This is a genomic window from Stenotrophomonas sp. CFBP8980 (assembly GCF_034046095.1).
GTDB lineage: Bacteria > Pseudomonadota > Gammaproteobacteria > Xanthomonadales > Xanthomonadaceae > Stenotrophomonas > Stenotrophomonas lacuserhaii.
Genome location: NZ_JAXCXF010000001.1, coordinates 919740 through 1033722 on the forward strand (window position 1 = coordinate 919740; position 113983 = coordinate 1033722).

Below are 113983 nucleotides of genomic sequence, written 5' to 3' on the forward strand. Positions count from 1 at the left end.
GTGGGTGTCAGCCACCGCGCGGACCCGCCTGGGCCGGGCGGGGGACATACGCGCGCAGGAAGAAATCCACGCAGGCCGCTACGTGCCGGCCGGCATCAGCGGCCGCCAGCGGCGGCTGCAGGCCGCACATCATATGCGTATGCAGCTCGCCCTTGACCAGGGTCATCAGCTGCAACGCCGCGGTGGGAAAGTCCTGTATATCCAGCTCGCCGCGTGCTGTGCGGGCGCGCAGGAACTCGGCCAGGGCCTCGGTGGTGCGCCGGGGGCCGGCCTGCCAGAACATCTCGCGCAGGCGGTCATCGGTTTCCGGGGCCATCATCACGCGCTGCACCGACACGGCCGCATCGGAGGTGACCAGCTCGAAAAAGGCCTCGCCGATGCCCAGCAGCTGATCGCGCAGGGGCCCTTCGGCATCGGCGACGAACAGGGTGTCCGGCAGCATTTCCACGCACTTGGACTTGACCGCCTCGGTGAACAGCGATTCCTTGTCACCGAAATGGCTGTACACGGTGAGCTTGGAAACACCGGCCTGGGCGGCGATGGCATCCATGCTGACGCCGGTATACCCCTGTTCCACGAACAGCGCCTTGGCCGCTTCGAGGATGGCGGCACGCTTGCCAAGGTCCTTGGGGCGGCCCGGGCCTGCCGTCTTGCTGGCAGCTTTGGGCGCATTCTTGCGGGAGAAGGGACACATCATCGGCGTAATAGTAGACCAAGCGGTTCGATATTTATACTATACCGCCGGGTTCACTAAACCGCCCGGCGCCGCGCCTCCGCGCAGTTGCCACCACTCGAATGTGTAATCAGGACGAACACCGATGAAGAGCGTGCGCTGGATGGGAATTGCACTGGGAGTGGCCGCGCTGGCCGCCTGTTCCGACAAGCCGGAAGCCCCCGTCGCCGCCGTGCCCGTGCTGGTGGTGCACCCGCTGGTCGCGGCCGGTGACGGCGCCATGGTGTTTCCCGGCGAAGTACGCGCGCGCCAGGAAAGCGCGCTGTCCTTCCGGGTCGGCGGCAAGCTGCTGCGGCGTGACGTGGACGCCGGCCAGCGGGTGGTCAAGGGGCAGCTGCTGGCCGAGCTGGACCCGGCCGACTTCGCCCTGCAGGCACGTGCGTCGCAGGCGCAGCTGGCGGCCGCGCAGGCCGAACTGGTCCGCGCCCGTGACGACCACAAACGTTATGAAGCGCTGGCCGCGCAGCAGTTGATCAGCCGTTCGGCACTGGACCAGCAGGCTGCCGCGTTCAAGGCGGCGCAGGGCCAGGTGGACGCAGCGCGTGCCAATGCCAACGTGCTGGGCAACCAGGCCGGCTATGCGCAGCTGCGCGCGCCCGCCGACGGGGTGATTGCCAGCCGCGAGCCCGGTGCCGAAGCCGGGCAGGTGGTGGCGGCCGGGCAGACGTTGTTCACGCTGGCCGCCGACGGTGGCCGCGAGGTGCGGATCGATCTGCCCGAAGCGAGGCTGCGCGATTTCCCGGTCGGTACGGCGGTGCAGGTGGAGCCGTGGAGCCGCGGTGGGCCGATGTTGCCGGGGACGATCCGTGAGGTCGCTGCCGCCGCCGATCCGCAATCGCGGACCTTCGCCGCGCGGGTCAGCCTGGCCGCCGACGCGCTGGCCGATGTCAGCCTGGGCCAGAGCGCGCGCGTGCATGGGCTGGCCGGTGGCAAAGCGGGTACCGCCTTGCAGCTTCCGCTGGCGGCGCTGCAGCGTGGTGCCGACGACCGCGCCAGCGTGTGGGTGGTCGATCCTTCCACCGCGCGCCTGAAGGCCGTGCCGGTGACCACGGGCGCCTACGGCAGCGAGACCGTGCCGGTGCTGAGCGGCATCACCGCAAGTGACTGGGTGGTCGCTGCCGGTGGCCACCTGCTGCGTGCAGGGCAGTCGGTGACCGCGGTGGACCGGCAGAACCGCCCGGTGCTGAAGCCGCCGGTTGCTGCCACCACCAAGGCGGGGGAGTAAGCCGGTGCGTCGCTTCAATCTTTCCGAGTGGGCGTTGGCCAATCGTCCGCTGGTGTTGTTCGCCATGCTTGCCTTCGCCCTGATCGGCGCGTGGTCCTACAAGCACCTGGGGCAGTCCGAGGATCCTCCCTTCACCTTCAAGATCATGGTGGTCCGCACGCTGTGGCCGGGGGCCACGGCAGAACAGGTGTCGCGACAGGTCAGCGAGCCGATCGAGAAGGCACTGATGAACACCGGCGAGTTCGAGTTCATCCGCTCCTATTCGCGCCCGGGCGAATCGCAGGTCATCTTCGTGGCGCGCGACGACCTGCGTTCCAGGCAGATCCCGGATCTCTGGTACCAGGTACGCAAGCGGGTCGGTGACATCCAGGCCACCTTGCCACGCGAGATCGTCGGACCGTTCTTCAACGATGAGTTCGGCGATACCTTCGGCAACATCTACGCGCTTACCGGCAAGGGCTTCGACTATGCGCTGATGCGTGATTACGCTGATCGCATCCAGCTGGAGCTGCAGCGGGTGCCGGACGTGGGCAAGGTCGACCTGGTCGGCCTGCAGGATGAAAAAGTCTTCATCGAGTTGTCCAACACCAAGCTGACGTCGCTGCGAATTTCGCGGCAGCAGGTCCAACAGGCGGTGGCAGAGCAGAACGCAGTGGCCAATGCCAGCTTCCTGGAAACCGGAAGCGACCGCGTGCAGCTGCGCGTCAGTGGCCAGTTCAACAGCATCGACGACATCCGCGCCTTCCCGATCCGCGTCGGCGAGCGCACCGTGCACCTGGGCGACATCGCCGAAGTGCACCGCGGTTTCGCCGATCCGGCCTCGCCGAAGATGCGCTTCATGGGCGAGGATGCCATCGGCCTGGCGGTGGCGATGAAGGATGGCGGTGACATCCTGGCGCTGGGCACGCACCTGGATGCGGAGTTCGAACGGCTGCAGAAGACGCTGCCGGCCGGCATGCAGCTGCGCAAGGTGTCCGACCAGCCGCAGGCGGTGGAGGAGTCGGTGGGCGAGTTCGTGCAGGTGCTGACCGAAGCGGTGGTGATCGTGCTGCTGGTCAGCTTCTTCTCGCTGGGCCTGCGCACCGGGCTGGTGGTCGGGGTGACCATTCCGCTGGTGCTGGCGATGACCTTCTTCGTCATGCATTACTTCGGCATCGGCCTGCACAAGATCTCGCTCGGTGCGTTGGTGCTGGCGCTGGGCCTGCTGGTGGACGATGCGATCATCGCGGTGGAAATGATGGCCACCAAGATGGAGCAGGGCTACGACCGCCTGCGCGCGGCCAGCTTTGCCTGGGAATCAACGGCGTTTCCCATGCTGACCGGCACGCTGATCACCGCGGCCGGCTTCCTGCCGATCGCCACGGCGGCCTCCAGCACCGGGGAGTACACACGGTCGTTGTTCCAGGTGGTGACCATTGCACTGGTGGTGTCCTGGATCGCGGCGGTGCTGTTCATTCCCTACCTCGGCGACAAGATGCTGCCGGACCTGTACAACCGCCAGCCGCCGAAACCCGGCAGCCTGATGGGCCGCTGGCATGCACGCCGTCAAGCGTGGGCCGACCGCTTCCCCGCGATGGCCAACCTGCTTGCGCCGCCCGCGCATGGGCACGACCACGACCCGTACCAGCGTCCGTTCTACGTGCGCTTCCGCCGCTTTTTGGAAGGGTGCCTGCGCCACCGCTGGTGGGTGATCGCCGCGACCATCGCGTTGTTCATCGGCTCGCTGCTGCTGTTCCGCTTCGTGCCGCAGCAGTTCTTCCCGGATTCCACCCGGCCGGAGCTGATGGTGGACATCGAACTGGCCGAGGGCGCGTCGTTGAATGCCACCCGTGACCAGGTGGCCAAGCTGGAGAAGCTGCTGGACGGCCGCGAAGGCATCCGCAACTACGTGGCCTATGTCGGCACCGGATCGCCGCGCTTCTACCTGCCGTTGGACCAGCAGCTGCCGGCGACCAACTTCGCCCAGTTCGTGGTGCTGGCCAACGACACCCATGCGCGCGAGACCGTGCGCGACTGGCTGCAGCGCGAGGTGCTGCCGACCTTCCCGGACGTGCAGATGCGCGTGACCCGGCTGGAGAATGGGCCGCCGGTCGGTTATCCGGTGCAGTTCCGCATCTCCGGCGAGCACATCGCGCAGGTGCAGGCACTGGCCCGCCAGGTGGAAGAGAAGGTGCGCGCCAACCCGCACACCATCAACGTCAACCTGGACTGGAGCGAACCGAGCAAGGTGGTGCGGCTGGTGATCGACCAGGACCGTGCGCGCGCGCTCGGCGTCAGCAGTGCACAGGTCAGCCAGTTCCTGGCCAGTTCGCTGGCCGGCGAAGCGGTGAGCGTGTACCGCGAAGGCAACCGGCAGATCGAGATGCTGGTGCGGGGTGCGGGCGATGAGCGGCTGAGCCTGGAGCTGCTGGGCAGCCTGCAGATGCCCACGCCGTCCGGTGGCAGCATCAGCATGTCCCAGGTCGCCACGCTGGAGCATGGTTTCGAAGATGGCATCATCTGGCACCGCGACCGGCTGCCGACGGTGACCGTGCGTGCCGATATCGGCGATGGCATGCAGCCGCTGGACGTGGTGCAGCAACTGCTGCCGACGCTGGAGGGTATCCGTGCGCAGCTGCCCAGTGGGTACCTGCTGGAAACCGGCGGCACTGTGGAGGATTCGGCGCGCGGGCAGGATTCGATCAAGGCCGGCATGCCGCTGTTCCTGGTGGTGGTGGCGACCCTGCTGATGCTGCAGCTGCGCAGCTTCTCGCGCACCGCGATGGTGCTGGTCACCGCACCGCTGGGCATCATCGGCGCGACCCTGTTCCTGCTGCTGTTCCGCTCGCCGTTCGGCTTCGTCGCGCTGCTGGGCACGATCGCGCTGGCCGGCATGATCATGCGCAACTCGGTGATCCTGATCGACCAGATCCAGCAGGACATCGATGCCGGGCATGACCGCTGGGACGCGATCCTGGATGCCACCGTGCGGCGCTTCCGTCCGATCGTGCTGACCGCACTGGCGGCGGTGTTGGCGATGATTCCGCTGTCGCGCAGCGCGTTCTACGGGTCGATGGCGATTTCGATCATGGGCGGGTTGATCGTGGGGACGGTGCTGACGCTGGTGTTCCTGCCGGCGTTGTATGCGGCGTGGTTCCGGGTGCGGCCGGGTGAGGTGGGTCGAACGGGCTGAGCCCCCTCGCGGGTGGCTGTTTCAAGGCTACTGCGGGAGGGCCGGGCGGTGGGGCTGTGCGGGGGACGGCAAGAGCCGCTCCTGCGGGCCTCGTTTCGCGCCATCCATGGCGCTCAACGCCCCCGCCCAGCCCCACCGCCCGGCGCCCTGACGGGTTCCGGGGCCGCCAGCCGCGTATGAAAAAAAGAAGAAAAGCGGTAGCGCCGAGCCATGCTCGGCGAGCGCAGCGGGCCGTTGGCGGAAACATTCCGCCGACCATGGGTCGGCGCTACCGAAGGACCCGTTTACCCGTCGAGTGGAGGGAGCCCCTGAGTCAGGGGCGGCCGCGAAGCGGCGGGGTGTGGGTGCTGGTGAGACGTGGCCCGCGGTTTGCGCAGCAAAGCGTGAGAGCGGCAGCGCGAATGCGATGGCGTGTACCTCCCCGGTAACTGTCTTACCCCTGCAGGCGTTCGAGCACTGCGGCAGTGGCCTGCGTGGTGGACACCGCGCTGCCGGCGGCAGCGAGATCCGCAGTGAACACACCTGCATCCAGCGCGGCGTGCACGGCCGCTTCAACCGCTGCGGCCTCGGCTTCCAGGCCCAACGAATGGCGCAGCAGCATCGCCGCGCTGAAGATCGTCGCGTAGGGGTTGGCGATGCCCTTGCCGGCAATGTCCGGGGCCGAACCGTGGATCGGCTCGTAGATGCCGACCGCACCCCGTTCGCCCAGCGAGGCCGAGGGCAGCAGGCCGAGTGATCCGGCCAGCATCGAGGCTTCATCGGTCAGGATGTCGCCGAACATGTTTTCGGTCACGATCACGTCGTACTCGCGCGGCTTGGCCAGCAGGTGCATGGCCATCGAATCGACCAGCTGGTGCTCCAGCGCCACGTCGGCGAACTCCTCGCGGCCGAGCCGGGTAGCAACGTCGCGCCACAGCCGCGAGGTTTCCAGCACGTTGGCCTTGTCCACCGAGGTGACCTTGCCACGGCGCTGGCGGGCCAGCTGGAAGGCGCTGCGCAGGACCCGCTCGATCTCCTCCACGCTGTAGCTGCACAGGTCGCTGGCCGCATCGGCGGTGCGGGTTTTTTCACCGAAGTAGATGCCACCGGTCAGTTCGCGCACCACCACGAAGTCGACGCCGCGCAGCAGTTCGGCCTTGATCGGCGAGGCGCCCAGTGCCGCCTCATGGGTGCGCACCGGGCGCAGGTTGGCGTACAGGCCGAGCGCGCGCCGGATCGCCAGCAGACCCTGTTCCGGACGTACCTTCGCATTCGGGTCGGACCACTTCGGGCCGCCCACCGCGCCCAGCAGGATCGCGTCCGCTGCACGGCAGGCGTCCAGCGTGCTGGCCGGCAGCGGCTCGCCATGTCGGTCGATGGCGATGCCGCCGATATCATGTTCGTTGAAGTTGAAGCTGTGATTGAAACGGGTGGCGACGGCTTCCAGTACGGCCACGGCGGCGGCGGCCACTTCCGGGCCGATGCCATCACCGGGCAGGACGACGATCTCAGCGTGCATGTTCAGTCTCGTAACGTTCGATGTCGGGGACGCGGCCCAGCAGGTAGCCCAGCTGGTCGACACCTTCCAGCAGGCAGGTCTGCGAGAAGCCATCCAGCGGGAAAGTGTAGACGCGGCCATCGGGGGTGCGCAGTTCGCGTGCGGCGATGTCGAGGGTCAGCACGTCGTCCGGGCGCTGCATCAGCGCCTGCACGTCGGCCTCGTCGAGCACCACCGGCAGCAGGCCGTTCTTCAGCGCATTGCCGCGGAAGATATCGGCGATCTCGCTGCTGACGATGGCGCGCAGGCCCAGGTCGGTCAGGGCCCACGGTGCATGTTCGCGCGAGGAACCGCAGCCGAAGTTGCGCCCCGCCAGCAGGATGCTGCGGCCGGCATTCTGCGGCTGGTTGAAGGCGAACTCCGCGTTCGGCGTGCCATCGGCGGTCCATCGCCAGTCGTTGAACGCGTTGCGGCCCAGGCCGGCACGTTCGGTGGTGGACAGGAAGCGCGCCGGGATGATCTGGTCGGTGTCGATGTTGGTCTGGCGCAGCACCACGCTGGCCGACTCCAGGGTACGGAAGCCGCTCATCAGGCCACCTCCTGGTTGAACAGGTCGCGGGTATCGGAGACGCGGCCATTGACGGCGGCCCACGCGGCAGTCATCGGCGAGGCCAGCAAGGTGCGCGATCCGGGGCCCTGGCGGCCCTCGAAGTTGCGGTTGCTGGTGCTCACCGCCAGTTGGCCCGGCGCAACCAGGTCACCGTTCATGGCGATGCACATCGAGCAGCCCGGCTCGCGCCACTCGGCACCGGCGGCGCGCACGATGGCATCGATGCCTTCGGCTTCGGCCTGGCGCTTGACGATTTCCGAGCCCGGTACCACCAGCATGCGCACGCGATCGGCGACCTGCCGGCCACGCAGCACCTGGGCGACCTCACGCATGTCGCTCAGCCGTCCATTGGTGCAGGACCCCACGAACACCACGTCCACCGGGGTCCCCTGCAGGGTGTCGCCGGCATGCAGCTGCATGTAGTCCAGGCCCTTCTGCGCAGCGGCATCGTTGGCGGCCGGGATCGGCGCGTCGACCGCGATCGCGGTACCCGGATGGGTGCCCCAGGTCAGGGTCGGACGGATGTCGGCCGCGTTGATCGAAACCTCCGCATCGAAGCGGGCACCGTCATCGCTGCGCAGCTGCGACCAGCGCGCCACCGCCGCATCGAAGTCGGCACCCTTCGGGCCGCGCGGGGTGGCGGCCACCCAGTCGAAGGTGACCTGGTCCGGGGCCACCATGCCGGCGCGTGCGCCCGCCTCGATGGACATGTTGCACAGGGTCATGCGCTGCTCCATGTCCATCGCCGCGATGGTGCTGCCGCGGAACTCCAGCACATGGCCGGTACCGCCGTTGACTCCGATCACGCCGATGATGTGCAGCACCACGTCCTTGGCGCCGACGCCGGCCGGCAGCGCGCCGTCCACGGTGATCGCCATGGTCTTCGCCTTGCGCTGCAGCAGGCACTGGGTGGCCAGCACGTGGCCGACTTCACTGGTGCCGATGCCGAACGCCAGCGAACCGAACGCACCATGGGTGGAGGTGTGGCTGTCGCCGCAGACGATGGTCATGCCGGGCAGGGTGAAGCCCTGTTCCGGCGCGATGACATGCACGATGCCACGGTCGGCCGAGGCCATGTCGAACAGTTCCACGCCGTATTCGGCGCAGTTGCTGGCCAGCATCGCCACCTGGGCTTCGGAGGCCGCGCTGGCATAGGGCAGGGAACCATCGGCGCGCGCGGGCAGCGTCGGCGTGGAATGGTCCATGGTGCCCTTGGTGCGGTCCGGCCGGCGCGGCGACAGGCCGCGTTCGCGCAGCTCGGTGAAGGCCTGTGGCGAAGTCACTTCGTGGATCAGGTGCAGGTCGATGTACAGCACGGCGGGGGCGCTGTCGGATTCGGGGACGACCACGTGGGCGTCCCACAGTTTGTCGTACAGGGTGCTGGGTGCGGGGGTCATGCGATGGCCTGGCAGGAAGGTGCGATGAAGAACATCAGGGGTAATCAGGAGGAGGTCAACACTCAGCGGCGACGTGCGAGTACGCGCAGCCGCACATAGTCGGCGAGCGGCAGGCCCGACGCATCACGTGGCAGGTCGACCAGCAGGGCTTCGGCGGCATCGCGTATGCGACGGGCAGCAGCGCTATCCAGGTCGGCCAGCAACGGCGCGGCGAACACCCGCAACCAACCCGCGATGCCGGTGGGCAGCGGCGTGGGGCGCTCCACGCGCTCGGCGAACTGCACGTGGAAGCCATGCTGGCGCAGGCGGTCGCTGTACGCTTCCACGGTGGGGAAGTACCAGCTGAACGCGCTTTCTCCGTGGCCGTGCGCCACCCGGGCAGCCTGCACGGCACCGACGATGGCGGCGACGTTGCCATCGCCACCGAACTCGGCGACCAGCCGCCCGCCGGGTTTCAATGCACGCCGCACACCGGCCAGTACGCGGTCCGGTTCGCGCATCCAGTGCAGCGCAGCGTTGCTGAACACCGCATCGAACTCGCCATCGAAGGACAGCGCATGGCCGTCCATGACCTGCGCATCGACCCCGCGGGCGCGCGCGGCGATCACCAGCTCGGGCGAGGCGTCCACGCCGATCACCTGGGCGCCGGTCAGTGCGAGTTCGGTGCTCAGCACGCCGTCGCCACAGCCGAGGTCGAGGATCCGTTCACCCCGCCGCGCATCAAGCAGGCGCGCGATCGCGCTGCCCAGCACCGGCACGAAGCCGGCGTCGATGGCGTAATCCTGGGCATTCCAGGCTTGGCCGGCGTCAATGCTGACGGAGGTGAACGCGCTCATGCTGGAATCCTCAGGCGTGGGCCGCCGCAGCGGCGGTGTCAGGGGCGGCAGTGGCTTCGCGTTGGCGCAGCAGGCGGTTGGCGACGTCCAGCCAGGCCAGTGCAGAGGCCTCGATGATGTCGCGGCTGGTGCCGGTGCCTTCGAAGACATCCTCGCCACTGCGTACGCTCAGGTTGGCTTCGCCGCGTGCGTCCGCGCCGATGCCTACGCTGTGCACCTGGTAGCTGTCCAGCTGCAGGCTGACGCCGGTGGCAGAAGACAGGGCACCGAACAGCGCATCCACCGGGCCATCGCCCTGTGCGGTTTCGGCCACCCGGTTGCCATCCGGATCAGACAGTTCAACCAGTGCATTGGCACGGCTGCCGACATCGCTGATGGTCATCGAGGCCAGACGGTAGCCCGGGGTGCTGGCACCGCCCTGCATCAGGGTCTGCAGGTCTGCATCGGTGACCACGCGCTGCTGCTCGCACAGCGACTTGAACTGTTCGAACACCAGCTTCAGTTCTTCTTCTTCCAGCCAGAAGCCCAGTGCGCGCAGGCGCGCCTCGACCGCGGCGCGGCCGCTGTGGCGGCCCAGCACCATCTGCGAATCTTCCCAGCCCACGTCTTCCGGACGCATGATTTCGTAGGTGCCGCGGTGGCGCAGCATGCCGTGCTGGTGGATGCCCGATTCGTGGGCGAAAGCGTTCGCACCAACGATGGCCTTGTTGCGCTGTACCGGCATGCCGACCAGCCGCTGCAGCAGCTGCGAGGTGCCGACTATGCGCGGGGTGTTGATGGAGGTGTCCTGCTCGTAGAAGGCCTGGCGCACCTTCAGCACCATGGCGATCTCTTCCAGCGAGCAGTTGCCGGCGCGCTCGCCGATGCCGTTGACGGTGCATTCGACCTGGCGGGCGCCGCCTTCGATGGCGGCCAGCGAATTGGCCACGGCCAGGCCCAGGTCGTTGTGGCAGTGCGCGCTGAAGATCACCCGCTCGGCACCGCTGACATCGGCGACGCCGGCGATGACCTGCTGGAACATCGCGCGGATTTCCTCCGGCGTGGTGAAGCCGACCGTGTCCGGCAGGTTGATGGTGGTGGCACCGGCGGCGATCGCTACGCGGGATACTTCGATCAGGTAGTCCAGCTCGGTGCGGGTGGCGTCTTCGGCGGAGAACTCGACATCATCAATGTACGAACGCGCCAGCGCGACATGCTTGTGCACCGATTCCAGCACCTGCTCGCGGGTCATGCGCAGCTTGTGCTCGCGGTGCAGCGGGCTGGTGGACAGGAATACGTGCAGGCGCGGGTGCGCGGCTGCGTCCAGCGCGTGTGCCGAGGTTTCGATGTCGCTCGCCAGGCAGCGCGACAGCACCGCCAGGATCGGGCGCTGTACTTCGCGGCCGATCATCGCCATCGCCTCGCGGTCGGATTGGGAGCTGGCCGGGAATCCGGTTTCGATCACGTCCACGCCCAGCTCGTCCAGCGCACGCGCCATGACCAGCTTCTGCTGCGGGCTCATGCTGCAGCCGGGCGACTGTTCGCCATCGCGCAGGGTGGTGTCGAAGATGCGGATGCGCGGCGGGGTAATTCGTTCGATGGTCGGCGTGGTCATGGGGAAGTCTCCTCGACAGCGGGCAGTGCGGCGTGCAGGTGGGAAGGGGAAGAAACAGGTTTCAAGGCGGGCAGTGCGACCGCTACGGCGGGCGTTCGCAGGGTTTCGGGGCGGCGCCGGCGCGGTTTGCGCGGGGCGCGTGGTCGCACGTCGGTGAGCAGGCCGGCAAGTACCGAAGCGTCGATGTTGCCGCCGGAGACGACCGCGAACTTGCGGCGTCCGGCAACCCGGCGGCCGGCGGCCAGCGCCAGTGCGCCGGCACCTTCGGCAATCAGGTTTTCTTCCAGCGCCAAGCGCACCAGCGTTTCGCGCAGCTCGGCCTCGCGCACGATCACCACGTCGTCCAGCAGCGAGGTGCACAGGCGGCGGGTCAGGAAGCCGGGGATCTTCACCCGCACGCCGTCGGCCAGCGAGGGCACCGGGGCGATCGGGCGGACGTCGCCGCGGATCGCGCGGGCCATCGAGTCCACGCCTTCGACCTGCGCGCCGACGATGCGCACGCCCTGCGATTTCAACGCCAGGGCAACACCGGACGCCAGGCCGCCGCCGCCGATGGGCACGATCACCACGTCCGGCGAATGGGGGGCCAGTTCGATGCCGACCGTGCCTTGGCCGGCGATGACATCGGCATCGTCGAAGGCGGACAGGAAGCGGTAGTCATGGCGCTGGGCCAGTTCCACCGCGAAGGCCCAGGCGTCGTCGTAGCTCTCGCCATGCTGGCGCACGGTGGCGCCCCAGTGGGCGACGCCGGCGATCTTGGTGGCCGGCGCGCCGTGCGGCATGACGGTGATCGCCTGCACGCCCAGCCGATGCGCAGCCCAGGCCACGCCTTGGGCGTGGTTGCCGGCAGAGGCGCAGATGATCGGGCGCAGGTCGCCGCGCTCGCGGCCGGCCAGCAGGGCGTTCAGCGCGCCGCGGACCTTGTAGGAGCCGGTGCGCTGCAGGTTTTCCAGCTTCAGCCAGGTGCCGAAGCGCTCGGCGTAATGCAGCGGCGTGGGCGGCAGGAAGCGGCGCAGGCGGGCCTGCGCGGCCAGCACGTCGGCGACGGTTACATCGCCTACGTCAGGTTCGGTGCCGGCGCGGTCAGCGGCAGGCATCATGGACCACGCGTTGTGCGCACGGCGACGACGACGGGCGGCCGAGAAGACGCCTCCGTGCCGGCACCGCTTGCACGGTACGGGCGTTCATGCGGCTGCTCCCTGCAGTTCGGTCACCTGCACCGATACGCAGTCGTAGATTTTCTCGATCTGCCGGCACAGCGTTTCCGGCGGACGGGTGCCGTCCACCACCAGCTGCAGGTGCCAACGGCCGTGGTCGTCGGCATCGGATGCACCGTGGATGGCGCGCGGGGCGAAGCCACGCCGCTCGGCCATGCCGATCACGCGCAGCAGCGCGCCTTCGGCGGGGTGCAGCACCAGGTCAAGCCGGTATTGCATTGGGGGTCTCCTGGCTGACATGGGCGGGATTGGATTCCAGCATCGTGCTGTTGGCGGTATTGGGCGGCACCAGCGGCCATACATTGGCGCGCGCGTCGATGGCCACGTGCAGCAGCGCCGGGCCGGGTTCGGCCAGCAGCGCCGCCAGCCCACCTTCCACCTCGTCACGCGCGTCGATGCGGGTGGCGGCGATGCCGAACACCTTGGCCAATGCGACGAAGTCCGGGTTGTCGGACAGGTCGATCTCGCTGTAACGCTCGGCGAAGAACAGTTCCTGCCACTGCCGGACCATGCCCAGCGAGCTGTTGTCCAGCAGCACGATCTTCACCGGCAGGCGGCAACGCGCAATCGTCGTCAGCTCCTGCACGTTCATCATGAAGCTGCCATCGCCGGAGACCAGCACCACGGTGCGCTCGGGGCAGGCGAACTGCGCGCCCATCGCCGCCGGCAGGCCGAAGCCCATGGTGCCCAGCGCGCCGCTGGTCAGGTGGTTGCGCGGGTGGTTGAAGCGGCAGTGCTGGGCCACCCACATCTGGTGTTGGCCGACATCACAGGCAATCACCGCATCGGCCGGCGCCAGCTCGCTCAGCCGCTTCAGCAGCGCGGGCGCGTAGATGTGCTTGCCCGGTGCGTCGTACCGGGCGATGAACTTCTCGCGGTGCTGCGCGCAGCGGCTGCGCCAGGCGGACTGCGTGGCCGCAGGGGCCGGGAAGGCGGCGTGCAGGGCACGGATGGCCTGCGCGACGTTGCCGGGAACGGCGACGTCGGCGGTACGCAGCTTTGAGATTTCATACGCGTCGGCATCGATGTGCACCACGCGCGCGAAGGGCGCGAACTCGGTCAGCTTGCCGGTGGCGCGGTCATCGAAGCGCGCGCCGAGCACCAGCAGCAGGTCGGCTTCCTGCACGGCCATGTTGGCCGCGCGGGTGCCATGCATGCCCAGCATGCCCAGCGATTGCGGATGTCCTGCTGGCAGTGCACCCAGGCCACGCAGGGTCAGTACGGTGGGTATGCCGCTGGCCGCGGCGAAGTCGCGCAGCGCATCGACGGCGTCACCCAGTGCGATGCCACCGCCGGCGTAGATCACCGGCTTTTCCGCGCCTGCAATGGCGGCAATGGCATCGGCGATGGCCTGCTCGGCAGCCGCAGGCGGCGCCTCTACGGTGGACGGCACATGGGCCGGCAGATGGCTGGCATCGGCGACCTGGACATCCTTGGGCAGGTCGATCAGCACCGGGCCGGGACGGCCTTCGCGCGCGATGCGGAACGCCTCGGCGACCACGCGCGGCAGGTCATCCACGCTGCGCACCAGCCAGCTGTGCTTGACGATCGGCAGGGTCAGTCCAAACACGTCCAGTTCCTGGAACGCATCGGTGCCCAGCAGCGGCGTGGCGACCTGGCCGGTGATGCAGACCATCGGCACCGAATCCAGCATCGCATCGGCGATGCCGGTGACCAGGTTGGAAGCGCCCGGACCGGAGGTGGCGATGCACACGCCGACCCGGCCACTGGCACGCGCAAAGCCGTTGGCAGCCAGTGCGGCGCCCTGCTCGTGGCGCACCAGCACGTGCTTCAGCCGCGAATCCACCAGGGCGTCGTAGAACGGCATGATCGTGCCGCCTGGATAGCCGAACAGCGTCTGCACGCCTTCGGCCTCCAGCGCCTGGGTCAGCCAGCGCGCGCCGTTGGGCGGCGCGCTGCGTTGTGCGGGGATGTTCATGGGAAACCTTGCAGAGCGGGTGGGGGAGGGCCGCGTGGGTTACGCGGCCTGGCCTTGCAGCCAGACCATCTTGGCGCGCAGTTCCTTGCCTACCTTCTCGATCGGGTGGTCCAGGTCGGCCTGCTTGAACTTGTTGTAGTTCGGCAGCCCCGCTTCGTACTCGGCGACCCAGTTCTTGGTGAAGGTGCCGTCCTGGATGTCCTTCAGGACCTCCTTCATGCGCTCCTTGGTGCCGGCGTCGATGACCCGCGGGCCGCTGACGTAGTCGCCGTACTGGGCGGTTTCGGAGATGAACTCGAGCATCCGCGAAATGCCACCCTCGTAGAACAGGTCCACGATCAGCTTCAGTTCGTGCAGCACTTCGTAGTACGCGATTTCCGGCTGGTAACCGGCTTCCACCAGCGTTTCGAAGCCGGCCTGCACCAGCGCCGAGGCACCGCCGCACAGCACCGCCTGCTCGCCGAACAGGTCGGTCTCGGTTTCTTCCTTGAACGTGGTCTGGATCAGGTTGGCGCGTGCGCCGCCCAGCCCGGTGGCATAGGCCAGCGCATGCTTGGCGGCGTTGCCGCTCTTGTCCTGGTGCACGGCCCAGATGCACGGCACGCCACGGCCGATCTCGTATTCTCGGCGGACCAGCGCGCCCGGGCCCTTCGGCGCAACCAGCACCACGTCCAGGTCCTCGCGCGGGGTGATCATGTCGAAGTGGACGTTCAGGCCGTGCGCGAACAGCAGCACCGCGCCCTGTTTCATGTTCGGTGCCAGCACGTCTTCGTACAGCTTCTTCTGCACCATGTCCGGGGTCAGCACGGCGACCAGGTCGGCATCCTTCACCGCCTCGGCCGGCGCCTTGACGGTGAAGCCGTCGGCCTGGGCCTTTACTTCGGTCGGGCCGCCGGGCCGCAGGCCCACCACCACCTCGAAGCCGGATTCACGCAGGTTCAGCGCGTGCGCGCGGCCCTGGCTGCCGTAGCCGACGACAGCGATCTTGGTCTGGGGCAGGTCGTTGGTGCTCATCGTGGTGGTTCCTTGCAGAGGTATTGGATGGAGGGAGGGTGTTGCCATGTTCTGAAACGAAAAAACCCGCGCCGGGACCGGTGCGGGTTTTGATCGAGTACCTGTGTGTCTGTTGCTTACACGCTGGCTCGTCCCGCTCCGGTGGGCTGGCTAATAAGTACGAGTACGAGGAGCGAACGCAGCGAGGCGGCGCCGATGGCGGCGGGCTCGAAGTTCGTCGGCGGTGGCGTGTGGCGCTGCAACATGGGTCCGAGGAAAACATGCGCGCCAAGGTGTGTCAACCCTTGTCGATGCCTGCGGATTGGTTGCCGCTGAATCCACGCGGAAGCCTTGTGCCACCAGCATTGTTGCGCATGAAACCAGCATCGCGCCGCGGTGCGGAGCGAGCCGTTGCCGCCATTCGCGCAGTCGTCGGGCAGCCGTACCGCACGTCCATGACCTATGCCGGATACCCGGCAACGTGCAGACAGGCGACTATCGCGATATCCCTTTCCAGGAACCCCCGACGTGACCCGACGACTGACCCGCTGCCTGCTGGCCGCTGCCCTGCTGGCAACGCTGCCGACGCTTGCCCTCGCCGCTGACCGCGTGACCGGCCACGGCTTTGCCACCCGTTCGGAAGTGATCGCACCGCATGCGATGGCGGCGACGTCGCAGCCGCTGGCCACCCAGATCGCCCTGGACGTGATGAAGAACGGCGGCAGCGCGGTGGATGCCGCAATCGCCGCCAACGCGGCACTGGGCCTGATGGAGCCGACCGGCAACGGCATCGGCGGCGACCTGTTCGCCATCGTGTGGGATCCGAAGACCCAGCAGCTGCATGGCTACAACGGCTCCGGCCGCTCGCCGCGCTCGCTCACCCTGGCCGAGTTCCAACGCCGCGGGCTGAAGGAAATTCCGGCCACCGGTCCGCTGCCGGTGTCGGTGCCCGGCGCCGTCGATGGCTGGTTCGCCCTGCACGAGCGCTTCGGCCGCAAGCCGATGGCCGACAACCTGGCGCCGGCCATCCGCTACGCACGCGAAGGCCATCCGGTGGCCGAGGTCATCGCGTATTACTGGGACCGCTCGGTGCCGCGCCTGTCGCAGTATCCCGGTTTCAAGGAACAGTTCACGATCAACGGCCATGCCCCGCGCAAGGGCGAGCTGTGGAAGAACCCGAACCTGGCCAACACGCTGCAGCAGATCGCCGATGGCGGCCGCGATGCGTTCTACAAGGGCGACATCGCGCGCACCATCGGCAGCTACTTCAAGGCCAACGGCGGTTACCTGAGCTTCGATGACATGGCCGCCCACCAGGGCGAATGGGTCGACCCGGTGAGCAGCAACTACCGCGGTTACGACGTGTGGGAGCTGCCGCCCAACAGCCAGGGCATCGCCGCGCTGCAGATCCTCAACGTGCTGGAAGGGTACGATTTCTCGAAGATTCCCTTTGGCTCGGCCGAACACGTGCACCTGTTCGTGGAAGCCAAGAAGCTGGCCTTCGCCGACCGCGCGCGCTTCTATGCGGACATGGCCTTCCAGCCGGCCGCGCCGGTGGCCAAGCTGATCTCGAAGGAGTACGCGGCCGAGCGGCGTGCACTGATTTCGATGGACAAGGCGCTGAAGGAAGTACAGCCGGGCACACCGAAACAGCTGGAAGAGGGCGACACGATCTACATGACCGTCGCCGATGCCGACGGCATGATGGTGTCGCTGATCCAGTCCAACTACCGCGGCATGGGCAGCGGCATGGCGCCCCCGGGGCTCGGCTTCATCCTGCAGGATCGCGGTGAGATGTTCGTCCTGCAGAAGAGCCACCCGAACGGTTATGCACCGGGCAAGCGTCCGTTCCAGACCATCATCCCCGGCTTCATCACCAAGGACGGCAAGCCCTATGCGAGCTTCGGCGTGATGGGCGGGGCGATGCAGCCGCAGGGCCATGCGCAGATCGTGATGAACCTGGTGGACTTCGGCATGAACCTGCAGGAAGCCGGTGATGCGCCGCGCATCCAGCACGAGGGTTCGACCGAGCCGACCGGCCAGGCCACGGCGATGAGCGACGGCGGCGAGGTCAACCTGGAAACCGGCTTTGCGTATGACACGATCCGCGCGCTGATGCGCAAGGGCCACCGCGTGGTGTTCGCCGACGGTCCATATGGCGGCTACCAGGCGATCCTGCGCGATCCGGAGACGGGTGTGTACTACGGCGCGTCGGAGAGCCGCAAGGATGGGCAGGCGGCGGGGTATTGAGGGCAGGCGTCGAACGGGTGAGACCCCCCTCGCGGGTGGTGGCTGGAAGCAGGTTACGTGTTTGGCGACGGGCGGGTGGGGTTGGCAGGACACGCCGCAAGTACGTCCCTGTAGGCTGCATCGCCGCATCCATGCGGCTCAGCGTCCTGCCAACCCCACCCGCCCGGCCCCCTGACAGGTTCCGATGGCCGCCACCCGCGTAATTAAAAAATGAAAAGCGGTAGCGCCGAGCCATGCTCGGCGGAAATCATCAGATCCCATTCCCCCTGCCATCCGCCGACCATGGGTCGGCGCTACCGAAGGTTCCATGGCCACCATGGACCTGTCGAAGGTGGGGCGGGGTGGGTTGGCGGGAACGCTCATCCGCATGGGTCCGGCGCATGCGCCGGACGCGCTGGGCAGGAGCCCAGCGCAGGTCTTGCCGCCTGTGCAGGACTGCACCGGCGAGCAAGCGGATGGCGAGCCTCCATGGACGGATTCACGGCGATTCCCGCCAACCCACCCCGCCCCGCCCACACACAGCCCTGCAGACTTTGACGTTGACGTCGCTTCGAAGCGGGCGCCGGGCTGCAAGCCCGGCAACCCACCCCATCAGTCGCGCTCAGCCGCGTGCTCGGCTTCCAGCCGCGTCTCTTCCTGCGCCGCCATTTCGCGTTCAATCCACGCCTCGATCATCTGCCGCGCACGCTGCGCCTTGCGCCGCTCGCGTGTCCATTCCTGGTCCAACACGCGGTACAACGACACCATCACCAGGATCATCAGCACGGCGAAGGGCAGCGCGGCGATGGTGATCATGCCCTGCAGGGCGGACAGTCCGCCAGCCAGCAACAAGGCCGCCGCGATCAGCGCAACACCCACGCCCCACGCCAGCTTGCGCTTCGGCGGCGGATCACCGGCCTCATCGGTGGACATGCTGGCCAGTACCAGTACTGCAGAATCGGCCGAAGTCACGAAGAAGATCATCAGCAGCACCAGCGCCACGCTGGCCAGCAACAGCGGGAAGGGCAGGCTGTCGAACATGGTGAACAGCACCGTTTCGTAGCCATTGCCCAGCGCGGCCACCAGATCGACATGGCCGAACAACTGCGACCACAGCGCGGTGCCGCCGAACACCGAGAACCAGATGAAGCCCAGCACGGTCGGTGCGATCACCACACCGATCACGAACTCCCGGACGCTGCGGCCACGCGAGATGCGCGCGATGAACGACCCCACGAACGGTGCCCAGGCAATCCACCACGCCCAGTAGAAGATGGTCCAGTCGGCCACCCAGGTGCTGCCGGAGAACGGCGACATGCGCAGGCTCATCGTCACCAGCTGGTTGAGGTAGGACCCCAGCGTGGTGGTGAACGTGTCGAAGATGAAGCCGGTCGGGCCCAACACCAGCACCATCGCCAGCAGCAGCGCAGCCAGGCCGAGGTTGAAGTTGGACAGCCATTTGACCCCGCGCTCCACCCCGCTCAGGGTCGACGCCATGTACAACACGAACGCCACCGCGATGATCACCATCTGGGTCGGCACGCTGGAGGGAATGCCGAACACCCGTTCCAGGCCTGCCGCGATCTGGATGGTGCCGAAGCCCAGCGTGGTGGCCACGCCGACCGCGGTCGCCACCACGGCGGCGATGTTGACCACGTGGCCGATCCAGCCGCGATGGTGCTGGCCGATGATCGGCTGCAGCATGTCGCTGACCAGGCCGCGGCCGTTGCGGTTGAACTGGAACCAGGCCATTGCCAGGCCGATCAATGCGTACACCGCCCACGGATGCAGGCCCCAATGGAAGAAGGCGTAGCGCATCGAGGCACGCGCCGCATCCATGCCCATGGGTTCCAGCCCTTCCGGTGGTTTGACGAAATGGGAGACCGGCTCGGCCGCGCCCCAGAACACCAGGCCGATGCCCATGCCTGCAGCGAACAGCATCGACATCCAGCTGGCGCGGGAGAAGTCCGGCTCGGCATCTTCGCCGCCGATGCGCAGGTTGGCGAACCGTCCGAACGCCAGGTACAGCAGGAAGGTCAGCGCAAGGAACACGACCAGCAGGTAGAGCCAGCCCGCGCCGCGGACCACCTCGGCCAGCACGGCCTGTACGACGGCGTTGAAGGAGTCCGGTGCGAGCCCGGCGAGCAGCACCAGGACAGCGACCAGTGCGATGGAAATTCGAAACACCATGACGGGGCTTCTCCGATCAGTGAATGAGGGAGCGAGCAGAAGCTTGCAGTGCGATGCCGGGCAATACCAGCAATGCGGAGGACGGCGGACGGCCGCATGCCTGCAGGAGCAGGCGCGACAGTGCGCTGCGCGATGTTACCCAGCGTGGCGTCATGGACTCGTCAGTGTGTCGTCCGCGACAGCGGCGGTATGTTCTAATGCGCGCTGAAGCGGGGGTACCGCGGCCAACTGGCCGTGGTTGAGATAGTCCCTTGGAACCTGATCCGGCTCATACCGGCGTAGGGAAGCTTTGCAACGCCGTCCGTGCGTGGGCTCTCCCGGGGCCGGCGCGCGTGCGTCGGCGCACCGCCGCTTCGTCCCCGAACCTGATTGGACGAAGCCCGATGAACGCACCGTACGACGACCTGCAGCAGCAGGCGCAGCAGCTTTCCGAAACCGTCACCCGGCCGATCCCGGGTTCGCGCAAGGTGCATGTGGCCGGTTCCCGGCCGGACCTGCAGGTGCCGATGCGCGAGATCGCGCTCAGCCCGACCCCGGACACGTTCGGCGGCGGCGGGAACGCGCCGCTGGCGGTCTACGACAGCTCCGGTCCCTACACCGATCCCGCGGCGCGGATCGACCTGGCGGCGGGCCTGACTGCACTGCGCCGCGGCTGGATCGAAGAGCGTGCCGACACCGCACTGCCGGGCGGGTTGGGCTCGGTGTTTGGTCGTTCGCGCGAACTCGATGCGAGGCTGGCCGCGGTGCGCTTTCCGGCGCGCCATCAGCCGCGTCGAGCGCGTGCCGGCGCCAACGTGACCCAGATGCACTACGCCCGCCAGGGCATCATCACCCCGGAGATGGAGTTCGTCGCCATCCGCGAGAACCAGCGCCTGCATGCGGTGCTCGATGCCGGACTGCTCCAGCAGCATCCGGGGCAGTCCTTCGGTGCTGCCATCCCGCGCGTGATCACGCCGGAATTCGTGCGCAGCGAGATCGCCCGTGGCCGGGCGGTGCTGCCCAACAACATCAACCACCCGGAAAGCGAACCGATGATCATCGGCCGCAACTTCCTGACCAAGATCAACGCCAACATCGGCAACAGTGCGGTGTCCTCGGGCATCGCCGAGGAAGTGGAGAAACTGGTCTGGGCGATCCGCTGGGGCGGCGATACGGTGATGGACCTGTCCACCGGCAAGCACATCCACGAAACCCGCGAGTGGATCATCCGCAACTCACCGGTGCCGATCGGTACCGTGCCGATCTACCAGGCGCTGGAAAAGGTCGGCGGTCGGGCCGAAGACCTCAGCTGGGAGGTATACCGCGATACCTTGGTCGAACAGGCCGAACAGGGCGTGGATTACTTCACCGTGCACGCGGGGGTGCGGGCCGCGCATGTGCCGCTGACAGCGAACCGGATGACCGGCATCGTCTCGCGCGGCGGCAGCATCCTGGCCAAATGGTGCATGGCGCATCGCAGGGAGAACTTCCTGCATACGCATTTCGACGACATCTGCGAAATCATGAAGGCCTACGACGTGACGTTCTCGCTGGGCGACGGGCTGCGCCCGGGCTGCATCGCCGATGCCAACGACGCGGCGCAGTTCGCCGAACTGGAAACCCTCGGCGAACTGACCAAGGTGGCCTGGCAGCACGACGTGCAGGTGATGGTGGAGGGCCCGGGCCACGTGCCGATGCACCTGATCAAGGAGAACATGGACAAGCAGCTGCGCGAATGCGGCGAGGCGCCGTTCTATACCCTGGGGCCGCTGACCACCGACATCGCGCCGGGCTACGATCACATCACCAGTGCGATCGGCGCGGCGATGATCGGCTGGTACGGCACGGCGATGCTCTGCTACGTCACCCCCAAGGAACACCTGGGCCTGCCGGACCGGCAGGACGTCCGCGACGGCATCATGGCCTATCGAATCGCCGCCCATGCCTCGGACCTGGCCAAGGGGCATCCCGGTGCGCAGGTGCGTGACAACGCGCTCAGCAAGGCCCGCTTCGAATTCCGTTGGGAAGACCAGTTCCACCTCGGCCTGGATCCTGAAAAGGCCAGGGAGCTGCACGATCAGACCCTGCCGAAGGACGCACACAAGAGCGCCCATTTCTGCTCGATGTGCGGACCCCAGTTCTGTTCGATGAAGATCAGCCAGGAGGTCCGCGGGCAGTCTGCGGGCGGGTAGGGGACGGACAACCGCAGCTGCTGGTGGGTGACGACCGCAGGTCCTGGTGGGTGACGACCGTTGGTCGTCACGCTCTCCCCCGTTATCCTCCGCCCATCGTTTCCCAAGGCCGCGCCATGCCCATCCCGCCCACCCTCCGCTGGCTGGCCATCGCCCGCCGCCATCCCTCCGCCTGGTTGCTGGCGGTGCAGTTGCTGGGCGTGCTGGTGTATCCGGCAATGGATGACACCGCGGCGGGGCGGGCGGCAGTGGGCACGTTCGGCATCGCGGTGCTCGGGCTCGCCCTGTGGGTGGTGCAGCGCAGCCCGCTGGGCACCTGGCTTGCGTTGTTGCTGGCCATTCCCTCGGTGGTGTTCTCCATCGCGGCGGTGCTGTTGGGCAAGACCGGGTTGGGCATCACGGCGCAGCTGCTGGAAAGCCTGCTGTACTTCTACACCGCCGGTGCGTTGATCGCCTACATGCTGCAGGACCATAAAGTCACCCGCGACGAACTGTTTGCTGCAGGCGCCACCTTCACCCTGCTCGCGTGGGCGTTCGCGTTTGCGTTTTCGGTCTGCCAGCAGTGGTATCCGGGCAGTTTCCTGGCCACCAACCAGACCCCGTTCCGAACGTGGATGGAGCTGCTTTATCTCAGCTTCAGCTTACTGTCTGGAGTAGGTCTCAGTGACGTCGTTCCGGTACACCCCCAGGCACGCGCATTGGTAATGCTGGCGCAGTTCTGCGGGGTCATGTACGTGGCCCTGGTGGTATCGCGACTGGTCGGTCTGACCATGCTCGAGCACCGACAAAAATGAATGGCAGATAAAAAAATCGCGCCCCGGAAGGCGCGAATAGTGAAACTGATTATCTGAATACGTGGGCGAGAGAGTGCCTGATGTCCGCCGCAGCATGTGCGGTTAACTCTCATAGGCTAGTATTCGCGCGCTTCGATTCATTTGCGTTATGGGTTCATGCTGTTTGCAGAGTCTGGCTGTTCGCGATTGCACCTCCCGGTCATTCACGCGCACCTGGCTGGCATCCCGCCTGCCGCCCGCGTTCGAGATAGATGACCATCAGCAACAGCCCTTTCCATGACGTAGATATCCTGCGTATCGGCGAATGCACCGTGACCTTGTCGTCACGTGAAGTGCAGGTGCCCGGTGCGCGGCGACTTCGCAGGCTCACCCCGAAGGCGGTGGGCGTGCTGCGCGTGCTCGTCCGCAGCAACGGGCGCGTGGTCACCCGGGATGAGCTGTTCGCCGAGGTGTGGCCGGACACGCTGCCTACCAATGATGTGCTGACCCAGGCCGTGACCCAGCTGCGCAAGGCCTTCACCGCTGACAGCGAGGACGGTCCCGCCTACATCGAGACGATCGCCAAGACCGGCTATCGCCTGCGGGTGGCGGTGAGTGCGGTGGATCCGGTTGAACGGTCCGCCCTGCCGGCGGGCGAAGCGCCAACGCCGGCACCGCCGGTGCAGTCGCCCGCTGGCAGGGATATGGACGTAGACGCATGCACGGACGTGGATGTGGCCGTGGACATGGAAATGGACATGGACGCCACCCGCACGCGTCCCGAACCCCCGCTGCTGGCGCCGATGCGGCCCCGCAGTGCCTGGCGACGCGTACGGCGCTGGGTGCTGCTGGGCGTAGGTCTGTCCATGCTGTTGGCGCTGGGCGTCATGACCTGGCTGCTGCTGCATCGGGATACGTCACCCTCGGCAGTCGATGCGGCGGTGGAAAACGGTACGCGGGTGATCGGCAGTCCGCAGCGTCCGTATCGACTCATCACCGCCGGTGCGGGCTTTGAAACCTATCCCACGTTGTCGCCGGATGGCTCCCAGGTGGCGTACGAAGCCAGTGAAGAAGATGGCGGCGGCCAGATCAAGGTGCAGACCTCCGGCAATGCGCCGGCGCGCAATCTGGTGGACCGTCCGGACGGGGCGGTGGACCGCTTCCCGAACTGGTCCCCGGACGGCCGAGAGATCGCCTTCGCACGCTTCTCCGGCGAAGGTCGCTGCGAAGTGCTGATCGCCAGCGCGACCGGCGGGAACGTGCGCCAGGCCACGCGCTGCGACGGTACCGAACTGCTCAGTTTCGACTGGACGCCGGACGGCAGCGGGCTGGTGTTCGGCAGCATGGTTGGCGCCTACGCCCACCGCGGGATCCGGGTACTGGACCTTGCCAGCGGGCGGTGGCGCGCGTTGACCTATGCCGCGCACAAGGACGACTTCGATTACGCCCCGCGTATTTCCCCGGACGGACGCTGGCTGGTGTTCGTGCGCAACCCGCAGGTCGGTGACCTGTGGCGGATGCCGGCCGAAGGCGGGCCGCTGGAGCAGCTGACCGACGACGCCGCCGAGTTCCGTGGCTGGGCCTGGCTGGGTGACAGCCGGCAGATCGTGTTCGGTCGGCGGGTGGACAGCGAAGCGCGCCTGTACCAGCTGGACACCGAGGCACGCACGCTGCGTGATCTCGGCCTGGACGATGCACAGTGGCCGGCGGTGGCGCGCGCGACGAACTTCCTGGCCTTCGTCCACCGCAAGGCACAGTTCGGGTTGTACAAGGTGCCGGTGAAGGACCCTGCGCGGGCACAGCGACTGTTCGCCTCCAGCGGCCGCGACAGCCAGCCGATGCTGGCACCTGACGACCGCCAGATGGTGTTCGCTTCAGACCGTTCCGGCAGCTACGCCCTGTGGTGGGCCGACCTGCAGCAGCCGCAATCCCTGCGCCCCATCGAGGGACTGCGGCCGGACACCCGGCAGCCGCCGGCATGGTCGGCCGACAGCCGCCACCTGCTGGTACTGGGCCGTGATGACCAAGGGGAGCCCCACGTCTACGAGATCACCCCGCGCGATGAACAGCTGAGCGTGGTGCCGGTGCCGGTGGCGCGCCCGCTGCAGGCCTTGTATCTCGATGATCCGGATCGCCTGCTGGTCATAGAGCGGGGCGACGACCAGCGCACCCGCATGAGTCTGTATGACCGGCGCGACTGGCAGCGACTGGCGACCTTGTACGGCGTGTCCCAGGCGCGCTTTGACAGTGAGCGGCAACGCGTGGTCTTCACCCAGTTGGGCGCCAGTGGACTGTGGTCGGTGGATGCCTCGCTGTCCCCGGCCAGCGTCCAGCAGCTGAGCGCCGACAAACCCTCGCGCTGGCGCTACCGCGCATGGTCGGTGGCCGGCGGCGGCCGCGTCGACTATCTGGATGAGTCCAACCAGTGCAGCTCCGGCCTGCTGCGTATCGCCGAAGGGGGCGAGCCGGTATCACGCTGCCTGGATGCGACGCGTCTCAGTGCCGGCAATGGATTGAGCAGCAGCGTTGACGGAAATGACGTGTACGTGTCGCTCGCCGTGTCCGACGGTGCCGACATCGGCGTGATGGCGCTGCCCGAGCGCCCGCCAGAAGTCTTCCCGGCTTTCATCAACTCGTTGAAAATAAAGCCATAAATGGTTTCGTAAGTTTTTCGTGCGGACATCGTGTCGATTTCGTCGCGAAGTCGTCGCAACGTCCTGACCGCTGACGCCTGATTTGGCAAAACAGACACCCTGTATTGGTAAATACGTGGTGCTCCATGCGTCAGCTCTCCCTGGCCGATCGCGGTCAAACGATCTCCCTCGACAAGTCGCCCGACGACGCGACGCCGATCTGCCTGAGCGTTGCCCGGCTGGGCAGCCTGCAGACCGCCGGCAGCTGCTTCACGGTGTGGATCCAGATCCGCGGCAGTGCGTGGGTGGAGGCCAAGGAGGGTCGTTTCCGGATGCGGCGGGGCGAGTGGATCGCCTTCGAGAAGGAATCGCGTCCGCTGGTCCAGGCCGGCCGCAGTGGCCTGTGCATCGGCCTGGCACTGAATGCCGACGCCATGCGCATGTTGATGGAACTTGCCGATTGCGGCCTGTATGCCGGCCGTGGCCTGATGAAGCAGCCCGAACTGCGGGTTGCCCTGCGCCTGTGGCGCGATGCGCTGGACAGTGGCCTGCCGGCGCAGGCGCTGCGCCCGATGCTGCTGCACCTTGCCTCGCTGCAGCGCACGATGGCCGGCACCGTGCAGCGTTGCCCGGGCCGCTCGCGCAGCCGCAAGCGCCAGGTGTTCGGCCGCATGCAGCGTGCCCGCCTGTATCTGGAAGGCAACAGCCACCGCGTGGTGCGCATCGGTGAACTGGCCGAACTGACCAACTTCTCCAGCTGGTACCTGTCCAAGACCTTCCAGAGCCTGTACGAAGAAAGCCCGCAGGCCCTGTCGGCACGGCTGCGGCTGGAACGCGCGGCCGACCTGCTGCGCGATACCGACATGATGATCGGCGAAGTCGCCTCTGCCAGTGGCTTTGACAACTGCTGCAGCTTCGCGCGGGCGTTCCGCGCCCGTTTCGGCACGTCTGCGTCGCATTATCGTGAAAGTGCCGCCAAGCTGTCGCCACACTCGGCAAAGTCTCTCGCTGCATCACGCAAACCAAGGATCGCAACACAATCGTAACGTTTGATGGCGTTTTAACACGCCACTAACGTACCTTGGAGAGAGACATGAATTTCCGTACCCCCGCCGTGCGGCTGGGCATGCTGCCGGCCGGCATTGCGCTGGCGCTGAGCCCGAGCTTCGCCTCGGCGCAGGAAGCCGCAGCAGGCACCACCGACCTGGATCGCATCTCGGTCACCGGCTCGCGCATCCGCGCAGCCAACGTTGAAACCCAGCAGCCGATCCTGACGCTGAGCCGCGAGAGCCTGGAAAAGCAGGGCTTCTCTTCGGTCGCCGACGTGCTGAACAACCTGACCTCGGCCGGTTCCCCGGCGATCTCCCGTTCGGAGTCGCTGGCTTCGGGTGAGAACGTGGGCGGCTACTATGTCGACATCCGCAACCTGGGCGCTGAGCGCACCCTGGTGCTGATGAACGGCAAGCGCCTGGGCGCGACCACCTCGGGCCTGCAGGATCTGAGCCAGATCCCGATGGGCGCCGTCGAGCGCATCGAAGTGCTGAAGGATGGCGCGTCCGCCATCTACGGTTCCGACGCGATCGCCGCCGTGGTCAACGTGATCACCCGCAAGAACGTGGAAGGTGGCGAAGCCACCGCCTACTTCGGCCAGTACGGCGAAGGTGACGGCAACACCGAACAGTACTCGATGACCCTGGGTGCTACCGGCGAGCGCGGCAGCCTGACCCTGTCGGCTGAATACAACAAGGCCGATCCGGTCTTCGCCAAGGACCGTTGGTACAGCAAGGACGGCAACCTGGGTCCGAACTCGACCCCGGCGTCCTGGAGCGCACTGAGCCAGAACGGCAGCTGGTGCAACCCGACCATCTACAACTGCGGCAGCGCCTCGGCCGTGTGGCAGACCCTGAACGCTGGTGGCGATCCGCTGAATGCGGCCGATTACCACCCGCTGACCCAGAATGAGTGGGCCAACGCCAATCAGCAGATGACCGCGCTGACCGGCGTGGAGCGCAAGTCCGTCTACATCAACGGCACCTACGACTTCACCGACTCGATCAGCCTCAATACCGACCTGCTGTACAACGAGCGCAACACGTTCCAGCAGATCGCCGGTTATCCGTACCAGTCGCGCAGCTTCCTCACCCCGCTGTCCGGTGACAGCGTCTACAACCCCCTGGGCCAGGACGTTGATTTCCGTCGTCGCCTGTGGGAAGTGCCGCGCACCACCGAAAGCCAGCTGAAGACCACGCGCTTCGCACCGACTGTCAGTGGCTTCTTCGATTTCGCGGGCAAGACCTTTGACTGGGACGTCGGCGCGCTCTTCAACCGCAACGAATCGATCGTCACCAGCCATGGCGATGCCAGCCTGATCGCCAGCGAACAGGCCCTGGGCCCGTCGTTCATCAACAGCGCCGGCGTAGCCACCTGCGGCACTGCGGCCGACCCGATCACCAACGGCTGCGTGCCGTGGAACCCGCTGCTGCCGTACGGCGTCGCGGGCGCAGGCTCCCTGGCTGACCCAGCGTTGCAGGAGTTCCTGTTCCCGACCTTCACCACCCGTGGCGAGACCAAGACCACCAGCTTCACCGCCAACCTGGCCGGTTCCATCGTGACCATGCCGGCCGGTGACCTCGGCTTTGCCGTGGGCGTGGAGCACCGCAAGGAAGAAGGCACGTTCGTGCCGGATGCCTTCGCGCAGTCGGGCATGTCGACCGGCCTCGGCCAGAAGCCGACCCGCGGCGAGTACGAGCTGGACGAGGCCTATCTCGAGCTGAACGTGCCGATCCTCTCGGATATGCCGTTCGCCAAGGAACTGTCGCTGAACATGGCGACCCGTTACTCGGATTACAGCAACTTCGGCGACACCCTCAACAGCAAGTTCGGCGTGACCTGGCGTCCGATCGACGAACTGCTGGTCCGTGGTACCTACGCCGAGGGCTTCCGCGCTCCGACGATCAGCGATCTGTACGGTGGCCTGAGCTCGAGCTTTGAACGCTACATCGATCCGTGCGGTGTCACCGCGCCGGGCAGTGTTGCCGGCAATGCTGCCTGCTCCGCCGCCGGCGTGCCGGCCAACTACGTGCAGCTGGGCCAGGGCGGCAATCCCTGCACCACCCTGCCGTGTGCCACCAACGACCAGTTCATCTCGGGTGCCAATCCGAACCTGAGCCCGGAAACCTCCAAGAGCACGACCGCAGGTCTGGTCTGGAGCCCGCGTTGGGTGCAGGGCCTGGACATCTCGCTGGATTGGTACAAGTACGAAATCAGCGACATGATCATCGCCGACAGCGTCGACCGCATCCTGCGCGACTGCTACGTGCTCGGCAATTCCTCGCGTTGCGCCAGCGTGGTTCGTGGTCCGGCCGGCAACATCACCGCGCTGACCTACGGCACCGCCAACCTGGGCAAGGTGGAAACGCAGGGCTACGACCTGGGTGTGAAGTATCGTCTGCCGGAAATGGCGATCGGTAACTTCAGCATCGACTGGCAGACCAGCTACCTGTCTTCCTACGATGAAGAAGGCCAGAACAGCGCCGGTGACACCATCACCATCGGTCAGGTCGGTACTCCGGGCCTGTTCCGCGTCCGTTCCAACGCCACCGTGGGTTGGACCAAGGGTGACTTCGGCGTCAACTGGACCGCGCGTTACTACTCGGGCATGGCCGAAGACTGCATCGACATCGGCTGCACCGATCCGGATCGTTACCAGAATGGTGAAGCAGCGCCGATCCGCAAGACCGGTTCGAACACCTTCCACGATCTGCAGGTCAGCTACACCGCACCGTGGGACGCCACCATCGCAGTTGGCGCGAACAACGTGTTCGACCACCGCGGCGCATTGCAGTACTCGGCTCCGAACAGCGCCTTCGCCTACTACGGCGGTTTCGATGTGGGTCGCTTCCTGTACATGAAGTACACCCAGCGCTTCTGATCCATCGAAGCACTGATGCGAAAGTGAAAAGGGGCGGACCGCAAGGTCCGCCCCTTTTCTTTGTCTGCGAAGGGAACCGGTAGCGCCGAGCCATGCGCGGCGGAACGTTTCCGCCAACGGCCCGCTGCGCTCGCCGACCATGGGCCGGCGCTACCGGGGTCACCCGGTCCCGCCCGCCAGCCACCGTGTGCGGCCATTGCTTCTGCCTGGATGCTGCCCCTGGCGATCAGGCTTCCGCCGGTGACAATCCCATCAATGCATTGGCGTGCTCGCGCCATTCCGGCAGCTTGTGCAGCACGTTGGCGCGTTGCAGATAGTCTTCGTCCACCGCTTCGCCGTTGACCAGGGCCAGCGCCACGTGCACCGCGCCGGTCACCCAGAAACTGCGGGTGTTCGAGCGCTGCGGCTGCAGGTGGAAGCCGACCGCCTCCACGATGGGCATGGGCAGGCCCCACAGACCGAGCAGATAGGCGCCGGCTTCGGCATGCCCGGGACGGCCATCGTCGGTGCCTGCAGCGGCCGGTTCGGTGCGTTCGTTGCGTACCCCCGGCAGCAACAGGCCGATGTCGGCCAGCAGCGCAGCGGTGGATCCCAGCTCGGCGCTGGATGCCGGCAACAGGCGCGCGGCCAGCCGCGAGGCGAGCAGGGCGCGCTGCTGCAGCGCATTGCGTTCGGCCGCCGACAGCGTGGAGGCGGAAAACACCTCGCTGGCCAGTACCAGGTCACGCAGCGTGGACAGGCCCAGGCGGGTCACCGCCGTACGCAGGTCGGAGATGGTGCGGCCGCTGCTGAAGAAGGCCGAGTTGGACAGCTGCAGCACCTTGGCGGCGATCGCCGGATCGGCCGCCACCAGCTTGGCGACCTCGTTGCTGTCGGCGTCGTCGTCACGTTCCAGCGCGCGGGTCAGGCTCATGTAGAGATGCGGCGGGGAAGGCAGCTTCTCGATGCGGCCGATGGCATCGCGCAGGCGCGGGCTGTCCAGCAGTTCGCGCAGCTCTTCCAGGCTGCTCAGCGCCTCCAGCAGCACCTCCGGCGCCAGCGGCAACGGCAGGAAACGATGGGCGATGCCGATCAAGCGCGCCGGCGGCGGGCGGTTGCCCTGCTGGGCATCGATCAGCGCCACGCGGATGGTTTCCGGGCGCAGGGTGCGGATCTGCCCCAGCAGCGTGGTGGCATCCATGTCCGGCAGGTAAGGGCTGACGATCACCGCATCCAGCGATGATGCCGCTACGGCCGCCATCGCGGCATGGCCGTCGACAACAGTGGTGGTATGCCATTCTTCCCCAAGATCGGCAATGAATTCGCTCAGCTCAGCCGGCAGGCTGGCCTCGTCCCCAACAAACAGAATGCGCACGACACGTTCCCCTTGCGGACCATGGCACGGCCATGGTCGATGTGAAGTGTCGCAATTTAACCGATTCGGCGTGACGAGAGATGTGCCACAAGGCCGAAAACCGCGAACTGCACCGCCCTGGCAGGGAGGCCAGGGCGATGGACGGAAGGCTCAGGCCTTGCCGTCGAGGTAACGCTGGTGGGCTTCGACCAGGATCGCCTTGGCTTCGGCAGCGCCGGCCCAGCCGTCCAGCTTGACCCACTTGCCCTTCTCCAGGTCCTTGTAGTGCTCGAAGAAGTGGCCGATGCGCTCCAGCCAGTGGCTGGACACCTGGGCGATGTCTTCCACGTGTGCGTAGCCGCTGAACACCTTGGAGATCGGCACGGCCAGGATCTTTTCGTCGCTGCCGGCTTCATCGCTCATCTTCAGCACGCCCACTGGACGGCAGCGCACCACCGAACCGGGGATCAGCGGCAGCGGCAGCACCACCAGCACGTCGGCCGGGTCGCCATCGCCACACAGGGTGCTCGGCACGTAGCCGTAATTGCAGGGGTAGCGCATCGGGGTGGAGAGGATGCGGTCGACGAAGATCGCGCCGGTGTCCTTGTCCACTTCGTACTTCACCGGCTCGGAATCCTTCGGGATCTCGATGATGACGTTGATTTCTTCCGGCGGGTTCTTGCCGGGGGAGACGAGTTCCAGACCCATGGGTGTACTCCGGTTGTGGGGCGAAAAAGAAGACCATTTTATGCGTTTGCCCGGCAGCGTGCTGGCCTTCCCCACAGCCCGCCGGGTGGCCTGCGGGCCGGCCGCAGGCGGATTCGCCGATAGGCCGGCCAACCGCAACGCGGCAGGGTGGAGGCTCCCGTTACCTCGGTGGATTTCATGATCCTTCTCAAGCACTTGGCGCGCCGGTCACGCGTTCGTATCGGCTGCGCAGTGGCCGGCCTGCTGGCGGTCGCCGCCACCGCAATGGCCGCCGAGATGCCGGTGCCGCCGGGTCCGGCGGTGGCTGCACGCTTTGTCGATCTGGTCGACCACCCGGCGCCGGAGGCCAACTGGGACCGGTTCTACGCCCTGGAAGACCATCTGGCCGGCGCCTTCCTCAAGGCATGTGGCGAAGGGGCCTGCCTGCCCCGGCGATTCCTGTGGCCGATGCAGCTGCGCTGTTCGGTGCGGGTGGCCGACGCCACGGTCGCGGCATGCATCTGGGTCATCGCCGGCAGCGATCTGCGGGTGCGCGCGGCAGGCAGCATCGACCCCGACGTAGTGACCTGGCGTTGCGCGCTGCCGCTGGGAGCCGGTACGGGGGTGGACGCCTTCCACGCAGCGCTGGAGGTGGACGATCCGCTGGCGGTTCGGCTGCCCGGCGCAGCCGAAAGCCTGCGGCAGGGTCTTGCGAGCTGCCTGGCCAGGCAGGGGGCCGCCTCATGATCATCGCCGGAATGCTGCTGCTTGCGGTTGCACCGTTCGCCGCGGGCAGCCATGTCGATGCCCGTGATTACTCCAGCGCCGGCGCGGGCGAGGCGGCCTTCGCGGTGATGGAACGCGCGCTGGTGCGCGGCTTCGATTACATCTGCGGCGACACGTTCTGCGAGGGCGACTACGGCAACCTGCGCGCCCTCCAGCTGCGCTGCTCCGTCCGCAGCAACAGTGGCGCGCTGGCCGGATGCCTGTGGAGCTTCGCCGGCAGCTACGCGTATGTCAGCCCGGCCGATGCGCTTCCGTCTGTCCAGGCCCGCACCTGGGCCTGCCACTTGCCGGTGGTCCCGGGCACCTCGCTGGCGGCCCTGCTGGAGCGCCTGCGCGGGCCAGACGCGCTGGATACGCCGCTGCCCGGCACGGACGTCAGCAGTTACGAGGCGCTGACCGACTGCCTCTGAGAGCTGCGGCTCAGGCCGGATTCGCCTGCACGGTGGCGTCGCTGTGCAGTGCTTCGTTCAACTCATCCACCACGATCGCCCAGTCGTTGTCCGACTTCAGCGACTCGGCCAGGAAATGACGCTGCCCTTCGCTCCAGAACGAGGCCGTGGTGACCTTGACCTCCGCCGGCAGCTGGTGCTGCAGGATGAAGGCGGCGATGTCCGCTTCACCGGCATCCAGGCCGAGCTGCAGGAACAGGTTGGTCATGTTCGGTTCGGTGGTGATCATCGTATCGCTGCATCTGCTGGGAAAGGTCACCGCCATTATGCCGCGACCCTGCGCGGGCGCGATGTGATGGATGTGCCCATCCCATCGCGCCCGCCGTTGTCAGAGCAGCGGCACCAGCAGCAGTGCCACGATGTTGATGATCTTGATCAGCGGATTGATCGCCGGTCCTGCGGTGTCCTTGTAGGGGTCGCCCACGGTGTCTCCGGTGACCGCGGCCTTGTGTGCCTCGCTGCCCTTGCCGCCGAAATTGCCGTCTTCGATGTACTTCTTGGCGTTGTCCCAGGCACCGCCGCCGGTGGTCATCGAGATGGCCACGAACAGGCCGGTGACGATGGTGCCGATCAGCAGCCCGCCGAGCGCGCGCGGCCCCAGCAGCAGGCCGACCACCACCGGCACGGCGACCGGCAGCAGGGAAGGGACGATCATTTCGCGGATCGCCGAACGGGTCAGCATGTCCACCGCGCGGTCGTACTGCGGCTTGCCGGTGCCTTCCATGATGCCGGGGATTTCACGGAACTGGCGGCGCACTTCTTCCACCACCGCGCCTGCCGCGCGGCCTACCGCTTCCATCGCCATCGCACCGAACAGGTAGGGGATCAACCCGCCGATCAGCAGGCCGATGATTACCTCATGGTCGGACAGGTCGAAGCGGAACTCGATGCCCGGATTGGCCGCCTGCAGGTTGTGCGTGTAATCGGCGAACAACACCAGCGCAGCCAGCGCCGCCGAACCGATCGCATAGCCCTTGGTGACCGCCTTGGTGGTGTTGCCGACGGCATCCAGCGGATCGGTGATGGCGCGGATTTCCGGCGGCAGGTCGGCCATTTCGGCGATGCCACCGGCGTTGTCGGTGATCGGGCCGTAGGCATCCAGCGCGACGATCATGCCGGCCATCGACAGCATCGCGGTGGCCGCGATGGCAATGCCGTACAGCCCGGCCAGCGCATGCGCGCCCCAGATCGCCACGCACACCGCGATCACCGGCAGCGCGGTGGACTTCATCGAGATGCCCAACCCGGCGATGATGTTGGTGCCATGGCCGGTGGTGGAGGCCTGCGCCACGTGCTGCACCGGCTTGTACTGGGTGCCGGTGTAGTACTCGGTGATCCACACGATCAGCCCGGTCAGCACCAGCCCGATCAGGGCGCAGCCGTACAGCGCATAGGGGCCGAACACGTTGTCATGCATCAACGCGGTGGTGACCGGATAGAAAGCGATCGCGGCCAGCACGCCGGATACGATCACGCCCTTGTACAGCGCGCCCATGATCGATCCGCCCGGCTTCACCTTGACGAACAGCGCGCCGATGATCGAGGCGATGATCGACACCCCGCCCAGCACCAGCGGATACAGCACCGCGTTGCGTCCGGCTTCGGCGATCATCAGGCTGCCCAGCAGCATCGTGGCGATCACCGTCACCGCGTAGGTTTCGAACAGGTCGGCGGCCATGCCCGCGCAGTCGCCGACGTTGTCACCGACGTTGTCGGCGATGACCGCCGGATTGCGCGGATCATCCTCGGGAATGCCGGCTTCCACCTTGCCGACCAGATCGGCGCCGACGTCCGCGCCCTTGGTGAAGATGCCGCCGCCGAGGCGCGCGAAGATCGAGATCAGCGAGGAGCCGAACGCCAGTCCGACCAGGGCATGCAGGGCCTGCGCCACGTTCAGGCCGAGCCGCAGCAGGATGGCGTAGTAGCCGGCCACGCCCAGCAGTCCCAGCCCGACCACCAGCATGCCGGTGATGGCACCGCCGCGGAACGCCACGTCCATCGCCGCGCTGATGCCATGCCGCGCCGCTTCAGCGGTGCGCACGTTGGCGCGTACCGATACGTTCATGCCGATGTAGCCGGCGGCACCGGACAGTACCGCGCCGATGGCGAAGCCAATCGCGGTGTACCAGCTCAGGAATATCCCGACCAGCACGAACAGCACCGCCCCGGCGATGCCGATGGTCAGATACTGGCGGTTGAGGTACGCACGGGCACCTTCCTGGATCGCGCCGGCGATCTCGGCCATGCGTGCGTTGCCACTGGGTTGGCGCAGGATCCACCGCGCCGAGATGATTCCGAACAGGATTGCGATGACGGCGCACAGCAGCGCCAATGACAGCCCGTGACGTTCCAGCATGACCTCTCCCGATGTGGATGAAAGACATCCAGCGGTGGTGAACTTCACCACGAGGGGGACGACGGGCTGCAGCCTTGTAACCAACCCGTAACTGACCACGATGGTCGTCCGACGTATGGCGGTGTTCAGCATTCCCTGGTGGCCGCAGTATGCGGTCCGGGGCCAGCAGGCGCCAGCGCCTTTGCGCGCGGTTAAGCCAGGCTCTGCGACCGTGCGGCCATTACTGTCGTGGAGATCACCGATGCGCCTGCCCGTACTGATGATGGCCCTGCTGGCCCCGGCGCTGCCGGCGCTGGCAGTGGAAACGCCCGAGCTGCAGCGTGCGGTGGGCGCCGCCCAGGCGGTCGGTGCGGTGCATACCTTGCGCCAGATTCCCGAAGCCTGCGCGCGGCTGGAAGGTACCTTCACGGGCGATGCGGCGCAGCCGTACCGCTTCGCACCGGTACGCACCAGCGAGCAGTGCCAGCCGCGGGCGCGCTTCGTCGATTACGCCAAGGCGCAGCCAAGCCAGGCCAAGGGCTGGAAGCTCAACGATGTGATCCGGGTGCCGTCTGCGGCGTGCCCGGCCCAGCAGGCGGTGGTGCGGGTGTGGCGACTGCCGGTAGCGCCGACCACCGAACGCGACGGCCAGGGTCAGTCGCGCATCTATCTGGAAGACGCCAAGAAGCAGGCCAGCAGCGGCAGGATCCCGCAGGTGACGATGTTCGCCGCGCAGCTGCAGATGGAAGGCACTGCCTGCCAGTAGACCGCGTAGCGCCGAGCCATGCTCGGCGAGCGCCAAACGCGGCCTGCGTCCAACACCGTTGCAGGGGCCCGGAGAAGCCGCCGAGCATGGCTCGGCGCTGCCGGTATCAGCCTCAGGCCTCGAACGGCTCCAGCTTTTTCTTGACCGCGACATTCTTCAGCGTGACGTACTTCGGCAGCCCGTCCGGCCCGTAGGGCAGGGGGGCTTCGCCCTTGATCAGCGGCTGCAGGTAGGCCCGGGCCTTTTCGGTGATGCCGAAACCGTCCTTGCGGATGAAGCTGGTTGGCATCTTCTTCTCATGGTTGGCGATCTTCGCCAGCGGCGCCGAGTCGATCTTCCAGCGGTAGGGCTTGTCGCTGCTGCGCACGATCACCGGCATCACCCCGTTGTGCCCGGCCAGCGCCAACCGCACCGCCGCCTTGCCCACCGCCTGCGCCTGTTCCCAGTCTGTCCTGGAGGCGATGTGGCGTGCCGAGCGCTGCAGGTAATCAGGCACGGTCCAGTGCACCTTCAAACCGAGCTGGTCCTTGACCCGGCCGGCCAGGTGCGCGGCCACGCCGCCCAGCTGGGTATGGCCGAAGGAGTCCTTGCTGCCGCCGGCATCGGCGACGAAGGTCCCATCGGCCGTGGCGATGCCTTCGGAGGCCACCACCACGCAGTAGCCCACCTGTTCGACCACCGCGCTTACCTTGGCCAGGAAGGCCGCTTCGTCATAGGCGCGTTCCGGCAGCAGGATCACCTGCGGGGCCTCATCCGGTCCCGTGCCGGCCAATCCGCCTGCCGCTGCCAGCCAGCCAGCGTGGCGGCCCATCGCTTCGTAGATGAACACGCGGGTGGAGGTCTCGGCCATGGCGGCCACGTCCAGCGCCGCCTCGCGAACCGATACCGCGGTGTACTTGGCCGCCGAGCCGAAGCCGGGGCAGGTGTCGGTCACGGCCAGGTCGTTGTCGATGGTCTTGGGCACGCCGATGCAGCTCAGCTCGACCCCGCGCTCGCGCGCCAGTTCGGACACCTTCAACGCGGTGTCGGCCGAATCATTGCCGCCGTTGTACAGGAACCAGCGCACGCCATGGGCCTGCAGCACCTGCAGCAGCCGGTCGTAACGGGCTGCATCCTGTTGCAGTGATTTGAGCTTGTAACGGCAGGACCCGAACGCGCCACCCGGCGTATGGGCCAGCGCCCGGATGGCGCTGATCGGTTCGCGCGAGGTGTCGATCAGGTCTTCGCGCAGCGCGCCGAGGATGCCGTTGCGCGCGGCAAGCACCTTCACCCCGCGGGCGCGGGCTTCCTGGATGACCGCAGAAGCAGTGGCATTGATGACGGCGGTGACGCCGCCTGACTGGGCATAGAGCAGGGTGCCTTGGCGCATCGGAACCTCGTGTCGGGACAGGGACATTGCAGGGACATTACCCGGATGCGGTAAAGTGCGGGTATTGCAGTGCAGCGATACCGGCCCGTCCGGACGCCGTACGTTCATGATTTTCAACACGTTGGAGTGAGCTAGATGCGATTGGTTCTGTTGGGGCCGCCCGGTTCGGGCAAGGGTACGCAGGCAACCCGCCTGAAGGAAAAGCTCGGCATCGCCCACATCTCCACCGGCGACCTGCTGCGTGCCGAAGTGGCCGCTGGCTCCGAGCTGGGCAAGCAGGCCAAGGCGGTGATGGATGCCGGCAACCTGGTGTCCGACGAGATACTGCTCGGCATGCTGCGCTCGCGCCTGTCGCAGGACGACGTGGCCAAGGGCTTCATCCTGGACGGCTATCCGCGCAACGTGGCCCAGGCCAAGGCGCTGGATGGCGTGCTGGCCGATATCGGTCAGCCGCTGGATGCGGTGGTCCAGCTGGACGTGGACGCCGATCAGCTGATCGAGCGCCTAGCCGGCCGTGCGAAGGAGCAGGGCCGCGCGGATGACAATCCGGATTCGGTCCGCCATCGCCTGCAGGTCTACACCGAGCAGACTGCACCAGTGGTGGATTTCTATGCCGAACGGGGCACCCTGGCGCGTCTGGATGGCATCGGCGAGCTGGAAGAAGTCGAAGCGCGCATCCACGCCGTGCTGCCGAAGGCCGGATGAGGCCGCCGAGGCCTGCGGTTCGCGCCTGAAAAAACACAGGCCTGGTCCCTTCGGACCAGGCCTGTGTCATTTTAAAGCCAGCGGTGGGCTTGCTCAGGGCCCCGCAGCGTGAGCTCCCATGGGGATGGCCTCTTGGGGAGTAGGACCGGTTGGGAACTGCGGCTGGCACTGTGAATTGTGTCTATGTTCATAGGCAGCCGCTATCAGGATTTCCCTGACATGCCTTTGGCTTTGTCTGAGCTGTCTGTCGGACTTATCTGACCTTCTGCTTGTCAGGATGGCCCACCACCGGGTCGATCGGTAACAATGCGGGTCATGAGCAACGTACATATTCTTGGAATCGCCGGCACCTTCATGGGCGGCGTGGCCGCACTGGCGCGTGAGCTGGGACATGCCGTCAGCGGCAGCGACCAGGCGATCTACCCGCCGATGTCGACCCAGTTGGAAACGCTGGGGATCCAGCTGGACCAGGGGTATCGTGCCGACAGCGTTCCGCCGGACAGTGCCGAGGTGGTCATCGGCAATGCCCTCTCGCGCGGCAATCCCGCCGTCGAAGCGGTACTCGACGCCGGCCAGCGCTATGTTTCCGGTGCACAGTGGCTCAGCGAGCGGGTGTTACCCGGTCGTGACACGCTGGCCGTGGCCGGCACGCACGGCAAGACCACCACCACCACCATCCTGGCCTGGCTGCTGGAAAGCGCTGGGCGCGCGCCCGGCTTCCTGATCGGCGGGGTCGCCGAAGATTTCGGTGTGTCCGCACGGGTAGGGCAGGGCCGCGAGTTCGTGGTCGAGGCCGACGAGTACGACACTGCCTTCTTCGACAAGCGCAGCAAGTTCGTACATTACCGGCCGCTGGTGGCGATCCTCAACAATCTCGAGTACGACCACGCCGACATCTTCCCGGACGTGGCGGCGATCCAGCGCCAGTTCCATCATCTGGTGCGCACCGTACCGGCGCGCGGCCGGCTGATCGTCAACGGCGAGGACCCGCGCCTGGCCGAGGTGCTGGCGATGGGCTGCTGGACCCCGGTGGAGCGCTTCGGCTTCGATGCGACGCTGGAATGGCACGCCGAACTGCTCAGCGCCGATGGCAGCGCGTTCGTCGTGCATCATCGCGGGCAGCAGGTCGGCGTGGTCCATTGGGCGTTGCTGGGCCGCCACAACGTGCTCAATGGCTTGGCTGCGCTGGCCGCCGCACACGCCGTGGGCGTGGTGCTGGCCGACGTGCTGCCGGCGTTGTCACGCTTCCACAGCGTCAAACGGCGGCTGGAAGTGATCGGCCAGGCCGGCGGCATCACCGTGTACGACGACTTTGCCCATCATCCCACCGCCATTGCCACCACGCTCGAAGGCCTGCGTGCCAAGGTGGGCGATGCGCGCATCGTGGTGGCGATGGAGCCACGCAGCAATTCGATGCGGTTGGGCGCACATGCCGAGGCCCTGGCGCCTTCGCTGGCGTTGGCCGATGCGGTGGTGTTCCTGCACCGGCCCGGGCTGGAATGGGATGCCGCCGCGGTGATGGACGCGGTGCGCGGCCAGGCGCTGGCGGTGGCCGATACCGATGCGCTGCTGGCCCGGTTGGACGCCCTCGCCGAAGCCGGTGACCACGTGGTGTTCATGTCCAATGGCGGCTTCGACGCCGCGCCGCGGCGCTTCCTGGCGCAGCTGCAGGGTTCATGAGCGCGGTCGCGACGCTGCCGTTGTTTCCGTTGCACGCGGTGCTGTTGCCGGGCGCGAGCATCGGCCTGCGCGTGTTCGAGCGGCGCTACCTGGACATGCTGCGTGATTCAAGCCGCGACGGCGGTGGATTCGGGCTGTGCCTGATCCTGCAGGGCGACGAAGTGGGCGCGCCTGCGGTGCCCGCAGCCTTCGGCGTGGAAGCCCGGGTGGATGATTTCGACATGGGCAGCGATGGCGTGCTGCAGCTGCGACTGCGCGGTGCGCGGCGCTTCCACGTGGAGCAGACCCGCGTGCGCGACAACGGGCTGGTGGTGGGCGAGGTGCGCTGGTGCGCGCCGGATACCGACGACGAGCTGCGGCCGCAGCATGCGCTGCTGTCGACCCTGCTGCAGCACATCATCGAACAGGCCGGTGAAGACTATGCACCGGCCACGCCGGCGCTGCTCGACCAGGCATCCTGGGTAGGCTGGCAGCTGGCGCAGCTGCTGCCGCTGGAAGAATCCCAGCGCCTGCAGTTGCTGCAGCTCGACGATGTCCACGCCCGCCTGGACCTGCTGCTGGGCTGGATCCCGTAACGGCTGACGCGCGTTATTCGGTGCGCAGTCGCAGCACCGGCAGGCCCGTTTCGGGATGCACGCCTTCCTGCATCGGCAGGCCTTCCACCGATGCCTTGACCGCCGCCATCGCCGGGTCGATCCCGCGCAGCGGATGCCACATGCCGATCCACTCGAAGTGGCGGGTGAAACGCAGCGTCTGCGCACTGCCCAGCCACAGCGGCACGCCGCCGGGCTGCAGCACCCTGGTCGCCGGCCACAGGCGCAGCACGTGGCGCTCGTCCGGCCGCTCGCCATCGCGCACCATCAGCAGGCTTTCCACCTGCGTATCCAGCGTGGCCGGCAGCACCGGCAGCGCTTCCGGACCGGTGTCCTGGTCGAGCATCAACAAGGCCTGTTCCCACCCGGCCTGCGGCTGCATCCTCCAGCCTTCTGATTCCAGCCGCGCCTGCAACGGGGCAAGCGGGCCGGCCACCTGCACGTCCAGCGGCCAGCGCTGGTCATCGTCGAATTCGTTGCGCCGCGCCGGCATCGTCTGCCAGTCCTGCTTCCACCAGCGATCAGCCTGCAGCGGCGCCGGCGCGGCCTGTTGCGGTTCGAAGCGTTCCAGCTTGACCGCGATGTTGCGCGGTGCGTACCACAGGGCCGCCACCAGAAACGTGCCGTAGAACAGCCAGGCGACCGGCTTGACCCAGAACGAGCGATTGAAGCGGCGGCGGTAGGCGATGCCCAGCACCAGCAGCCAGAACAGCCCGAACAGCATGCCGCCGATCACATCGCTCAACCAGTGCGCGCCGAGGTAGATGCGCGAAAAACCGATCAGGCTGACCACGAAACCGGAGACCAGGTAGGGCCACACGCGGGTCCGGCCGGGCAGTTCCCGGGCGATCAATACCGCGAAAAAGCCGAAGGTGATCGTGGCCATGGTCACTGACACGGACGGGAAGCCGAAGCCGCTGCTGGCATCCGGCGGGCGCACTACGTCCACGGTGGCGCCCAGCAGCATCGTCAGCGCCAGGCCGAAGGCCAGTGCCGCCAGCCAGTGTGCAGCGGCCATCCAGCGCCGGCGCCAGAGCAGGTACCCCATGCCGACCGCAGTGGCCGGCAGCAGCACCGGCCAGGCGCCCAGCGAGGCCAGCGCGGCCATCGGATGATCGGCCAGCGGATTGCGCAGCGCGAGCATGGCCTGGTGCACGGCCAGGTCGATGCTGAGCGGCTCGCCGTGCGCCACCACCACCATCAGCAGTGCGAACCAGCACCAGCCCAGCACCAGCAGCATCAGCGCCAGCATCGCCAGCGGCACCGATTCGCGCCGCTGCGGGTCGAATACCGACACCGAGTAACGTCCCAGCGTGGGGTGGCGCTGCGACCAGTCCAGCAGCCGTGCCAGCCAGGTATCCATGCGTGCGGCCGACCAGCGATAGCCATACAGCACGATGGCCCACACCAGCCCGAGAATCACGCCAAGCAGGCCGACCACCACCACCAGTCGCCCGGCGACCGCAGCGACGGCGTCATACGCCCCGCCCAGCACCCAACCCGGCAACAGGAACAACACCGCCCAGGACACGCTGGCGATGCCGCTGGCCTGCATGTAGCGGCTGGCCTGCATCTTCATCATGCCGGCGATGGCCGGCACGAACGGTCGGATGGCGCCCACGTAACGGGCCACCAGGATGCTCTTGAAGGCATTGCGGCGGAACATCGTTTCGCCGCGGTCCAGCAGCTGCGGATAGCGGCTGAAAGGGAACACGCCGCGCAGCCGGTCGCCCCAGCGGCGGCCGATCCAGTAACTGATGCCATCGCCGGCAAACGCGCCCAGCGCCGCACAGGCCACCGCATACGGGCCGGATATCTGCCCCAGGCCGATGAACACGCCCACTGCGAACAGCAACGGCAGCGCAGGCACGATGGCGCCCAGGATGATGACCGCATCGCAGAACGCGATGAGGAAGATGGCTGCACCGGCGAGCACTGGATTGGCGGCAATCCAGGCGAGGGTGGCGTCGATCCATGAAGAGTCCATCGCCAGATTATAAAGGCGTGCAGGTGACTGGTTGCCTGCTTGATGCAGGCTGATCGAGACAACGTGGATCGCCTGGAGCGATCGCCTAGAATGGGCCATGGCAGATAACCGCACACTCGCGCAGCACGCGCTCAAGTCAGACAGCTTCGGCCGCATCCTGCTGGTGCAGCAGGCCGAAGGCCGTTTCGTGCGTCGTGACCTGGGTGCCACGCCGTGGTGGCTGCGGGCGCCTGCCTGGTGGCTGGCACGACGCGAAGCGCGCGCGCTGCGGCACATCGATGGCATGCAGGCAGTGCCCAAGCTGCTGGCATGGGACGGCCGCAGGCTGGACCGCAGCTTCATGGCCGGCGATGCGATGTACCAGCGCCCGCCACGCGGCGACGTCGCCTGGTTCCATGACGCGCGCCGGCTGCTGCAGGAGCTGCATCGGCGCGGGGTGGCGCACAACGACCTGGCCAAGGAAGCCAATTGGCTGGTGACCGAAGCCGGTCATCCGGCGTTGATCGATTTCCAGCTGGCGGTGATCGGCAACCCGCGCTCGCGCTGGATGCGGCTGCTGGCGCGCGAAGACCTGCGCCACCTGCTGAAGCACAAACGGATGTACTGCCGTGAATCGCTGACCCCGGTGGAAAAGCGTGTGCTCAAGCGGACCTCGTGGGTGCGTGAACTGTGGTTCGCCACCGGCAAGCCGGTCTATCGTTTCGTCACCCGGCGCATCCTGCACTGGGAAGACAACGAAGGGCAGGGGCCCAAGCCCTGAGGCCACACTGCGGCCGCGCGAGGTGGGCGCGCGCATAATGCAGCGTCGGCGTCGGCCGGTGACCAGGAGAAAACGTGGTGTCCAACCTGCAGGGCAAGACTCTATTCATCACCGGCGCATCGCGCGGGATCGGGCTGGCGATCGCGCTTCGCGCGGCGCGCGATGGCGCCAACGTGGCCATCGCGGCCAAGTCCTCGGTGGCCAATCCGAAGCTGCCCGGCACCATCCATAGTGCGGCCGAGGCGGTCACCGCCGCCGGCGGGCAGGCGCTGGCGCTGAAGTGCGACATCCGCGAGGAAGACCAGGTGCAGGCGGCGGTGGCCGCCGCCGTGGACACCTTCGGCGGGATCGATATCCTGGTCAACAACGCCAGTGCGATCTGGCTGCGCGGCACCCTGGAGACGCCGATGAAGCGCTTCGACCTGATGCAGCAGGTCAACGCGCGTGGCAGTTTCCTGTGCGCGCAGGCGTGCCTGCCGTACCTGCTGCAGGCGCCCAACCCGCACATCCTGAGCCTGGCGCCGCCGCCCAGCCTGGACCCGAAGTGGTGGGGGCCGCATACCGGCTATACGTTGGCCAAGATGGGCATGAGCCTGGTCACGCTGGGGCTGGCGGCGGAGTTTGGTCCACGCGGCGTGGCGGTCAATGCGCTGTGGCCACGCACGGTGATCGCCACCGATGCGATCAACATGATCCCAGGCGTGGACGTGCAGGGCTGCCGCACGCCGCAGATCGTGGCAGATGCCGCGCACGCGGTGCTGGTGCGCGAAGCGGCCGGCTTCCACGGCCAATTCCTGCTCGATGACGAGGTGCTCGCCGCGGCCGGCGTGACCGATCTTTCCGGTTACGCGGTGGACCCTGCGCATCCGCTGCTGCCGGATCTTTTCCTGGATTGATTCAACGGCACGTTGACGGCGGCGTCTGCTATGGTGCGCGGCTGTAATCGTTTCCAACAGGGAAGTACCCCATGCACCCAATCTTCCGTACGGCCGTCCTGGCCGCCTCCGTTGCGCTGTGCCTGGCCGCCTGCCAGAAGGGCGCTTCCAGCGCAGCCGCCGTCGAGGGCGCCGACAAGATCAACGCCTACATCGCCTGCTTCAACGGCGTGCAGCAGCCGATCCAGGAAAGCTTCCAGCGCTACGTTTCGTGGATCGCCGATCCGGCGGCCGGCCCCACCGGCAAGGAAGAAACCGTACGTGCGCCGGGCACGGTCTTGTCCCACCGCGTCGAGTTCTGCGGCGCGCCGCTGACCGCCGCCCTGGCACAGCAGCCGGCCAACGCCGCGCTGGATCCGGCCGCGCGCCGTTACCAGGAAACCTTCACCGCGCTCAACGAGAAGATCAGCGATGCCGTGCGTTACTACGATCGCGAAGACTACAAGCGCGATGGCGGTGAGGGCATGCGCCAGCGGCATGCGCCGCTGATGCAGGCCTATTCGGCGTTCTTCGAAGCCGGTGATGCGATGGATGCGGCGCTGGAGGCGAACGAAGACCAGCGCCGCAAGGAGCAGATCGGGGCGATCGAGAAGGAAGAGGGACGCAGCGCGGCGTTCTACCACCTGAGCATCATCGGCGAGGGCAAGCAGCTGGTGAAGGTGCTGGACGGCGACGCGCCGGACCTCGCCGCCGGCCGTGCACAACTGGCGCGCTACCAGGCCGTGCTGGAAGAAGCGGCCAAGGCGAAGATCGGCCAGGGCGATCCGATGTGGGGTCACATGGAGCGTTCGGCGGACAAGCTGGCCAGCGAGGGCGGGCGCCGCATCGAACGCCTGCAGGCCAACCAGCCGTTGAGCCGCAGTGACCAGATCCTGCTGGAGAGCGGTGGCATGCCGCCGTCCGGCACCGCCCCGGCGCTGCTGGCCAGCTACAACGATCTGGTCGACATGAGCAACCGCATGGCACGTTGAGGTTGGCAGGGCGGGGGCGCGCCTGCGCCACCCGCCCGCTAGACCTGGTTGAACAGTTCCGGCAGGGGCTCGGCGCACTGCCGGCAGTAGCGTGCGTCGGGCGCGTGGCCTTCCAGCCCGCAGCGCAGGCAGCCACGTCCATCGCGTTTCTCGTTGTGCTCGGCCTCGCGCATCGTGCTGGCCAGTTCGGCGGTGTAGATGCCGGTTGGCACCGCGATGATGCTGTAGCCGATCAGGATCAGGATCGACGTGACGAAGCGGCCGAGCATGGTCTGCGGCACGATGTCGCCGAAGCCGACCGTGGCCATGGTCACCACCGCCCAGTACATGCTGCTGGGGATGCTGGTAAAGCCGTTGTGGGGCCCTTCGATCAGGTACATCAGCGCACCGGCGATGATGGTGATGGTGATGACCGTGAACAGGAACACCAGGACTTTGCGCCGGCTGCGCCACAGCGCCAGCATCAGCACGCCGCTTTCTTCGATGTAACGGGTCAGCTTGAGGATGCGGAACACCCGCAGGATGCGCAGCGCACGCACGACCAGCAGGCTCTGCGCGCCGGGGATGAACAGGGACAGATAGGTCGGCAGGATCGACAGCAGGTCGATGATTCCCCAGATGCTGACCGCGTAGCGCAGCGGGCGCTTCACCACCGCCAACCGCAGCACGTATTCCAGCGTGAACATCGCCGTGAACGCCCATTCCAGCACGTACAGGCCCGCGGCCCAGCGCAGGTGCAGGTGCTGCACGCTGTCGACCATCACCACGATGACGCTGGCGATGATCGCCAGCACCAGCAGCAGGTCGAAGTTGCGCGAGGGCCCGGTGTCGTGGCGGTAGATGATGTCGAACCAGTACCGGCGCCAGCCGGTGGCGCTGGCGGGGTTGAGCTGTGGAGCGGAGAAAGGGCGCATGCGCGCATTGTGCCGCACCGGCTGCGGGGCGAGAATGGGCGCTTTCCGAAGCTCGCCGGACCGCCATGACCGCCGCCACCGACCCCCTGATTTCCCTGTCGCATTACTACCTGCCGGTGTACAAGCCGCGCCAGGTCGTGCTCGAGCGCGGGCAGGGCGCGCGCGTCTGGGATTCGCAGGGCCGCGAGTACATCGACCTGGCGGCGGGCATCGCCGTGTGCGGCCTGGGCCACAACGATCCGGACCTGACTGCGGCGCTGCTGGAACAGGCCGGCAAGCTGTGGCACACCAGCAATGTGTTCTACAGCGCCCCGCCGCTGCACCTGGCCGAGGAACTGGTCAAGGCCAGCCGTTTCGCCGAGCGGGTGTTCCTGTGCAACTCCGGTGCCGAAGCCAACGAAGTGGCGATCAAGATGGTGCGCAAGTGGGCTTCATCGCAGGGGCGCCCGGCGGATCGGCGGGTCATCGTCACCTTCCGCGGCAGCTTCCACGGCCGCACCCTGGCGGCAGTGACCGCCACGGCCCAGCCGAAGTACCAGGAAGGCTACGAGCCGCTGCCGCAGGGCTTCCGCTACGTGGATTTCAATGATGAAGTGCAGCTGGAAACCGCGATGGCCGCCGGTGACGTGGCCGCGGTGATGCTGGAGCCGGTACAGGGCGAGGGCGGGGTGATGCCGGCCAGGCCGGGCTTCCTCAAGCGCGTGCGTGAACTGTGCGACCAGCACGGTGCGCTGCTGGTGCTGGATGAGATCCAGGCCGGCATGGGCCGCACCGGTACCCTGTTCGCGCACTGGCAGGATGGGGTGGTGCCGGACATGGTGACCCTGGCCAAGGCGCTCGGCGGCGGCTTCCCGATCGGCGCGATGCTGGCCGGCCCGAAGGTCGCCGAGACCATGCAGTTCGGCGCCCATGGCACCACCTTCGGCGGCAATCCGCTGGCCGCTGCGGTGGCACGGGTGGCGCTGCGCAAGCTGGCTTCCGATGAAATCGCCGCCAACGTCGACCGCCAGTCACGCGCACTGCGCGATGGCTTCGAGCGCATCAATGCCGAGTTCGGCGTGTTCGGGCAGGTGCGTGGACGCGGGCTGATGCTCGGTGCGGTGCTGTCCAAGGACCACCTGGGCCAGGCCGGCGTGATCCTGGATCACGCCGCCGAACACGGCTTGCTGACCCTGCAGGCCGGTCCGGACGTGCTGCGTTTCGTGCCTTCGCTGAACATCAGCGACGAGGAAATCGCCGAAGGCCTCAAGCGCCTGCGCGCAGCCGTGGCCAGCTATATCGCCGCACGCTGAGCGCTGCGGACGCAGTGACGGCCGTCGCTCGTCACTGCAGGCCGTGGCGCTTCAGCACGCGGCCCACGCTGCGCCCGTCGCGCACGGTTTCGGCCTGCAGGCCCGCCTGCCGTGCACCGCGCACGTTGGTGAACAGGTCATCGACGAACAGCGTGCGTGCCGGATCGGCATCCAGCCGTTGCAGTGCGCGCTGGTAGACCACCGGATCGGGCTTGCGTCCGCCGAGCGCGCCGCTGCACAGCAGTCCGTCAGCCACGCGCTCGCAGAGCGTCGGCAGCAGGGCGCGAAGTACCTCGACCATCAGCGGGCCGTTGTTGGTCAGCACGCCGATGCGCACTGAAGCAGGAAGGGCGAGGATACGGCGCACCACATCCTCGCGCGGCCGCGATGCCGCCAGCCGTGCCTGGATCCAGCGCGCCGCGCTGACCTCGGCCTGCAGGCCCTCGCTCAAGGTGCGCAGGTAAGCGGCGGTGTCGATGGCGCCGCTGTCGTAGCGCCTCTCCAGGCCACTCTCGAACAGCACCTGCTGGACGCGCGCGCCGTCCACGCACAGGCTGCGGGCAAGATGCCGCACACGCACGCTGCGCTGGTAATCCAGCAGCACGCCATCCACGTCCAGCAGCAGCAGTTCGATGCTCGGCTTCATGACCGAAGCATGCCCGATATGCCGGCGCGGCTGCGACAGCCGGTCGCAGCTGCGCGCCGCCCCGCTTTCCTACAATGGAGCGCACCAACAACCGGGAGCAGCCAATGATGAAGCAATGGGCATGGGGAGCAGGGCTGGGTGCGGTGCTGTTGGCGCCGTCGGCGATGGCGCGCGTCTGCGCGGTGACCATCGACAGCACTGACCAGATGACCTTCAGCGCGCGCGAAATCACGCTGGGCGCCGACTGCACCGAGGTGGCCCTGACCTTGCGCCACACCGGCCGCATGGCGGCCACCGCGATGGGCCACAACTGGGTGCTGACGCGCACCGCCGATTACCAGCCCGTGGCAATGGCCGGCATGCGCGGCACGCTCGCCGACAGCTACCTGCCCAAGGGCGATGCGCGCGTGCTGGCGCATACCAAGGTGATCGGCGGCGGGCAGAGTACCAGCGTCCGGTTCTCTACCCGCAGCCTGCAGAAGGGCGGCGACTACACCTTCTTCTGCTCGTTCCCCGGCCACTTCGCGATGATGAAAGGCAAGCTGGTGTTCGGCTAGGCCTTGAAGGCGATGCGGGCGGCGGCGAGGGTGGCGTCGATCACGGCATCGTCGTGTGCGCTGGAGAGGAAGCCGGCCTCGTAGGCCGATGGGGCCAGGAACACGCCGTGTTCCAGCATCGCGTGGAAGAAACGGTTGAAGGCGGGGATGTCACAGGCGGTGGCCTGGGCATAGGTCTCCACTTTCTGGTCGGTGAAGAACAAGCCGAACATGCCGCCGACCTGGGTCGTGGTGACACTCACGCCGGCTTCGGCGGCGGCCTGTTCCAGGCCCGCGCACAGGCGCGCGGCGCGCGCGGACAGCTGCGCGTGGAAGCCCGGCTGCTGCACCAGCTCCAGCATCGCCAGGCCGGCGGCCATCGCCACCGGATTGCCGCTCAAGGTGCCGGCCTGGTAGATCGGGCCGGCCGGTGAGATCTGCTGCATCAGCTCGCGCTTGCCGCCGTAGGCGCCCACCGGCATGCCGCCGCCGATGATCTTGCCGAAGGTGGTCAGGTCCGGGGTGACGCCGTAGTGCGCCTGTGCGCCGCCCAGCGCAACCCGGAAGCCGGTCATCACTTCATCGAAGATCAGCACGGTGCCGAAGCGCGTGCACAGCTCGCGCAGGTGCTGCAGGTAGCCCTCGCGCGGCGGGATGCAGTTGGCATTGCCGACTACCGGCTCGATGATCAGGCCGGCGATCTGCTCGCCCTGGACTTCGAACAGCGCGGTGGCAGCGTCGAAATCGTTGTAGGGCAGGGTGAGGGTCAGCTCGCTCAGGCCGGCCGGCACGCCCGGCGAGGTGGGCACGCCGAGGGTCAGCATGCCGCTGCCGGCCTTGACCAGGAACGAGTCGCCATGGCCGTGGTAGCAGCCTTCGAACTTGACGATGCGGCTGCGGCCGGTGGCACCGCGCGCCAGGCGGATCGCCGACAGCGTGGCTTCGGTGCCGGAGTTGACCATCCGCACCATCTCGCAGGAGGGCACCAGCCGGGTCAGCGTCTGCGCCATGGTGACTTCGGCCGCGCATGGCGCGCCGAAGGACAGGCCACTGTCAGCGGCCTTCTTGACGGCCTGGCGCACCGCCGGGTGGTTGTGCCCGACGATCATCGGGCCCCACGAACCGACGTAATCGATGTAACGGTTGCCATCCACGTCGTGCAGGTAGGCGCCGTCGGCGCGTTCGACGAAGAACGGCTCCCCGCCCACCGACTTGAACGCGCGCACCGGCGAATTGACGCCACCGGGCAGCAGCGCCTGGGCGCGGGTGAACAGGGCGTGGGACTGGTCGTGGTTCATGCGGGATCCTTGAAGCAGGCGAGATAGGCGTGCAGGGCGGAGACCGGGTCGGCGGCCTCGAACACGCTGCTGATCACCGCCACCAGGTCTGCACCGGCGGCGATGGCGGGACCGACATTGTCCGGGGTCAGCCCGCCGATCGCCACCCGCGGCACGCCCAGTGCGGCGCTTTGCCGCAGCAGCTCCGGGGTGGCGCGGCGGGTGGTCGCCTTGCTGCGGCTGGGGAAGAAGGCGCCGAAGGCTACGTAGCTGGCGCCCGCGGCGACCGCCTGCTGCGCCAGCACCTGTTCGTCGTAACAGGACGCACCGATCAGCGCCGCCGGCCCCAGCAGCGCACGTGCCGCCGCCACGCCGCCGTCGTCTTCACCGATATGCACGCCGGCCGCGCCGACCGCCTGCGCCAGCCGTGCGTCGTCGTTGATCAGCAGCGGCACGCCGTGACGTTCGCACAGCGCCTGCAGCGCGGTCGCCTGCTCGTGGCGCAGCGCCGCCGTGGCGGTCTTGTTGCGGTACTGCAGCCACGTGGTGCCGGCGGCGAGCAGCGGCTCGACACCGGCCAGCAGGCGCGCGGTGTCGGCTTCGTCGGGCGTGATCAGGTACACGCCGCGAGGCGTTGCAGGTGCTGGGGACATGGATGGCTACCGGTTGCGCGGCCACGATGGGACAATGGCCGGGAAGTGCATCGAAGGACGTTATTTTGAAGGGGAACATCCGATGAGCGACACCCCCCCGGCCCGGTTCCGCACCTGGATGTGCGTGGTCTGTGGATTCCTGTACCACGAAGCGGAAGGCTTGCCCGAAGAAGGCATCGCGCCGGGAACCCGCTGGGAAGAGGTGCCCGATACCTGGACCTGCCCGGACTGCGGCGTGACCAAGGATGACTTCGAGATGGTCGAGCTGGACTGAGGCGTGCGCCGCCGCGGCGCGGCTCAATGCAGCCGCGTGCGCGGTCCGCCCAGGTCCACCAGTTTCTCGCGCAGGGCCTGCGCGTCGCCCGCGTCGGGATTGCGCTGCACGTAGCGCCCGAGGTCGCGACGCGCACCGGCCAGGTAATCCAACTTCAGGTAGGCCAGGCCCCGATCGCGCAGCGCATCGTCGTTTTCCGGCGCCAGTTTCAGCAGGCGGTCGGCACTGCGCGCCGCACGGTCCCATTGGTGGTTTTCCGCATAGACGCCCTGCAGGTTGCGCAGCATGCGCATCAGGATCGCGCGGCTGGGCGCGGCGTCGAGGATCTGCGCCAGCACCTGGTCGTCCGGTCGCTGCCCGCCCAGGTGGGAGCTTGCGCGCTCGCGCAGTTCTTCCACGCCCAGCGGCCGGCCGCCGTTGAACGGATCCATCACCAGCATTCCTTCTTCCATCGGCAGGCGCACCAGGAAGTGGCCGGGGAAGGACACCCCGTCCAGCGCGATGCCCAACCGCCGCGCGACCTCCATCTGCACCAGGGCCAACGAGATCGGATTGCCCAGGCGGCGTTCGAAGACTTCGTTGAGGTAGCTGTTGCGCGGATCGTAGTATTCGTCGTGGTCGCCGCTGTAACCCAGCTCATCGAACAGATGGCGGTTGATCGCGGCCATTTTCAGCGGCGCTGAAGGGATGATCTCCACTTCCGCGCGCAGGTGGTCGACATGGGCCTGCACCGTCGCGTCGTACACCGTCGGGTCCAGTGCGGGATATTCGTCGCGCGCGATCAGCAACGCAGTGGGCAGCAGTGGCAGCGACTCGTCGTCGAGTTCGGCCAGGGTGTCCCAGTCGGGCAATGTGATGCGCTCCTGCATGCCTACAGACTGGCGGCAATACCGCAAGGTTTCAAGCTGCAGCAGGTGAAAGAATGCCGGCCGACGACCGGCATCCTGGTCCTTCCGGTCAGAGCGGCGGGATGCCCGGGCCGAGCTTCAGTTCGGTGCCGTCCTTCAACTTGATCTTCTCCGCCTGGCCGGCGTTGAGCTCCAGCACGTAGCGTGCCGGCCCACTGCTGGGATACGGCGGGCAACGGTCGCCCGCCGAGCACGGCGGCACATCGCGCTGCTGGCTGACCAGCCTGCGTGCACTGTCGAAGTAGAGGATGTCCAGGCCGATCCGGGTGTTCTTCATCCAGTAGGCGAGGGGTTCCTCGCGGTCGTGGATGAAGAGCATGCCGTGGTCTTCGGGCAGGCTGTCGCGGAACATCAGTCCGCGCGCGCGGGTCTCATCGTTCTGCGCAAGTTCCACCTTGTAGCGGGCGCCATCGAGCTCCACCCAGTGCTGGGACGCACCGGTGGCGCAGCCGGCCAGCGCGAGCAGCGGCAGCAGGAGCAGGGAACGGATCGACATGGGGTTTTCCTTGGTAGGGGAAACGGTCAGGCGGGCCTTGCAGCGCACGCCCCGCAGGGAATCAGAGCACCACCGGCGGTTCGCCGCCGACGATCACCACGTCGGCGCGCCGGCGCGCGAACAGGCCCACGCAGACCACGCCGGGCAGCTGGTTGAGCTCGCGCTCGAGCTTTTCCGGATCGGTGATCTGCAGGTGGTGGATGTCCAGGATCTGGTTGCCGTTGTCGGTCACCACGCCCTCGCGCCAGGTCGGCTGGCCGCCGGTCATGTCGCGGATCCGGCGGGCGACCAGGCTGCGTGCCATCGGGATCACTTCCACCGGCAGCGGGAACCGCCCCAGCACCGGTACCTGCTTGGACGGGTCCACGATGCAGATGAAGCGCTCGCTGGCCTCGGCGATGATCTTCTCGCGGGTCAGCGCGGCACCGCCGCCCTTGATCAGGCACTTGCCGGGATCACACTCGTCGGCGCCGTCGACATACAGCGACAGCGTGCCGGTGTGGTTGAGCTCCAGCACCTCGATGCCGAGCTGCTTCAGGCGCGCGGTGCTCTGTTCGGAACTGGATACCGCGCCCTTGATGCGGTGCTGGATGCGGCCCAGTGCATCGATGAAGTAGGCGACCGTGGAGCCGGTGCCGACCCCGACGATCATGCCGTCTTCGACGTATTCGATGGCTTTTTCAGCGGCCAGGCGCTTGGCTTCGGACATGCGGGCGGTCTCGATGGAGGATCAGGATTTGCGTTCCAGCGACAGCAGCAGCTTCCACTGCGCCGCAGTCACCGGGAACACGGAAAGGCGGTTGCCCTTGGCGGTGAGCGGGAAACCCTCGCCCAGCGCATCGGCGTGCAGCTTGATTTCATCCAGCGCGATGACGCGATCCAGCTTGCGCTCGAAGCCCACGTCCACCAGCATCCAGCGCGGCTCTTCGCGGGTGGCCTTGGGGTCGTGGTAGTCCGATTGCGGATCGAACTGTGTGTCATCGGGATAGGCGGCACTGGCCACCGTGGCGATGCCGACGATGCCAGGCACCTTGGTGTTGGAGTGGTAGAACAGGATGCCGTCGCCGACGTGCATCCCGTCGCGCATGAAATTGCGCGCCTGGTAATTGCGGACGCCGTTCCAGGGCTCGGTGCCGACGCGTTCCAGATCGTCGATGGAAAAGGCGTCCGGTTCGGACTTCATCAGCCAGTAGCGCTTGCGGGCGGTCATGCGGTCACGTGCGAGGCGAAAAGGGTGTCTGCTTCGGTGCAGATGGCGTCCACCGCCACGTCCCAGGACGCGACCGGCAACGCATCGACCTGCTGCACGGCAAATGCCGCGCCGACCAGCCACGGCGGAGCAGGGCGGTCGTGCCGGAAGGCGAAGCTGCGATCATACCAGCCCCCTCCCATGCCCAGCCGGCCGCCCTGTGCGTCGAAGCCGACCAGCGGGGTCACCACCAGGTCCATGGCGCCGGCATCCAGCGTATCGGCAGGGTCCAGGTCGGGTTCGGGAATGCCGAAACGGTTCTGCCGCAGCGCCTGGCCCGGCCGCCACGGCGCGAAGCGCAGAATGGTTTCGTGCAGCACCGGCAGGCAGTAGGTCACCGTGTCGGGCAAGGTCAACTGCCAGCGATGCAGGGCGATTTCGCCATCCATCGCCCAGTAACCGGCGACATGCCCGCGTTGCGGGGCGAACGGCAGTGCCAGCAGGCGTGCAGCGAGGCGATCGGCGGCGTCGATCCGGGCGGCAGCGGGCAGGTCACGGCGACGCTGCCTGAGTTCGGCGCGCAGCGCGGTGCGGGGATCGGATATCGAGGGGGGCGAGGAGGGCATGACGCTATTGTGCCGCGCAGCCGGCCGGAAAAAACAAAGGCGACATCCGAAGACGCCGCCTTTGTCGAATATTGCATTCTCCGCGATGACGATGCATGCGAAACGACCTTGAACCCAGGGGCTCAAGTGGGAACGCTGGGGAACCATCGGGCTTCCCGCTGCAAGGCGGACATGCACTCCCGGCGCCGTCGCGCTCCCGGTGTCGTTCTTAAGGGACAAGGCGAATGTTTGCACATGCCGTCGTGTACCGCAGAGAACGCAGGAACAGTATAACCAGCTCGCTGCGCAGGGGGAGTCCGTTCGTCGGCAACAGTGCGTGCCAATTCAGATTCCACGGCGTTATACGTCGATCGCGCGGTCCAGGCGGCGGTTCATGTCGGCCAAGGTCTGCTGCAGGGCGACGGCCTGGCGGGCGTTTTCATCGCGCAGCTGCTGCAGCTCATGCGCCAGGTTCAATGCCGCCAGGACGGCGACGCGGTCGACGGCCGCCATGCGGTTGCTGCCGCGGATTTCGCGCATCTTCGCATCCAGCAGGCGCGAGGCGGCCACCAGGCTGTCGCGCTCCTCGGCGGTGACGCCGACGGTGTAATCGCGATCAAGCAGGCGGACGTTTACCGGTTCGGCGCCGCTCATGTGTGCTGCTCCAGGGATTTGAGCCGGGTGATCATCGCTTCCACGCGCGAGCGGGCCTGTTCGTTCTTGGTCAGCAGCGTGGAGCGTTCGTTGACCAGCTGTTCCTGCTGGTGGCGCAGGCTGCGGTTCTCCTCGGCCAGCCGCTGGTTACGCTCAAGCAGCGCCTCCACCCGGGCGGCGAAGGCCTGCAACTGGTCGAGCGGGCTGGGATGGTCCATGGCGGCAAGAGTCTCAGGGCCGTTGATGACGGTCAAGCGTCAGCGGCACGGGCTGCGGGGCGACGCGCCACGTTCTAAACTAGTCCATCGACGACACAGGCAGCAATGCGCGGGTCGTCCCCATCACCTATGAGCCCCCAGATGACCGAACTTCCTTCCATCGACGACGTTTCCCGTGCCAGCGCAACGCTCGGGCTGGGCGCCAGCCCGGCCGAGCTGCACGGCGGCCTGTGTGGCTGGCTGGCCGCTGGCGGCGCGCCGGGCAATGACTGGCCGGCCCGCGTGCTGGCCGACGATGCGCTGCAGCCGGTGGCCGAGGGCAGCGCGCTGGCGCAGTTGCTGGAAGTGACCATCAAGCAGCTGGAGGACCGTGATTTCGGCTTCGAGCTGCTGCTCAGCGACAGCACCGAAACCGAGCCGCAGGTGGATGCCCTGTTCACCTGGGCGCGCGCGTTCCTGGGGGGCTTCGGTCTGGGTTCGGGGCACAAGCGCCCGGCGCTGTCCGAAGAGGGCGAAGAAGCCCTGAACGACCTGGCCAAGCTGGCCCAGGCGTCCAGCGAGGACTTTGACAGCGACGGCGAGGACGACGACGAAGCGCTGGCCGAGATCGAGGAATTCATCCGCATTGCGGTGCTGCTGCTGCACGGTGACTGCGTGATGGCCGCGCGCCACCGCCAGCGCCTCAACTGATGGCCGGCGATCGCATGGACCTGCGCCAGCGCACCGGGATCGGCGCGGCCGAGTACAAGCGGCGCCGGCGCCAGTTGATGGAGATGGCCGGCGACGAGGCGATCCTGGTGCTGCCGGCCGCCTCGGAGAAGGTGCGCAGCCTGGATACGCACTACCCGTACCGCCAGGACTCGGACTTCCAGTACCTCAGCGGCTTCCCGGAACCGGAGGCCGTGCTGGTGCTGATTCCCGGGCGCCGGCATGGCGAGGTGATCCTGTTCTGCCGCGAACGCGATGCCGAGCGTGAAGCCTGGGATGGCAGCCGTGCCGGCCAGGAAGGCGCCGTGGCGGATTTCGGCATGGACGACGCCTATCCCATCGAGGACCTCGACGACATCCTGCCGGGGATGCTGGAAGGGCGCTCGCGGGTGTATTACCACTTCGGGCGCGATGCGGATTTCGACCTGAAGCTGATCGGCTGGGTCAACCGCGTACGTTCGCAGGTACGCCATGGCGCGCAGCCCCCGCACGAGTTCCTGGAGCTGGGCCATCTGCTGCACGAGCAGCGCCTGTTCAAGTCCGGTGCGGAGATCGCGCTCATGGAACAGGCCGCGCGGATCAGCGTGCAGGCGCACTGCGCGGCGATGCGGGCTGCGCGCGCGGGCATCCATGAGTACGAGCTGCAGGCCGAGCTGGAGCGGGTGTTCCGCGCCCATGATGCGTGCCCGGCGTATTCGAGCATCGTCGGTGCAGGGCGCAACGGCTGCATCCTGCATTACCGCGACAACAACGCGCGTACGCGCGACGGCGAGCTGGTGCTGATCGATGCTGGCGCGGAGTACCGCGGCTATGCCAGCGACATCACCCGCACCTTCCCGGTCAATGGTCGTTTCACTGCCGAACAGCGCGCGCTGCACGATCTGGTCGGCGCTGCACAGGCGGCCGCGCTGGCGCAGGCACGGCCGGGCGTGGCGTATGAAGCGGGCCACCTGGCTGCGGTGCAGGTGCTGACCGAGGGGCTGCTGCAGCTGGGCCTGCTCAAGGGCAGCGTGGAGGACAATATCGCGCAGGAGCAGTACAAGCGCTTCTACCGGCACAAGACCGGGCACTGGATCGGGATGGACGTGCACGACGTCGGCGATTACCGCCTGGCGGGCGAGTCGCGGCTGCTGGAACCGGGCATGGTGTTCACCATCGAGCCGGGGTTGTATGTCGGTGCCGACGACACCAGCGTGGAGGCGCGCTGGCGCGGCATCGGCATCCGCACCGAGGACGACGTGCTGATCACCGCCGATGGGCATCGGGTGTTGACCGAGGGCCTGGCGCGCAGCGCCGACGAAATCGAAGCGTTCATGCAGGGGTGAGTGGGGGTGCCGGGCCTGCGGCCCGGCGGCCCGCTTTTTTCAAGCCACGGCAACGTCAACGTCAACGTCAAAAGCTGCAGGGATGGGTGTTGGCGGGGCGGGGTGGGTTCGTGGGAATCGCCGCAAGTACGTCCCTGTAGGCTCGCCATCCGCATCCATGCGGATGAGCGTTCCCACGAACCCACCCCGCCCCACCTTCGACAGGTCTCTGGTGGCCATGGGACCTCCGGTAGCGCCGACCCATGGTCGGCGGAATGTTCCCGCCAACGGCCCGCTGCGCTCGCCGACCATGGCTCGGCGCTACCGACGGCCGCAATGGACCGTCGGGTGGAGGGAGCCCCTGAGTCAGGGGCGGCCGCGAAGCGGCGGGGTGTGGGTGCTGGTGAGGCGGGGCCCGCGGTTTGCGCAGCAAAGCGTGGGAGCGGCAGCGCGAATGCGATGACGTGGACCCGGGTTCACCCGTTCGCCAACGCAAACTCCGGCCGGGTCAGGTTGTCCGCTTCGCCATCAGTGCACAGCACTTCGTCCTCGATCCGGATCCCGCCGTAAGGACGGAAGAAATCCACGCGATCCCAGGCGATGCTGGCGCCATGCCCGGCCTGCTTCACTTCGTCCAGCAGCATGTCGATGAAGTACAGGCCCGGCTCGATGGTCACCACCATGCCCGCCTCCAGCACCCGGGTCAGGCGCAGGTAGGGGTGGCCTGCCGGACGTTCGATCCGGCCACCGGCGTCGCCTGCCGCGAAGCCCGCCACGTCATGCACCTGCAGGCCGATCAGGTGGCCGATGCCGTGCGGGAAGAAGGCCGCGCTGATGCCGGTTTCCACCGCCGTCTGCGGCGATACCTTGAGCACGCCGAAGTCCTTCAGTACGCCCATCAGCGACAGGTGCGCGTCCACGTGCAGCTGCTTGTAGTCGAAGCCGGCGCGTACCGCGGCGCACATCTGCTGCTGGGCAGCATCGACTGCGCCGACCATCGCGGCGAACTCGTCGTGGCCGTGTGCGGCGTAGGTACGGGTGATGTCGCTGGCATAGCCCAGCGCGCTGGCGCCGGCATCGATCAGGAAGCTGCGCAGCGGCTGCGGCGCGGTCCGGCCGAGTTCGGTGTAATGCAGCACGGCGGCGTGTTCGTTGAGCGCCACGATGTTGCCGTAGGGCAGTTCGTTGGCATCCTGGCCGACTGCCGCGCAGTACGCCATGTGGATGGAAAACTCATCGGCGCCATTGCGGAACGCGGCTTCAGCGGCGCGGTGGCCGCGCACGCCCAGCACCTGGGCCTGGCGCATCAGCGCGATCTCATAAGGCGTTTTGTACGCCCGGTGGTATTCCAGATAATCCACCACCGGTGCCGGGTTGTTCGGCACCCAGTCACCCAGCGTGCTCTGCGGCTCGCCCAGCACGGCGCAGCGCGAACGGTCGCGCGGCAGCAGCGCCAGCGCTTCTTCCGGCTTGCGGATGACCTGGATGTCGAAGTGCTCCACCCACCAGCCACTCGGTGCGTCGGGCACCACGTGCCAATAGTCGAAGGGCTGGTGGAAGATCACCGTGGGACGCTTGCCCGGGGTGAACACCAGCCAGCTGTGCGGAACGCGGGTCAGCGGCAACCAGGCTTTGAACTGCGGATTCACCGCATACGGATAATCGCGGTCGTCGAACAGGTGGTAGTGCAGGGTGCCGCTGGGAACCACCAGATGGTCGAAGCCGCCGCGCGCCAGCGCTGTTTCGGCCCGCCGGCAAAGCACGGCCAGGTGGTCGGGATAAAGGGCGCCGGGGTCGTGCTGGATCATCGCGGTGACTCGCTGGAAAACAGCCCCTGATTGTGCCGCATGCGCCGGCCGACTGCTGTGCCGGAACCGGCGTTCAGGGCGCCGGAGATTCCTGTCCGATCCATCCGCGCAACAGTTCGCGGTGTTCGCGCGAGAGGGTGATGAAGCGGAAACCGGCCCAGGCCTGTCCCGCCACGTGCGCCGGTTCGGCCCACAGCAGGTGTACGCCGACGTCGATCGGCGTGGCGTGGCCATCGGCCAGGGGCAGGCTGAACTGCAGTTGGTACAGCGCGTCTTCGTGCAGGGGAACGGAGGCCAGCATCAACATGCCGGTCTCGGAAATGTTGCCAAGGCGGCCGACCACGCGTTCGGCGATCTGGTCGGTCACCGGCACCAGGTCGGCCACGTTGCGGCGTGGCGCGCGGCGGGTGTCGGTGCTGTCGTCGTCGGCACTCATGCGGCTTCCCCTTGTTCAGTACCGGCCAGCGAGCGCAGCGTGCGCAGGGTCGCCTGCCAGGCGCGATCGATCAGCCGTCCCTTGTCTTCGGTGACGATGCGCGCCTGTTCCAGTGCCATCAGGCGGGCCAGCGTATCCAGGGTGTACTCGGCCACTTTCTGCCCACGCGGATTGACGAACAGGGCGTGTTCGGTGACCAGGCTGTACCAGGACAGGCGCTGGCGGTGCAGGTCGCCCTGCTGGTTGCTGATGAATTCGAACCAGGTACCGAACGGCAGCGTGCGCAGCTGCCGGTAGCAGTCTTCTTCGACGTTGCTGCGTGCCAGCGGTGCGAGCCGGCGGGTGTCATGGGCTTCGGCATGTTCGCCCAGCCGGGTGCGCGCTTTCAGCCGCGCCGTCAGCTCGGTCCGCGATGTGCTGTCGTCCTCGCCGCCGGGAGTGGAGAGGCGGCGCGCGATGGCCCGCGCTTCGTCGTGATGGCAGCCGATCTGCAGGACGGCTGCCTCGATTTCGCCGAACAGGATGTCGTCGGCCGCATGCTCGCCGCCGGGGGCCTGGGCGGTGACCGCGGTGATGCGCGCGGTCTGCTGCAAGCGCTGCTGCCACAGTGCGGAGTCTTCGCCGTGGCGCAGCTGGCTCAGGGTCAGCACGTCGGCCCAGGCCTGGCGCAGCAGCGTCTGCACGAAGCGCGGCGGCTCGTCCTGCGCGCAGGCCTGTTCGATCAACGTTGTTGCCTGCTGCCGCGCGACCTCCAGCCGCTCCTTGCCGCGCGCGGCTTCCACGTGGCGGCGCTCGGCCAGCTCGGCCTTGTGGGCGGCGGCGCGGAAGTGCTGCTGTACCTCTTCGTTGGCGGCGGCAAACACGGCCGGATCGTCGTGGTACTGCGCCACCACGGTGTCCACCGTGCGCTCCAGCTTCTGCACCAGCTGCGGGTCCAGGTCATCGTCCTGCAGGCCGCTGGCGCCCAGTTCGGCGATGGTGTTGAGCAGCTCGCGGGCCGGGTGCTCGTCGCGCACGAAGAAGCCCGGATCGGCCAGCGCGGCGCGTGCCAACGGCACCTGCAGCCTGCCGACCAGGTCATTGCCGGCCGTCTGTGGGCGCTGTTCCTGGCGGATCTGCTGGAACAGCAGGCCGAGCAGGTCCAGGGTGTCGCCGTCCTTGACCGTCAGCGCGGCCTGTTCACCGTGCTCGGCGCGCAACTGGGTCAGCAGGGCCGTCTGCAGGTCGGACATGCTGCGCGCTGTCGCGCCGCCGGCGATGCGCGCCTGCAGCTGGCCCAGGATCGCATCGACCATCGCGCTGGGCACGGTGTTGGCATCGGGCGCCTCGCCCGGCATGCCGCCTTCGTGGTCCACCGCAGCGCCCGGCAGCGGTGCCTCCAGGCCAGGCGACGCCGCCGCGCCGGCAGCCATGGCATGCCGCGCACCGGCGAGCAGTTCGTGCAGGGCGCTCATGGCCGGGGCTGCGAGATCCACCACCGGGGCGGCAGTCGCGGGTCGATCCGGCGCACCGGTGGGCAGCGGCGGCGGTTGCGGTGCCATGGAGGCCGCCGCGTCGGTCGGCGGCGGATGACCACCCAGTTCGGCCTGCATCATCGCCGACCAGGAGCTGGCGGCGGTGCTGCTGGCCCCGTTCCAGCTGGTGACCGGCGTCGTGCGGGCCCGCGCTGCGCCGCTGCCCGGACCGCGGCCGGGTTGGGTGACGATCCGGCGGGTCGCCGCCGAGCGCGCCAGGTACGGGGTGTAGACCAGTCCCGGCAGCACGCCTTCGTGCCCGAGCAGCACATTGGCGCGCTCCAGCAGTTCGCCCAGTCGCTCCAGCACCTGGCGCTCGAAGCTGCGGTACAGTGCGAGCTGGGCCTCCAGTTCGAGCCCGCCTTCATCGCCGATCCGGCGCACGATGCCGCACAGGATGACCGGGCCGAAGGGTACATGCTCGGCATCCAGCGCCGGCGCGGCGGCCAGCACTGCCAGCCTCTGTCCCAGCAGCTGCAACGCGTTGGCCGAGCGCAGCATCTCGCGGCGCATGATCTCATTGAGCACGATGTTGCGATCGATGTCGGTGTCGTTGACCAGGGTCAGCGCGGACATCGACGGGCGTTGGGGTTCGGCTGCCGCCGGCGCTTCGCTGGCAGGTGCGAACAGCGCGGCCAAGGCCTGTGCGAGGTGTTCCAGGAAGCGGTGGCTGAAGCCTTCGGCGAAGGGATGGATCTGCCGGGCCTGGGCGAACAGGTCGGCCTGCATCTGGCTGTTGCGGGCGCGCTCGGCCTCGCGCAGCAGTTCACGCTCCAGTTCCACCACGGTCAGCGTCAGCGGCGCGGTCAACGACTGCCGCGACAGTGCCAGCAGGACGCCCAGCAGCCGGCGCACGCGCGGTGGGGCATCGACCGCAGCGAAGCGCGCAGTGTCCTCAGGCATCGGCGGAGGCGAGGAGGGCATGGGGCTGGGCATCCGTTTTCCCGGGGGCGGGCTCGGAATCTACCGCGTCGGGCGGGGCGGCGCTACTCGCCCAGGAACAGCTCCACCACATCGTTGGTGAAGCGTCGTCCCAGTTCCGTCGGTCGCAGCAACAGCTCGCCGTGATCGTCGCCGCCCGCGCCTGCACAACCGTGGTCGCCGCAGCCATCCCCGTGATCGTGGCCGCCACCCACGCGTTCCAGCCAGCCGCGTTGCAGCGCCTGTTGCAGCGGGGCGTCGATGGCCGTGGCGGGAAGGCCGGTACGCGACTGGAAGTCGCGCAGGCTGAAGCCTTCGTGCAGGCGCAGCAGGTTGAGCATGTACTCGAACGGCAGCCGGTCCGCCGCGATGATGTCATCGCCGCCGAAGCTGGCAGGCCTGCCGGCGGCGTCCATGTACGCCTGCGGATGCTTCAGCTTCCAGCGTCGGCGCACGTTCTGCTCGGCGCCCGAGCTGATCTTGCCGTGCGCACCGGCCCCGATGCCCAGGTAGTCGCCGAAGCGCCAGTAATTCAGGTTGTGCGCACTCTGCCGCCCGGGCCGTGCATAGGCACTGACCTCGTACTGGTCGAAGCCGGCCTGCGCCAGCAGCGCCTGGCAGTGTTCCTGCATGTCCCACGCGCTGTCTTCGTCCGGAATGCCCTGCGGCGGGCGGGCGAAGAACACCGTGTTCGGTTCCAGCGTGAGCTGGTAGTGCGAAAGATGCGCCGGCTGCAGCGCGAAGGCGCGCTCCAGGTCGTGCTCGGCGGCGGCCAGGGTCTGGCCGGGCAGGGCATACATCAGGTCGATGTTGAAATTGTCGAAGCCGGCGTCCTGCGCCATCTTCACCGCGCGCTCGGCCTCGGCGCTGTCATGGATGCGGCCGAGCCGCTTCAGCGCCTCGTCGTTGAAGGTCTGGATGCCGAAGCTGAGCCGGTTGACGCCCGCCGCACGGTAGCCATCGAAACGGCCGTGTTCGGTCGTGCCGGGGTTGGTCTCCAGGGTGATTTCGGCGTTCGGGGCGAAGCGCAGCCGCGCCGAAGCCTGCTGCAGGAAGCGGTCGATCGCCTCGGCCGGGAACAGGCTCGGCGTGCCGCCGCCGAAGAACACGCTGTGCACCACCCGGCCCCATACCAGCGGCAGGTCCTGGTCCAGGTCGCGTACCAGCGCATCGATGTAATCATCGAAGGGCAGTTCGCCCTTGGCCTGGTGCGAGTTGAAATCGCAGTACGGGCATTTGCGCACGCACCATGGCAGGTGCACGTAGAGCGACAGCGGCGGCGGAATGAGGGCGGGCATCAGCGTCGGTTACAGGGAAAGCGAGGACAGCCGCTGCTTCAGCTGCTGCAGGGCCAGCGCACGGTGGCTGAGCGTATTCTTCAGTGCCGGCTCCATTTCCGCGGCGGTCAGCCCATGGCGCGGGTCCAGGAACACCGGGTTGTAGCCGAATCCGTTGTGGCCGCGCGGCGCTTCCAGGATCACGCCTTCCCAGCTGCCTTCGCAGACCAGCGGCTGCGGATCGGCGGCGTGGCGCAGCAGCACGATCACCGCGAAGAAACGTGCGGTGCGCTGCCCGGCAGGTACATCGCGCAGGTCGGCCAGCAGCTTGGCGTTGTTGGCGGCATCGTCGGTGGGGCTGCCGGCGTAGCGCGCGCTGTACAGTCCCGGTGCGCCGCCGAGGGCGTCCACGATCAGGCCGGAGTCATCGGCCAGCGCCGGCAGGCCGCTGGCCTGGCAGGCCGCACGCGCCTTGATCAGTGCGTTTTCCACGAAGGTCAGGCCGGTTTCGGGCACATCGCCCACCCCGGCATCGGCGGCCGACAGGATCTGCAGCGGCAGGTCGGCCAGCATCGCCTGCATCTCCTTCAGCTTGCCGGCGTTGTGGCTGGCAAGTACCAGCTTGGCAGTAGCGGGAAGACGCATCAGGCCAGCTCCAGCAGGTCCCAGGTGTTGCCGTACAGGTCGCGGAACACCGCCACGGTGGCATAGGGTTCCTTGCGCGGTGCTTCGAGGAACTCCACGCCCGCAGCCAGCATCGCGGCGTGGTCACGCGCGAAGTCGTCGGTCTCCAGGAAGAAGCCGACCCGGCCGCCGGTCTGGTCGCCGATCCGCGCGGCCTGCACGTCCGAACTGGCGCGTGCCAGCAGCAGCCCGGCAGCGCCGTCGGTGGCGGGCGATACCACCACCCAGCGCTTGCCGCCGCCCTGGTCGATGTCCTGCTGCAGGTGGAAGCCGAGCGCACCGGCGAACCAGGCGATCGCGCGGTCGTAGTCATCCACCAGCAAGGTGGTCAGGGCCAGCCGGCGAGTCATGCGCCCAGTGCCGCCTGCTGCGCGGCCAGCAGTTCGCCCACGCCCTTGTCGGCCAGCGCCAGCAGCGCATCCAGTTCGTCGCGACGGAACGCATGGCCTTCGGCGGTGCCCTGCAGTTCGATGAAGCCGCCGCCATCGTTCATGACGACATTCATGTCGGTGTCGCAGTCGCTGTCTTCGGCATAGTCCAGGTCCAGCACCGGGGTGCCGCGGTAGACGCCCACCGATACCGCCGCCACCGCACCGATGATCGGGTTGCGCTTGATGTCACCGCGCTTGAGCAGCAGGTTCACCGCATCGGCCAGGGCGACGTAGGCGCCGGTGATGGCCGCGGTGCGGGTGCCGCCGTCGGCCTGCAGCACGTCGCAGTCCAGGGTGATGGTGCGCTCGCCCAGCGCATTGCGGTCCACGCAGGCGCGCAGGCTGCGGCCGATCAGACGCTGGATTTCCAGCGTGCGGCCGCCCTGCTTGCCACGCGCTGCTTCGCGGTCGCTGCGGGTATGGGTGGCGCGCGGCAGCATGCCGTACTCGGCGGTGACCCAACCTTCGCCCTTGCCACGCAGGAAGCCCGGCACGCGGTTTTCCACGGTGGCGGTGCACAGCACGCGGGTTTCGCCGAAGCACACCAGCACCGAGCCTTCGGCGTGGCGGGTGAAACCGCGTTGGAGGGTGACCTGGCGCATCTGGTCGGGCTGGCGGCCACTGGGGCGGGTATCGGACATGGCGGGGTACCGTTGGAGCGAGGGAACGGGTCCATGCCCGCGCCGGGGAGGGGGCAGGCAGGAGGCTCGAATGAAGCCGCTAGGGTACCATTCCCTCTTTGGGAGCATCTGGAAAACCCCATGATCCGAAGCATGACCGCTTACGCCGGGGGCGAGCGCGCCACCGCCTGGGGCACGCTGGGCTGCGAGCTGCGCTCGGTGAACCACCGGTTCCTTGAAGTCGGCACCCGCCTGCCGGAGGAACTGCGCGCGCTGGAACCGCAGCTGCGTGAACGCATTTCCGCACGCCTGAGCCGCGGCAAGCTGGATCTGGTGATGCGCCTGCGCACGCCGGAAACCTCGGCCAGCCTGCAGGTCAACGATGTCCTGCTGGGCCAGCTGGGCCAGCTGGCGCACCGGCTCACGTCCGACTTCCCCAACCTGCAGGTCAGCTTCACCGACCTGCTGCAGCTGCCCGGCGTGATGCAGGGCGAAGCCACCGATGCCACCGCGCTGCAGGCCGAGGCGCTGGCCCTGCTGGAACAGACCCTGGACGGCTTCATCGCCGGCCGCGAACGCGAAGGCGACAAGCTGGCAACGGCGATCAGTGAACGGGTGGATGCCATCGAGCGCATCGCTGCGGACGTGCGCACCCTGATTCCCGCGATCCGCGAAGGCCAGCGGGTCAAGCTCGCCGCGCGCCTGGCCGACCTGCCGCACCCGGTGGATCCGGGCCGCGCCGAGCAGGAACTGGTGATGTGGCTGCAGAAGCTGGACGTGGATGAAGAGCTGGACCGCCTCGGCAGCCATATCGTGGAAATCCGCCGCGTGCTGAAGCAGCGCGATCCGGTCGGGCGTCGGCTGGACTTCCTGCTGCAGGAGTTCAACCGCGAAGCCAATACGCTGGGCTCCAAGTCGGTGGACAGCCGCACCTCCAATGCCGCGGTGGAGCTGAAAGTGCTGATCGACCAGATCCGTGAACAGGTACAGAACATCGAATGAGCATCCAACCTTCCCCGGTCGGCACGCCCGCGCGCGGCACCCTGTACATCGTTGCCGCGCCTTCCGGTGCCGGCAAGAGCAGCATCGTCAACGCCACCCTGGCGCGCGACCCGCAGATCGCGCTGTCGATCTCGTTCACCTCGCGGGCCACGCGTCCGGGCGAGGTCAACGGCGAGCACTACCATTTCGTCAGCGCGACCGAGTTCGAGGCGATGATCGCCGCCGGTGATTTCTTCGAGCACGCCTGGGTGCACGGCGACTGGAAAGGCACCGCCCGGCAGTCGGTGGAGCCGCAGCTGGCCGCCGGCCAGGACGTGCTGCTGGAAATCGACTGGCAGGGCGCGCAGCAGGTGCGCCAGCTGGTGCCCGGCACGGTGACGGTGTTCATCCTCCCGCCATCCAAACAGGCGCTGCAGGACCGCATGCGCAAGCGCGGCCAGGACAGCGAGGCGGTGATCAGCCAGCGGCTGTCCGCGGCACGCGAGGAAATGCTGCACTTCAACGACTTCGACTACGTCATCGTCAACGAGATATTCGACACCGCCGTCGATGAGCTGTGCGCCATCTTCACCGCCAGCCGGCTGCGCCGCGAAGCGCAGAAGGTCCGCCATGCGGGGCTGATCCAGGCCCTTTTGACTGCAGATCCGTCTGCAACTGACTGATTGCAAAAGGAACAGGGCGGGGCTGGCTTGATTTTGTCCAGCCCCTGCCCTTACACTCCGTCCCCTTTCCCTCATTCGACTGAGCGGCCGATCGGTCGCCGGGAGCCCGTATGGCCCGCATCACCGTAGAAGATTGCCTGGAAGTCGTTAACAACCGTTTCGAGCTGGTCATGATGGCGTCCAAGCGCGCCCGTCAGCTTGCCAACGGCGTGCAGGCCACGCTGGACAACAGCGAAACCGAAGACAAGCCGACCGTGCTGGCGCTGCGCGAAATCGCCGCCCGTCGCATCGACAACGCGCTGATCGACGAAGTCGAGAAGGCCGAGCGTGAGCGCGCCGAGCGTGAAGCGCTGGAATGGGCCGCCGCCGAAGTGGTCGCCGACGAGGACATGTCCAAGAACGACGACTGAGTCCAGTCGACACCCTTGGCCAGATGCGAAACAGCCCGCCGCAAGCGGGCTGTTTCGCATTCAGGATTTGCTGAAATTGTGACGCTGGCATAGGCTTCGGCCATGAACCCAGGCCCCACTGCCAAGGTAGCCGCGCCGTCACGCGCGGACGTACCCGATTACGTCCTTCAACTCGAGCGCGCAGCGCACTACCTGCCGCCGGAGCAGCTGCCGCTGCTGCGCCGTGCGTGGGAAGTGGGGGCCGCCGCGCACGCGGGGCAGACCCGCAAGTCCGGCGAGCCCTACATCACCCACCCGGTTGCCGTGGCGCAGGTGCTGGCCGAGCTGGGCCTGGACATGGAAGCGCTGATCGCCGCGATCCTGCACGACACCATCGAAGACACGCCGCTGACCCGCGAAGAGCTGGCCGCCGAGTTCGGCGAACCGGTGGCCGAGCTGGTGGACGGGGTCACCAAGCTGGACAAGCTGAAGTTCCGCGACCGCCAGGAAGCGGCCGCCGAGAGCTTCCGCAAGATGCTGCTGGCGATGTCGCGCGACCTGCGCGTGATCATGATCAAGCTGGCCGACCGCCTGCACAACATGCGCACGCTGGGTGCGCAGAGCAGCGAGGCGCGCGGCCGGATCGCGCGCGAAACGCTGGAAATCTATGCGCCCATCGCGCAGCGGCTGGGCATGAGCCTGGTCAAGAGCGAACTGCAGAACCTCGGCTTCAAGGCGCTGTATCCGTGGCGCCACGCGATCCTGGAAAAGCACATCCGCAGCCAGCCGGTGGTACGCCGCGAAGCGATGGCGCAGGTGGAAGTGCAGCTCAGCCAGCGCCTGGCCAAGGAAGGGCTGGAGCATCGGCTGGTCAGCCGGATCAAGACCCCGTGGAGCATCTACAACAAGATGCACGACGAGAACAAATCCTTCGACCAGGTCATGGATGTGTTCGGTTTCCGGCTGGTGGTGCGCAGCGTGCCCAACGCCTACCACGCGCTGGGCGCGGTGCATGCCGCGTTCAAGCCGCTGGACGGGCGCTTCCGCGATTTCATCGCCATTCCCAAGGCCAACGGCTACCAGTCGCTGCACACGGTGCTGTTCGGGCCGTACGGCTCGCCGATCGAGGTGCAGATACGCACCGAGGAAATGGACCTGATCGCCGAACGCGGCGTGGCCGCGCACTGGACCTACAAGTTCGGCGGCGACAGCCCCAACAGCGCGCAGAGCCGTGCCCACGCGTGGATCGTCGAACTGATCGACTCCCAGCGCGCGGCCGGTTCGTCGCTGGAGTTCCTCGACAACGTCAAGGTCGACCTGTTCCCGGACGAGGTCTACCTGTTCACGCCGAAGGGCAAGATCATGGCCCTGCCGCGCAATGCGACCGCGTTGGATTTTGCCTACGCGGTGCATACCGACGTCGGCAATACGGCGGTGGCGTCGCGGGTGGACAAGAAGCTGGTGCCGCTGCGCACCAAGCTGGTCAGTGGCCAGACCATCGAGATCATCACCGCCCGTTCGGCCACGCCCAAGCCCCAGTGGCTGGAATTCGTGGTCACCAGCAAGGCGCGCACGGCCATCCGCCACCAGCTCAAGCAGCTGGAGCACGAAGACGCCGTGCAGCTGGGCCACCGCATGCTCGATCGCGCCCTGGAAGCGATGGACTCGTCGCTGGAGCGCCTGCCCAAGGGGCGCCTGGATGCGTTCCTGGCCGAACATCGGTTCCCGCGGCTGGAGGCGCTGCTGGCCGAAGTGGCGCTGGGCAACTGGATGCCGAACCAGGCCGCGCAGGCGCTGATGGCCTATGCCGAACTGCGTGGCGGTGCGCGCCACCATTCGCAGGAAAAGATCCTGATCAACGGCAGCGAACGCGGCGTGGTCACCTTCGCCAACTGCTGCCAGCCGATTCCAGGCGATGAGATCATGGGTTACCACACCGCCGGCAAGGGCATCGTGGTGCACCGGATGGACTGCCCGAACCTGGCCGAACTGCGCAAGTCGCCGGAGCGCTGGGTGCCGATCGGCTGGGATTCGTCGGTATCCGGCGACTACGACACCTCGCTGGTGGTGGAAGTGGAGAACGGCACCGGCGTGCTGGCGCAGCTGGCCGCGGCGATCGCGCAGAGCCAGTCCAACATCGAACGCGTGGATTACCTGGACCGCGACTTCAACGCCGCCGTGTTGGCTTTCAACGTGCAGGTGCGCGACCGCAACCACCTTGCCGAAGTCATGCGCCGGCTGCGTCGCCTGTCGGTGGTGCAGTCGGTGCGCCGCCAGTAGTAGCGGGTGAGGACCTAATGGTGGGTGACGACCGTTGGTCGTCACGCTCCTGCCTGGAACAAGAGCGTGACGACCAACGGTCGTCACCCACCAGCACGGCTGCGCCACCCACCGATACAAGCGCCCCGGGCGGTACAATGGACGCTCTGTTTTTCCTGATACCGGAGCCCCCATGACCCGCCAGATCATCAACACCGAAAAGGCCCCCGCCGCCATCGGTCCTTACTCGCAGGCCGTGCGCGCCGGCAACACCGTGTACTTCTCCGGGCAGATCCCGCTGGACCCGGCCACGGGCGAGATCGTCGGCGTCGGTGACGTGGAAGCCCAGGCCCGTCGTGCCTTCGACAACCTCAAGGCCGTGGCCGAGGAAGCCGGCGGCTCGCTCGACCAGGTCGTCCGCCTGGGCCTGTACCTGACCGACCTGGCCGAGTTCGCCAAGGTCAACGCGGTGATGCAGGACTATTTCAAGGCGCCGTTCCCGGCGCGTTCGACCATCGAAGTCTCCGGCCTGCCGAAGGGCGCCAACTTCGAAGTCGATGCGGTGATGGTCATCGGCTGAACCCCGCGTGGCACGCAAGGCCGCCCCTGCGCTGGCTCCATCCGGTGAAGCCTCGCTGGCGATGCTCGCCGGGGTCGGTCCGGCGGTGGCCGGCAAGCTGCAGGCACGCGGCCTGGGCACGCTGCAGGATCTGTGGCTGCACCTGCCGCTGCGCTATGAAGACCGGACCCGGTTGACCCTGATCGAAGACCTGCGTTCCGGCGTGCCGGCGCAGGTCGAAGGCCGGGTGATGGCGGTGGAGCGCGGCATGCGCTACCGGCCGATGCTCAAGGTCGCCATTGAAGACGAAGGGCGCGGCACGCTGGTGCTGCGTTTCTTCCATTTCCGCCAGCAGCAGCTCGGGCAGTTCGCGGTCGGCAACCGGCTGCGCTGCTTCGGTACCCCGCGGCCCGGCCAGCTGGGCCTGGAGATCGTCCATCCCAGTTACCAGGTGCTGGGGCGCCACGATGACCCTGCGCTGGGGGACAGGCTGGATCCGGTGTACCCGGCAGTGGAAGGGGTCGGCCCGGCAACCATGCGCAAGCTGATCCTGCAGGCGCTGGAGCGCTTGCCGGACGAATCCCTGCTGGAACTGCTGCCACCCGGATGGCTGGATGGCCTGGGCCTGCCATCGTTGCGCAGCGCACTGCTGACCGTGCACCAGCCGCCGCAGGATGCGGATCTTTCCGCGCTGGCCAATGGCATCCATCCCGCACAGCGCCGGCTGGCGCTGGAAGAACTGCTCGCCCACCACCTGAGCCTGCGCCGCCAGCGCATCGCCCTGCAGGCCCACCATGCGCCGCCGCTGGACGGGCCGGGAAGGCTGGCCAAGGCGTTGCTCAAGCAGCTGCCGTTCGCGTTGACCGGCGCGCAGCAGCGCGTGTTCAAGCAGATCCGCGAGGACCTCGCCCGGCCCAGCCCGATGCTGCGGCTGGTGCAGGGTGACGTCGGTTCGGGCAAGACGGTGGTGGCCGCATTGGCGGCCATGCTGGCGGTGGAACAGGGCAAGCAGGTCGCGCTGGCCGCGCCCACCGAACTGCTGGCCGAACAGCATCTCAACAACCTGCGCGGCTGGCTGGAGCCGCTGGGCGTGCAGGTCGCTTGGCTGGCCGGCAAGGTCACCGGCAAGGCTCGCGCCAAGGTGCTGGCCGATGTGGCCAACGGCGAGGCGAAGGTGGTGGTCGGCACCCATGCGTTGATGCAGGACGCGGTGGTGTTCCAGGACCTTGCGCTGGCGATCGTCGATGAGCAGCACCGCTTCGGCGTGCACCAGCGGTTGGCGCTGCGCGACAAGGGCGCGGGCGGTAACAGCGTGCCGCACCAGCTGGTGATGACCGCCACGCCGATTCCGCGCACGCTGGCGATGTCCGAATATGCCGATCTGGACGTGTCGGCCATCGATGAACTGCCGCCCGGGCGCACCCCGGTGCAGACCGTGGCGCTCAACGCCGATCGCCGCCCCGAGCTGATCGAGCGGATCGCGCTGGCCTGCAGCGAGGGGCGCCAGGTGTACTGGGTCTGCACGCTGATCGAAGAAAGCGAGGAGCTCGATGCCACGCCGGCGCAGGCCACCTACGAGTCACTGCAGGCGCTGCTGCCGGGCGTGCGTGTCGGCCTGGTGCACGGGCGCCTGAAGGCCGCCGAAAAACTGGCGACGATGGTGGCGTTCAAGGCCGGGCAGATCGATCTGCTGGTGGCGACCACCGTGATCGAAGTGGGCGTGGACGTCCCCAATGCATCGTTGATGGTGATCGAGAACGCCGAACGATTGGGGTTGGCGCAGCTGCACCAGCTGCGCGGGCGGGTAGGGCGCGGATCGGCGGTGTCGCGCTGCATGCTGCTGTACCAGACGCCGTTGTCGACGATGGCGCGCGAACGCCTGCAGACCATGCGCGAGACCAACGATGGCTTCGTCATCGCCGAGAAGGACCTGGAACTGCGTGGCCCCGGCGAGTTGCTGGGCACCCGGCAGACCGGCCTGGCCGGTTTCCGCATCGCCGACCTGGCGCGCGACGCCAACCTGCTGCCGGACGTGCACGCACTGGCCGAACGGCTGCTGCAGGAGCAGCCCGGCCTGGCCGACCGGGTGGTCGACCGCTGGATCGGCACCGCCGTGCGTTACGCCTCGGCCTGAGCGGATGCATCGGCGGATGCTCGCCAGCTGGCTGAGGGGCTGGGCGCGAGGCGTTTGCAGGGGGCGGCAACAGCCGCGCGTTACGCATCGGCCTGAACGGGTAGCGCCGACCCATGGTCGGCGGATGCTCCCCGCCATCGCGTTGCTTGACGCAGGCCGCGCTTCGCGCTCGCCGAGCACGGCTCGGCGCTACCGCTTTTCTTTTTTTTTTCCATGCCCGACGCCGGCGCAGGCGATGAGGGCCGGGCGGGAGCAGTTTGCAGGGGCGTTGAGCGCCATGGATGGCGCGAAACGAGGCCCCTTCCGGAAAACGCGCATCGCCCGTGCGCCCGGTTGTATTTGCAGCCACCGCGGTGCGACACTCCGTTGCCGCTCAGAAGACGGCAACGATGACCCACAAGATCCCGCTGTTGATCGACACCGACCCCGGTGTGGACGACGCACTGGCCCTGCTGATGGCCTTCGCCGATACCCGCCATGAGGTGGTCGCCCTGACCATCGCCGCCGGCAACGTCGGCCTGGATTACACCGTCCGCAACGCACTCAAGCTGTGTGAAGTGGTCGGCCGTGACGACGTCCCCGTGTTCGCCGGCAGCCCCGATCCGCTGCTGCATCCCTCGCTGGATGCCGCCCACGTGCACGGTCGCGACGGCTATGGCGATGTCGACCTGCCGCCCCCCGCCCGCGGCGCCGAAGCTGAACATGCCGCGCTGGCGATCCTGCGCCTGTCGCACCTGTACCGTGGCGAGCTGATGCTGGTCATGCTTGGCCCGCTGACCAACCTGGCGCTGGCGCTGAAGCTGGATCCCACCCTGGCCACCCGCATCAAGCGCATCGTGGTGATGGGCGGGGCGGTCACCTGCCACGGCAACATCACCCCCGCTGCCGAGTTCAACATTGCCTTCGATCCGGAAGCCGCGCACGTGGTGTTCGCCGCCTTCCCGCACCTGCTGGTGTCGGACTGGGAAGCGACCGTGGCCCACGGATTGCCGCTGCAGCAGGCCGAACAGTGGCTGGCCGCCGATTCGGACCGCGCGCGCTTTTATGAATTGATCTCGCGCAAGACCCGGGCGCTGTCCGAAGACAGCAAGGGCGGACGCTGGTTCACCGCCGATGCCCTGGCGATGGCCTGGGCGCTGAATCCGGAAGGGCAGCTGCAGGTGGAATCGCGGCCGGTGAACATCGAGCTGAACGGCACGTTCAGCCGTGGCGCCACCCTCGTCGACTGGAATCGCCAGACCGGCCAGCCGGACAACTGCGCGCTTCTGATGGCCTACGATCAGTCCCGTTTCGAGGCACTGGTACGGCAGGCGCTGGGTGCCTGAAGACAGGCACGGGGCAGGCAAGGGGCGCCCGCCTCAAGGCGGGTTGCCCCGGCGCGAAGTGGGGCTTATAATGCCGCTCTTGTGTTTCCCTTACCTATTTACGGTGTACGCCCATGAAGGACGATATCCATCCCGAGTACCGTGACGTCGTCTTCGAAGACGTCACCTCTGATTTCAAGATCCTGACCCGCTCGACCATGGCGTCGAAGGAAACCACCAAGTGGGAAGACGGTAACGAGTATCCGCTCGTGAAGGTCGAAATCTCCTCCTCGTCGCACCCGTTCTACACGGGCAAGCACAAGGTGATCGACACCTCCGGCCGTATCGACAAGTTCCAGAAGCGCTACGCGCGCTGATCCGTCGATCCACGTTTGGGTGAGCGGCCGCGCATTGCGCGGCCGTTTGCTTTTCCGGGATGCGATGCCGTGGCGTATGGTGGTGGAACGCAGCGTCCGGTTGTCGGCGACGACGCACCCCCGGCGCACTCCCGGCGAGGCCTCGGGCGAGTCCATATACGACTCTACGACTTCCGTCTAACCCCCGGAAAATGCTGCTGTGCGATAATGGCGGGATCCGCGGCACAGGTCGTGGACGTCATTCACGTGCCTGACCAATGCGCTTGGGCAGGCGCCTTCCCCTTGAAGGAGCGCACACAGTGTCCGATCTTGATCAGGTCACGCTCAACGCCGGCGAAAAGTCGGTCGTTCTGCCGGTCATCAAACCCACTCTCGGCAACGACTGCGTCGACATTTCGAAGCTGACCAAGGAAACGGGGTATTTCACCTACGATTCCGGCTTCACTGCCACCGCAAGCTGCAAGTCGGCCATCACGTACATCGATGGCGACAAGGGCGTTCTGTTGTATCGCGGCTATCCGATCGAGCAGCTCTCGGAAAAGTCGAGCTATGTCGAAGTCGTCTACCTGCTGATCAACGGCGAGCGTCCCGACGCGGCCCAGTTGAAGGCATTCAACGAAGAGCTGGCTGCTGAAGCCACCGTCGATGCATCGATCAACACGTTGATCGGCAGCTTCGCCAAGGATGCCCATCCGATGGCGATCCTGACCGCTGCGATCGCGCAGCTGTCGGGTATCTACCACGCCTCGCTCGACCTGGCCGACGCCGAACAGCGCCGCAAGGCCGCCGTGCGCCTGATCGCCAAGGTGCCGACCCTGTCGGCGCTGATCTATCGCCATGGCAAGGGCCTGCCGGCCAACACGCCGGATACCTCGCTGGACTACGTCAGCCGCTTCCTGAAGCAGACCTTCGAAGCCGCCGACGGCAGCTACGAACTGAACCAGGACGTGGTCCAGGCACTGGACCTGCTGTTCATCCTGCATGCCGACCACGAGCAGAACGCGTCGACTTCCACCGTGCGCCTGGTCGGTTCGACCGGTGCCAACCCCTACGCGTCGGTGGCCGCAGGCGTCACCGCGCTGTGGGGCCCCGCCCATGGCGGTGCCAACGAAGCCGTGCTGAAGATGCTGGAAGAAATCGGTTCGGCCGACAACGTCGAATCGGCCGTGGTCAAGGCCAAGGACAAGACCTCCGGCTTCCGCCTGATGGGCTTCGGCCACCGCGTGTACAAAAACTTCGACCCGCGCGCCAAGGTCATCGGCGAGATGACCGGCAAGGTGCTCAAGCAGCTGGGCGTGCAGGATCCGCTGCTGGACGTGGCCGTGAAGCTGGAGCAGGCCGCGCTGCAGGACGAGTACTTCGTCGCCCGCAAGCTGTACCCGAACGTCGATTTCTACAGCGGCATCATCTACAAGGCGCTGCAGATCCCGACCGAAATGTTCACCGTCATGTTCGCCCTGGGCCGTACGTCCGGCTGGGTCGCGCACTGGCTGGAACAGCAGGTGGATCCGGAAATGAAGATCGGCCGCCCGCGCCAGGTCTACACCGGTAGCGACGTGCGCGACTACAAGGGCTGATTCCGGTCTTTGCCTGTCGCATCGAACGCCCCGCCTCGCGGGGCGTTTTTTTTGCGCGTCTGTCAGCTCTGCGCGGGTCGCTATCGAAAAAGCGTCAGATCGTGGCAAAGCACGAAGCAATGTTTTGTTCCGCAACCAAGCGCACAAAACCGCTCACGACATCGCATTTTTGAAGATTGCCTTACGTTCAAATCAGAATGCGATGCCTATTCTCCTGCCGCCACCAGCTTTCGCTGATGGTATCGCGTCGTTTGAATGACGCCATATATCGATATCAAGGAGAGTAGTCATATGAAAACGCATTGCCGGAACGCGCTGGTCGCCATCGCGCTAGCCGCTGCATCCACCTCCGCACATGCCATCCAGGCCGACATCAAGGTCTGGGCAGATGTCGATCCCACGCTGGCCCTGCTGCGTGCGGATGGCAGCGCGTTGCCCGATGGCGTGGCGCTGACCCACAACCCGATCAATGGCCTGATGCCCTGGTCGGAGCAGGTGCGGATCATTTCCAACGATCCGCGCAAGGACATCGCCGTGCGCCTGGGTCATGCCGCCGAGCTGCGTCCGGTCATTGCTGCCCCCGGTGCGGTGGGGGTGCCGATGACGGTCAGCCTCAATGGCCGAACCGTATCGGTGGCGGGTACCGACTTCACCGCGGCCGAACTGTTCGATGGCGCGTTGCCGGGCGCCTCGATTGCCATGCCGCTCCAGATCGCGCAGACCACGCAGGCGCCCATCACCGCGGCGGGCCTGTACGAAGGACTGGTCAGCATCGTCCTGGCCCAGAAGACCGTCAGCCCGTAACTTCCTGCGCCGGCCCTACGGGGCCGGCCCTTTCGGCCACTCTCACATGATGACTACCGCCCCCGTCGTGACCGGGCTGGCGATCGCGCTCGCACTGCCCGTGGTAATGGGGGGCGTCACCGCCACTCGCGTCCCGGACGGCTTCGAAGACCTGGTGGAAGGTCAGGTGGAGCAGCTTGACGTCCGGCTGTTCGAGCGCTCTGCAGGCGTGGTGCCGGTGCTGGTCGATCTGGATACCGTGCAACTGCAGGATCCCGGCACCGTCCTCCAGGCGCTCGATCTGGACCCTGCGGCACGGGCCAGCCTGCTGCCAGCGCTGTCTGCTCCGTTGCCGCGCAACAGCCACCTGGCATGCCGGCACGGCAACGCCCAGGCTGGCTGCGGCTATCTGGATCCCCCCGAAGAGGCCACGGCCGTGGCCGCGATCTATGACGAAGGCGAGGGGGCACTGCGCCTGTTCGTGGCGCGGCAGTGGCTGCCGGCTCCACGCAGCACCGAGCGCTTCCACCAGGCCAGCGCCGCAGCCGAAAAAGCGTTTCTCCACCAGCACGTGATCAATGCAAGCGGTGGTCGCGACCAGCGCGCGCTGGCGATACAGGGCGCGGGCGCATTGGGGATGTCCGCCCACGGGCACCTGGCGGCGAACTGGAACTTCAGCCAGCATCACGGACACCGCAGTGGCGGTGGATTCGACATGGACAATGCGTATTACCGGCATGACCTGGACCGTCGTCACTACCTGCAGGCCGGGCGCATGGACCGGCGCAACCTCGCCAGTCCACTTGGCGGCACCTTCGGCTTCGGCATGCTCCCGCTGGACCGCTTCGACGGCCTGCGCGTGGGAAGCAGCCAAGCCTACATCGATGTCGAGGCGGCAATGCAGGCCACCCCGCTCACCGTGCTGCTGGCACGCGATGCGCGCGTGGAGGCGTTCGATGGCGAGCGCCTCCTGCAGACCTATTACCTGCCTGCCGGAATCAACGAACTGGATACCCGCAGCTATCCCTTCGGCAGTTACAGCGTCACCCTGCGCATCTACGAAGCGGGCGTGCTGGTACGCGGCGAAGAAGCGCCTTTCGACAAGCGTGGCGACGGCGCCGATGACGCCCTGCAGTGGTTCGTACAGGCGGGGCGGCGTGCAGAACGCGGCGCCCGATACCTGCCCGGCGAAGCCACGGTCATGGCGGGCCTGCGTTTGCCGGTCGGGCACGCCATGGCCGTGACCGCAGGTGCGGTGGACCTGGAAAGCGGCCGCTATGCGGAGCTGCGGCTGGACCTGCGGCAGCGGTTCGCCACCCAGGAGCTGCGCGCTGGGCTGAGCGCCATGCGCGGCAGCGAGGGCAGCCGTGGCACCCGGAGCCAGATATCCTACCGGCGACGGGCGTCATGGAATGTCCATCATCAACGCTCGCGCGACATCCGCTGCCGGTCGTTTGCGCGATACGACGGAGCGGGGTGCGTGGATGCGCTGAGTGCTTCGATGGCGTTGCCGCTACGCGGCGGGAGCCTCTACCTGGGCTACACGCGCCGCCAGGCGTGGCGCGCAGATCCCGCGCCGGACTACTCCGAGGCGGTGTTCATGCCACCCTCGCTGGCATTGCCCGGGCTGCGTGCCGGCAACGTCGATGCACAGCGCAGCCGCAACTGGCAGGGCAGCTTCAGCCGGATCGAGCGTTGGAAAGAGTACAGCGTTGCGCGTCGCTTCGGTCTTTGGCACCAGCGCAGCGACGCAACCGGTGGCCCTCGGCATGACCGCGGTTTTTTCTTCAACCTCAGCCTTGCCCGGTTGCAGCGCGGCGATCGGGCCACTTCCCAACGACGCCATGCGATGGACCTGCGGCAGCCGGCCCATCAGCGGCCGCAGATGAGCTACAGCACCAGCCAGACGCTGCGCCGCCAGTACGATGACCAGTCCGCCGAGGTGTCTGCCGATCTGCGTGGCGACAACAGCGAGCGATACAGCGTCGGTGTGGGCGCGCAGTTGCAGAACCACTTCGGCCATGGCAGCGCCACCGTGGCCTTCCATCGGCAGCCCGGGCGTCGGGAAACGGGCTACAGCGCGACGCACAGTGCGGCCTTCGCCTTGGGGTCAAGCGGCTTCTACTGGGGCGAAGGCAACGGCGCCGATGCGGGCCTGGCGGTGAGGGTCGACCCTGCACAGGACAGTGAACTGTCCGGGGTAGCGGCCGAGCTCCAGGTGGCAGGACGGCGCAGGCAGCGCCTGCGGCTTGGCGAGCGCAGGCTGGTGGCCTTGCCGGCCTACCAGATGCACCGTGCCGAACTGCAGGATGCCAGCAGCGGGGACAGCAGCGGGGCGGTGCGCGTAGGCGTAGGCGTAGGCGTAGGCGCTGGCGGTGCCGGGCGTGACGTGTTCCTGGCGCCGGGCCGGTTGCTGTCGATGGCCGTTCCCATCGAGGTGACCTACACGTTCATCGGCCGCGCGCAGGATCCCGCGGGCCTGCCGGTTTCGGCGGCACGCATCCTCAATGCGCCGGTACCTGCCACCGAGGGCAATGGCGGGTTCGTGCTGGATTTCACGCGACGCGAGCAGGTGCTGTACCTGTTGCAGGGCAGCCGGCTGCTGCATTGTCCACTGCAGGTGCGCGAGCAGCGCCTGGCCGTGTTGATGGTCGGTACCGTGCAGTGCCAGCCGTTGGACGTGGCGCAGTTGCCGGCCGACATCCGTCAGCAGGCAAGGGTGGCGCAACTGCTGGGGGAGCGGGCCCTGATCCGGCCGGGTCGGGCTGCGCAGCGTGGGCAGGAACGGTGATGATGCGCTGGCTTGCCGTGCTCCCTGCCGTGCTGCTGGTGCCTGCCGCCCGGGCACAGGCGCTACCGCTTACCGATCCCGTTGGCATCGTACAGGAGCACCCGTTGGCCTATGACCGGTCGGGGGCCCCCGCCTCCATCGAGCTGCTGGCACCACGCACGCTGCTCGGTTACAGCGCCGACCCTGCGCGTGGCTACGGAAGCATCCATCTCACCTGCCGGTCGGCTACGGATGCAGAACATGGCCGCTGCCCAACCGCCGATACCGGTGCCGAGGGTGGCGGACGCACCAGCATCGCGCTGCGCTTCACCGAACGCAGGAGCGGCATGCGCACGGAGATCGCCGTAACCGGCTCGCTGCAACGCGCCTTTGCAGACCGCGCCTGCCCGAACGACCTCTGGCACGGGACCGATCAGCCGCTGAGTAGCCGCTACGGGCCGGAATGCGCTGGCCGACCGCCTGTTGGAACCGGTGCGGCCCTGTCCATTTCCGGTAACGAGTTGTCCAGGCTGGTGGCAGGGCGCTGGGAGGCCGAACTGATCCTGGACCTGCGCACTCAAGCCGACGGGCCGGCACTGGCGACTTACATGTTCCGTCTGGACCTCGACATCAGCGACCGCGATGCGGCGTCGGTGTACTTCCCCGCCTTCGACCTGGCAACGCCCCAGGTCGGCCTCAACCTGCACTACGACCCGATCTCGCAGACGGTCGGCGGACATGCCGCGCTGGACATGTGCCTGTATGACGGAGCAGGTTCGCAGAGCGACTACCTGGGCGTGACTGTCAGTGATGGCGAAGGTCCGTCGTCGTCGGCCAGCGGCTATTCGGTATGGCACGCGGACGGTGGAAACGACCCGACCCAGCGCGTGGACTACACCGTGACGCTGGACCACGGCGGAGCACGGCTGCCGATGGCCAATGGAACCGAGCAGATGTTGACCGGCATCGACCGCGTCCGGTTGCGGCTGGTGGCGCTGCCCGGCATGACCCAGCCTGTGTTCTGCGTGCCGACCCCGCTCAGCCTGGACACTCCCCGCGTTCCCATCTCGAGCAAGCGGCCCGGCCGCTACCACGGCGGGCTGCGGGTCGAGCTGCGCCTGCCGCCCTCCCGTCCCTGATACCAATGGAACCTTTCGTGAGAACTCGATTTTCCGGCCTTGCCCTCGCGCTGTTTCTGTCCACGCCGGCGGCGCACGCCAACCTGATCATCCATCCCATGCGTGCGTCGGTAGAGCCTGGCAAAGCAACGGTTTTCCGCGTGTATTCGCAATCCACCCAAGCGCAGTTCGTGCAGGCGTCCCTGCGCCACATCGTGGAGCCGGCCGGCGACGGGGAACACGAAGCGGACGTTGCACCCAGCCAGGCAGCCATTGCGCTGACCCCGTCCAGATTTGCCCTGGCGGGCGGGGGCAACCGCTTGATCCGGATCATTCCGCTGCAGCCGGTGCAGCAGGAGACCGCTTATCGGGTCTATTTCGAAGGTGTCCGCGCACCGGATGAGGTGGCCGTGGACGCCCCCGCGGAAGGTGCACAAGCCAGCATCGGCGTCAGCCTGGTCTGGGGGGCGCTGGTCAACGTGCTGCCCGCCGATGGCCGCGTGCAGGTGGAGCTGCGCGGCCGCACCCTGCACAACATCGGCACGCTGCGCGTGGGCATCACCAGCGTCGCCGGCTGCAGCGCGGCCGGTGCATGTGCGACCCATGAGGTATCGCGCAGCCTGTACCCGGGGGCCTCGCTGCAATTGCCGGCCGGGCTGGAGGCCGACAGCACGCTGCAACTGCGCTATCGCCTTACCGGCGACGGCTACCGTGAGCACCTGCTGACGCTGCCCCCTGCGATCGGCTGAGCTTGCCGGATCCGTTGCCCCGGGCCTGCTCAGCCCTGCGTGTCGCCTGGCGCCGGTGCGGTGTCCTGCAGCAGCTCGCGCAGGCGGGCCAGCGAGGCGCGCCGCATCGGCTTTTCGTCTACCGCTGACAGCGGCGCCTGGCGCAGGGCGTGGCAGGGCAGTACCAGCAGCTCGAACACCACGCCATCGGCGCTGAACACCCACAACGGCGCATCGAGTACCCGTTCGCGATCCCATCGCAGGCGCCGGCTGCGTGCCTCGGCCGGGATGCCGTGCTCGTCGAGGAAACGCTGTACGGCATCCGGATCGTCTTCGTGCAGGTGCAGTTGCACGGGGCTGTGGGCATCAGCAGTGCCCTCCAGTACCGGCCCCACCAGCCGTGGTGCGAACGATTGCAGGAACTCCAGCGCGTGCAGCGCCGCTTCCCGCCGTTGCCGCAACGCATCGCTCTGGGCACTGCCGGCGAACAAGCGTTGGTGCTCGCGCAGGGCCTGCTCGATTTCGGCGTTGCGCGGCAGCGAGGCATCGTCATGGATGCCCAACCGGATGGCGGCCTTGCGCTTGGCCTGGTGGAAATCCTGGATGCCGCCCTCGACCATCAGCCTGGCGGCTTCATGGGCCAGCCGATGGCGGCGTTCGCGGGTCTGGGTGGCGGCGTGTTCGCGCGCGCGGTGCATGGGTGGCTCCCCTCTGCATGGCCTGGAACCAGCCTACACCGATGCGGTGAAGGCGAGGTAGCGCGGCCGATGGGGCCGCGCTACCGGTCAGTTCAAAGCGCTGTCAGAAAATATCGAACGCCGCCGCATCGGCCTGCGGCGTCTGCAGGTTCAGGTCGTAGTCCTGCAAGCGGTCCATGTCCTCGACCTTGACCCATTCGGTGGCGCCGTTGAGGCTGGCCTGCACCATGCCCGAGGGCGGATCGTTCTGCGCGATCGGCGTGTCCTTCAGCGCGGTGCGCATGTAGTCGATCCAGATCGGCAGCGCGGCCTTGCCGCCATATTCGCGATAGCCCAGCGAGCGGAAATCATCGCGACCGACCCACACCGTGGTGGCGTAAGGACCGCCAAAGCCGGAGAACCAAGCATCGCGATGATCGTTGGTCGAACCGGTCTTGCCGCCCACGTCCTCGCGGCCAAGCACCTTGGCCGCCGTGCCGGTGCCGCGCTGGACCACGTCGCGCATCATCGACACCAGCTGGTAGGCGGTGCGCGCATCGATCGCACGCGGCGCTGTGCGCGCATCGGGGTTGACCGGTGCCGGGGCTTCAACCGCTGGCTGCGGCGTCGCGGCGGCGCCGGCCGGGGCCGGTGCGGCGGCAGCGCCGAAGTTGAAACCATCCACCACCGCATTGGCCGGCTGGCCATGGCTGGTGCCTGCGCAGTCACGGCAGGCCAGGGCAGGGTTTTCCTTGAATACTTCCACGCCATCGCGGTCGGAAACCCGGTCGATCAGCCAGGTGTCGACCCGCGAGCCGCCGTTGGCGAACACGGCATAGCCACGTGCCACCGAAAGCGGGGTCAGCGAGGCGGTGCCCAGCGACATCGACAGGTTGGGCGGCAGCTCGGCTTCGGCGAAACCGAACTCGCTGATGTACTTGCGCGCATAGTCCACGCCCATGCCGTCCAGCAGCCGCACCGACACCAGGTTGCGCGACTGCACCAGTGCTTCGCGCAGGCGCATCGGGCCACGGAAGCCGCCGCCATCGTTCTGCGGCGACCAGGTCTTGCCACGGCGGTCGCGGAACACCACCGGGGCATCGAGCACGATCGAAGCCGGGTTGTAGCCCTTGTCGAAGGCCGCTGCATAGATGAACGGCTTGAAGCTCGAGCCCGGCTGGCGACGCGCCTGGGTGGCGCGGTTGAACTTGTTGCCGGAGTAGCTGAAGCCACCCACCAGCGCCTTCAGGGCACCGCTGTTGGCATCCACCGAGACCAGCGCGGACTGACCGCGCGGGATCTGGTCGAGCAGCCACTGGCCTTCCTTCTCGCCCACGCGCACGCGCACGATGTCGCCGCGCTGCACCAGCTTGGCAGGGGTCTTGTTGGTCCAGCGCGCCGCAGCGGCGGGCAGGGTGACTTCAGTGCGGTTGGCCAGCACGGCGGTGGCGCTGCCATCGGCGGCGGTGGCGGCGATGATCGCCGGCAGCAGGCCGGACTGCGCACTGATCCCGGACAGGTGGCCGGCCAGCGTCGCCACGTCGTCGCCTGCGCCCAGCGCGACCTGCTTCTCCACGCCGTGCCAGCCATGCCGGTGGTCGTACAGCAGCAGGCCGTCACGCACCGCCAGGTTGGCCGCGGTCTGCAGCTCGGCATTGATGGTGGTGGTCACGTGGTAGCCCTTGTTGACCACGTCGCCGCCGAAGCGGGCGATCATCTCCTGGCGCACCAGTTCGGCCACGTAGGGCGCGTCGACCTGCACCGGTGGCTCGTGCACGGTGGCGTGCATCGGCACGGCCTTGGCCGCATCGGCCTCGGCCTGGCTGATGAAGCGCAGGTCGGCCATGCGCTGCAGGACGTAGTTGTCGCGGCGCTGCTGTGCGCGCTCCGGATTGGAGATGGGGTTGCCCGAAGACGGGAACTTGGGGATGCCGGCCAGCGATGCCATCTCATCCAGGTCCAGCTGGTCCAGCGACTTGCCGTAGTACAACTGCGCCGCCGCAGCCACGCCGTAGGCGCGGTTGCCGAAGAAACTCTTGTTCAGGTACAGCTCGAAGATCTCGTCCTTGCTCAGTTCCGACTCGATCTTGCGGGCCAGCAGGATCTCGGCCAGCTTGCGCGTATAGCTGTATTCCGAACTCAGGAAGAACTGCCGCGCCACCTGCTGGGTGATCGTCGAACCGCCGGGCACGCGGCGGTCGCTGGTGGTGGCCAGCAGCCACACCGCGCGCGCGATGCCCTTGTAATCGACCCCGCCGTGCTCGTAGAAGCGGGCGTCCTCGGTGGCCAGGAAGGCCTGCTTGAGGCGCTCGGGGACGTCCTTCATGGTGATCGGCGTGCGCCGCGTCTCGCCGAACACCGCCATCAGCTTGCCGTCGGCGGCGTAGACATACATGGGCTCCTGCATTTCCACGTCGCGCAGGGTCTGCACGTCGGGAAGCTTGGAGGAAATGGCGTAGTAGAGGCCGCCCGCAGCGGCCGCGCCAATCAACGCCAGGATCAGGAAAACGACCAGGATCCAGCGCAGCCAGCGGCGAAGGCGTGTCATCGGTGACAGATTCCGATTGCAGAATTCATGGCCGCAGAGTATAGATTACGCAAGGGGCTGGCTGGGGTCGGCTCTGGGGAGTGCAAGGGGAAGCCGCGTCACCGTGTGTCGTTCTGTGAAGAATCCTTCACGGCGGGACGGTTGCCATTTGCAAAAAAAACGTTATTAATGCGCGGGCGCAGCTATTGCGTCCAAGTGCCCATCGGCAGGGGAGAAACCGTGGGGCTCATCCCAAAAGGCCAGTCGTCGCTCATTGGCGTCGACATCAGTTCGACTGCGGTAAAGCTTTTGCAGCTTTCACGCAGTGGTAACCGTTTCCGCGTGGAACATTACGCCGTGGAACCGCTGCCGCCGAACGCCGTCGTAGAAAAGAACATCGTTGAAGTCGAGGCGGTAGGGGAGGCCATCCGTCGCGCCGTCAACCGGTCGGGCAGCAAGGTCAAGTTTGCCGCAGCAGCGGTGGCCGGCTCGGCGGTGATCACCAAGGTGATCCCGATGCCGGCCGATCTGGACGAGAACGAGATGGAGGCCCAGGTTGAACTGGAGGCCGTCAACTACATCCCGTACCCGATCGAAGAAGTGAACCTGGACTTCGAGGTGCTCGGGACCATCCCGAACAACCCGGAAATGGTCCAGGTGCTGTTGGCTGCCTCGCGTTCTGAAAACGTCGAGCTGCGCCAGTCGGCGTTGGAACTGGGCGGACTGACCGCCAAGGTGATGGACGTGGAGGCCTTCGCGGTCGAGAACGCCTTTGCCCTGGTCGCCAGCGAACTGCCGGTGTCCAGCGACGGCGTGGTCGCGCTGGTCGACATCGGCGCCACCATGACCACGCTGAACGTGTTGCGCGGGGGGCGCAGCCTGTACAGCCGTGAGCAGGTGTTCGGCGGCAAGCAGTTGACCGACGAGATCATGCGCCGTTTCGGCCTGAGCTACGAAGAAGCCGGCCTGGCCAAGCGCCAGGGTGGGCTGCCGGAAAGCTATGAAATGGAAGTGCTGGAACCGTTCAAGGAAGCGACGGTCCAGCAGATCAGCCGCCTGCTGCAGTTCTTCTATGCCGGCAGTGAATTCAACCGTGTCGACTACATCGTGCTGGCAGGCGGCTGCGCCGCGTTGACTGGCCTGCCGGAGCTGGTGGAAGAGCAGCTTGGCGTGCCGACCGTGGTGGCCAACCCGCTGGCGCAGATGACGCTGGGCCCGAAGGTGCAGGCGCACGCGCTGGCACAGGACGCCCCGGCGCTGATGATCGCCACCGGCCTGGCGATGAGGAGTTTCGACTGATGGCACGGATCAACCTGCTGCCGTGGCGTGCCGAACGTCGCAAGCAACGCCAGCGCGAGTTCTACGCAATGTTGGGCCTGGCCGCCGTCGGTGGCCTGCTGTTGTCGTTGATGGTGTGGTTCTACTACGACCGCCAGGTCAGCGGGCAGGGCGAGCGCAACACCTTCCTGCAGGCCGAGATCGACAAGGTCAAGCTGCAGAACAAGGAAATCGACCGCCTCGACGCGCAGAAGGACCGGCTGCTGGCACGCAAGGCGGTCATCGAGGAACTGCAGTCCAAGCGTTCCCAGATGGTGCACCTGTTCGATGCCCTGGTCCGCACCATCCCCGATGGCGTGGTACTGACCGCACTGAAGCAGGAAGGCGACGTACTGACCCTGGAAGGGCGCACCCAGTCCAATGCCCGCGTGTCGGCCTACATGCGCAACCTTGAGACCTCCGGCTGGATGACCAACCCGGAACTGTCGATCATCGAAGCGCGTGATCCGGAAAAGGAAAAGGAAGCCAAGACGCTGCCGCTGGCAGACGTCAGCGCGCTGCCGTATGTGTTCGTGGTGAAGGTCAAGCTGCCGGCGCAGAGCGAGGAATCCACGCTCAATCCGGATGGCTCGGTGGCCGACCCGAATGCGCCGGTTGCCGCTGATCCGGCTGCCCTGGCTCCGCTGGCCCCGGCCGACGGCGCCGCGCCTGCCGCCGCTCCTGCACCTGCAGGCAGCACGGCACCGGCCGCTCCCGCACCGCCCGCTGGCAGCCGGCTGACCCCGGCCGCCCCGCAGCAGACGCCGCCGCCGACGCCGGCCAGCGGTCAGGAGGGCTCGCCGTGAGCCAGAAGAAATTCAATATCAACGAGTTGGACTTCAACGATATCGGCAACTGGCCGCAGCAGGCCAAGGTGGTGTTCTGCGTGCTGATCGCGCTGGTCATCATGGCGGTGTCGTGGTTCGTGCTGACCAGCGGCAAGCGTGAAGAGCTCGCCACCCTGGAACGCCGTGAAACCGAGCTGCGCACCGAGTTCGAAAAGGAACAGGGGCGCGCGGTCAACCTGGAGCCGCTCAAGCAGCAGCTGGCGCAGATGGAGCAGGTGCTGCAGCAGATGCTGCGCCAGCTGCCCAGCAAGACCGAAATGCCGGACCTGATCATCGACGTTTCGCAGACCGCGTTGTCCAGCGGGCTGGTCAACGAACTGTTCGAACCCGAAGCCGAGCAGGTGCGCGAGTTCTACGCCGAAAAGCCGATCAAGCTGCGCATGGTGGGCAGTTACCACCAGTTCGGTGCCTTCGTCAGCGGCGTCGCCTCGCTGCCGCGGGTGGTCATCCTGACCATGCACGACATCAACCTGAAGCCGAAGGATCCCAAGACCGGCATCAATCCGGCTTCGATCCGCGCCGGTGCGCTGGAACTGTCCGGCACCGTCAAGACCTATCGCTACCTGGATGAGGCCGAGATGGAGCAGCAGGAAAAGGCTGCCGCCGACAAGGCTGCTGCAGAGAAGGGAGGCAAGCCATGATCCGCTCCTCCCTGCTGCGCAGCGTTGGCCTGGTCGCGCTGGTGCTGCTGGCCGGTTGCGGCCGCGGCGTGACCAGCACGCCCGGCGATGCGCCCAACCTGCAGAAATGGGTGGAAGACGTGCGCGCACGTCCGGCCCCCGCGCTCGAACCGCTGCCGGTGATGCAGCAGTTCGAAACGTTTGAATATTCGGCGCAGGGCATGCGCGATCCGTTCACCGATGCCTGGTCCAATCCGCAGGGCGGCAGCGGCCTGCGTCCCGATCCGAACCGTCGCAAGGAGCCGCTGGAAGCCTTCCCGCTGGACAGCCTGGACATGGTCGGCACGATCGGGACCGGGGGCAGGACGGTGGCGGTGGTGATGGCACCTGACAAGGTGAGTTACCGCGTGCGGCCGGGCGTGTACATGGGGCAGAGCGATGGCCGGGTGACCGGGGTCTTCGAGGACCGCATCGAACTGATAGAGCTGGTGCCGGATGGCGCGGGCGGGTGGCTGGAACGGCCGGCCGCGCTCTCGCTTGAAGATCAATGATCGTTTACTGGGGATAGCACGATGACCTTTCACAATGCCAAGGGGCTGCGTCCGATCCGGCGCCCAACCTTGAACCGGATCGGCGCGCTGGGAGTCGCGTTGATGCTGGCGTGCGGCCACGCGACCGCGGCTGCGCCCACCGGCGCGCCCGCCGCCGCCGCAGCCACGCCGGTCAGCGCACCGGCGTCACTGTCGGTGGCCAAGATCGACTTCAAGCGGGGCGAAGACGGCGCCGGCCGCCTGGTGCTGCAGTTCGACGGCCAGGGTGCGAACCCTGACCTGCGCAACCAGGGTGACAGCGTGGTCATCGACGTCGGCAACGCACGCCTGCCCGAGCAGCTGCAGAAGCCGCTCAACGTGACCGATTTCGCCACCCCGGTGCAGCGCATCGACGCCAAGCCGTACGGTGGTGGCACCCAGCTGGTGCTGAGCACCAACACGGCCTTCGAGTCGCTGGCGTACCAGAGCGGCAACGAATACGTGGTGGAGATCACCCCGAAGCAGGGCATCGCCGCCACCGGTGCGATCACCACCAGCACCGTCGCCCAGGCCGCCAGTGCGGTAGCCCAGCGCGGTTACAGCGGACGCCCGGTCACGTTCAACTTCCAGGACGTGCCGGTGCGCACCGTGCTGCAGTTGATCGCAGAAGAATCCAACCTCAACGTGGTGGCATCGGACAGCGTTGCCGGCAACGTCACCCTGCGCCTGGTCAACGTGCCGTGGGACCAGGCTCTGGATATCGTGCTGCGTGCCAAGGGCCTGGACAAGCGCCGCGACGGCAGCGTGATCTGGGTCGGCCCGCAGGCCGAACTGGCCAAGTTCGAGCAGGAAAAAGAAGACGCACGCATCGCGATCGAGAACCGCGAGGACCTGATCACCGATTACGTGCAGATCAACTACCACAGCGCCTCGGCGATCTTCAAAGCCCTCACCGAAGCCCGCGGCATCGGCAACGGCAGCGGTGGCCAGGGCGGCGGTGGCAGTGGTAACTCGGCGCAGGAAGAAAGTGGCTTCCTGACCTCGCGCGGCCGCATCGTGGCCGATGAACGCACCAACATGCTGATGATCAGCGACATCCCGAAGAAGGTCGCGCGCATGCGTGAGCTGATCGGGGTGATCGACCGTCCGGTCGACCAGGTGCTGATCGAAAGCCGCATCGTCATCGCCACCGATACCTTTGCCCGCGAGCTGGGTGCAAAGTTCGGCGTCAGTGGCAGCCGTGACAACGTGTTCTTCAACAACACGGTTGGCAACAACGACGCCAACATCCGCGACCGTGCGACCGTGGACACGGCGTACCAGCGTGCGGTCAACGAGTGGGCGGCGGGTGGCGGCACGGGCGCGGCGCCGGTGCGTGATCCGTACACCATCACCCGCGGCCTGATGTCCAACCTGCCGGTGGCGGCGACCAGCAACCCGGCCTCGCTGGCGCTGTCGATCCTCAATGCGGGCTACCTGCTGGATGTTGAACTGTCGGCCATGCAGACCGAGTCGCGCGGCGAAGTGATCTCCAACCCGCGCGTGGTCACCACCAACCAGCGCGAAGCCCTGATCAAGCAGGGTAAGGAAATCGGCTACGTGACCATCTCCGCCGGCGGCGCCGGTGGTGGCAACCAGGCCAACGTCCAGTTCAAGGAAGTGGTGCTGGAGCTGAAGGTGACCCCGACGATCACCAACGACAACCGCGTGTTCCTGAACATGGCGGTCAAGAAGGATGAAGTCGACCAGTGGATCGAGCTGGAAGGCTACGGTACGGTGCCGTCGATCAACCGTCGCGAAGTCAACACCGCGGTCCTGGTGGAAGACGGGCAGACGGTGGTGATCGGTGGTGTGTATGAGTTCACCGACCGCAACAGCATCAGCAAGGTGCCGTTCCTGGGTGACGTGCCGTTCCTGGGCAACCTGTTCAAGAAGCGCAGCCGCAACAAGGACAAGGCCGAACTGCTGGTGTTCGTGACCCCGAAGGTCCTGCGCGTCGCCAAGGGCAAGTAACGGGTTGGGGTGCCGGGCCTGCGGCCCGGGGTCCGCGTCATCGCATTCGCGCTGCCGCTCCCACGGTTTGCTCCGCAAATCGTGGGCCCCTTCTCACCAGCACCCACACCCCGCCGCTTCGCGGCCGCCCCTGACTCAGGGGCTCCCTCCACCAGACAGGTCCATTGGGCCCTGGTAGCGCCGACGCATGGTCGGCGGAATGTTGCCGCCAACGGCCCGCTGCGCTCGCCGACCATGGGTCGGCGCTACCGCTTTTCTTTTTCTTCATTACGCGTGTGGCGGCCCCCGGGACCTGTCCGGGCGACGGGTGGGTGGGGTTGGCAGGACGCTGAGCCGCATGGATGCGGCGATGCAGCCTACAGGGATGTACTTGCGGCGTGTCCTGCCAACCCCACCCACCCGGCGCCAAACATGCAGACTGCTCCAAGCAGCCACCCGCGAGGGGTCTCACCGCTCGATCCACTGTTCATCCAATCTTGATCACATTCATGACCGACCCCTGCGATGATGGGGAACCGGAATCCACCGGTGCTGGTCCAAGCGTGATGAATCAGATCCCCGCCGTTCCCCCCACCCTCACCGCAGGCAGCAATGCCTCGCGCCTGCACGATGACTTCCAGGCCCTGCGCGCTGCGCTGTCCAGTGAAATCGTCGGGCAAGCTGAACTGGTCGAACGCCTGCTGATCGCGTTGCTGGCCGATGGCCACCTGCTGGTCGAAGGGGCGCCGGGGCTGGCCAAGACCACCGCCATCCGCGCGCTGGCCAGCCGGTTGGACGCCGATTTTTCCCGCGTGCAGTTCACCCCCGACCTGCTGCCAGCCGACCTCACCGGGACCGAAATCTGGCGCCCGCAGGAGGGCCGCTTCGAGTTCGTGCCCGGACCGATCTTCCACCCGATCCTGCTGGCCGACGAGATCAACCGCGCCCCGGCCAAGGTGCAGTCCGCGCTGCTGGAAGCAATGGGCGAGCGCCAGGTCACCGTCGGTCGCCACACCTACGCGCTGCCACCATTGTTCCTGGTCATGGCGACCCAGAACCCGATCGAACAGGAGGGCACGTTCCCGTTGCCGGAAGCGCAGCTGGATCGTTTCCTGATGTATGTCCGTATCGGTTATCCCGACGAAGGCGCCGAGACCGAGATCCTGCGGCTGGCGCGCGAACGCGCGCGCGGCGCGCTCGACGCTGCCCCGGAACCGCCGCGCCGGATGCCGCTGGAAGATGTCCACCAGGCGCGTCGGGAAGTGCTGGACCTGCACATGGCGCCGCCGTTGGAACGTTATCTGGTGGAACTGGTGCTGGCCTCGCGCCAGCCCGTCCGCTACGACGCCGCGCTGGCGCGGCGCATTGCGTGGGGCGCCAGCCCGCGTGGCTCGATCGCGCTGGAGCGTTGCGCGCGCGCGCGGGCCTGGTTGGCCGGGCGCGACTTCGTGACCCCCGACGATGTGCGCGCGATCGCCGCCGATGTATTGCGCCACCGCGTGCTGCCCAGCTACGAGGCGCTGGCCGAAGGCTGGGATGGCGAACGGCTGGTGCAGGAGCTGTTGGCCAAGGTGCCGGCCCCCTGACCGCGATGGCCGTTGATTCCCCCGATCTGCTGCACGGTGATGGGCTGGTGCCCTCCCTCGCCGAACTGGTGGCCCTGCGCGGCACGGCGGTCCGTCCGCCGGCGCCGAAGCGTGGGCGCATCGGGCAGGCCGGCCAGGCGCCATCGCCGCTGCGCGGGCGTGGCATGGAGTATGCCGAATCACGCGAATATGTTGCCGGCGATGACGCGCGGCATATCGACTGGCGGGTGACCGCACGCAGTGGCCGCACCCATACCAAGTTGTTCCAGGCCGAACGCGAGCGGGTCACGCTGATCGTCGCCGATACCGATCCGGCGCTGTACTTCGGCACGCGTACCCGTTTCAAATCGGTGCAGGCCGCACGCGTGGGCGCGGTGGCGGCGTGGTCGGCGCAGCGTCGCGGTGACCGCATCGCGGCGCTGCGCGGCAGCCTCCACGAAGCACCGATTCCGCCAGCCGGCGGAACCCGTGGCGTGCTGCGCGTGCTCGATGCACTGAGCCGCTGGTACGCCGCGCCACAGGCCGAGGATGCCGGGCTGGAGCACGCGCTGCAGCAGGCCACGCGCGTGCTGCGGCCGGGCGCGCGCCTGCTGGTGCTGGCCGACCCGCTACGCGCCGCTGCGGTTCCGCTGGCGCGCTGGTCCGCGCTGGCCCTGCATCACCAGGTGGACGTGCTGCTGCTGGTGGATCCGCTGGAGCTGCAGCCACCCACCGAAGCACTCGATTTCCTCGCCGAACAGCGTCGCGTGCGGGTCGACCTGCGCAGCCCGCAGGTGCGTGCGCACTGGCAGGGCCATTTCGCCGCGCCGCTGCAGCAGCTGCAGGACAGCCTGGCCACGCGCCGGGTGACGACCCATGTGATCTCAACCGATGCCCCAAGCAGTGGCTGGCTGGCCCCTGCAGTGCGTGAGGTGGTGGCATGAGCACGAACCTGCCCCTGCGTGATGTGCACCTGCCACCGGCGCCCAGTCTGTGGCCGCCAGCGCCCGGCTGGTGGTTGATCGCCGCCGCGGTGCTGCTGCTGGTGGCGATACCCGTGCTGCTGCGCGCACGCCGGCTTCGCCGCGAACGGGCCTGGCAGCGGCAGTTCGATGCAGAGCTGCAGGCAGCGGGCGAAGGCCCGCTGCGGCTTGCCGCACTGGTGGAGCTGCTACGCCGCGCCGCCCGCGAAAACCACGCCGGCAGCGAACTACTGCAGGGTGAGGCGTGGTTGCAGGTGCTTGATCCCGCCAGTGCGCTTGCGCCGGCGCAACGCGACCTGCTGCTCCAGGGCGCTTACCAGCCCGCCATCGATACAGGGCAGCTGGCCGCGCTCGAACGCTGGGCCCGCACGCGGTACGTCGCGCTGCTGCGGGAGCGTTCCCGATGACGCTTCCCGGCTGGCCATGGCCGGACCTGCTGCTGGCGTGGCCGTGGGCGTTGCTCGCCCTGCCGTTGCCGTGGTTGATGCGCTGGTGGCCACGCCGCGTGGCAGCGGAAGGCGCCGCGCTGCGCGTGCCGTGGTCGGCACGGCAACTGCAGGAAATCGCCGGTGGCAGCGGCCGCGACGGCGCACGCGTCCATCGCCTGCTGCTGTGGTTGGCATGGTGCTGCCTGTGCGTGGCGCTGGCTCGTCCGCAGCTGCTCGGTGAAGCGGTGAGTCCGCCCACCCAGGCGCGTCAGCTGATGCTGGCCATGGACGTGTCCGGCAGCATGGGCGAGCCGGACATGGTGCTCGGCCGGCAGGTGGTGGAGCGGCTGGTTGCTGCCAAGGCGGTGCTGGCTGATTTCCTCGATCGTCGTGCCGGCGATCGCGTGGGCCTGCTGGTATTCGGCGACCGCGCCTATGCGCTGACACCAATCACCGCCGACCTGGCCAGCGTGCGCGAACAACTGGGCGATGCGGTAGTCGGTTTGGCCGGCCGCGAGACGGCCATCGGTGATGCGATCGCGCTGGCGGTGAAGCGCCTGCGAGACCAGCCCGAAGGGCAGCGCGTGCTGATCCTGCTCACCGATGGCGTCAGCAATGCCGGCGTGCTGTCACCGCTGCGCGCGGCCGATCTGGCGGCCACCGAGCAGGTGCGGGTCTACCCGGTGGCCTTCGGCGGGGATGGCGGCATGAAGCTGTTCGGCATGGACCTCGGCCAAGGTCAGGATCCCGTGGACGAGGCCACCCTGCGGCAGATCGCCGAGCGCACCGGCGGGCGCTTCTTCCGCGCGCGTGATACCGCCGAGCTGGCCGGCATCTATGCCGAACTGGATCGGCTGGAACCGGTGACCGCCAAGGGGCCCGCCCTGCGGCCGCGTAACGAGGTGTATTTCTGGGCACTTGGAGTGGCGATGCTGCTGGGTGCATTGGCTTGGCTGTGGCCGGGGCGTCGGTCATGAACCTGGACCTGCTTTCTGCGCTGCACTGGGCCCGTCCGCAGCTGCTGTGGGCGTTGTGTGTGCTGCCGTTGATCGCGCTGTGGGCGTGGCGCCGCGGGCGTGATGCCGGACGCTGGCAGCAGGCGGTGGATCCCCACCTGTTGCCGCACCTGCTGCAGGCCAGCGGCAAGGGAGCACGGCGCTGGCCGTGGTCGGTGCTGCTGGGTTGGACGCTGGCCGTGCTGGCACTGGCGGGCCCGGGCTGGAAGCAGCAGGCCCAGCCGCTGTTGCAACCGCAGTCACCGCTGGTGGTGGTGCTGGATCTGTCCACCCGCATCACCGCTACCGATCTGCCACCGTCGCGGCTGCTGCAGGCAAGGGCCAAGCTGGCCAGCCTGCTGCAGCAACGCGAAGGCGGCCAACTGGCGCTGGTGGTGTATGCCGACGATGCCTACACCGTGGCCCCGCTCACTGATGACGTGGCCAACATCGGCTTGTACCTGGATGCGTTGTCGCCGCAGGTGATGCCGGCCGATGGCCAGCGCACCGACCGCGCGCTGGACTGGGCCACCCAGCTGCTGCAACGCAGTGGCCTGCGCGCCGGCCAGGTGCTGCTGCTGACCGACAGCGCCGACGCGGCCGCCATCGAAGCCGCGCGGCAGGCGCGCAGCCAGGGCGTGCAGGTATCGGTGATCGGGCTGGGTACAACGACCGGCGCGGCCTACCGGGACACCCGCGGACAGATAGCCAACGCCGCGCTGGACGAAGCCAGCCTGCGCCGCCTGGCCGATGCCGGTGGCGGGCGCTACCAGCGTCTGGCCAGCGATACGGCCGACCTGCGTGCACTGGAGCTGCTGCGCGCCGACCGTTCGGTGGGCGAAAGCGAGCATGGCACCGTGCGCCAGTGGCTGGACCAGGGCTATTGGCTGCTGCCGCCGCTGATGCTGCTTGCCTTGCTGGCATTCCGGCGGCGCAGCGCGGTGCTGTCGGTGCTGCTGCTTATCGGCGGTGTCGGGCTGCAGCCAGCGCCCGTGCTGGCGCAGGGCGCACCCTCGGCCAAGCCGCAGGCCGGTGCCCGTTCCAGCCTCTGGCTGCGCGATGACCAGCGCCGCCAGCAGCAACTGGAGCAGGGCGTGCAGGCCTACCACGCCGGCGATTTCGACACCGCGGTGCGCACGTTTGAAGGCGTCCAGACGGCCGAAGGCTGGTACAACCTCGGCAATGCGCGTGCGCGCCAGGGCGACCTCGATGGCGCCGTGCAGGCCTACGACCATGCCTTGAGCCAGCGCCCGGGAATGCCCGATGCCGTGGCCAACCGGGCGGTGGTCGATGCCGCGCGCAAGCGCAAGCCACCACCTTCGCCGAAGGACGGAAAGTCCCCGTCATCGCAAGGGGGAAAGAGCAAGCCGCCACCACAAGGCCAGGGCCAGGCGCAGCCGCCATCGTCCGGCCAGCCGTCGTCCACCGGCAAGGGGGCCCCGAAGCCGGGTGATCCTGCCCAGCCACCGCCGCCAGCGGGCGCGCCATCTGACACGCCGGGACAGGGCGAGGCGCCGCAGCCGCCACCTGTCGATCCGCAGGCGCAGGCGCGCGCCGACGCAGAACAGCGCCAGCGCATGCAGCAGGCGGTGCAGCAGGGCCAACAGGACAAACAGGGAAAGCAGCCCGCACAGCGCAGTGATGGCCGTACACCGCAGCAGCGCGAACAGCAGCAAGCGGTCGAGGCCTGGATGCGGCGCGTGCCGGACCGGCCGGGGGACCTGCTGCGCGCCAAGTTCCAGCTGGAAAACGAACGCAGGAAACAGGAAGGACCATGACACGCACCGCCTCCACATCGGCCATTGCGCGCCTGCTGCCGTGGCTGCTCGCCGTCGTGCTGTGCGTGCCGCACGTGGCATCGGCACAGACCCGGGCGTGGCTGGATCGCGCCCAGGTTTCCCTTGGCGACACGGTCACCTTGAACATCCAGTCCGATTCGGCCGCCGCGCCGGTGCTGACGCCGCTGGGCGCGGATTTCGAGCTCAGCAACCAGACCCGCAGCCGCCAGGTCGAGTGGATCAACGGGCGCATGCAGACGCGCACGCTGCACGGTGTGGCACTGTCGCCCCGGCGCAGCGGCACGCTGGTGGTGCCGCCGCTGCAGGTCGGCCAGGTGTTCACCGAGCCGCTGCAGCTGCAGGTCGCTGCGGCGGCACCGGCGCGCAACGATGGCAGCGCGCTGGCCTTCATCGAAACCGAAGTGGATGACAGCAGCCCTTACGTGCAACAGAGCGTGGGCGTGGTGGTGCGGTTGTTCTACGCCGCACAGCTGGCGTCGGGTTCACTGGTGCTGGATACCCCCGAAGGCGCTTCGCTGCAGGTGATCGGCCAGGACCGCACCGATGTGCGCGAGGTCAATGGACGACGCTACAACGTGGCCGAGCGGCGCTATCTGCTGATCCCCGAACGCAGCGGACCGCTGCGGGTGGCCGGTGCGCGCTTCGATGGCCGCACCGCCGGCAGTTTCTTCGATGATTTCTTCGGCGGGCGCGGTGATGGTCGGCTGCGTGCGGCAGCGGCCGACCAGACCCTGCAGGTGCAGGCGCAACCGGTCGACGCGCCGCAGCCGTGGCTGCCGCTGCATGACCTGCGCCTGCGTTACACGCTGGCCCCGGACCGGGCGCGCGCCGGTGAAGCGGCCACGCTGGAGATCGAAGGGATCGCGGTGGGGGCGACCCGGGCTCAGTTCACCGACCTGCCGGTGCCCGATGTCGGCAGCGATGCCCAGGTGTTCGCCGAGCCGGCGCAGTACGACGAAACCTTCAGCGGTGGCTCACCGCAGCTGAAGATCACCCGGCGCTATTCCATCGTGCCACGCGCAGCCGGGACGCTGGAAGTGCCCGGCATCCAGATGCGCTGGTGGGACGTGAAGGCCGGGCAGGCGCGCAGCAGTGGCGTGCCCGCGCTGACGTTGGCGGTCGCCGCCGGCAGCGGCGGGGCGGCCCAGCCGGCGCCGCCGGTGCAGGCACTGGATACCGATGCCGCGCTGCCCGGTGGCGAGGGTGCTGCTCCTTCGTCCCCCGCAGGCGCCAGCACGGGCCAACCGCTGGGCTGGATGGCGCTGGCAGCGGGCTTGCTGGTGTTGTGGTTGCTGACCCTGTGGTGGGGCATGCGGCGCGGACGCGCCCACCGCGTGGCGCCGGACGGGCATGCGCCGACGCCGCCGGACGGCCCCTTGCAGGGAACCCCACGCATCGCCGACCTGCGTCGCGCCCTTGACGCCGAAAGCTTTGCCGAGGTGGCAGCGGTGTTGTGCGCGATGGCGGGTGTGTCGCGTCTGGAACTGGTGCAGGCGAAATTGGGCGATGAGCGTCAGCGCCAAGCGCTGCAGGCCTTGCAGAAAGCGCGCTGGGCCGGCGATGGTGACCTTCCGGATGTGCGCAGGGAGCTGAAACAAGCGTTCCATGACGGACCGCACTGGTCGGCGCCGGTAACCTCGACGCAGACTGGACTGCCGCCGCTGTACCCGCCACCGCCGTGATCGGCAAGACGGGGGCGCGGGGCGCTTTGCTACAGTGGCCCTCATTTCCCAGGAAACCGACCCGATGACAGCAGCCAGCCCCGCGAAGAAGAAGATGCCTCTGCACTGGAAGATGGGCATCGGCTTCGCCATCGGCCTGGTGCTGGGTCTGGTGGTGCATGCGCTGGGTGCGCAGACGCCGGCACTGATGGACGCGGCGAAGTGGCTGATGCACTACATCACCACGCCCGCTTCCGGCCTGTTCCTCAACCTGATCTTCATGCTGATCGTGCCGTTGATCTTCTCCGCGCTGGTGATGGGCGTGTCGGAGATGGGCGACATCCGCGCGCTCGGCCGGATCGGCTGGAAGACCCTGGCTTACACCATCGTGCTGTCCAGCATCGCGGTGGCGATCGGGCTGGTGCTGGTGAACGTGCTCAAGCCCGGCGTGGGCGTGGACCCGGCCATGGCCAACCAGATCCTGGCCGAGAACCTGGAGCGTTCAAAGGAAATCGTGGCCGGTGCCGGCAGCCAGCCCAAGGGCATGGACATGCTGCTGTCGATCGTGCCGAGCAACATCGTGGAGGCCGCCTCCAGCAATGGCGCGATCCTCTCGCTGATGTTCTTCGCGCTGATGTTCGGCATCGGCATGGTGCTGACCGACGATGAAAAGGTCGCCCCGCTGCGGCGTGCCATCGAAGGCATCTTCGAAGTCTCGATGACCCTGATCAACCTGGTCATCCGCCTGGCGCCGTATGCGGTGGCCTGCTTCATGTTCAACCTGGCCGCACTGTTCGGCTTCGAGCTGCTCATCCGGCTGGGCGCCTACGTCGGCGTGGTGGTCCTCGCGCTGGGCCTGCACATGGTGGTGACCTATGGCGTGGCGGTATGGTTGTCCGGTCGCTCGCCGCTGGCATTCTTCCGCGATACCCAGGAAGCCACGGTGATGGCGTTCTCCACCGCCTCCAGCAATGCGACCCTGCCGACCGCGCTGCGCGTGGCCGATGAGATGGGCCTGCCGCAGAAGGTGTCCCGCTTCGTGCTGACGGTCGGCGCGACCGCCAACCAGAACGGCACCGCGCTGTTCGAGGGCGTGACGGTGATCTTCCTGGCGCAGTTCTTCGGCGTGGACCTGAGCATCGGCCAGCAGATCATGGTCATGGCGGTGTGCATCCTTGGCGGGATCGGCACGGCCGGCGTGCCGTCGGGCTCGCTGCCGGTGGTGGCGATGATCTGCGCGATGGTCGGGGTGAACCCGCTCGGCATCGGCCTGATCCTGGGCGTGAACCACTTCCTGGACATGTGCCGGACCGCGCTGAACGTCACCGGCGACCTGGCCCTGACCACCCTGGTGGCCAAGGGCGAAAAGGACGAGCCGGCCATGGCCGCGACAGCGACCGTCCCGACCGACCGCGTCGTCTGAATCGGTTCATCGGTGTTGCCGGGGCGACTGCTGCCCTGGTGCGCCGCTGCGCTCGCCGACCATGGGTCGGCGCTACCGGGGGATCCGGCTGCTTTGGTAGCGCCGAGCCATGCTCGGCGGATGCCCTGGTGCGCCGCTGCGCTCGCCGATCCTGGGTCGGCGCTAGCGTTGGCTGACCCGGCGGTTACCGCGTGAGTCCGCCCGGCGTGGCACGGCGCTACAATGACTCGCCCGCACGTCCGCGGCCGCCTCCCTGATTCCGATAGAACCATGACGCAGCCTACCCGCCGCCAGTTGGCCAACGCCATCCGCTTCCTTGCCGCCGATGCGGTCGAGACCGCCAAGTCCGGCCACCCCGGCATGCCCATGGGCATGGCCGACATCGCCGAAGTGCTCTGGAACGACTATCTCCGCCACAACCCGAACAACCCGAAGTGGTTCAACCGTGACCGTTTCGTGCTGTCCAACGGCCATGGCTCGATGCTGCAGTACGCCCTGCTGCACCTGAGCGGCTACGATCTGCCGATCGAGCAGCTGAAGGCGTTCCGCCAGCTCGGCAGCAAGACTGCCGGCCATCCGGAACACCACGAAACCCCCGGCGTGGAGACCACCACCGGTCCGCTCGGCCAGGGCTTCGCCAATGCCGTCGGTTTCGCCCTGGCCGAAAAGCTGCTGGCCCAGCGCTTCAACCGCCCGGAGCTGGAAATCGTCGATCACCGCACCTACGTGTTCATGGGTGACGGCTGCCTGATGGAAGGCGTGTCGCATGAAGCCGCTTCGCTGGCCGGTACGTGGGGCCTGCACAAGCTGGTCTGCTTCTGGGACAACAACCACATCTCCATCGACGGCAATACCGATGGCTGGTTCACCGACAACACCCCGGAGCGTTTCGAGGCCTATGGCTGGAACGTGGTGCGTGACGTCGATGGCCATGACCCGGAAAGCATCAAGGCCGGCATCGACGCCGCGCTGGCGCAGTCCGACAAGCCGACCCTGATCTGCTGCCGCACCACCATCGGCTTCGGTTCCCCGGCCAAGGCCGGCAAGGAATCCAGCCACGGTGCGCCGCTGGGCAAGGACGAGCTGGAAGCCACCCGCAAGGCACTGGGTTGGGAATACGGCCCGTTCGAGATCCCGGAAGCCATCTATGGCGGCTGGCGTGCCGGCGGTACCGGTACCCTGCGCCAGGCCGAATGGGAACAGCAGTTCGACAAGTACGCCGCCCAGTACCCGCAGCAGGCTGAAGAACTGACCCGGCGTTCGCACGGTGAGCTGCCGGAAGACTTCATCGCCAAGGCCGATGCCTACATCGCCCAGGTGGCCGCCGAAGGCCCGACCATCGCTTCGCGCAAGGCATCGCAGCTGGCCATCGAAGCCTATGCACCGCTGCTGCCGGAGCTGGTGGGTGGTTCGGCCGATCTGGCGCACTCCAACCTGACCCTGTGGAAGGCCAGCAAGTCGGTCGCCACCGACGACGCCAACGCCAACTACGTGTACTACGGCGTGCGCGAGTTCGGCATGACCGCCATTGCCAACGGCCTGGCCCTGCACGGCGGTTTCCTGCCGTTCGACGCCACCTTCCTGGTGTTCAGCGACTACGCCCGCAATGGCGTACGCATGAGCGCGCTGATCCCGGCCCATGCCATCCACGTCTATACCCACGACTCGATCGGCCTGGGCGAAGACGGCCCGACCCACCAGCCGGTGGAGCACCTGGCCTCGCTGCGCTACATCCCGAACAACGATGTGTGGCGTCCCTGCGATGCGGTGGAATCGGCCGTCAGCTGGAAGGCCGCGATCACCCGCCAGGACGGTCCGAGCTGCCTGGTGTTCAGCCGCCAGAACCTGCCGCACCAGCCGCGTGATGCGCAGCAGATCGCGCAGATCGAACAGGGCGGCTACGTGCTGGCCGATGCCGAAGGCGGTACCCCGGACGTGATCCTGATCGCCACCGGTTCGGAAGTGTCGCTGGCCACCGAAGCCAAGGCGCAGCTGGACGCGGCCGGCCTGAAGACCCGCGTGGTCTCCATGCCGTCCACTGATGTGTTCCTGCGCCAGGACGCGGCCTACCGTGAATCGGTGCTGCCGAACGCAGTGCGCAAGCGCGTGGCGATCGAAGCCGGTGTCACCGGGTTCTGGCGCCAGTTCGTCGGCCTGGACGGTGCAGTGGTGGGCATCGATACCTTCGGCGCATCGGCGCCGGCGGATGCGCTGTACAAGCACTTCGGCATCACCACCGCGCACGTGGTCGAAGCCGCCAAGGCGCTGTAAACCGCACGAGCCGAAAACGCCCCGCAAGGGGCGTTTTCTTTTGTGCCATCGGACCCGTCGGAAAATTTGCCCGACTGTCAGGAATACTCCGTTTCCGCGCGTAGGGCTGTCCTGCACGCCAGGTGATGCCATCCTGTTCGCTTCCGATCTCCGTGGCTTGCTCTGATGAATGCTCCAATCCGATCCGCTTTCGGCTGCCTTGTGGCGTTGTGCACGTTGACCGCCTGGGGCAAGCCGAACGTCGACACGAAGGAACTCCCTGCGTTCCGTTACAGCCTGGAACAGATGCAGCAGATCTCCAATCCGCATCTGCTTGCACACCGCAATTTCTATGACACCCCATCGACCGGCCCGGATGCGGCTTGGTTCGATGCGGTCAAGCGCGGCAATCTCGCCGAGGTTCGGCGCCGCGTGGAAGCAGGGCAGGACCTGGAAGCGAAGGACGAGGCATCGCTCGGCCAGACGGCATTGGGCTGGGCTGCCTTCATCGGCTATCTGGACATCGTGCAGTTTCTGGTAGAGCACGGTGCCGATATCCGCGCGACGGACCGGGCAGACGTCTACAACGCGCTGAAGTCGGCGGTGATGGGCCCGAACGCGGAGGTGGTGAAGTACCTGCATGGGCTGCTGCGCGATGAAACGGACTGGGACGCGCGGGAAAGCGACCAGGAAACCCTGTTCATGGTGGCGGCGGTGGACGGCAGGCTGGAGACGGTGAAGTACATCCTCCAGTTTGATCCGGACCTGGACGTCGTGGCGATCAACGAGTCACCGAAGATCAACGAAAGTCCGCTCAGCGGGGCGTGCGAGGGTGGATTCACCGACGTCGCCGACCTGCTGATCGCCAAGGGCGCCATCAACCACAAGACCGGACGTTCCAGCTGCGATTGAGGTCCCGCGGTAGCGACGGGCGTTGGTCGTCACGCTCCTGCCCTGGCTTTGGTGGGTGACGACCGTTGGTCGTCACGCTGTTGCTCCGTTGCCGCTGCGCTCGCCGAGCATGGCTCGGCGCTACCACCGCTACGCGGCCGTGCGGGCCAGCGCCAATCGCAACAGGCGCGCGTTCAAACGCTCGCCGAAATTCGCCGGCGCTTCAAGCCCCATCCGCTGCAGATACACCGCATCGCCATCGCCGGCGCGTTGCTTCAACGCCGCCCACACCGTGCGCAGCTTCGCACCGCGTGTCTGCGTGTTGGATTTCAGCCAGCCCAGCGCCTTCACCAGCACCTGTTCGACCGCGGTGAAATCACTGCCCAGCGGATAATCGGGCAAGGTGCCGTCGCCACGGAACGCAGCCAGTGCCGCGGACAACGCCTGCGGCGTATTGCGCTGCGCCTGCGGATCGACCTGCGCCGCCGCTGCCAGCTTGCGCGCGGCCTTGGCCCGCTGCAGCAATGCGTCCTGGAACGGCTGTTCGGTGATGCCGGCCATGGCCTGCACGCAATCGGCGTCGGTCAGTCCGCGCAGGTCGGCGATGCCATATTCGTTGAGGTACACATCGCGCAGGTGGCGCGGAATGGTCGTGTGCCCATAGTTCCAGCGCACGTTGCTTTCGCGCGTGCCGGCATCTTCGCGTGCGGCGCGGAACATCAGCACGCTGCGGGCTTCGGGCAGCGCATGCGCCATCGCCACGAAGTTGTACTGGCCGCCCACGCCGGACACCACGCGCCCGTCTTCCAGCGCATCGGATACCGCAGCGCCGAGCGCGGTGGCCATCATGCAGGAATTGAAGAAGCGCGCATGGCGGCGCTGCAGCCGCTCCAGTTCTTCGTTGCCGCCGTACAGCTGGTTGATCTCACTGATCCGGCGCATGCCGATGGCGCGGCATTCGTCGTCGGGCAGGGTGCGCAGCCACTCGTAGAACTCGGGCGAGCCGAGGTAGAACGCGCCGTGCAGGTACTCGCCCTCGGCGGCCAGCGTGGCGTGGTCGGCGGTGTATGCGCTGCCGTTGTCCAGCCGCTTCATCAACACCAGGTCATCGTGCACCTTGCGCTTGATCACCCCACACTGCACCAGTTTGCGGAAGCCTTCGTTGAGCATTTCGCTGCAGCCGTACAGACCCTCTTCGAACGGACCCAATCCACCGATCTCGGCCACCAGTGGATGCGCCGCCAGCTGTGGATCCAGTGCATGCAGCACGCGCCGGTACAGCGCGTTGTCGGTATGGCGTAGCACCAGCGCGTGGCTGAGCGCATCGGCCAGCGCCCCGATGCCGATCTGCAGGGTGCCGCCGTCGCGCACCAACGTGCTGGCATACAGGCCGATGGCATGGTCTGCATCGCTGACCGGCTGCCGCGGCAGGCCGAACAGCGCCGGATAGGGGCCGGGCGGGGTGATCACCAGGTCGAAGAAGGTCTCTTCCACCGCCGCACTGCCACCGAGCCAGGGCAGCTGCGGATCCACTTCGGCGATGAGCAGCGGGCGCGGCAGGCCGCGTGCGGCCATCGCATCGAGGGTGTCCTGGGTGATGTCGTTGTTGCACGAAAGCGACAGCCGGCTGCTGCCTTCGCGGCGGGCCACTTTCTGCAAGATGGCGTGCGGCGCGCGCTGGGCCACCGCATCGGCGGCGTGGGTGTAGTTCAGGCTGGTGTAGCTGGCCTGCGCCTGTCGCGAACGCAGCAACGCGCCGGACTGCATGTAGAACTCTTCCACCTGCACGTGATCCGGCAGGGTGTCGGCTGCCATCGCATCGGCATAGGCCAGGCGCACGACGTCCTTGCCGAAATGGCGTTCGGCGAACGGTCCCATGAAGCGGGCTTCCAGCCCATCGCCATGTGCCACCGGCGGATTCAGCGACAGTGCGGTGTAGATCTGCAGAGGCCGCGCCGGGTCTTTTTCCACCCGCGCGTACAGCGCGTTGAGCAGCCGATGCGGCTTGCCCAAGGCGAGTGGCGCACCGATGCGGATGGATCCCTCCACGCGTGCCAGCAGCCAATCGACGGCGCCATCGAGATCGGTCAGGTGGTCGGTCATGCGTGCGGATTCCTTGTACATCATGGACGCATTACAGCATGCCCGGCTTGAACGTCATAAGAAGGTGGAAGAAGATCTGCCTCAGCGCCGAAGAACGGGCCAGGAGAATGAGAAGGGCTTTGCGCCTGAGGGGGAATTCAACGCCGGACGCAGCCCTGGCAGGGTGGATGAAGCCGGGCCGGTGGGTGTTATTTTTACGCAACGACGCCTCCTGACGAGTGATTCCCGATGCTGGATGCTGTGAGAACTTCGCCGCGCGACCTTCTCGCTGGGCGACAACGGGCCGTTGCCATGAAGCGACTGTCGGTGCTGGTGGCCGGCACCTTGTCGCTGGCCGGCTGCGCCACCCACGAGCACCTGACCGCGCAGGACACCCGCGCGGAGAACGTGGATCACCAGCGGCTGCAGGTGCGCAGGGACGGCGGCGGTGCGGGCGCCGTGGAAGCGTATGCCCTGCGGCCAACCGAGGGCTACCGCATGCCGCAGCTGCATACCGCCCCGCCGCCGGTGCTGGGCAGTGCGGATCCCCGCCAGGAACTGGCGCCGACCAGGGTATGCCTGCAACTGGTGGTGGATGCGGATGGCAGGGTAGAGCGCAGCCTGCCGCTGGCCGATCGGCCGGAGTGCGAAGCCGGGACTGCTGCGGTCAACCTGCCGCTGCTGCAGGCGGCGCAGCACGCAGTGGCGATGTGGCGGTTCTCGCCCGCCGCGCTCTGCCATTTTCCTGCGGGAAGCGCACCGCGCGATGCCAGCGACTGCGACGGCGCCGAGCGGATCGAACCGGTGCCGGTCAGTCTGCTCTACGCCTTTACCTTCGAAATAGTGAAGGGCCGGCACTACGTTCGTAGCGAAACCGGCGGCTGAGCGCTCAGCCGCCCCCGAGCAGGTTGGACTTTATCGCGGGCTGCATCAGGCGCGGTTCGGCCAGGGTGGCATCGCGGGCCTGGCGCATGGCCACGAACTCGGCTTCGGTCATGCCGTCGCGGACATGGATGTTGTGCGCGCGCTGTTCGCCGATGCTGGTCTGGTTGGCGATGTCGCGGCCACCGGTGCCGTAGTCGTGGCACACGAAGACGCGTGTCTGCTCCGGCAGCGACAGCAGGCGCTGGATCGAGCGGTACAACTGCGCCGCATCGCCGCCGGGGAAATCGCAGCGCGCGGTGCCGCTGTCGGGCATGAACAGCGAATCACCCGGGAACAGGGCGTCGTCGATCAGGTAGGCGATGCTGTCACTGGTGTGCCCGGGCACGGCGATCACGCGTGCGTCCAGCGTGCCCAGCGCGAAGCGTTCACCGTCGGCGAACAGATGGTCGAAGGCGTCCGGGATCGCCGACAGGTCCAGCGCCAGCCGCGGCGCGAAGGTGGCCTGCACCGCGCGGATGCCTTCGCCGATGGCCAGCGTGGCTTGGGGAAAGCGTGCCTTCAGCCGGCGTCCGGCCGACACATGGTCGGCATGGGCATGGGTTTCCAGCAGCCAGCGCACCTCCAGCGCGTTGTCGCGCACGTGGCCCAGCAGCGGCTGCAGCGCCGCATCGGACAGCGCGCCTGACTCGGCGTCGTAGTCCAGCGCGGCATCGATAAGCGCCGCGTTGCGGGTCGCCGGGTCGTGCACCACATAGCTGAAGGTATTGCTGTCGGGGTGTAGGAACGACTGGACGTGGGCAGGCATGCGCGGGTTCCTCAGCGGCGGCCGAGGGCGCTGTTCAATACCTGCGCCAGCCGTTCGCCGGCGATGCGCAGTTCGCCCTCGGCCACGGGGCGATACTGTTCGGTGTAGTGGTTGTCGAGCTTGCGCGAGGCCGGGTAAACCCCGTGTTCAACCGCCACCCGGCAGCTGGATTCAGCCCATGCCGCCGCATCGCGGCGCAGGTCCACGCGGCGCGCAAGCGACGGTCGCGGCAACGACTGCAGTACCTTCAGGTAGCCGTCGTCATCCAGCTTGCGCGTGTTGAGCAGGCCGCTGTCCCACAGCGAGTGCAGGTTGGTGCCGCGTCCGTTGAACTGCAGCTGGAAATCATTGCCGCCCTTGTCGTGGCCGTAGCCGGCGTGCATGGGCTGGTGGATGTCACCGACCAGGTGCACCACGAACTTCAGCGCCTGCGCACGCTCGGCGTCGCTGCGGTTGCGGTCGGACAGGATCAGCGTCTGCTGCTTCAGCGCTTCGATCACGCAGTTGCCGTCCGGGCAGTGCTTGGGTGCCTGGTAGACGCAGCCGTCTTCGGCCATGTTGATGTAATGCCACTTCGCCGAACGACGTCCCAGGTCACGATCGGTGGCGCGCAGCTGGTCGGCCCACGGGGCGATGCCGGACAGGGTGGGATCGGTCTCGCCGGCAAGCAGGCGATCCACTTCGGCGCGCGCGGCCGGGGTAAGGCGGGTTTCCGCGACACGGCCCACCAGCCGGTGGCCCTGTGCGCCCCAGGCCAGTGCATCGGTGGAAACGAGGGTGAGCGCTGCCAGCAGGGCAGCAGCCGGGATCAGGGAGGAGAGTTTCATCCTGCGCATTCTAGCGGGCGCCCCGTGCCTCGGCTTGCCTGGATCTGGCCGCGATCGCCCGCACCGGGGTAGGCTGACAGCTTCTCGGCGAGGGTAACCTGCATGCAGCAGAGGATCGTGGGGCTGATCGGTGGCATGAGCTGGGAAAGTTCGGCCCATTACTACCGGCTGATCAACGAGCACGTGCGCGACGCGCTCGGCGGCATGCACTCGGCGCGCTTGTTGCTGTGGTCGTTCGATTTCGCCGCGATCGAAGCGCTGCAGCGGGCCGCGGACTGGCAGGAAGCGACCCGCCGGATGATCGATGCCGCGCGCAGGCTCGAAGCGGCTGGCGCCACCTGCATCGTGATCTGCACCAACACGATGCATCGCATGGCCGAGGACGTGCAGGAGGCCATCGGTATTCCACTGTTGCATATCGCCGATCCCACCGCCGCGGCTGCACAGGCCTTGGGGCTGAAGCAGGTGGGGTTGCTGGGCACGGCCTTCACCATGGAGCAGGCGTTCTACAAGGGGCGGTTGCAGGACCGGCACGGCCTGCAGGTGCTGGTGCCCGGCGAAGAAGACCGCGCCGACGTCCACCGGATCATCTATGAAGAACTGGTGCAGGGCAGGGTACTGCCGGCGTCGCAGGCGTTCTATCGCCAGGTGATGCAGCGGCTGGTGGACCGTGGCGCGCAGGCCATCATCCTGGGCTGCACCGAGATCATGATGCTGGTCGGCCCCGACGATGCCAGCGTGCCGTTGCTGGACACCACGGCGCTGCATGCGCGCGCCGCCGCGCAGCATCTGCTGGGCGACGGCACGTCCGTTTGAACGCCGGCCCGGCCGGGTGGGCGACGACGGTTGGTCGTCACCCTGGCGGTAGTGACGGTTGCTGGCCGTCATGCGCTTTGAACTGCCTGCGCATCAGAACTTGACCACGTACGACACGCCATAAGCCAGCGGATCGATCTCCACGGTGCCCAGCTTCTGCCCATCCAGCTTCACCTTGCTGTCGATGTCCATCCAGCGCAGGTCCACGCGCAGCGCGGCCTTTTCATTGATCGCGAAGTCCAGGCCGGCATGCGCGGCCAGTCCCCAGGAGTCGTCCATCTTCAGCCTGCTGCCTGCCAGCGCGCCGCCGGTTTCCTCGCTGAAGAACGTGGTGTAGTTGACGCCTGCGCCCAGGAAAGGGGACACCTTGCCCTGGCTGTTGAAGTGGTACTGCAGAGTCACCACCGGCGGCAGGTGCTTGGTGCTGCCGACCCGGCCGAGCCCGTCGATGTTGATGTCATGCTTGAACGGCAGTGCGGCCAGCACCTCGATGCCCAGATTGTCGGCGATGAAGTACTCGCCGGTGATGGTCGGCTTGATGTCGCTGTCCACGTCCACCTTCAGCGTGCCACCGGCCAGCGCCCCATTGTTGGACTTCGGTGCCACCTGGTGGACGCCGGCGGAGAGCGTCCAGTCGCCCTTGGACTGGGCCATGGCCGGGGCGGCGGCGAGGGACAGGGCGGCGGCCAGGCCGGCCAGCAGGGGAGCGGTGATGCGCATGGTGCGGGTCTCGTTGCGGGGTGATGGGGCCAGTCTCGGCCGGGCCTGCCTGCAACGCCTTGATCCGGATCAAATCGGCCCGGGCAGCCCGGCAGCGGGCGGCTTGGCCGCCGGTGGTCAGGGCGGTTTGCTAGACTAGTGGGCCTTATCCATCCCGCCGCGTCGCGCGCGGCCGCAGGAGTTCATCAACATGGCAATCAAGGTTGGTATCAACGGTTTCGGTCGCATCGGTCGCAACGTCCTGCGTTCGGCGGTGCTGAACTTCGGCGACGACATCGAAATCGTGGCCATCAACGATCTGCTGGAGCCGGATTACCTGGCCTACATGCTGAAGTACGATTCGGTGCACGGTCGCTTCAAGGCCGACGTGGCCGTGGAAGGCGGCGACCTGCTGGTCAACGGCAAGAAGATCCGCCTGACCCAGGAACGCGATCCGGCCAACCTGAAATGGGACGAAGCGGGCGTGGACGTGGTGATCGAATCCACCGGCCTGTTCCTGACCAAGGAAACCGCGCAGAAGCACATCGACGCAGGTGCCAAGAAGGTGATCCTGTCGGCGCCGTCGAAGGACGACACGCCGATGTTCGTGTTCGGCGTGAACGACAAGACCTACGCTGGCCAGGCGATCGTCTCCAACGCCTCGTGCACCACCAACTGCCTGGCCCCGCTGGCCAAGGTGATCAATGACAAGTGGGGCATCAAGCGTGGCCTGATGACCACCGTGCATGCCGCCACCGCCACCCAGAAGACCGTCGATGGCCCGTCCAACAAGGACTGGCGCGGCGGCCGCGGCATCCTGGAAAACATCATTCCCTCGTCCACCGGTGCGGCCAAGGCCGTCGGCGTGGTGATCCCGGAATTGAACAAGAAGCTGACCGGCATGAGCTTCCGCGTGCCGACCTCGGACGTGTCGGTGGTCGATCTGACCGTCGAGCTGGAGAAGGAAGCCACCTACGCCGAGATCTGCGCCGAAGTGAAGGCACAGAGCGAAGGCGCGCTGAAGGGCATCCTTGGTTACACCGAAGACAAGGTCGTGGCCACCGATTTCCGCGGCGAGACCCACACCTCCGTGTTCGATGCCGAGGCCGGCATCGCGCTGGACAGCACCTTCGTCAAGCTGGTGTCCTGGTATGACAACGAGTGGGGCTACTCCAACAAGTGCCTGGAAATGGTGCGCGTCGTGGCGGCGAAGTAATTCCGCGCCACGTGTGATCCTGCGAACCCCGGCTCCGGCCGGGGTTCGTCGTTGTGGAGCCAGGGTCTTGATCACATAAGCGTGCCCGGGGGCGCTTTCCTGATGGGCCGATGCAGGGCGCGATGCTACAGCTGGGTCTCCCAAGCCGTGAGCCAACGCCATGTCGAACTTCATCCTGCGATTGCTTCCTGTTGGACTGCTCTGGATTGCTGCATCGGCGCAGGGGGCGATGCCCGCCTTGCCGGACGATGCCGGCATCGTGGCCGCCATCGTGCATCAGATGGAATCGCCATCGCTTCGATCCTCCGGCACCGTACGCGTGGCATCGGCCGCCGACGGCAGCTGGAACGTGGAACTGGGGAGCCGGTTCCTGGCCGATACGCCCGGCCCGCAGATACCGGCCGAACTGGATGCGCGATTGCAGGCGATCCGCCTGGCCGTGCTGCTGCAGCGCGAGCGGGCCGGAGCCGTGCCGCAGCCGCTGCAGTTTCTTTTCAACGGCCGTCCCCTGGAAGACCATTTCCATGAGCGTCAGCCTGCGCGAACCGGCGGTGATGTCGCAGCGGCGGGGAGCGTGGGCGTCTTCGTATCTGCCAGCCATGGCTGGTACCTGCACGGTGGCAGGACGTGGCGGCTGCAACGCCCCCTCAGCAACGGCATGGTGGAAGACCTGGTTACGCCGCGGTTTGCGCGGCAGCTGGTAGACGCGTTGGGTCGTGATGGCGTCAGTTCGTCGCTTTCGCGTTCGGAAGACCTGTCGGTGCATCCGATTGCCGACAAGCCGTGGTGGCAGATGGCCGCGCGCTACCACGCACAGGCGTTGTATCCGGAACGTGCGGATATCTGGCAGAGCTATGCTGACCGTGACACGCCGCTGCGTGAGTACAACGACGATATCCGCAGCCGGCCGTTGCTGGCCAACGAACTGGGCGCCGGCGTGCTGGTGCACCTGCATACCAATGCGGCCGCCAATCCAGCGGCAACCGGGATGATGGCCTTCCACCAGTCCGGGCGCAGCGAGGACCAGCGGTTGGGGCACGTGCTGCTGTGCGCGATGCGCGATGCCATCCAGCGCGTTCCGGCCTACGCCGGCTATCGTGTACGCGTGCAGCCGAGCGTCGGAAATTTCGGCGAAAACCGCCTCGCGCTGGCACCTTCCATCCTGGTGGAACTCGGTTTCCACACCCATCCGCAGGACGCACTCGCGCTGCAGGATCCCGTGTTCCAGGCGGCGGTCGCCGAGGGCCTGCGCAGCGGCTACGCGGACTTCCAGCGCGGCGTGGGCGCAGGGGGGGCGCGCGTGTGCCAGTGAGCAGCGCGCCCAGCAGGGCCGGCTTGACGTAGCATGGCACGGCCCGGCGGTGCCATCGTGGCACCGTAGCGACAGCAGGAAGCCGTTGAATGGAAGCGTTGATCGTCATGCTGGGGCTGGTGTTGCTGGCCATTCCATTGTTGCTCGTGGTGGCGCTGGTGAAGATATCCGGCCTGCGCCGTCGCGTAGAGCTGCTGGAGGCCTCCCTCTCCGATGCTGCCAGCGTGCCTGCTGTGCGGGCACCGACCGCCGGGCCGCACCCACCAGCGGCCGAGTGGGACCCGGTCCCGCCGCTGCAGCCCTGGCCACTGCATGCCCCGCATGCGGAGGAAATCGATCGCGAAGCGGCGGCGGAGGGCTTCGCCAACGTCTCTCCCGCCGCGCCGCCACCGCTGCCGCCCGGACACCAGGACACCGCGGAGCCGCAGCGTGCGGCGGCCCATCGCGAACCGCCGCCTCCGTCCGGCCCGAATCCGGTCGAACGCCTGCTGGCAGGTGCCAAGCGCTGGTTCACCGAAGGCAACGTGCCGGTCAAGATCGGCATGCTGGTACTGCTGGCCGGTGTCGCCGCGTTGCTGAAGTACGTCAGCGACCAGGGCCTGCTGGACGTGCCGATCGAGCTGCGCCTGGCCGGCATCACCGTCGGCGCGCTCGGCCTGCTGGTGTTTGGCTGGAAGCAGCGCGGCCAGCGTCGCTTGTTTGCGCTGGCGCTGCAGGGCGGCGCCATCGGGGTGTTGCTGCTGACCACCTTCGCGGCCTTCAAGGTCTACGGTCTGGTCGATCCTGCGCCGGCGTTCATCGCCAGCATCCTGCTGGTGGCCGGCTTGTGCGTGCTGGCCGTGGTGCAGGAATCCCGCACGCTGGCGGTGCTGGGCATCCTGGCCGGCTTCATGGCGCCGCTGTGGCTGTCCACCGGCAATGGCAACCACGTTGGGCTTTTCAGCTACTACGCGGTGCTCAACGCCGGCATCTTCGCCATCGCCTGGTTCCGTCCGTGGCGCGCGCTGAACCTGCTGGGCTTCGTGTTCACCTTCGGCATCGGCACGGCCTGGGGCGTGTTGCAGTACCGCCCGGAGGACCTGCCCACCACGCAGCCGTTCCTGGCCCTGTTCTTCGCCTTCTACCTGCTGATCCCGCTGCTGTACGCACGGCGCCAGCCGGCGGAAAAACGCGACCTGGTCGATGGCAGCCTGGTATTCGGCACGCCCCTGGTGGCGTTCTCGTTGCAGGCCGCGCTGCTGCATGACCAACCGATGCTGCTGGCCGGCATCGCAGTGGGCGTGGCAGCGGTATACGCGGTGCTCGCCCGCGCGCTGCTCACGCGTCCGTCCTACCACGTGCTGGCCCAGTCGCACGCGGTGCTGGCGGTGGGCTTTGCCACGCTGGCGGTGCCGCTGGCGCTGTCGGCACGGGTCACCGGCGCGGTGTTCGCGCTGGAAGGCGCCGGCCTGGTGTGGCTGGGCCTGCGCCAGCAGCGCCGCCTGCCGCAGATCAGTGGCGCGCTGCTGCAGATCGCGGCGGCTTTCGCCTTCGTCGCCGGTGCGGACCATTGGGACAGCGACGCGCGCATGTTCCTCAATCCCACCGCGATCGGCGTACTGCTGCTGGCGCTGGCCGGCTTCGCATCGGCGTGGAGCTGCCGCCAGCATGCCCGCAGCAGCATCGCACTGGTGTACTACCTGTGGGGCCTGATGTGGTGGCTGGCGGGGCTCGTCGCCGAGTGCTTCCGTTTCGTGCCCGACCGTCACCAGCCGGATGCGTTGTTGATCATCGCCGCGGTGACCGGTTGGCTGGCTGCCGAGGCGTATCGTCGCCAGCCCGCACGCGTGCTCGGGCTGACCACGCTGGCCATGCTCGCCTTCGCCTTCCCGCTGCTGATCGCCCAGGTGGGCACGCACGAGCAGCCGTTGGCCGGCTATGGCGGCCTGGCGTGGGCGCTGATGGCCGTGCTCGGTACGCGTTCGCTGCATGCGCTGCGCCAGGGCGCGGGCCGCGTGGCCGTCGTCGCGCAGTTCCTGTGGTGGCTGCTGTGGCCCTGCGTGCTGTCGCTGGCACTGCAGCAGGTGGCCAGCCGCTTCGGCATGGCTGGCGGATGGCAGGTGGTGGTGGTGCTGCTGCCGTGGATCGCGCTGGTGGTGGCCACGCTGCATCGCTGGCGCTGGATCAGCCTGCCGCTCGGCGCGGCGTTCGATCCTGCCCGGCCGGTGCTGCAGAGCGTGTTGTTCGGCCTGCTGGGCTGCGTCTGGCTGTACCTGCACGGCACGCCGGGCCGCTCCGATCCGCTACCGTGGCTGCCGCTGGTCAATCCTGCCGAACTGGTCCAGTGGGCGATCCTGCTGCTGGCCGCGCGCTGGCTGTATATCGGCCAGGCGCCTGCCGCGCTGCAGCGGATCCGCGTGCCGCTGCTGTCGATCGCTGCTTTCATCGCAGTAACCAGCCTGACCCTGCACGCAGTGCATCATTGGGGCGGGGTGCGCTGGAACGATGCGCTGCTGGGCTCCAGCCTGGCCCAGACCAGCCTTACCGTGGTCTGGAGCGTACTCGGCGTGGTCGCCTGGGTATGGGGCTCGCGGCGCGGCCAGCGCGTGTTGTGGACAGTCGGTGCGGTGCTGATGGCGGTGGTACTGGCCAAGCTGATCCTGGTCGACCGCCAGCACCTGGGCAACCTGCTCGGCATCGCCTCGTTCATCGCCTACGGGTTGTTGTGTACCGTGGTGGGATACTTCGCGCCGGCGCCGCCGCGCCAGCCGCAGACCGTGGAGAACCAAGCATGAAATCGTGGATGGGGCTGATGCTGGCCCTGCTGGTGGTCCCCACTGCCGTGGCCGCGCAGGAACATCGGCAGCAGTACGTCGAGCAGTGGCCACTGAGTCTTTCCAGCGCGCAGTCCGGGGCCTACCGGATCACCCTGGAGCCGCAGATCTACCGCCGTGCGTGGTCACCGCAACTGGCCGACGTGCAGGTCTACAACGCCGCCGGACAGGCGCTGCCTTCGGCCCTGCTGGCGCCGGACCAGCCGCTGGCGCAACCGCCGGTGCAGCGTGAGCTGCCCTGGTTCGTACTGCCGCCACTGGATGTCCGCAGCCGCAACGACCTGCAGCTGCTGACCGAGCGCGACAGTGACGGCCGCGTGCGCCGGGTTGAAGCACGGCTCGGCGCATCGGCGGGAGCGGCGCAGTCGGCGGGCTGGTTGATCGATGCCAGCGTGCTGGGACAGCAACCGCTTGCCGCCGTGATGCTGGACTGGGAACCACAGGCACAACCGCTGCAGGCCACCGTGCAGGTCGATGCCAGCGATGACCTGCGCAACTGGCAGCAGATCGATGCGCAGGTGCCGCTGGTGGACCTGCAGCGCGCGGGCAAGCGCCTTTTGCAGCGCCGGATCGGCGTGGACCGCAGCGTGCGCTACCTGCGCGTGCTGCCCAACCAGGGCCAGCCGTTGCCCGTGCTGCGTGGCGTGCTGGCGGAACTGCCGCCGGCCGCGGCGACGATTCCGTGGGAGTGGGTCGCGCTGCAGCCGGTGAAGCAGGGCAGCGGCAGCTTCGAATTCACTCTGGATGGCCGCTACCCGGTGAGCCGCCTGGATGTAGCCACCCGCGACAACAGCCTGGTGCAGTGGGCGGCCTTCAGTCGCGATGATCCGGCGGCCGACTGGCAGCGCCGCACCGCGCCATGGGTGGCCTACCAACTGGAGGCCGGCGGCGGCAGTCGCCAGCAGTCCGCGCCGCAATTGTTGTCCGGGGTGACCCGGGATCGTTATTGGAAACTGGTGGCCGATCCGGCCACGACCCCCGCCGTGCCCACCCTGCGCGTGGGTTACCAGCCCGAAGTGCTGGTGTTCCTGAGCCAGGGCGCGGCGCCTTATGCGCTGGCCGTGGGCAGCGCGACGGCGGTGCGGCAGGAGGCGCCGGTGGGCGTGCTGATCGAGGATCTGCGGCAGCGCAATGGACCGGCGTGGCAGCCAACGCTGGCACGTTTTGAAGGCGGCCCGGAGCTGTTGGCCGGTGAGGCTGCACTGCAGGCGCCGCGCGACTGGAAGCGCTGGCTGCTGTGGGCGCTGCTGGTGCTGGGCGTCCTGGTGGTGGGCTGGCTGGCGCTGAGCGTGCTGCGGCAGAAGCCGGTCGCTGACAGGGAATGACGGCCCGGTAATGACGGCCTCTGGCCGTCATGGCGTGGTTGACGGCCCGGTAGTGACGGCCGCTGGCCGTCATGCCCTGGTTGACGGCCAGCGGCCGTCACTACCTGGGGTTTGCGATGCGCCTGCGCAGCCGGGACAATAGTGGGCTGCGCCGCACGGCGCGCTTCTTCCCCAGAACAGGAATGCCCATGTCCATCGTCCGCATGACCGACCTCGACCTCTCCGGCAAGCGCGTGTTGATCCGGCAGGACCTGAACGTGCCGATCGAGAACGGCCAGATCAGCTCCGAACAGCGCATCACCGCCTCGCTGCCCACGCTGAAGCAGGCGTTGGAGCAGGGCGCGGCGGTGATGGTGACATCGCACCTGGGGCGCCCGAAGGAAGGCCAGTGGAGCGAGGAAAATTCGCTGCAGCCCGTTGCCCGCCGCCTGTCCGAACTGCTCGGCCGCGACGTGCCGCTGCTGCGCGACTGGGTCGGCGGCGTGGACGTGCAGCCGGGCCAGATCGTGCTGCTGGAAAACTGCCGCATGAACGTAGGCGAGGGCAAGGACGATGAAGCGCTGGCCCGCCAGTATGCGGCGCTGTGCGATGTGTTCGTGATGGATGCCTTCGGTACCGCGCACCGCGCCCAGGCATCGACCCACGGCGTGATCCGTTTCGCGCCGGTGGCGGCCGGTGGCCCGTTGCTGATGGCCGAACTGGATGCGCTGGCCAAGGCGCTGAAGGAACCGGCCAAACCGTTGCTGGCGATCGTGGCCGGCAGCAAGGTCAGTACCAAGCTGGAACTGCTGGCCAGCCTGGTCGGCAAGGTCGACCAGCTGATCGTCGGCGGCGGCATCGCCAATACCTTCATCGCTGCGGCCGGATACCCGGTCGGCAAGTCGCTGTACGAACCGGACCTGCTGGATACCGCGAAGAAGATCGTTGCCGACGCCAAGGCGCGCGGCGCGGACATCCCACTGCCGGTCGACGTGGTGGTGGCCAAGCAGTTCCTGCCCGATGCAGAGGCGACGGTGAAGGCCGTCGATGCGGTGGCCGAGGACGACCTGATCCTGGACATTGGACCGCAGACCGCGGCGCAGTACGCCGAGCTGATCGGCAAGGCCGGCACGGTGGTGTGGAATGGCCCGGTCGGCGTGTTCGAGTTCGAATCCTTCAGCAAGGGCACCGAAGCGCTGGCGCGCGCCATCGCCA

98 protein-coding genes, 1 other RNA gene and 1 riboswitch (1 of these 100 running past the window's edge) are annotated in these 113983 nt (G+C 67.4%); of the genes, 57 read left to right on the top strand and 42 right to left on the bottom strand.

Annotation, left to right across the window (positions count from 1 at the left end; translation table 11 throughout):
• Nucleotides 1-7: 7 nt before the first annotated feature.
• On the bottom strand, nt 8-697 hold the full coding sequence (locus SOM47_RS04025; protein ID WP_042614698.1) for a TetR/AcrR family transcriptional regulator: 690 nt from the start codon (nt 695-697) through the stop codon (nt 8-10).
• Between the two features lie 121 nt (nt 698-818).
• Between SOM47_RS04025 and SOM47_RS04030 the strand changes: the two genes are divergently transcribed.
• Both SOM47_RS04030 and SOM47_RS04035 read left to right on the top strand, forming a co-directional pair.
• Entirely contained in the window at nt 819-1958 is a 1140-nt protein-coding gene (locus SOM47_RS04030) for an efflux RND transporter periplasmic adaptor subunit (protein ID WP_320504834.1), read from the top strand.
• Between the two features lie 4 nt (nt 1959-1962).
• Entirely contained in the window at nt 1963-5130 is a 3168-nt protein-coding gene (locus SOM47_RS04035; protein WP_320504835.1) for an efflux RND transporter permease subunit, read from the top strand.
• Between the two features lie 433 nt (nt 5131-5563).
• Here SOM47_RS04035 and leuB read toward each other — a convergent pair whose 3' ends face one another.
• The 9 genes from leuB to ilvC form a co-directional block, all read right to left on the bottom strand.
• Complete coding sequence (gene leuB, locus SOM47_RS04040; RefSeq protein WP_320504836.1) at nt 5564-6628, bottom strand: 3-isopropylmalate dehydrogenase; 1065 nt, start codon at nt 6626-6628, stop codon at nt 5564-5566.
• The gene (leuD, locus tag SOM47_RS04045) at nt 6618-7196 is read right to left on the bottom strand and encodes a 3-isopropylmalate dehydratase small subunit (RefSeq protein ID WP_320504837.1); all 579 of its coding nucleotides are present in this window, start codon (nt 7194-7196) and stop codon (nt 6618-6620) included. Before leuD ends, leuB begins: the two co-directional genes overlap by 11 nt.
• The gene (gene leuC, locus SOM47_RS04050) at nt 7196-8614 is read right to left on the bottom strand and encodes a 3-isopropylmalate dehydratase large subunit (protein ID WP_042613999.1); all 1419 of its coding nucleotides are present in this window, start codon (nt 8612-8614) and stop codon (nt 7196-7198) included. The genes leuD and leuC overlap by 1 nt, the downstream gene beginning before the upstream one ends.
• 62 nt (nt 8615-8676) lie before the next feature.
• Entirely contained in the window at nt 8677-9450 is a 774-nt protein-coding gene (locus SOM47_RS04055) for a class I SAM-dependent methyltransferase (protein ID WP_320504838.1), read from the bottom strand.
• Nucleotides 9451-9460: 10 nt separating this feature from the next.
• On the bottom strand, nt 9461-11044 hold the full coding sequence (locus tag SOM47_RS04060) for a 2-isopropylmalate synthase (RefSeq protein ID WP_320504839.1): 1584 nt from the start codon (nt 11042-11044) through the stop codon (nt 9461-9463).
• Nucleotides 11041-12141 carry a threonine dehydratase gene (locus tag SOM47_RS04065; protein ID WP_042614002.1) on the bottom strand — a complete coding sequence of 367 codons (1101 nt, stop codon included), beginning with the start codon at nt 12139-12141 and terminating at the stop codon, nt 11041-11043. The genes SOM47_RS04060 and SOM47_RS04065 overlap by 4 nt, the downstream gene beginning before the upstream one ends.
• Nucleotides 12142-12228: 87 nt before the next feature.
• The gene (locus SOM47_RS04070; protein WP_042613996.1) at nt 12229-12480 is read right to left on the bottom strand and encodes an ACT domain-containing protein; all 252 of its coding nucleotides are present in this window, start codon (nt 12478-12480) and stop codon (nt 12229-12231) included.
• Nucleotides 12464-14200 carry an acetolactate synthase 2 catalytic subunit gene (gene ilvG, locus SOM47_RS04075; protein WP_320504840.1) on the bottom strand — a complete coding sequence of 579 codons (1737 nt, stop codon included), beginning with the start codon at nt 14198-14200 and terminating at the stop codon, nt 12464-12466. Before ilvG ends, SOM47_RS04070 begins: the two co-directional genes overlap by 17 nt.
• A gap of 39 nt (nt 14201-14239) precedes the next feature.
• A complete protein-coding gene (gene ilvC, locus SOM47_RS04080) occupies nt 14240-15214 on the bottom strand; it encodes a ketol-acid reductoisomerase (protein WP_042613994.1) in 975 nt (324 codons plus the stop codon).
• 507 nt (nt 15215-15721) lie between these two features.
• On the opposite strand from ilvC, the gene ggt reads away from it, so the two are divergent.
• The gene (gene ggt, locus SOM47_RS04085; protein WP_320504841.1) at nt 15722-17443 is read left to right on the top strand and encodes a gamma-glutamyltransferase; all 1722 of its coding nucleotides are present in this window, start codon (nt 15722-15724) and stop codon (nt 17441-17443) included.
• 591 nt (nt 17444-18034) lie between these two features.
• On the opposite strand, the gene SOM47_RS04090 is transcribed toward ggt, so the two are convergent.
• Nucleotides 18035-19612 (bottom strand): BCCT family transporter, encoded by a 1578-nt coding sequence (locus SOM47_RS04090; RefSeq protein WP_320504842.1) that lies wholly within the window; start codon nt 19610-19612, stop codon nt 18035-18037.
• A 201-nt stretch (nt 19613-19813) separates the two neighbouring features.
• A riboswitch (TPP riboswitch) is annotated at nt 19814-19915 on the top strand.
• A gap of 80 nt (nt 19916-19995) precedes the next feature.
• Between SOM47_RS04090 and thiC the strand changes: the two genes are divergently transcribed.
• The 5 genes from thiC (at nt 19996) to SOM47_RS04115 (ending at nt 29120) form a co-directional block, all read left to right on the top strand.
• Entirely contained in the window at nt 19996-21783 is a 1788-nt protein-coding gene (gene thiC / locus SOM47_RS04095; RefSeq protein ID WP_414715751.1) for a phosphomethylpyrimidine synthase ThiC, read from the top strand.
• Between the two features lie 116 nt (nt 21784-21899).
• Nucleotides 21900-22577 (top strand): ion channel, encoded by a 678-nt coding sequence (locus SOM47_RS04100; protein ID WP_320504843.1) that lies wholly within the window; start codon nt 21900-21902, stop codon nt 22575-22577.
• A 251-nt stretch (nt 22578-22828) separates the two neighbouring features.
• Nucleotides 22829-25210: a winged helix-turn-helix domain-containing protein gene (locus SOM47_RS04105; RefSeq protein ID WP_320504844.1), complete on the top strand. Its 2382-nt coding sequence runs from the start codon at nt 22829-22831 to the stop codon at nt 25208-25210.
• Between the two features lie 125 nt (nt 25211-25335).
• Nucleotides 25336-26235 carry a helix-turn-helix transcriptional regulator gene (locus SOM47_RS04110; protein ID WP_192082940.1) on the top strand — a complete coding sequence of 300 codons (900 nt, stop codon included), beginning with the start codon at nt 25336-25338 and terminating at the stop codon, nt 26233-26235.
• A 47-nt stretch (nt 26236-26282) separates the two neighbouring features.
• On the top strand, nt 26283-29120 hold the full coding sequence (locus SOM47_RS04115) for a TonB-dependent receptor plug domain-containing protein (RefSeq protein ID WP_101098184.1): 2838 nt from the start codon (nt 26283-26285) through the stop codon (nt 29118-29120).
• Nucleotides 29121-29346: 226 nt separating this feature from the next.
• On the opposite strand, the gene SOM47_RS04120 is transcribed toward SOM47_RS04115, so the two are convergent.
• Nucleotides 29347-30474 carry an HDOD domain-containing protein gene (locus SOM47_RS04120; RefSeq protein ID WP_042614992.1) on the bottom strand — a complete coding sequence of 376 codons (1128 nt, stop codon included), beginning with the start codon at nt 30472-30474 and terminating at the stop codon, nt 29347-29349.
• A gap of 150 nt (nt 30475-30624) precedes the next feature.
• A complete protein-coding gene (ppa, locus tag SOM47_RS04125) occupies nt 30625-31161 on the bottom strand; it encodes an inorganic diphosphatase (protein WP_042614993.1) in 537 nt (178 codons plus the stop codon).
• A 177-nt stretch (nt 31162-31338) separates the two neighbouring features.
• Here ppa and SOM47_RS04130 point away from each other — a divergent pair, with 177 nt between their 5' ends.
• Together SOM47_RS04130 and SOM47_RS04135 are read left to right on the top strand one after the other, a co-directional pair.
• Nucleotides 31339-31887, top strand: coding sequence for a hypothetical protein (locus tag SOM47_RS04130; protein WP_320504845.1), 549 nt, complete (start codon nt 31339-31341; stop codon nt 31885-31887).
• A complete protein-coding gene (locus SOM47_RS04135; RefSeq protein ID WP_320504846.1) occupies nt 31884-32336 on the top strand; it encodes a hypothetical protein in 453 nt (150 codons plus the stop codon). Before SOM47_RS04130 ends, SOM47_RS04135 begins: the two co-directional genes overlap by 4 nt.
• Nucleotides 32337-32346: 10 nt before the next feature.
• On the opposite strand, the gene SOM47_RS04140 is transcribed toward SOM47_RS04135, so the two are convergent.
• Together SOM47_RS04140 and SOM47_RS04145 are read right to left on the bottom strand one after the other, a co-directional pair.
• Nucleotides 32347-32604 (bottom strand): DUF2789 domain-containing protein, encoded by a 258-nt coding sequence (locus SOM47_RS04140; RefSeq protein WP_192082948.1) that lies wholly within the window; start codon nt 32602-32604, stop codon nt 32347-32349.
• 99 nt (nt 32605-32703) lie between these two features.
• Entirely contained in the window at nt 32704-34731 is a 2028-nt protein-coding gene (locus tag SOM47_RS04145; protein ID WP_320504847.1) for a sodium-translocating pyrophosphatase, read from the bottom strand.
• A gap of 241 nt (nt 34732-34972) precedes the next feature.
• On the opposite strand from SOM47_RS04145, the gene SOM47_RS04150 reads away from it, so the two are divergent.
• Nucleotides 34973-35476, top strand: coding sequence for a hypothetical protein (locus SOM47_RS04150; protein WP_042614997.1), 504 nt, complete (start codon nt 34973-34975; stop codon nt 35474-35476).
• 112 nt (nt 35477-35588) lie between these two features.
• Here the strand turns inward: SOM47_RS04150 and SOM47_RS04155 are convergent, their stop codons facing one another.
• Nucleotides 35589-36845 (bottom strand): 6-phosphofructokinase, encoded by a 1257-nt coding sequence (locus tag SOM47_RS04155; protein WP_320504848.1) that lies wholly within the window; start codon nt 36843-36845, stop codon nt 35589-35591.
• A 135-nt stretch (nt 36846-36980) separates the two neighbouring features.
• Between SOM47_RS04155 and SOM47_RS04160 the strand changes: the two genes are divergently transcribed.
• The 3 genes from SOM47_RS04160 (at nt 36981) to SOM47_RS04170 (ending at nt 39805) form a co-directional block, all read left to right on the top strand.
• Nucleotides 36981-37550 (top strand): adenylate kinase, encoded by a 570-nt coding sequence (locus tag SOM47_RS04160; RefSeq protein ID WP_042614999.1) that lies wholly within the window; start codon nt 36981-36983, stop codon nt 37548-37550.
• Between the two features lie 315 nt (nt 37551-37865).
• A complete protein-coding gene (mpl, locus tag SOM47_RS04165) occupies nt 37866-39230 on the top strand; it encodes a UDP-N-acetylmuramate:L-alanyl-gamma-D-glutamyl-meso-diaminopimelate ligase (protein ID WP_414715752.1) in 1365 nt (454 codons plus the stop codon).
• Complete coding sequence (locus SOM47_RS04170) at nt 39227-39805, top strand: LON peptidase substrate-binding domain-containing protein (protein WP_042615001.1); 579 nt, start codon at nt 39227-39229, stop codon at nt 39803-39805. The genes mpl and SOM47_RS04170 overlap by 4 nt, the downstream gene beginning before the upstream one ends.
• A 13-nt stretch (nt 39806-39818) precedes the next feature.
• On the opposite strand, the gene SOM47_RS04175 is transcribed toward SOM47_RS04170, so the two are convergent.
• The gene (locus SOM47_RS04175) at nt 39819-41810 is read right to left on the bottom strand and encodes a bifunctional DedA family/phosphatase PAP2 family protein (protein ID WP_320504850.1); all 1992 of its coding nucleotides are present in this window, start codon (nt 41808-41810) and stop codon (nt 39819-39821) included.
• A 97-nt stretch (nt 41811-41907) separates the two neighbouring features.
• On the opposite strand from SOM47_RS04175, the gene SOM47_RS04180 reads away from it, so the two are divergent.
• From SOM47_RS04180 to SOM47_RS04190, 3 genes are all read left to right on the top strand, one after another.
• Nucleotides 41908-42570: a serine/threonine-protein kinase gene (locus tag SOM47_RS04180; protein WP_320504851.1), complete on the top strand. Its 663-nt coding sequence runs from the start codon at nt 41908-41910 to the stop codon at nt 42568-42570.
• A gap of 77 nt (nt 42571-42647) precedes the next feature.
• Entirely contained in the window at nt 42648-43466 is an 819-nt protein-coding gene (locus tag SOM47_RS04185) for an SDR family oxidoreductase (RefSeq protein WP_245625345.1), read from the top strand.
• Between the two features lie 71 nt (nt 43467-43537).
• Nucleotides 43538-44476, top strand: a complete 939-nt coding sequence (locus tag SOM47_RS04190; protein ID WP_320504852.1) for a YiiG family protein — start codon at nt 43538-43540, stop codon at nt 44474-44476.
• A gap of 38 nt (nt 44477-44514) precedes the next feature.
• On the opposite strand, the gene SOM47_RS04195 is transcribed toward SOM47_RS04190, so the two are convergent.
• Nucleotides 44515-45390, bottom strand: coding sequence for an ion transporter (locus SOM47_RS04195; RefSeq protein ID WP_192082962.1), 876 nt, complete (start codon nt 45388-45390; stop codon nt 44515-44517).
• A 65-nt stretch (nt 45391-45455) separates the two neighbouring features.
• Between SOM47_RS04195 and SOM47_RS04200 the strand changes: the two genes are divergently transcribed.
• Nucleotides 45456-46682, top strand: a complete 1227-nt coding sequence (locus tag SOM47_RS04200; protein ID WP_320504853.1) for an acetylornithine transaminase — start codon at nt 45456-45458, stop codon at nt 46680-46682.
• Between the two features lie 31 nt (nt 46683-46713).
• Here SOM47_RS04200 and SOM47_RS04205 read toward each other — a convergent pair whose 3' ends face one another.
• Complete coding sequence (locus SOM47_RS04205) at nt 46714-47328, bottom strand: HAD-IA family hydrolase (protein ID WP_320504854.1); 615 nt, start codon at nt 47326-47328, stop codon at nt 46714-46716.
• A 107-nt stretch (nt 47329-47435) separates the two neighbouring features.
• Between SOM47_RS04205 and azu the strand changes: the two genes are divergently transcribed.
• Complete coding sequence (azu, locus tag SOM47_RS04210; protein ID WP_042612976.1) at nt 47436-47885, top strand: azurin; 450 nt, start codon at nt 47436-47438, stop codon at nt 47883-47885.
• On the opposite strand, the gene hemL is transcribed toward azu, so the two are convergent.
• Nucleotides 47882-49162, bottom strand: a complete 1281-nt coding sequence (gene hemL, locus SOM47_RS04215) for a glutamate-1-semialdehyde 2,1-aminomutase (RefSeq protein WP_320504855.1) — start codon at nt 49160-49162, stop codon at nt 47882-47884. The genes azu and hemL overlap by 4 nt on opposite strands.
• Nucleotides 49159-49794, bottom strand: coding sequence for a thiamine phosphate synthase (gene thiE, locus SOM47_RS04220; RefSeq protein WP_320504856.1), 636 nt, complete (start codon nt 49792-49794; stop codon nt 49159-49161). Before thiE ends, hemL begins: the two co-directional genes overlap by 4 nt.
• A gap of 34 nt (nt 49795-49828) precedes the next feature.
• On the opposite strand from thiE, the gene SOM47_RS04225 reads away from it, so the two are divergent.
• On the top strand, nt 49829-50068 hold the full coding sequence (locus SOM47_RS04225) for a rubredoxin (RefSeq protein WP_320504857.1): 240 nt from the start codon (nt 49829-49831) through the stop codon (nt 50066-50068).
• Between the two features lie 23 nt (nt 50069-50091).
• Here the strand turns inward: SOM47_RS04225 and SOM47_RS04230 are convergent, their stop codons facing one another.
• The 8 genes from SOM47_RS04230 to SOM47_RS04265 all read right to left on the bottom strand — a co-directional run bounded on the left by SOM47_RS04230 (nt 50092) and on the right by SOM47_RS04265 (nt 54138).
• A complete protein-coding gene (locus SOM47_RS04230) occupies nt 50092-50937 on the bottom strand; it encodes a SirB1 family protein (protein WP_042612970.1) in 846 nt (281 codons plus the stop codon).
• Nucleotides 50938-51025: 88 nt separating this feature from the next.
• Nucleotides 51026-51472 (bottom strand): DUF192 domain-containing protein, encoded by a 447-nt coding sequence (locus tag SOM47_RS04235; RefSeq protein WP_042612971.1) that lies wholly within the window; start codon nt 51470-51472, stop codon nt 51026-51028.
• Nucleotides 51473-51533: 61 nt separating this feature from the next.
• Nucleotides 51534-52181: a ribose-5-phosphate isomerase RpiA gene (gene rpiA, locus SOM47_RS04240; RefSeq protein ID WP_320504858.1), complete on the bottom strand. Its 648-nt coding sequence runs from the start codon at nt 52179-52181 to the stop codon at nt 51534-51536.
• Between the two features lie 21 nt (nt 52182-52202).
• Nucleotides 52203-52682, bottom strand: coding sequence for an EVE domain-containing protein (locus SOM47_RS04245; protein ID WP_042612973.1), 480 nt, complete (start codon nt 52680-52682; stop codon nt 52203-52205).
• The gene (locus SOM47_RS04250; RefSeq protein ID WP_042612977.1) at nt 52679-53266 is read right to left on the bottom strand and encodes a 5-formyltetrahydrofolate cyclo-ligase; all 588 of its coding nucleotides are present in this window, start codon (nt 53264-53266) and stop codon (nt 52679-52681) included. The genes SOM47_RS04245 and SOM47_RS04250 overlap by 4 nt, the downstream gene beginning before the upstream one ends.
• 94 nt (nt 53267-53360) lie before the next feature.
• Nucleotides 53361-53546: non-coding RNA, 6S RNA (gene ssrS / locus SOM47_RS04255), on the bottom strand.
• Between the two features lie 80 nt (nt 53547-53626).
• Entirely contained in the window at nt 53627-53920 is a 294-nt protein-coding gene (locus tag SOM47_RS04260; protein WP_042612974.1) for a cell division protein ZapA, read from the bottom strand.
• A complete protein-coding gene (locus SOM47_RS04265) occupies nt 53917-54138 on the bottom strand; it encodes a TIGR02449 family protein (RefSeq protein ID WP_042612975.1) in 222 nt (73 codons plus the stop codon). The genes SOM47_RS04260 and SOM47_RS04265 overlap by 4 nt, the downstream gene beginning before the upstream one ends.
• A gap of 141 nt (nt 54139-54279) precedes the next feature.
• Between SOM47_RS04265 and SOM47_RS04270 the strand changes: the two genes are divergently transcribed.
• On the top strand, nt 54280-54828 hold the full coding sequence (locus SOM47_RS04270) for a UPF0149 family protein (RefSeq protein WP_042612978.1): 549 nt from the start codon (nt 54280-54282) through the stop codon (nt 54826-54828).
• A 20-nt stretch (nt 54829-54848) separates the two neighbouring features.
• Entirely contained in the window at nt 54849-56171 is a 1323-nt protein-coding gene (locus SOM47_RS04275) for an aminopeptidase P N-terminal domain-containing protein (protein WP_320505059.1), read from the top strand.
• 455 nt (nt 56172-56626) lie between these two features.
• Here the strand turns inward: SOM47_RS04275 and pepQ are convergent, their stop codons facing one another.
• From pepQ to rph, 7 genes are all read right to left on the bottom strand, one after another.
• Complete coding sequence (gene pepQ, locus SOM47_RS04280) at nt 56627-57958, bottom strand: Xaa-Pro dipeptidase (RefSeq protein WP_320504859.1); 1332 nt, start codon at nt 57956-57958, stop codon at nt 56627-56629.
• A gap of 73 nt (nt 57959-58031) precedes the next feature.
• Nucleotides 58032-58394, bottom strand: a complete 363-nt coding sequence (locus SOM47_RS04285; RefSeq protein WP_042614401.1) for a PilZ domain-containing protein — start codon at nt 58392-58394, stop codon at nt 58032-58034.
• The gene (locus SOM47_RS04290; protein ID WP_320504860.1) at nt 58391-60832 is read right to left on the bottom strand and encodes a DUF1631 family protein; all 2442 of its coding nucleotides are present in this window, start codon (nt 60830-60832) and stop codon (nt 58391-58393) included. The genes SOM47_RS04285 and SOM47_RS04290 overlap by 4 nt, the downstream gene beginning before the upstream one ends.
• A gap of 62 nt (nt 60833-60894) precedes the next feature.
• Nucleotides 60895-62127, bottom strand: coding sequence for a radical SAM family heme chaperone HemW (gene hemW / locus SOM47_RS04295; RefSeq protein ID WP_320504861.1), 1233 nt, complete (start codon nt 62125-62127; stop codon nt 60895-60897).
• A 9-nt stretch (nt 62128-62136) separates the two neighbouring features.
• Nucleotides 62137-62751 carry an RdgB/HAM1 family non-canonical purine NTP pyrophosphatase gene (gene rdgB, locus SOM47_RS04300; RefSeq protein ID WP_101098305.1) on the bottom strand — a complete coding sequence of 205 codons (615 nt, stop codon included), beginning with the start codon at nt 62749-62751 and terminating at the stop codon, nt 62137-62139.
• Nucleotides 62751-63140: a VOC family protein gene (locus SOM47_RS04305; protein WP_320504862.1), complete on the bottom strand. Its 390-nt coding sequence runs from the start codon at nt 63138-63140 to the stop codon at nt 62751-62753. Before SOM47_RS04305 ends, rdgB begins: the two co-directional genes overlap by 1 nt.
• Nucleotides 63137-63862, bottom strand: coding sequence for a ribonuclease PH (gene rph, locus SOM47_RS04310; protein WP_042614406.1), 726 nt, complete (start codon nt 63860-63862; stop codon nt 63137-63139). The genes SOM47_RS04305 and rph overlap by 4 nt, the downstream gene beginning before the upstream one ends.
• Nucleotides 63863-63982: 120 nt before the next feature.
• Between rph and SOM47_RS04315 the strand changes: the two genes are divergently transcribed.
• The 13 genes from SOM47_RS04315 to SOM47_RS04375 all read left to right on the top strand — a co-directional run bounded on the left by SOM47_RS04315 (nt 63983) and on the right by SOM47_RS04375 (nt 79524).
• The gene (locus tag SOM47_RS04315) at nt 63983-64843 is read left to right on the top strand and encodes a YicC/YloC family endoribonuclease (RefSeq protein WP_182657675.1); all 861 of its coding nucleotides are present in this window, start codon (nt 63983-63985) and stop codon (nt 64841-64843) included.
• Complete coding sequence (gmk, locus tag SOM47_RS04320; RefSeq protein WP_042614408.1) at nt 64840-65505, top strand: guanylate kinase; 666 nt, start codon at nt 64840-64842, stop codon at nt 65503-65505. Before SOM47_RS04315 ends, gmk begins: the two co-directional genes overlap by 4 nt.
• Before the next feature lie 110 nt (nt 65506-65615).
• Nucleotides 65616-65915, top strand: coding sequence for a DNA-directed RNA polymerase subunit omega (gene rpoZ, locus SOM47_RS04325; protein WP_042614409.1), 300 nt, complete (start codon nt 65616-65618; stop codon nt 65913-65915).
• Nucleotides 65916-66017: 102 nt separating this feature from the next.
• The gene (locus tag SOM47_RS04330; protein WP_320504863.1) at nt 66018-68174 is read left to right on the top strand and encodes a RelA/SpoT family protein; all 2157 of its coding nucleotides are present in this window, start codon (nt 66018-66020) and stop codon (nt 68172-68174) included.
• Nucleotides 68175-68346: 172 nt separating this feature from the next.
• On the top strand, nt 68347-68733 hold the full coding sequence (locus SOM47_RS04335) for a RidA family protein (protein ID WP_320504864.1): 387 nt from the start codon (nt 68347-68349) through the stop codon (nt 68731-68733).
• A gap of 7 nt (nt 68734-68740) precedes the next feature.
• Nucleotides 68741-70846, top strand: a complete 2106-nt coding sequence (gene recG, locus SOM47_RS04340) for an ATP-dependent DNA helicase RecG (RefSeq protein ID WP_320504865.1) — start codon at nt 68741-68743, stop codon at nt 70844-70846.
• Nucleotides 70847-71235: 389 nt separating this feature from the next.
• Nucleotides 71236-72171, top strand: a complete 936-nt coding sequence (locus SOM47_RS04345; RefSeq protein ID WP_042614413.1) for a nucleoside hydrolase — start codon at nt 71236-71238, stop codon at nt 72169-72171.
• A gap of 113 nt (nt 72172-72284) precedes the next feature.
• Complete coding sequence (locus SOM47_RS04350) at nt 72285-72527, top strand: type B 50S ribosomal protein L31 (RefSeq protein WP_042614414.1); 243 nt, start codon at nt 72285-72287, stop codon at nt 72525-72527.
• Between the two features lie 257 nt (nt 72528-72784).
• On the top strand, nt 72785-74104 hold the full coding sequence (locus SOM47_RS04355) for a citrate synthase (protein ID WP_197974203.1): 1320 nt from the start codon (nt 72785-72787) through the stop codon (nt 74102-74104).
• A gap of 291 nt (nt 74105-74395) precedes the next feature.
• A complete protein-coding gene (locus tag SOM47_RS04360; RefSeq protein WP_042614416.1) occupies nt 74396-74908 on the top strand; it encodes a CS1 type fimbrial major subunit in 513 nt (170 codons plus the stop codon).
• Between the two features lie 46 nt (nt 74909-74954).
• The gene (locus tag SOM47_RS04365) at nt 74955-77678 is read left to right on the top strand and encodes a TcfC E-set like domain-containing protein (protein WP_320504866.1); all 2724 of its coding nucleotides are present in this window, start codon (nt 74955-74957) and stop codon (nt 77676-77678) included.
• A gap of 2 nt (nt 77679-77680) precedes the next feature.
• On the top strand, nt 77681-78796 hold the full coding sequence (locus SOM47_RS04370) for a CblD like pilus biogenesis initiator family protein (protein WP_320504867.1): 1116 nt from the start codon (nt 77681-77683) through the stop codon (nt 78794-78796).
• A gap of 5 nt (nt 78797-78801) precedes the next feature.
• Entirely contained in the window at nt 78802-79524 is a 723-nt protein-coding gene (locus SOM47_RS04375; RefSeq protein WP_042614419.1) for a pilus assembly protein, read from the top strand.
• 29 nt (nt 79525-79553) lie between these two features.
• Here the strand turns inward: SOM47_RS04375 and SOM47_RS04380 are convergent, their stop codons facing one another.
• Complete coding sequence (locus tag SOM47_RS04380; protein WP_042614420.1) at nt 79554-80201, bottom strand: hypothetical protein; 648 nt, start codon at nt 80199-80201, stop codon at nt 79554-79556.
• Between the two features lie 103 nt (nt 80202-80304).
• A complete protein-coding gene (locus SOM47_RS04385) occupies nt 80305-82728 on the bottom strand; it encodes a penicillin-binding protein 1A (RefSeq protein WP_320504868.1) in 2424 nt (807 codons plus the stop codon).
• Nucleotides 82729-82947: 219 nt separating this feature from the next.
• Here SOM47_RS04385 and pilM point away from each other — a divergent pair, with 219 nt between their 5' ends.
• The 14 genes from pilM (at nt 82948) to SOM47_RS04455 (ending at nt 100030) form a co-directional block, all read left to right on the top strand.
• The gene (pilM, locus tag SOM47_RS04390) at nt 82948-84006 is read left to right on the top strand and encodes a pilus assembly protein PilM (protein WP_101100965.1); all 1059 of its coding nucleotides are present in this window, start codon (nt 82948-82950) and stop codon (nt 84004-84006) included.
• Complete coding sequence (locus SOM47_RS04395; protein ID WP_192082991.1) at nt 84006-84830, top strand: PilN domain-containing protein; 825 nt, start codon at nt 84006-84008, stop codon at nt 84828-84830. Before pilM ends, SOM47_RS04395 begins: the two co-directional genes overlap by 1 nt.
• Entirely contained in the window at nt 84827-85513 is a 687-nt protein-coding gene (gene pilO / locus SOM47_RS04400) for a type IV pilus inner membrane component PilO (protein WP_042614424.1), read from the top strand. Before SOM47_RS04395 ends, pilO begins: the two co-directional genes overlap by 4 nt.
• Entirely contained in the window at nt 85510-86043 is a 534-nt protein-coding gene (locus SOM47_RS04405; protein WP_320504869.1) for a pilus assembly protein PilP, read from the top strand. The genes pilO and SOM47_RS04405 overlap by 4 nt, the downstream gene beginning before the upstream one ends.
• Nucleotides 86044-86064: 21 nt before the next feature.
• Nucleotides 86065-88035, top strand: a complete 1971-nt coding sequence (locus SOM47_RS04410; RefSeq protein WP_320504870.1) for a type IV pilus secretin PilQ — start codon at nt 86065-86067, stop codon at nt 88033-88035.
• A gap of 545 nt (nt 88036-88580) precedes the next feature.
• Nucleotides 88581-89600 (top strand): AAA family ATPase, encoded by a 1020-nt coding sequence (locus SOM47_RS04415; protein ID WP_320504871.1) that lies wholly within the window; start codon nt 88581-88583, stop codon nt 89598-89600.
• Between the two features lie 5 nt (nt 89601-89605).
• Nucleotides 89606-90523, top strand: coding sequence for a DUF58 domain-containing protein (locus SOM47_RS04420; RefSeq protein ID WP_320504872.1), 918 nt, complete (start codon nt 89606-89608; stop codon nt 90521-90523).
• Entirely contained in the window at nt 90520-90969 is a 450-nt protein-coding gene (locus tag SOM47_RS04425; RefSeq protein ID WP_042614428.1) for a DUF4381 domain-containing protein, read from the top strand. Before SOM47_RS04420 ends, SOM47_RS04425 begins: the two co-directional genes overlap by 4 nt.
• The gene (locus tag SOM47_RS04430; RefSeq protein ID WP_042614429.1) at nt 90966-91967 is read left to right on the top strand and encodes a vWA domain-containing protein; all 1002 of its coding nucleotides are present in this window, start codon (nt 90966-90968) and stop codon (nt 91965-91967) included. Before SOM47_RS04425 ends, SOM47_RS04430 begins: the two co-directional genes overlap by 4 nt.
• Entirely contained in the window at nt 91964-93763 is a 1800-nt protein-coding gene (locus SOM47_RS04435) for a vWA domain-containing protein (RefSeq protein WP_320504873.1), read from the top strand. The genes SOM47_RS04430 and SOM47_RS04435 overlap by 4 nt, the downstream gene beginning before the upstream one ends.
• Nucleotides 93760-95466: a BatD family protein gene (locus tag SOM47_RS04440; protein WP_320504874.1), complete on the top strand. Its 1707-nt coding sequence runs from the start codon at nt 93760-93762 to the stop codon at nt 95464-95466. The genes SOM47_RS04435 and SOM47_RS04440 overlap by 4 nt, the downstream gene beginning before the upstream one ends.
• A gap of 64 nt (nt 95467-95530) precedes the next feature.
• Nucleotides 95531-96868 (top strand): dicarboxylate/amino acid:cation symporter, encoded by a 1338-nt coding sequence (locus tag SOM47_RS04445; protein ID WP_320504875.1) that lies wholly within the window; start codon nt 95531-95533, stop codon nt 96866-96868.
• Nucleotides 96869-97138: 270 nt separating this feature from the next.
• Entirely contained in the window at nt 97139-99139 is a 2001-nt protein-coding gene (gene tkt / locus SOM47_RS04450) for a transketolase (protein ID WP_320504876.1), read from the top strand.
• A 165-nt stretch (nt 99140-99304) separates the two neighbouring features.
• Complete coding sequence (locus SOM47_RS04455) at nt 99305-100030, top strand: ankyrin repeat domain-containing protein (protein ID WP_320504877.1); 726 nt, start codon at nt 99305-99307, stop codon at nt 100028-100030.
• A gap of 129 nt (nt 100031-100159) precedes the next feature.
• Here the strand turns inward: SOM47_RS04455 and SOM47_RS04460 are convergent, their stop codons facing one another.
• Nucleotides 100160-102112, bottom strand: a complete 1953-nt coding sequence (locus SOM47_RS04460) for an acetyl-CoA hydrolase/transferase C-terminal domain-containing protein (RefSeq protein ID WP_320504878.1) — start codon at nt 102110-102112, stop codon at nt 100160-100162.
• Between SOM47_RS04460 and SOM47_RS04465 the strand changes: the two genes are divergently transcribed.
• Together SOM47_RS04465 and SOM47_RS04470 are read left to right on the top strand one after the other, a co-directional pair.
• A complete protein-coding gene (locus tag SOM47_RS04465) occupies nt 102111-102356 on the top strand; it encodes a hypothetical protein (RefSeq protein WP_152620673.1) in 246 nt (81 codons plus the stop codon). The two genes, SOM47_RS04460 and SOM47_RS04465, sit on opposite strands and share 2 nt — an antisense overlap.
• A gap of 47 nt (nt 102357-102403) precedes the next feature.
• Nucleotides 102404-102976 carry a hypothetical protein gene (locus SOM47_RS04470; RefSeq protein WP_320504879.1) on the top strand — a complete coding sequence of 191 codons (573 nt, stop codon included), beginning with the start codon at nt 102404-102406 and terminating at the stop codon, nt 102974-102976.
• Nucleotides 102977-102980: 4 nt separating this feature from the next.
• On the opposite strand, the gene SOM47_RS04475 is transcribed toward SOM47_RS04470, so the two are convergent.
• Nucleotides 102981-103781 (bottom strand): MBL fold metallo-hydrolase, encoded by an 801-nt coding sequence (locus SOM47_RS04475; protein WP_192083014.1) that lies wholly within the window; start codon nt 103779-103781, stop codon nt 102981-102983.
• Nucleotides 103782-103792: 11 nt separating this feature from the next.
• Nucleotides 103793-104608 carry a S1/P1 nuclease gene (locus SOM47_RS04480; RefSeq protein ID WP_320504880.1) on the bottom strand — a complete coding sequence of 272 codons (816 nt, stop codon included), beginning with the start codon at nt 104606-104608 and terminating at the stop codon, nt 103793-103795.
• Nucleotides 104609-104710: 102 nt separating this feature from the next.
• Here SOM47_RS04480 and SOM47_RS04485 point away from each other — a divergent pair, with 102 nt between their 5' ends.
• The gene (locus SOM47_RS04485) at nt 104711-105424 is read left to right on the top strand and encodes an aspartate/glutamate racemase family protein (protein WP_320504881.1); all 714 of its coding nucleotides are present in this window, start codon (nt 104711-104713) and stop codon (nt 105422-105424) included.
• Nucleotides 105425-105517: 93 nt separating this feature from the next.
• Here SOM47_RS04485 and SOM47_RS04490 read toward each other — a convergent pair whose 3' ends face one another.
• Nucleotides 105518-106144: an OmpW/AlkL family protein gene (locus SOM47_RS04490; RefSeq protein WP_192083020.1), complete on the bottom strand. Its 627-nt coding sequence runs from the start codon at nt 106142-106144 to the stop codon at nt 105518-105520.
• A gap of 190 nt (nt 106145-106334) precedes the next feature.
• On the opposite strand from SOM47_RS04490, the gene gap reads away from it, so the two are divergent.
• The 5 genes from gap to SOM47_RS04515 all read left to right on the top strand — a co-directional run.
• Nucleotides 106335-107339: a type I glyceraldehyde-3-phosphate dehydrogenase gene (gap, locus tag SOM47_RS04495; protein WP_191769850.1), complete on the top strand. Its 1005-nt coding sequence runs from the start codon at nt 106335-106337 to the stop codon at nt 107337-107339.
• 160 nt (nt 107340-107499) lie between these two features.
• Entirely contained in the window at nt 107500-108651 is a 1152-nt protein-coding gene (locus SOM47_RS04500) for an N-acetylmuramoyl-L-alanine amidase family protein (protein ID WP_192083022.1), read from the top strand.
• 89 nt (nt 108652-108740) lie between these two features.
• Entirely contained in the window at nt 108741-111425 is a 2685-nt protein-coding gene (locus SOM47_RS04505; RefSeq protein WP_192083024.1) for a DUF2339 domain-containing protein, read from the top strand.
• On the top strand, nt 111422-112789 hold the full coding sequence (locus tag SOM47_RS04510) for a DUF3999 domain-containing protein (protein WP_320504882.1): 1368 nt from the start codon (nt 111422-111424) through the stop codon (nt 112787-112789). The genes SOM47_RS04505 and SOM47_RS04510 overlap by 4 nt, the downstream gene beginning before the upstream one ends.
• 188 nt (nt 112790-112977) lie before the next feature.
• Nucleotides 112978-113983: the 5' portion of a phosphoglycerate kinase gene (locus tag SOM47_RS04515; protein WP_042614590.1), read on the top strand. The gene runs 170 nt beyond the window's last position; only the first 1006 of its 1176 coding nucleotides appear in the window; its start codon is at nt 112978-112980; its stop codon lies beyond the right edge, outside the window.

What these genes read in the sequence shown, in the direction of transcription:
- SOM47_RS04025 (WP_042614698.1), bottom strand. Translation starts at nt 697, where the DNA reads ATGATGTGTCCCTTCTCCCGCAAGAATGCGCCCAAAGCTGCCAGCAAG.
- SOM47_RS04030 (WP_320504834.1), top strand. Translation starts at nt 819, where the DNA reads ATGAAGAGCGTGCGCTGGATGGGAATTGCACTGGGAGTGGCCGCGCTG.
- leuB (WP_320504836.1), bottom strand. Translation starts at nt 6,628, where the DNA reads ATGCACGCTGAGATCGTCGTCCTGCCCGGTGATGGCATCGGCCCGGAA.
- leuD (WP_320504837.1), bottom strand. Translation starts at nt 7,196, where the DNA reads ATGAGCGGCTTCCGTACCCTGGAGTCGGCCAGCGTGGTGCTGCGCCAG.
- leuC (WP_042613999.1), bottom strand. Translation starts at nt 8,614, where the DNA reads ATGACCCCCGCACCCAGCACCCTGTACGACAAACTGTGGGACGCCCAC.
- SOM47_RS04055 (WP_320504838.1), bottom strand. Translation starts at nt 9,450, where the DNA reads ATGAGCGCGTTCACCTCCGTCAGCATTGACGCCGGCCAAGCCTGGAAT.
- SOM47_RS04060 (WP_320504839.1), bottom strand. Translation starts at nt 11,044, where the DNA reads ATGACCACGCCGACCATCGAACGAATTACCCCGCCGCGCATCCGCATC.
- SOM47_RS04065 (WP_042614002.1), bottom strand. Translation starts at nt 12,141, where the DNA reads ATGCCTGCCGCTGACCGCGCCGGCACCGAACCTGACGTAGGCGATGTA.
- SOM47_RS04070 (WP_042613996.1), bottom strand. Translation starts at nt 12,480, where the DNA reads ATGCAATACCGGCTTGACCTGGTGCTGCACCCCGCCGAAGGCGCGCTG.
- ilvG (WP_320504840.1), bottom strand. Translation starts at nt 14,200, where the DNA reads ATGAACATCCCCGCACAACGCAGCGCGCCGCCCAACGGCGCGCGCTGG.
- ilvC (WP_042613994.1), bottom strand. Translation starts at nt 15,214, where the DNA reads ATGAGCACCAACGACCTGCCCCAGACCAAGATCGCTGTCGTCGGCTAC.
- SOM47_RS04090 (WP_320504842.1), bottom strand. Translation starts at nt 19,612, where the DNA reads ATGGTGTTTCGAATTTCCATCGCACTGGTCGCTGTCCTGGTGCTGCTC.
- thiC (WP_414715751.1), top strand. Translation starts at nt 19,996, where the DNA reads ATGAACGCACCGTACGACGACCTGCAGCAGCAGGCGCAGCAGCTTTCC.
- SOM47_RS04100 (WP_320504843.1), top strand. Translation starts at nt 21,900, where the DNA reads ATGCCCATCCCGCCCACCCTCCGCTGGCTGGCCATCGCCCGCCGCCAT.
- SOM47_RS04105 (WP_320504844.1), top strand. Translation starts at nt 22,829, where the DNA reads ATGACCATCAGCAACAGCCCTTTCCATGACGTAGATATCCTGCGTATC.
- SOM47_RS04110 (WP_192082940.1), top strand. Translation starts at nt 25,336, where the DNA reads ATGCGTCAGCTCTCCCTGGCCGATCGCGGTCAAACGATCTCCCTCGAC.
- SOM47_RS04115 (WP_101098184.1), top strand. Translation starts at nt 26,283, where the DNA reads ATGAATTTCCGTACCCCCGCCGTGCGGCTGGGCATGCTGCCGGCCGGC.
- ppa (WP_042614993.1), bottom strand. Translation starts at nt 31,161, where the DNA reads ATGGGTCTGGAACTCGTCTCCCCCGGCAAGAACCCGCCGGAAGAAATC.
- SOM47_RS04130 (WP_320504845.1), top strand. Translation starts at nt 31,339, where the DNA reads ATGATCCTTCTCAAGCACTTGGCGCGCCGGTCACGCGTTCGTATCGGC.
- SOM47_RS04135 (WP_320504846.1), top strand. Translation starts at nt 31,884, where the DNA reads ATGATCATCGCCGGAATGCTGCTGCTTGCGGTTGCACCGTTCGCCGCG.
- SOM47_RS04140 (WP_192082948.1), bottom strand. Translation starts at nt 32,604, where the DNA reads ATGATCACCACCGAACCGAACATGACCAACCTGTTCCTGCAGCTCGGC.
- SOM47_RS04145 (WP_320504847.1), bottom strand. Translation starts at nt 34,731, where the DNA reads ATGCTGGAACGTCACGGGCTGTCATTGGCGCTGCTGTGCGCCGTCATC.
- SOM47_RS04150 (WP_042614997.1), top strand. Translation starts at nt 34,973, where the DNA reads ATGCGCCTGCCCGTACTGATGATGGCCCTGCTGGCCCCGGCGCTGCCG.
- SOM47_RS04155 (WP_320504848.1), bottom strand. Translation starts at nt 36,845, where the DNA reads ATGCGCCAAGGCACCCTGCTCTATGCCCAGTCAGGCGGCGTCACCGCC.
- SOM47_RS04160 (WP_042614999.1), top strand. Translation starts at nt 36,981, where the DNA reads ATGCGATTGGTTCTGTTGGGGCCGCCCGGTTCGGGCAAGGGTACGCAG.
- mpl (WP_414715752.1), top strand. Translation starts at nt 37,866, where the DNA reads ATGAGCAACGTACATATTCTTGGAATCGCCGGCACCTTCATGGGCGGC.
- SOM47_RS04170 (WP_042615001.1), top strand. Translation starts at nt 39,227, where the DNA reads ATGAGCGCGGTCGCGACGCTGCCGTTGTTTCCGTTGCACGCGGTGCTG.
- SOM47_RS04175 (WP_320504850.1), bottom strand. Translation starts at nt 41,810, where the DNA reads ATGGACTCTTCATGGATCGACGCCACCCTCGCCTGGATTGCCGCCAAT.
- SOM47_RS04180 (WP_320504851.1), top strand. Translation starts at nt 41,908, where the DNA reads ATGGCAGATAACCGCACACTCGCGCAGCACGCGCTCAAGTCAGACAGC.
- SOM47_RS04190 (WP_320504852.1), top strand. Translation starts at nt 43,538, where the DNA reads ATGCACCCAATCTTCCGTACGGCCGTCCTGGCCGCCTCCGTTGCGCTG.
- SOM47_RS04195 (WP_192082962.1), bottom strand. Translation starts at nt 45,390, where the DNA reads ATGCGCCCTTTCTCCGCTCCACAGCTCAACCCCGCCAGCGCCACCGGC.
- SOM47_RS04200 (WP_320504853.1), top strand. Translation starts at nt 45,456, where the DNA reads ATGACCGCCGCCACCGACCCCCTGATTTCCCTGTCGCATTACTACCTG.
- SOM47_RS04205 (WP_320504854.1), bottom strand. Translation starts at nt 47,328, where the DNA reads ATGAAGCCGAGCATCGAACTGCTGCTGCTGGACGTGGATGGCGTGCTG.
- azu (WP_042612976.1), top strand. Translation starts at nt 47,436, where the DNA reads ATGAAGCAATGGGCATGGGGAGCAGGGCTGGGTGCGGTGCTGTTGGCG.
- hemL (WP_320504855.1), bottom strand. Translation starts at nt 49,162, where the DNA reads ATGAACCACGACCAGTCCCACGCCCTGTTCACCCGCGCCCAGGCGCTG.
- thiE (WP_320504856.1), bottom strand. Translation starts at nt 49,794, where the DNA reads ATGTCCCCAGCACCTGCAACGCCTCGCGGCGTGTACCTGATCACGCCC.
- SOM47_RS04225 (WP_320504857.1), top strand. Translation starts at nt 49,829, where the DNA reads ATGGCCGGGAAGTGCATCGAAGGACGTTATTTTGAAGGGGAACATCCG.
- SOM47_RS04230 (WP_042612970.1), bottom strand. Translation starts at nt 50,937, where the DNA reads ATGCAGGAGCGCATCACATTGCCCGACTGGGACACCCTGGCCGAACTC.
- SOM47_RS04235 (WP_042612971.1), bottom strand. Translation starts at nt 51,472, where the DNA reads ATGTCGATCCGTTCCCTGCTCCTGCTGCCGCTGCTCGCGCTGGCCGGC.
- rpiA (WP_320504858.1), bottom strand. Translation starts at nt 52,181, where the DNA reads ATGTCCGAAGCCAAGCGCCTGGCCGCTGAAAAAGCCATCGAATACGTC.
- SOM47_RS04245 (WP_042612973.1), bottom strand. Translation starts at nt 52,682, where the DNA reads ATGACCGCCCGCAAGCGCTACTGGCTGATGAAGTCCGAACCGGACGCC.
- SOM47_RS04260 (WP_042612974.1), bottom strand. Translation starts at nt 53,920, where the DNA reads ATGAGCGGCGCCGAACCGGTAAACGTCCGCCTGCTTGATCGCGATTAC.
- SOM47_RS04265 (WP_042612975.1), bottom strand. Translation starts at nt 54,138, where the DNA reads ATGGACCATCCCAGCCCGCTCGACCAGTTGCAGGCCTTCGCCGCCCGG.
- SOM47_RS04270 (WP_042612978.1), top strand. Translation starts at nt 54,280, where the DNA reads ATGACCGAACTTCCTTCCATCGACGACGTTTCCCGTGCCAGCGCAACG.
- pepQ (WP_320504859.1), bottom strand. Translation starts at nt 57,958, where the DNA reads ATGATCCAGCACGACCCCGGCGCCCTTTATCCCGACCACCTGGCCGTG.
- SOM47_RS04285 (WP_042614401.1), bottom strand. Translation starts at nt 58,394, where the DNA reads ATGAGTGCCGACGACGACAGCACCGACACCCGCCGCGCGCCACGCCGC.
- SOM47_RS04290 (WP_320504860.1), bottom strand. Translation starts at nt 60,832, where the DNA reads ATGCCCTCCTCGCCTCCGCCGATGCCTGAGGACACTGCGCGCTTCGCT.
- hemW (WP_320504861.1), bottom strand. Translation starts at nt 62,127, where the DNA reads ATGCCCGCCCTCATTCCGCCGCCGCTGTCGCTCTACGTGCACCTGCCA.
- rdgB (WP_101098305.1), bottom strand. Translation starts at nt 62,751, where the DNA reads ATGCGTCTTCCCGCTACTGCCAAGCTGGTACTTGCCAGCCACAACGCC.
- SOM47_RS04305 (WP_320504862.1), bottom strand. Translation starts at nt 63,140, where the DNA reads ATGACTCGCCGGCTGGCCCTGACCACCTTGCTGGTGGATGACTACGAC.
- rph (WP_042614406.1), bottom strand. Translation starts at nt 63,862, where the DNA reads ATGTCCGATACCCGCCCCAGTGGCCGCCAGCCCGACCAGATGCGCCAG.
- SOM47_RS04315 (WP_182657675.1), top strand. Translation starts at nt 63,983, where the DNA reads ATGATCCGAAGCATGACCGCTTACGCCGGGGGCGAGCGCGCCACCGCC.
- gmk (WP_042614408.1), top strand. Translation starts at nt 64,840, where the DNA reads ATGAGCATCCAACCTTCCCCGGTCGGCACGCCCGCGCGCGGCACCCTG.
- rpoZ (WP_042614409.1), top strand. Translation starts at nt 65,616, where the DNA reads ATGGCCCGCATCACCGTAGAAGATTGCCTGGAAGTCGTTAACAACCGT.
- SOM47_RS04330 (WP_320504863.1), top strand. Translation starts at nt 66,018, where the DNA reads ATGAACCCAGGCCCCACTGCCAAGGTAGCCGCGCCGTCACGCGCGGAC.
- SOM47_RS04335 (WP_320504864.1), top strand. Translation starts at nt 68,347, where the DNA reads ATGACCCGCCAGATCATCAACACCGAAAAGGCCCCCGCCGCCATCGGT.
- SOM47_RS04345 (WP_042614413.1), top strand. Translation starts at nt 71,236, where the DNA reads ATGACCCACAAGATCCCGCTGTTGATCGACACCGACCCCGGTGTGGAC.
- SOM47_RS04350 (WP_042614414.1), top strand. Translation starts at nt 72,285, where the DNA reads ATGAAGGACGATATCCATCCCGAGTACCGTGACGTCGTCTTCGAAGAC.
- SOM47_RS04355 (WP_197974203.1), top strand. Translation starts at nt 72,785, where the DNA reads ATGCGCTTGGGCAGGCGCCTTCCCCTTGAAGGAGCGCACACAGTGTCC.
- SOM47_RS04360 (WP_042614416.1), top strand. Translation starts at nt 74,396, where the DNA reads ATGAAAACGCATTGCCGGAACGCGCTGGTCGCCATCGCGCTAGCCGCT.
- SOM47_RS04365 (WP_320504866.1), top strand. Translation starts at nt 74,955, where the DNA reads ATGATGACTACCGCCCCCGTCGTGACCGGGCTGGCGATCGCGCTCGCA.
- SOM47_RS04370 (WP_320504867.1), top strand. Translation starts at nt 77,681, where the DNA reads ATGCGCTGGCTTGCCGTGCTCCCTGCCGTGCTGCTGGTGCCTGCCGCC.
- SOM47_RS04375 (WP_042614419.1), top strand. Translation starts at nt 78,802, where the DNA reads ATGGAACCTTTCGTGAGAACTCGATTTTCCGGCCTTGCCCTCGCGCTG.
- SOM47_RS04380 (WP_042614420.1), bottom strand. Translation starts at nt 80,201, where the DNA reads ATGCACCGCGCGCGCGAACACGCCGCCACCCAGACCCGCGAACGCCGC.
- SOM47_RS04385 (WP_320504868.1), bottom strand. Translation starts at nt 82,728, where the DNA reads ATGACACGCCTTCGCCGCTGGCTGCGCTGGATCCTGGTCGTTTTCCTG.
- SOM47_RS04395 (WP_192082991.1), top strand. Translation starts at nt 84,006, where the DNA reads ATGGCACGGATCAACCTGCTGCCGTGGCGTGCCGAACGTCGCAAGCAA.
- SOM47_RS04405 (WP_320504869.1), top strand. Translation starts at nt 85,510, where the DNA reads ATGATCCGCTCCTCCCTGCTGCGCAGCGTTGGCCTGGTCGCGCTGGTG.
- SOM47_RS04410 (WP_320504870.1), top strand. Translation starts at nt 86,065, where the DNA reads ATGACCTTTCACAATGCCAAGGGGCTGCGTCCGATCCGGCGCCCAACC.
- SOM47_RS04415 (WP_320504871.1), top strand. Translation starts at nt 88,581, where the DNA reads ATGAATCAGATCCCCGCCGTTCCCCCCACCCTCACCGCAGGCAGCAAT.
- SOM47_RS04420 (WP_320504872.1), top strand. Translation starts at nt 89,606, where the DNA reads ATGGCCGTTGATTCCCCCGATCTGCTGCACGGTGATGGGCTGGTGCCC.
- SOM47_RS04425 (WP_042614428.1), top strand. Translation starts at nt 90,520, where the DNA reads ATGAGCACGAACCTGCCCCTGCGTGATGTGCACCTGCCACCGGCGCCC.
- SOM47_RS04430 (WP_042614429.1), top strand. Translation starts at nt 90,966, where the DNA reads ATGACGCTTCCCGGCTGGCCATGGCCGGACCTGCTGCTGGCGTGGCCG.
- SOM47_RS04435 (WP_320504873.1), top strand. Translation starts at nt 91,964, where the DNA reads ATGAACCTGGACCTGCTTTCTGCGCTGCACTGGGCCCGTCCGCAGCTG.
- SOM47_RS04440 (WP_320504874.1), top strand. Translation starts at nt 93,760, where the DNA reads ATGACACGCACCGCCTCCACATCGGCCATTGCGCGCCTGCTGCCGTGG.
- SOM47_RS04445 (WP_320504875.1), top strand. Translation starts at nt 95,531, where the DNA reads ATGACAGCAGCCAGCCCCGCGAAGAAGAAGATGCCTCTGCACTGGAAG.
- tkt (WP_320504876.1), top strand. Translation starts at nt 97,139, where the DNA reads ATGACGCAGCCTACCCGCCGCCAGTTGGCCAACGCCATCCGCTTCCTT.
- SOM47_RS04455 (WP_320504877.1), top strand. Translation starts at nt 99,305, where the DNA reads ATGAATGCTCCAATCCGATCCGCTTTCGGCTGCCTTGTGGCGTTGTGC.
- SOM47_RS04465 (WP_152620673.1), top strand. Translation starts at nt 102,111, where the DNA reads ATGCGTGCGGATTCCTTGTACATCATGGACGCATTACAGCATGCCCGG.
- SOM47_RS04460 (WP_320504878.1), bottom strand. Translation starts at nt 102,112, where the DNA reads ATGACCGACCACCTGACCGATCTCGATGGCGCCGTCGATTGGCTGCTG.
- SOM47_RS04470 (WP_320504879.1), top strand. Translation starts at nt 102,404, where the DNA reads ATGAAGCGACTGTCGGTGCTGGTGGCCGGCACCTTGTCGCTGGCCGGC.
- SOM47_RS04475 (WP_192083014.1), bottom strand. Translation starts at nt 103,781, where the DNA reads ATGCCTGCCCACGTCCAGTCGTTCCTACACCCCGACAGCAATACCTTC.
- SOM47_RS04480 (WP_320504880.1), bottom strand. Translation starts at nt 104,608, where the DNA reads ATGAAACTCTCCTCCCTGATCCCGGCTGCTGCCCTGCTGGCAGCGCTC.
- SOM47_RS04485 (WP_320504881.1), top strand. Translation starts at nt 104,711, where the DNA reads ATGCAGCAGAGGATCGTGGGGCTGATCGGTGGCATGAGCTGGGAAAGT.
- SOM47_RS04490 (WP_192083020.1), bottom strand. Translation starts at nt 106,144, where the DNA reads ATGCGCATCACCGCTCCCCTGCTGGCCGGCCTGGCCGCCGCCCTGTCC.
- gap (WP_191769850.1), top strand. Translation starts at nt 106,335, where the DNA reads ATGGCAATCAAGGTTGGTATCAACGGTTTCGGTCGCATCGGTCGCAAC.
- SOM47_RS04500 (WP_192083022.1), top strand. Translation starts at nt 107,500, where the DNA reads ATGTCGAACTTCATCCTGCGATTGCTTCCTGTTGGACTGCTCTGGATT.
- SOM47_RS04505 (WP_192083024.1), top strand. Translation starts at nt 108,741, where the DNA reads ATGGAAGCGTTGATCGTCATGCTGGGGCTGGTGTTGCTGGCCATTCCA.
- SOM47_RS04510 (WP_320504882.1), top strand. Translation starts at nt 111,422, where the DNA reads ATGAAATCGTGGATGGGGCTGATGCTGGCCCTGCTGGTGGTCCCCACT.